Source organism: Nocardioides jishulii (genome assembly GCF_006007965.1).
GTDB lineage: Bacteria > Actinomycetota > Actinomycetes > Propionibacteriales > Nocardioidaceae > Nocardioides > Nocardioides jishulii.
On record NZ_CP040748.1, the window covers coordinates 1076317 to 1191659 of the forward strand.

Consider the following 115343-nt stretch of genomic DNA (forward strand, 5'->3'; position numbering starts at 1 on the left):
AGGTGGGACATGTTGTGCAGGAAACACTGGCGGCGACGGTGAGCGGCGAGGTGAGGTCGAGAAGTGTCGGGGGCGACAGGCAGGATGGACCCATGAGTGGTGACGAGGTCAAGGCGGCGACCCCCGAGGCGCGTGAGCGCCACCTGGTCCTGGCCCAGGAGGTCGACGAGGCGCGCTTCCGCTACTACGTGCAGGACCGCCCCACCCTCTCCGACGCCGACTTCGACGCCCGGATGCGCGAGCTGGAGGCGCTGGAGGAGGAGTTCCCCGAGCTGCGTACGCCCGACTCCCCGACGCAGAAGGTGGGGGGAGCGGTCTCGACCGAGTTCACCCCGGTCGACCACCTCCAGCGCATGGAGTCGCTCGACAACGCCTTCACGCCCGAGGAGCTCACGAGCTGGTACGAGCGCATCCTGCGCGACGGCATCACCTCCCCGGCCCTGCTCTGCGAGCTCAAGGTCGACGGCCTCGCCATCAACCTGCTGTACGAGGACGGGCGCCTCGTGCGCGCCCTCACCCGCGGGGACGGCCGGACCGGCGAGGACGTCACCCCCAACGTGCGCACCATCGCCTCCATCCCGCACCGGCTCACGCCCACCGAGGAGTTCCCGGTGCCACGTCGCATCGAGGTGCGCGGCGAGATCTTCCTGCCGGTCGAGGCCTTCGAGCGGCTCAACGCCGCGATGCTCGACGCCGGCAAGCCCGCCTTCGCCAACCCCCGCAACGCCGCCGCCGGCTCCCTGCGCCAGAAGGACCCGCGGGTCACCGCCACCCGCGACCTCGACATGGTCTGCCACGGCATCGGGGCCCGCGAGGGGTTCGACCCGGTCACGCAGTCCCAGGCCTACGAAGCCATGGCCGCGTGGGGGCTGCCCACCTCGAGTCGTGTGAAGGTCTTCAACAACCTCGACGACGTGCGGGCCTTCATCGTCGACCACGGCGAGCGGCGCCACGAGGTCGAGCACGAGATCGACGGCGTCGTGGTGAAGGTTGACGAGGTCGCCTCCCAGCGTCGGCTCGGCTCCACCAGCCGGGCGCCGCGCTGGGCGATCGCGTGGAAGTATCCGCCCGAGGAGGTCCACGCCAAGCTCCTGGGCATCGAGGTCAACACCGGCCGCACCGGCCGCGTCACGCCCTTCGGCCGGATGGAGCCCACCAAGGTGGCCGGATCCACGGTCGAGATGGCCACGCTGCACAACTTCTACGAGGTGAAGCGCAAGGACGTACGCCCCGGCGACACCGTGATCCTGCGCAAGGCCGGCGACGTGATCCCCGAGATCCTCGGCGCGGTCCCCGAGCTGCGTCCGGAGGGTCTGCCCGAGTGGGTGCCGCCGACGCACTGCCCAGCCTGCGGCACCGAGCTGGTCGAGCAGAAGGCCGGTGACAAGGACCGACGCTGCCCCAACCACCGCTCCTGCCCCGCCCAGCTGATGGAGCGCGTCTTCCACGTCGGATCCCGCGGCGCCTTCGACATCGAAGGGCTCGGCTACGAAGCCGCCCGCGCCCTGCTCGACGCCGGCGTCCTCACCGACGAGGGCGACGTCTTCGCCCTGAGCGAGGACGACCTCCTGCGCACCGAACTCTTCACCCGGGCGCCGAAGAAGGGGGAGGAGGGCCGCCAGCTCACCGCCAACGGCCGCAAGCTCCTCGACAACCTCCAGGTGCGGACCAAGGCGCCGCTGTGGCGGGTGCTCGTCGCCCTCTCGATCCGCCACGTCGGCCCGACGGCCGCCCGCGCGCTGGCCACCGAGTTCGGCACGATGGAGGCGGTCCGCACGGCCGACGAGGAGACGCTCGCCCAGACCGAGGGTGTCGGCGGGATCATCGCCGCCTCCGTGCGCGAGTGGTTCGACGGGCCGGAGGGGGAGTGGCACACCGGCATCGTGGACAAGTGGGCCGCTGCCGGCGTCACCATGGCCGACGAGCGCGACGAGTCGGTGCCCCGCACGCTGGAGGGGCTGACCGTCGTCGCGACCGGCTCCTTGGTCAACTTCACCCGCGACTCGGTCAAGGAAGCGATCATCACTCGCGGCGGCAAGGCTTCGGGGTCGGTGTCGAAGAAGACCGACTACGTCGTGGTGGGCGACAACGCCGGCTCCAAGGCCGAGAAGGCCGAGCAGCTGGGCGTGCGCATGCTGGACGAGGCGCAGTTCGAGAAGCTGCTCGCCGAAGGGCCGGCGGGGCTGGGCGACTGAGGCTGGCCCTCAGGAGCGCAACTTCTCCAGCACCAGATCCGCTGCTGCCTGCTGGCCCTCCGCGAACGGATGGAACTGCAGCGCCCGGGAGAAGTCGGTCTCCGGGCCGTTGACCCACGGGTCGTCGGAGCAGATGTCGTGACCCTCGCTGGCGCTCCACAGGTCGACCAGCTCGGCGTCGGTGGCCTCGGCCGCCCGGCGCAGCGCCTGGTCGAGGCGCTCGGCGACCTCACGGGCGTACGCGTTGTCCCCGCGCGCCAGCATGAGGTTGTCGCAGCCCTTCTTCGGCGTGAGTTGCGGATAGTTGACCAGCAGGATCCTGGCCTCGGGGCTGCGCTCGCGGACCTCCTCGATGACCGTGCGCACCCGCTTCTGCGTACGTCCGACCGCCTCCGTCAGCACGTCACGACCGCCCCGCTGCAGGGACTCGCGGCACGGTGCCCCCTTCGGGTCGCGGTCGGCGAGCTGCGGGCAGCGGCCGGTCAAGGTGGCGAAGACGTTGAAGTCGTTGCCGCCGATGCCAATCGTGACCAGGTCGGTCTCCGGGGTCAGGGCCTCGAACTGGGGCGGGACCCGCTGCTGGAGCACCGTGGTCTGGGGCTTCGTCATGTGGGTGGTGTCCGCCGCCGAGCAGCTCACGTCGACCAGCTCGGTCGCCGGTCCGTTGCCGGCCGCATCCCGCAGACCCCTGGCCACCAGGGAGGGGTAGTTGCCGGTCGAGCGGTAGCACCCCAGCGCCTCGACGGCGTTGGGGACGAAGGGAGCGGCGGTGAACGAGTCGCCGAGCGCGACGTAGCGCGTGGGCACGTCGGTGGTGGCCGTCCGTCCGCCGGACTTCTCGCCCCCGTCGTCGGTCGACGAGCAGCCAGCGACGAGGGCCACGAACGCCAGCGCCACGCCTGCGGCGAGCATGCGATGCCGTCGCTCCAGCGGCTGACGGGCGGGTCTGGTGCGGCTCATCGTCTCCCTCTCGTTCCCCTCGTGTCCCGCTCGTGTCGGAGTGTCGAGCCTACGTGTGGGTCCCACGCCGGGGGAGTGGGCGTGGAGTCCCTAGGATGGGGCGTGACCTCGTCCGTCCTTCGACGGACGATGGATCCCTCGATTCGCCAGGTAAGGAAAACCATTGCCCGAGATCACCCGCGACGAGGTCGCGCACCTGGCCGACCTGGCCAGGATCGACCTCTCCGACGCCGAACTCGACCACCTCGCTCCTCAGCTGAACGTGATCCTCGAGTCGGTCGCCTCGCTGAGCGAGGTGGCGAGCGCCGACGTGCCGCCCACCTCGCACCCGCTGCCGCTGACCAACGTCTTCCGTGAGGACGTCGTACGCCCGGGGCTGAGCGCCGAGCAGGCGCTCGCCGCCGCCCCGGCGAGCGCGCAGCAGCGATTCATGGTTCCGCGCATCCTGGGAGACGAGCAGTGACCAACTGGACCCGCAAGACCGCCGACGAGCTGGCGCAGGCCCTGGCCGCCGGTGAGGTGACCAGCGTCGAGCTGACCCAGGCCCACCTCGACCGCATCGCAGCCGTCGACGGCGACGCCGACGCCGGCGTCCACGCCTTCCTCCACGTCGACGCCGAGGGCGCCCTCGCCCAGGCGAAGGCCTCCGACGAGCGCCGCGCCGCCGGCGCCCCCGCCTCCTACCTCGACGGCGTGCCGATCGCGGTCAAGGACGTGCTCGCCACCGAGGGCGTCCCGACGACCGTCGCCTCGAAGATCCTCGAGGGCTGGATCCCGCCCTACGACGCGACCGTGGTGAAGAAGCTGAAGGCGGCGGGCCTCCCGATCCTCGGCAAGACCAACATGGACGAGTTCGCGATGGGTTCCTCCACCGAGCACTCGGCCTACGGCCCCACCCGCAACCCGTGGGACCAGACCCGCATCCCCGGCGGCTCCGGCGGCGGCTCGGCCGCGGCCGTCTCCGCCTTCGAGGCGCCGCTCGCGATCGGCACCGACACCGGTGGCTCGATCCGCCAGCCGGCCGCGGTGACCGGCTCGGTCGGCGTCAAGCCCACCTACGGCGGTGTCTCGCGCTACGGCCTCGTGGCCATGGCCAACTCGCTCGACCAGGTCGGTCCGGTGACCCGTACGGTCCTGGACTCCGCGCTGCTGCACGAGCTGATCGGCGGGCACGACCCGCTCGACTCCACCTCGATCGACGCCCCCGTCCCGGCGTTCGCCGACGCCGCCCGTGAGGGTGCCGCCGGTGACCTCACCGGCCTCAAGGTCGGTGTCATCACCGAGCTGCACGGCGACGGCTACCAGGCCGGCGTGCTGGCCCGCTTCAACGAGTCGCTCGACCTGCTGCGCGCGGCTGGTGCCGAGGTCGTCGAGGTCTCGTGCCCGAGCTTCGTGCACGCGCTGGCGACCTACTACCTGCTGATGCCGAGCGAGGCGTCCTCCAACCTCGCCAAGTTCGACGCCATGCGCTACGGCGTGCGGGTCACCCCCGAGGGTGACCCGAGTGCCGAGGACGTCATGCGGGCCTCCCGCGACGCCGGCTTCGGTGACGAGGTCAAGCGCCGCATCATCATCGGGACGTACGCCCTCTCCAGCGGCTACTACGAGGCCTACTACGGCCAGGCCCAGAAGGTGCGCACGCTCATCACGCGCGACTTCGAGGCCGCCTTCGAGCAGGTCGACGTCCTGGTCAGCCCGACCTCGCCGACCACCGCCTTCAAGCTGGGCGAGAAGCTCGACGACCCGATCGCGATGTACCTCAACGACCTCGCGACCATCCCCGCCAACCTGGCCGGCGTGCCGGGCATCAGCCTGCCCAACGGTCTGGCCGACGAGGACGGGCTGCCGTCGGGCTTCCAGATCCTCGCCCCGGCGACCGAGGACGTACGTCTCTACCGCGTCGGCGCTGCCCTCGAGGCTGCGCTGGAGAAGAACTGGGGCGGTCCGTTGCTCGACCGCGCCCCCGAGCTGGAAGGGGTGCAGGCATGAGCGCCACCGGTACCGCCGCGAAGCTGATGGACCTCGACAAGGTCCTGGCCACCTACGACCCGGCGCTGGGCCTCGAGGTCCACGTCGAGCTCAACACGAACACCAAGATGTTCTGCGGCTGCCCCACGGAGTTCGGCGCCGAGCCGAACACCCAGGTCTGCCCGACCTGCCTGGGCCTGCCCGGCGCGATGCCCGTGGTCAACGCCAAGGCCGTCGAGGCCGCCATCCGCATCGGCCTCGCCCTCAACTGCGAGATCGCCGAGTGGTGCCGCTTCGCCCGGAAGAACTATTTCTACCCGGACATGCCGAAGAACTTCCAGACCTCGCAGTACGACGAGCCGATCGCCTTCGAGGGCTTCATGGACGTCACCATCGAGGGTGACGACGGCGAGCCGGAGAACTTCCGCGTCGAGATCGAGCGCGCCCACATGGAGGAGGACACCGGCAAGTCGCTGCACGTCGGTGGCGCCACCGGCCGCATCCACGGTGCCGACTACTCGCTGGTCGACTACAACCGCGCCGGCATCCCGCTCATCGAGATCGTCACCAAGCCCATCGTCGGCGCCGGCGCGAAGGCCCCGGCCGTCGCCCGGGCGTACGTCGCCCAGCTGCGCGAGCTGATCCTCGCGCTCGGCGTCTCCGACGCCCGCATGGACCAGGGCTCGATCCGCGCCGACGTCAACCTCTCGCTCGCCCCCAAGGGCACCGAGAAGCTCGGCACCCGCACGGAGACGAAGAACGTCAACTCCCTGCGATCGGTCGAGCGGGCGGTGCGCTACGAGATGCGCCGTCACGGCGCGATCCTCGCGGGCGGCGGCAGCATCCTGCAGGAGACCCGGCACTGGCACGAGGACACCGGCGTCACCACGTCGGGTCGCGAGAAGTCCGACGCCGAGGACTACCGCTACTTCCCCGAGCCCGACCTGGTGCCGGTGGCGCCGACGCGGGAGTGGGTCGAGGAGCTGCGCGCCACCCTGCCCGAGAACCCGACCGTCAAGCGGGCCCGCCTGCAGGCCGAGTGGGGCTTCACCGACCTGGAGATGCGCGACACGATCGGTGCCGGTGCGTTCGGCCTGGTCGAGGAGACCATCGCCCAGGGCGCGGCCCCGCAGGCCGCGCGCAAGTGGTGGCTCGGCGAGATGGCCCGTCGCTCCAACGAGACCGGCGTCGAGATCACCGAGCTGGGGATCACCCCGGCCGACGTGGCGAAGATCCAGGCGCTCGTCGACGCGAAGACGATCAACGACAAGCTGGCTCGCCAGGTCATCGAGGGCGTCATCGCCGGTGAGGGCACGCCCGAGGAGGTCGTCGAGAAGCGCGGCCTGGCCGTGGTCTCCGACGACGGCGCGCTCTCGGCGGCCGTCGACAAGGCGATCGAGGCCAACCCCGACGTGGCCGACAAGATCCGCGACGGCAAGGTGGCCGCAGCCGGTGCCCTCATCGGCGCGGTGATGAAGGAGATGCGCGGACAGGCCGACGCCGGCCGCGTGCGCGAGCTGATCATCGAGAAGCTCTCCTGACCCACGGCGTACGCCCCGCGCACCCACGCTGAAACTGCGGAGTTGATGGCGCGACACCCCGGTGTCGCCCCCATCAACTCCGCAGTTTGCGTTGTGCCTGAATCACGCGCCGCGCGTGGTCGACCGCACAGTCGGCCGACTCCTCGCACGGGCACTTTCGGAGGTACAGTGAGCCGGTCGCGACACCAGTCGTGGCACCTCTTACGCCCGTCACGGGGAAAGCCGGTCCAAGTCCGGCGCTGACCCGCAACCGTAGGCACGGAGCAATCCGTGCGAGCCGGAACGCCTGTGACGACGCGTCCGAACACAACGCTGTCGTGGAAAACAGCGGGTTCGACTCCGTTGGAGTGGTCCCGCTGGTGCAGCGGGAAGGACACTCATGTTGCGCAGCACGCGCACCCGAGCCGCGTTCGTCGCGGCCACCGCCCTCGTCGTCACCGGCCTCGGCCACGTCCCGGCACAGGCTGCCAGCGACCCGACACCGGCGCAGCTCGCCGGCGACTGGATGCTCGGCAACCTCAACGCCGACGGTCTGCTCACCGGGGCCTACACGGACATCGACGGAAGCACGAAGACGTTCGTCGACCACGGAAGCACCGTCGACCTGGCGTTCTCGCTCGACGCCGCGGGTGGCCGTGACGCCGAGGTCGCGCAGCTGACCGACGCCGTCGCCGCGACGATCGCGGACTACACCACCGACGGAGACGCGACCTACTCCGGCTCGTCGGCCAAGGCGCTCGCCCTGGCCACCAGCGAGGGCCGTGACCCGCGTACCTTCGGTGGCGTCGACCTCCTGGCGCAGGTCGAGGAGACCGTCATCACCGCCGGCCCGTCGACCGGTCGTCTTCAGGACCTCGACCCGACGCCCACCGAGTGGTTCGACGACTACGCCAACACCATCGGTCAGGCGTTCGCTGCCCGGTCGCTGACCCGGGCCGGTTCCTCGTTGGCCGACGAGGCCACCGACTTCCTGCTGCTCCAGCAGTGCGACGCCGGGTTCTTCCGCCTCGACTTCACCAAGGACAAGGCAGCCACCGACCAGTCCTGTGACGGCGCCGCCGGCACGGTCGACGTCGACGGTCCGGACGTGACCGCGCTGGTGACGCTGCAGCTGGCCGCCATCGACGCCCCGGACGCCGACGTCACGGCAGCGCTCGCCGACGCCAAGGCCTGGCTGGCCGCCCAGCAGACGGCTGACGGTGGTTTCGGCAGCAGCCAGAACGGCACCAACGCCAACAGCACCGGCCTCACCGGCGCCGCTCTCGCCGCGCTCGGAGACAAGGCGCGGGCGACGAAGGGCGCGACCTGGCTGCGCGCTCGTCAGGTGATCGGCGCCTGCGACGGCAAGCTCGCCCCCGAGACCGGTGCGATCGCGTACGACGACGCCACCCTCGCCACCGGCCGCAAGGACGGCATCACCGACCCGCTCGACCGCCTGCAGTGGGTCATGTCCGGGGCCCAGGGCCTGGCCGGTCTGGCGTCCGCCCCGGCGACCACCAGCGCCGAGGGAGCCAGCCTGCGTACGCCGAAGTTCGCCAAGGCGGGCACGAAGCTCAAGGTCACCGTCCGCGGCCTCGCCGCCGGCGAGCGCGCCTGCGTCACGGGGCTGGGTGCCCCGCGTCAGGTGGTCGGCGCCGGGAAGCTGACGGTGACGGCGACGGTGAAGGCCGGCACGGTCCGCCCCACGCTGCGCACCGCGACCGAGTCGGTCCAGCAGGCCGGCGGCACCAAGGTGCTGGGCAAGAAGAAGCTCAAGGTCGCCCTCGCCAAGAAGCAGGTCACGCGCAACGCGAAGGTCAAGGTGACCGTCAAGGGTCTGGCCGCCGGTGAGAAGGTCACGATCAAGCTCCGAGGCAAGAAGGTCGCCTCCGGCACCGCCAACGCCAAGGGCGTGCTGACCCGCACGATCAAGGTTGGCAAGGCCAAGGGCGTCGCCAAGGTGAGCGTCCAGGGGCAGTACGCCACCCGCACCGGCACCGCGAAGGTCCAGGTGCGATGAGCTCGACCTCCGCCCGGAGGCGTCTCGCCGGGTCCGTCGCCGCACTCCTCGTGGGTGCGGCGGCGGGCATCGGCCTGCTCGCCCCTGCGCCCGCCCAGGCGGCCGCCTGCAGCGGCTCCTCGGGGGTCACCGTCGTCGTCGACTTCGCCGAGCTCGGGGGAGGGGTCACCGCAGGGTGCGCGACCGAGGGTGGGCGGGCCCGTGGGGTCTTCTCCGCGGCCGGCTACACGCTCAGCACCGCGACCAAGTCGCCGGGCTTCGTCTGCCGGGTCAACGGCCTGCCGGCCGACGACCCGTGCGTGGACGCAGCACCCTCCGACCGCTACTGGAGCCTGTGGTGGGCCGACGGCCAGGGCGGTTCGTGGGTCTACTCCTCCGCGGGCGTGGACGCCCTCAAGGTCCCCGACGGCGCCTACCTGGCCTTCGCCTGGCACCAGGGGAGCGGCAAGAGCCAGCCGCCGTCGACCGTGCCGGTGACCCGGACCGCGCCGACGAAGAAGCCTGCTCCGGAGAAGTCGCCCGCACCGAAGCCGGGTCCCGGGAAGAAGGGCGGTGGCAGCAACCCTGCACCCGCCCCGACCTCCGCGCCCTCGGCCGCACCCGGGACAGCTGGGGACAACGCCTCCGGTGCGCCCACGCCTGCGGCCTCCGGCTCTGCGTCGCCCACCGACAGCGCCTCCCCGGACGCCGACGAACCCACCCCGGGGGAGACCTTCTCGGTCGACCCCGAGCTCCCGGCAGCCGACCAGATCACGGCCGGCCCCGAGGACACGGTCACCTTCTCGGCCGAGGAGGTCGACGGGCTGCCCGCCTGGGTCCCAGCCGTGGTCGTGCTCGTGCTGGTGGGCGCCGTCGTCGCCGTCGTCCTCGTCCGCCGTCGTCAGGTCTGAGCGACATGACCGTCGTCGCCGACGCCCCCACCCACGTTCCCACCCGGCGGGTGCGGTCTCCTCGTGAGCTGCACCCGGTGGCGTGGTGGACGTGGGCAGGGGGCGTCGCGGCGGCGGCGTCCAACACCACGAACCCGTGGATCCTGGTGCTGCTCATCGCGGTGACCTGGCTGGTCGTGGTGAGCTGCCGCGGCGACGGCACGTGGGCGCGCTCGTTCAAGCTCTACCTCTGGCTCGCCGCGATCACCGTCGTGATCCGGGTCTTCTTCCGCGTGCTGCTCGGCGGCACCGACCAGGGCCACGTCTGGCTCCACCTGCCGACGATCCCGCTCCCGCAGTGGGCCGCCGGCGTCCAGCTGCTCGGCCCGGTGACCCGGGAGCAGGTGCTCGCCGGGCTCTACGACGGCCTCCAGCTCGCCGCGATCCTCCTCGCCTTCGGCGGCGCCAACGCGCTCGCCAACCCCAAGCGGTTGCTCAAGAACCTGCCGCCTGCGCTGTACGAGATCGGCAGCGCGCTCGTGGTGGCCGTCTCCGTGCTCCCGCAGCTCGTCGACAGCGCCCGACGGGTCCGGCACGCCCAGGAGCTGCGCGGTGGGGTGGAGGGACGGATCCGCGGACTTCGCCGCCTGCTCGTGCCCGTGCTGGAGGACGCCTTCGACCGTTCGCTCGGCCTCGCCGCCGGGATGGACGCCCGCGGCTACGGGCGCTCCGGCGACCTCGACCGTCGTACGCGCCTGGTCACCGGCTCCCTGATGGTCGCCGCCCTCGTCGGGACCTGCGTGGGGGTCTACGGCTTCCTCGACCGGACCACCCCGCGCTGGCTGGGGCTGCCGATGCTCGCCCTCGGCGCCGTCTGCGCCGTCGCCGGGATGGCCAGCGCCGGGCGCCGCGTCCGTCGCACCCGCTACCGCCCCGACCGGTGGCAGCCGCCCGAGGTCGTGATCGCCCTGAGCGGCGTCGCCGCGGCCCTCGGCGTGTGGTGGGTCGCGTCCGACACGATGACGGTGGCCCACCCGGGCGTGGTGGACCTCCCCGCGCTCACCCTGACCGCGCTGCTGGCTCCCTTGGTCGCCCTGGTGCCCCTGCTGGCGGCGCCACCACCGCTCACCGTTGCGAGCAGATCGACGCCGACCCCACCCACCCGCCCCGTCAGAGAGGAAGGACCGTCGTGATCGCGCTGCGAGGCATCGAGTTCGGCTACGACGACCAGCCCGTGCTGGCTGGCGTGGACCTGGAGATCGAGGAGGGCGAGCTCGTCCTGCTCGCCGGTCCCACCGGGGCCGGGAAGTCGACGCTGCTCGGGGTCGTCACGGGACTCGTGCCCACCTACTCCGGCGGGGTGCTGCGCGGCGACGTCACGTGGGAGGGCGAGAGCATCCTCCACCAGCCCGCCCGGGAGCGTGCCGGACGCATCGGCTTCGTCGGTCAGAATCCGGCGGCCTGGTTCGTCACCGACACGGTCGAGGAGGAGCTGGCCTACGCGATGGAGCAGCTGGGCCTGCCGGCGGCCACCATGCGGCGCCGGGTCGAGGAGACCCTCGACCTGCTGGGCATCGCCGACCTGCGTCACCGCGACCTGCGCACCCTGTCGGGTGGCCAGCAGCAGCGCGTGGCCATCGGCTCCGTGCTGACCATGCACCCTCGGCTGCTCGTCCTCGACGAGCCCACCTCGGCGCTCGACCCCACCGCCGCCGAGGAGGTGCTGGCCACCCTCACCCGGCTGGTGCACGACCTCGGCGTCTCGGTGCTGCTGGCCGAGCACCGCCTCGAACGTGTCGTCCCCTTCGCCGACCGGATGGTCCTCATGCGCGGTGACGGCACCATCGAGGTGGACGTCCCGCAGGTGGTGCTCGAGCGCTCGCCGATCGCCCCGCCGCTGGTCGACCTGGGCCGCTCGGTCGGGTGGAGCCCGCTGCCGCTGACGGTCCGTGAGGCGCGTCGGCGCGCAGCCACGCTGCGTACGCCCCTGGGCGAGGCCCTCGGCGCGCCGTCGACGTGCCCGGCCGACCGGCCCGCCCCCACGGGGAGCCCGGTGCTGGAGGCGCGCGGGTTGGCGGTGGCCCACCGCACCACCCGGGTGCTCGACGGGGTCGACCTGGCCCTGCACCCGGGACAGGTCACCGCGCTGATGGGGCGCAACGGCTCGGGGAAGTCCACGCTGCTGTGGACGCTCCAGGGGCGTCTGGCGAGGACGAACGGGACGGTGCTCAACGCGGGACGCGACCCGCACGCCGTGGCTCGCGAGGAGCGCCGCACGCTCACCGGGATGGTGCCCCAGAGCGCCGCGGACCTGCTCTACCTGGAGAGCGTCCACGACGAGTGCGAGGCCGCCGACGTCGCTGCGGGGGCCGACCCCGGGACCTGCCGCGCCCTGCTCGACCGGCTCGTGCCCGGCATCGACCCGGTGAGCCATCCGCGCGACCTCTCCGAGGGGCAGAAGCTGGCGCTCGCCGTCGCCGTGGTCCTCACCACCCGACCCCGCGTCCTGCTGCTCGACGAGCCCACCCGTGGCCTGGACTACCCGGGCAAGGAGGCGTTGTCGGCCATCCTGCGCGAGCTCGCGGACGAGGGGCACGCCGTGCTCGTGGCCACCCACGACGTCGAGTTCGTCGCGCTCACCTGTGACCGGGTCGTGGTGCTGGCCGAGGGTGAGGTCGTCTCGTCGGGACCGACCCGTCAGGTCGTGGCGGAGTCGCCGGCGTACGCCCCGCAGGTCACCAAGGTGCTCGGGCCGCCGTGGCTCAAGGTCTCCGAGGTGGAGAAGGCGTTGCAGGGAAGCCCGGCGTGAGCGGCGCGACGGAGACCTCGACGGCCCCGGCGCCCGTCACCGACCCCCGGATGCGGATCGGTCCGCGCTCGGCTCTCGTGCTGGTCCTGGTCTCGGTGGTCGGCCTGATGATGCTCGGCTGGCCCTTGCTGCTCGACGCCCCCGCCGACGGGACACGCGTCGACCCGCCCTTCCTCTTCATCGCCCTGATGCCCCTGCTGCTGGTGATGGTGCTTGCCGAGATGACCGAGGGCGGGATGGACGCCCGCACGCTGGCGATCCTCGGCCTGCTCTCGGCGATCAACGGCGTGCTGCGTGGACTGGGCGCGGGCGTGGCGGGAGTCGAGTTGATCTTCTTCCTGATGGTGCTGGCCGGACGAGTCTTCGGGCCGGCGTTCGGCTTCGTGCTGGGATGCACCTCGCTCTTCGTCTCCGCGCTCTTCACCGCGGGCGTCGGCCCGTGGTTGCCCTTCCAGATGCTGGTCGCCGGCTGGGTCGGCATGGGCGCCGGGTTGTTGCCGCGGGCCCAGGGGCGCCGCGAGATCGCGCTGCTGGTGGCCTACGGGGTCTTCGCCGCCTACGCCTACGGGCTGCTGATGAACCTGTGGGGCTGGCCGCTGGCCCTGGGCATCCAGGTGCCCGGCTACGAGGCGACCGAGCTCTCCTTCGTCTCCGGTGCCCCGCTCCTGGAGAACCTCCAGCGCTTCGGGCTCTACACGCTGGTCACCTCGACCGGCGGCTGGGACACCGGGCGGGCGGTCACCAACGCCGTCGCCATCGCCGTGGTGGGACCGGCCGTGCTGTCGACGCTGCGTCGCGCCGCCCGTCGGGCCACGGTCGTCCGGGTCGCCGCGCCCTGAGCGGGCGGGACCTCAGGGGCGTACGCGCAGGATCCGGTCGTCGCGCGCGGCCGGGTCGCCCCGCCCGTCGTGGTTCGACGTCGTGACCCACAGGCCGTCGTCATCGGCAGCGACGACGGTGCGCATCCGGCCGTACGTCCCGACGAAGTGGGCGGTGCTGTCGACCTCGTCGCCGTCGATCGTCACCTGCCACAGCCGTTCCCCACGCAGGGCACCGAGCCAGAACGAACCGTCGGCCCAGGCCAGGCCCGAGGGTGAGGCCTCGTCGGTGCTCCAGACCGCGACAGGGTCGGTGAGGCCGCGGGTGTTGCCGCCGTCGGCGAAGCCCTCGACACGCGGCCAGCCGTAGTTGGCGCCCGCCTGGATCCGGTTGAGCTCGTCGAAGGAGCTGGCCCCGAACTCGCTGGCGTAGAGCTGGCCCTCGTCGTCCCAGGCGAGACCCTGCACGTTGCGGTGGCCGATGGAGTAGACGGGGGAGTCGCCGAAGGGGTTGCCCGGTGCGGGACGGCCCTCAGCGGTGATGCGCAGGATCTTGCCGGCCAGCGACTTCTCGTCCTGGGCGAGGTCGGGAGTGCCGGCGTCGCCGGTGGAGACGTAGAGGAAGCCGTCGGGGCCGAAGGCGATCCGGCCTCCGTCGTGGAAGTCCGCCCGGGGGATCCCGGTGAGCACCGGCTTCCACGAGCCCAGTCGCTCGCCGTCGAAGGTCGTGGCCAGGACCCGGTTGTCGTCGGCGGTGGTGACGTAGACGAAGACCCGCTCGACCCCGGCCTCGGTCGACGTCGCGATGCCGAGCAGCCCTCCTTCGACGCTCGGGCCCTGACCGGGGTCCGTGCTGACCACGCCGAGGTCGGTGGTGGACCACGACCGGCCCTCGCCCTGCTTCGTCAGGTGCAGCACCTTCCAGGTGTCGCGCTCGGTGACCAGCGCCGAGCCGTCGGAGAGGAAGGAGATGCCCCACGGCACCCGCAGGTCGTCGGCGACCGCACCGCGTACGCGTGGCTCGCCGTCCGCTGTCGGTGACTCGGAGGGTGAGCCGGAGGCTGAGCCGGTGGGCGAGTCGGACGGGGACGGCGAGGGCGTGGGCGAGGCGTCGGGATCGCTCGACCCCGAGTCGCCGCACGCCGCCAGCAGCGGCGCGACCAGGCCGACCGCGATGACCGCGGAGAGACGACGTGGGGACCTGCGCACGGTGACCTCCCGAATTCGACGTGAGATCAGCGTAGCGACGGCGCCTGAAGGGCCCCGGACATGCAAACGCCCCGGCCTCCCGCTCACGTCGTTGTGGCCGGGGGACCGGGGCGGCCCTTGCAGGGAGCCCACGAAGAACACTAGGAACGGCTCGCGTCGCACGAGTCACGCTCGTGTGACATCTGTGTGAACGATCCGAGGGCCTGCGAAGCCCCTGCGGCCCTTTCGTCGGACGCCCGTGAAGGCGCCGAAAAAACGTGTTTCCACGGTCACCCTGCAGGCGTACGGTGGTTGATCGGGTGCGACGCTGGCGGGCGGACGTGCCCCTGGTGAATGGGGAGAGAGATGACGAGTCCGAGGACCGACGAGCCGGCGATCGAGGCCATCGACCTGGTCAAGCACTACGGCGAGACCGTGGCCGTGGACGGGGTCAGCTTCAGCGTGCCGCGCGGCACCGTGATGGGGCTCCTGGGGCCCAACGGTGCCGGCAAGACGACCACCGTGCGGATGATGACCACCCTGACCAGGCCCACGAGTGGCACGGCCAGGGTCGCCGGTCACGACGTGGTCGCCGATCCGGACGGGGTACGCCGGTCGATGGGCCTGACGGGCCAGACCGCGACCGTCGACGAGCTGCTCACCGGCACGGAGAACATCGAGCTCGTCGGGCGGCTGTACGGGCTCGACAGGGCGACCGTACGCCGGATCTCGGCCGATCTCCTCGAGCGCTTCTCGCTCTCCGACGCCGCGCGGCGCGTCGTGAAGACCTACTCCGGTGGCATGCGCCGACGCCTCGACCTGGCGGTGAGCCTGGTGGCCACCCCGCCGGTCCTCTTCCTCGACGAGCCCACCACCGGGCTCGACCCTCGTAGCCGCGTGGAGCTGTGGGACGTGCTGCGGGGCCTGGTCGACGACGGGACCACGTTGCTGCTGACGACGCAGTACCTCGAGGAGGCCGATCAGCTGGCCGACGAGATCGTGGTGATCGACCACGGCGGGATCATCGCCCAGGGGACTCCGCTCCAGCTCAAGGACGCCTCCGGTCGCGCGGCGCTGGTCGTCACCGTCTCGCGCGCCGAGGACCTGGCGCACGCCGAGCAGGTGCTGCGCACGGTGGGGAGCGAGGTGCACGTCGAGCAGGCCTCGCGTCGGTTGACGTCTCCGGCCCAGGGCCTGGGTGACGTGACCGCGGTCGCGGCCGCCTTCGAGCACAGCGGCATCGAGCTCGACGACCTCGGCCTGCAACGTCCGAGCCTCGACGACGTCTTCCTGCACCTGACCGGCCGCCGCGCCGAGGACGAGCTCGGCGACCGGGCTGACCAGGACGGAATGGGTGGCCAGGACGGACGGACCGAGGAAGAGACGCACGTGGAGGCACGACGATGACGGCCCAGACGCAGACACAGACGCGCACCCTCGAACGGCCGACCATCCGGCCCACCTCACTGGTCCGACAGTCGTGGGCGATCACGCGCCGCAACCTGATCCACATCCGACGGATGCCGGAGATGCTGCTCGACGTCACGCTCCAACCCGTGATGTTCGTGCTGCTCTTCGCCTACGTGTTCGGGGGAGCCATCGCCGTCCAGGGCGCCGCCGACGGCTACCGCGAGTGGCTGTTGGGCGGGATCATGGGCCAGACGATGGCCTTCGCCTCCTTCATCGTCGCCGTGGGCCTGACCGCCGACATCGACAAGGGCATCGTCGACCGGATGCGCTCGCTGCCGATCCACCTGGCCGCGGTGCTGGTGGGTCGCAGCCTGTCGAGCCTCGTGCACTCCTCGCTCGGCATCGTGGTCATGAGCCTGACGGGTCTCGTGGTCGGGTGGCGGATCCGAGGGTCGTTCCTCGACGCCGTGCTTGCCTACGGACTGCTCGTGCTGTGGGCCTTCGCGATGATCTGGATCGGCATCCTGGTCGGGTCGACGATGCGTTCGGTGGAGGCGGTCAACGGCGTCATGTTCACCGTGATGTTTCCGCTGACGTTCCTCTCCAACGCCTTCGCGCCGACCGAGCGGATGCCGGAGGTCCTGCGAGTCTTCGCGGAGTGGAACCCGATCTCCTCACTGGTCCAGGGGGTGCGCGAGCTCTGGGGCAACACTGCCCCGGCCGGCCCGGACGCCGCCCTCCCGCTGCAGCACCCGGTGCTCTCGACGGTGATCTGGTGCTTCGGGTTGACCGTCGTGCTGGCGCCGCTGGCCCTGGGCGCCTTCCGCCGGCGTACGCGCGACTGACGCCATGGCGAGCACCGGGTCGCAGGCGGACCACGCGACGTCGCTGGAGACCGAGCTGCACGCCCACGGGCCTCTGGCCCCGGAGCTGGCCACCTTCGCCCAGTTCATCGGAGCCTGGGACCTCGCCTGGAGCCGACCGGGCGACCCCGACGCCCCCACCGGGGTGCGTGGACGCCTGGTCTTCGGCCCGGTCCTGGGAGGACGGGCGGTCCAGGACGTCTGGACGGTCCCGTCCACGAGCCCGCCGCAGCCCGGTCACGGGTTCTGCGGATCCACGATCCGTTTCTTCGATCCGCAGATCGGCGCGTGGCGCTCCACGTGGGTCGAGCCCGTCAACGGATGGGTCCGGACGTTCATCGGTCGCGAGGTCGGCGGCGAGATCCACCTGGTGAGCCTCGAGGAGCCGCCGCTGCTGCGCTGGCGCTTCACCGAGATCACGCAGGAGCGTTTCGTCTGGCTGGGGGAGTACTCCGACGACGAGGCCCGCACGTGGCGGCTGGAGGAGCGCATGGTCGCCCAGCGGACCACGGGGCGTGAGGTCGCGACGAACGTGAGGTCCTCCGGGAATGAACCCAGTGATTGATGGTTGAACCAGTCATGAAGAAGCTGGGATTCCTCAACTTCGGACACTGGTCCGACTCGCCGCACTCGCAGGTGCGCTCTGCCGCCGACACCCTGCTCCAGTCGATCGACCTCGCGGTCGCGACCGAGGAGCTGGGAGGTGACGGTGCCTACTTCCGGGTGCACCACTTCGCCCGGCAGCTCGCCTCGCCCTTCCCGCTGCTCGCGGCGATCGGGGCGAAGACCGAGCGCATCGAGATCGGCACGGGCGTCATCGACATGCGCTACGAGAACCCCATGTACATGGCGGAGGACGCCGGAGCCGCCGACCTGATCTCGGGTGGCCGGCTCCAGCTCGGCATCAGCCGGGGATCACCGGAGCAGGTCGTCGACGGCTGGCGCTACTTCGGCTACGCCCCCGCCGAGGGGGAGGACCACGCCGCGATGGCGCGTCGCCACACGGAGGTCTTCCTCGAGGTGCTCAAGGGGGAGGGGTTCGCCCAGCCCAACCCGCGGCCGATGTTCCCCAACCCGCCCGGCCTGCTCCGGGTCGAGCCGCACTCGCCCGGCCTGCGCGAGCGCATCTGGTGGGGTGCCGCCTCGGAGGCGACGGTCCGCTGGACCGCGCGCATGGGGATGAACCTGATGAGCTCCACGCTGGTGGCCGACGAGACCGGCGAGCCCTTCCACGTGCAGCAGCGCCGCCAGATCGAGGCCTTCCGTGAGGAGTGGGCCGCCGCGGGCCACGACTGGGAGCCGCGGGTCTCGGTGAGCCGCTCGATCATGCCGATCACCACCGACCTCGATCGGGCCTACTTCGGCGGTGACGCCAACAGCCGTGACCAGGTCGGGCAGATCGAGCCGCAGCTGCGGGCGGTCTTCGGGCGCTCGTACGCCGCGGAGCCCGACGTGCTCGTCGAGCAGCTCGCCCAGGACGAGGCGCTCCAGCTCGCCGACACCGTGCTGCTGACCGTGCCCAACCAGCTCGGCGTCGACTACAACGCCCACCTCCTGGAGTCGCTGATCACCCAGGTCGCCCCCGGGCTCGGCTGGCGCTGAACCGGCGGTCCGGTGCCCACTGCCCACGAGGGGGTGGGCACCGGGCCGGGGGTCCGCGCGCGCGCGGACTACCATCGCTCCCATGAGCGACGCCCCCGACATCAAGCCCCGGTCCCGCGACGTCACGGACGGCATCGAGAAGGCCGCCGCCCGCGGCATGCTCCGCGCAGTCGGCATGGGTGACGACGACTTTGCCAAGCCGCAGATCGGCGTGGCGTCGTCGTGGAACGAGATCACCCCCTGCAACCTCTCGCTCGACCGGCTCGCGAAGGCCGTGAAGAACGGCGTGCACGCCGCCGGCGGCTTCCCGCTGGAGTTCGGCACCATCTCCGTCTCCGACGGCATCTCGATGGGCCACGACGGCATGCACTACTCGCTGGTCTCGCGCGAGGTCATCGCCGACTCCGTCGAGGTCGTCATGAGCGCCGAGCGCCTCGACGGCTCGGTGCTGCTGGCCGGCTGCGACAAGTCGCTGCCCGGCATGCTGATGGCCGCGGCCCGCCTCGACCTCTCCAGCGTCTTCCTCTACGCCGGCTCCACGATGCCGGGCAACGTGGACGGCAAGGACGTCACCATCATCGACGCCTTCGAGGCCGTCGGTGCCTGCCTGGCCGGCAAGATCACCGAGGACGAGGTCAAGCGCGTCGAGAAGGCGATCTGCCCCGGCGAGGGCGCCTGCGGCGGCATGTACACCGCCAACACGATGGCCTCCATCGGTGAGGCGCTCGGCATGAGCCTGCCCGGCTCGGCCGCGCCGCCGGCCGTCGACCGTCGCCGCGACGGCTTCGCCCACCGCTCCGGCGAGGCTGTCGTCAACCTGCTCAAGCACGGCATCACCGCGCGCCAGATCATGACGCGTGAGGCCTTCGAGAACGCCATCGCGATCACCATGGCGCTCGGCGGCTCGACCAACGCGGTCCTGCACCTGCTGGCGATCGCCCGCGAGGCGGACGTCGACCTCGAGCTCGCCGACTTCAACCGGATCGGCGACAAGGTCCCGCACCTCGCGGACATGAAGCCCTTCGGCAAGTACGTGATGACCGACGTCGACAAGATCGGCGGCATCCCGGTCGTCATGAAGGCGCTGCTCGACGCGGGCCTCATGCACGGCGACGTGCTCACGGTGACCGGCAAGACCATGGCGGAGAACCTCGAGGCCCTCAACCCGAAGAGCGTCGACGGCTCCGTCATCCACGCCGTCTCCCAGCCGATCCACAAGACCGGCGGCATCACCGTCCTGGAGGGCACGCTGGCTCCCGAGGGCGCCGTGATCAAGTCGGCCGGCTTCGACGCCGAGGTCGTCACGGCCACCGCCCGGGTCTTCGACCGCGAGCGCGAGGCCCTGGACGCCCTGGCCGAGGGCCGGATCGTCTCCGGCGACGCCGTGATCATCCGTTACGAGGGGCCCTCCGGTGGTCCGGGCATGCGCGAGATGCTGGCCATCACCGGCGCGATCAAGGGTGCCGGCCTGGGCAAGGACACCCTGCTCATCACCGACGGACGCTTCTCCGGCGGCACGACCGGTCCCTGCATCGGCCACGTCGCCCCCGAGGCGTCGCACGGTGGTCCGATCGCGTTCGTCCGGGACGGCGACCAGATCACCCTGGACATCCCGAACCGCACCCTGGAGCTCCACGTCGACGCCGACGAGCTCGAGGCCCGCAAGCAGGGCTGGGAGCCCAAGCCGCCTAAGTTCACCCACGGCGTCCTGGGCAAGTACTCCAAGCTCGTGCAGTCGGCCAGCAAGGGCGCCGTCACGTCCTGAGGTCCCCGCTGGACCGAATCCAAAATTTTACCTTCTGAGAGGCCCGTTCCGGGGACGCCCGGGCGGGCCTCTTGGCATGCTCCGCCCGGGGGGTTTGTCTCATCTCGTTGACAGAAGGTCACTTCACGCATGCCTGAGCATCGCTCGTCCTCGTCCAGCCAGCACCGTCTCGCACCCCTGGTGCTGGTCGCGATGCTCCTCTCGGCCTTCGCGGTCGTGCCGACCCCCGGGGTCGAGGCTGCCGTCCCGGTCGTCGAGAGCAGCGTGGCCCTCGACCCGCGACCCGCGTACGGCCCGGGCCGCCTCAAGAACGCGACACCGATGACGCAGGGCTGCATCGTGAAGGGGTCGCGCGTGGTCAAGCACCTCAAGAAGGGCGCGAAGTGCGCCCCCGGCAGCACCAAGGTCGAGTTCAAGGTCAAGAACCCCACCCAGCTCTGCCTCATGCCTCGCGGCGTCCTCAAGTCCTTCAGGTCCTTCCGTACCTGTGACGCCCGCGGCGGCTTCAGCCAGCGCGGCCTGGCCAACAACAAGACCCTCTTCTGCGCCGTCCCCGGCAAGCAGGTGCGGTGGGCGCCGAAGCCCAAGAAGTGCGTACGCCCCGAGAGGTCGTGGACGCTGCGCAACCACCACCCCGTCTCGCTCACCCTGGGCGGGGGAGTCATCGACGAGAACGCGGGCAAGGACGCCGTCGTCGGCACCCTGAACACCGTCGACATCGACCCCGGTGACATCCAGCGCTACAGCCTGGTCGCCGGAGCCGGCTCCACCCACAACTCGCTCTTCCGGATCGCCGACGGCCGACTGCTCGCGCGGGCCGACCTCGACCACGAGGCGGGCGACCTCCTCAGGGTCCGCGTGCTGGTCCGCGACTTCCGCCGCGGCAGGTTGGTCCGCCCCTTCACGGTGACCGTGGCCGACGTCAACGAGGCCCCCCGCGACCTCGCCCTCGACGGCACCGAGGTGGCGGAGAACGCCCCTGTGGGCACCCGCGTCGGCACCCTCAGCGCCTCCGACCCGGACCGCGGCGACGCGCTGACCTACGCGCTCGACGGATCAGCCCTCGACAACGCCGACTTCGAGGTCGACGGCAACCGCCTCCTCACCGCGGTCTCGTTCGACCACGAGGTCACCCCGCAGCGCTCCGTCCGCCTGGTGGTGACCGACCGCGCAAGCCTGACCGAGACCCAGGACGTCACCATCGACGTCACCGACGTCAACGAGGCCCCCACCTCCGTCGCGCTGAGCCGCGACATCGTGGTCGAGAACGCGGCGGCCGACACGCTCGTCGGCGCCTTCGAGGTCACCGACCCCGACGCCGGTGCGCCCTACACGTTCCGGATCCTGCCCGGCGCCGACGGTGACGACTTCGGGGTCCGCGGCGACCAGCTCGTCAGCAGCCGCCCGCTCGACCACGAGGAGAAGGACACCCGGACCGTTCGCGTCGAGGTGACCGACTCCGAGGGCGTCACCCTCGCCGGCTCGGTCCGCGTCCACGTCATCGACGTCAACGAGGCCCCCACCGCCCTGGCCACCGACGGTGACACCGTCGAGGAGAACGCTCCCGCAGGCACCTTGGTCTCGACGCTCACGGGCACCGACCCCGACCGCGGCGACACGCTCGCGTACGCCCTGACCACCGGCGCCGGCGACGGCGGCAACTCCTTCTTCGAGGTCGTCGACGACGAGCTCCGGGTCAAGCGACCGCTCGACCACGAGGCAGCCGCCACCCGCAGCGTGCGGCTCGCGGTCACCGATGCCGGCGGACTCACCTTCGAGCGCACCCTGACCGTCACGGTCGATGACGTCAACGAGGCTCCGACGGGCCTGCGGATCAGCAAGGACGACGTCAACGAGAACGTGCCTCTCGGCACCGTCGTCGGTCGGCTGGACGCCGACGACGAGGATGCCGACGACACCCAGACCTTCACCCTCGTGGCCGGGACCGGCGACGCCGACAACTCCTTCTTCGCCGTCGACGGCGCCACGCTGGTGACGGCGCGTGCCCTCGACCACGAGGCCGCTGAGACCCGCAGCGTCCGCCTGCGGGTCACCGACTCCGCCGGTGCAGCCGCCGAACGGGCCGTCACGATCACGGTCAACGACCTCAACGATGGCCCGCGCGACCTCGCCCTCGACCGCGACGAGGTGGAGGAGAACTCCGCCGTCGGCACCGTCGTCGGCCGGTTCTCCGCCAGCGACGAGGACGACGCCGACGCACTGACGTACGCCCTCGTGGCGGGCGCCGGCGACGGCGGCAACGGTCGCTTCGACATCGACGGTGACGAGCTGGTGGTCAAGGCGTCCCTCGACCACGAGACCGCCGCTTCCCACAGCATCCGCGTGCGGGTCGCCGACGGTGCGGGGGAGCAGGTCGCTCGCACCTTCACCGTCACCGTGCTCGACGTCAACGAGGCGCCGACCGCCCTGGCGCTCGACCACGACGAGATCGACGAGAACGTCACCGGCACGGTCGGCGAGCTGTCGGCCGCCGACGTGGACGCCGGCGACGCGCTGACGTTCGCGCTGGTCGGGGGCGCGGGGGACACCCACAACGCCGACTTCGAGGTCGTCGGTGACGAGCTGCGTACGAAGGCGGGCCTGGACTTCGAGGCGGGCGCGACGCGCTCAGTGCGGGTCGAGGTCAGCGACCGAGGCGGCCTGACGTCCACGAAGGTCCTCGAGGTCACGGTCAACGACGTCAACGAGGCTCCCGGCCTCCCGGCGCTGGACAACGACGACGTCGACGAGAACGCTGTCGACGCGCTCGTCGGCACGTTGTCGGCCGTCGACCCCGACGCCCGTACGACGCTCGACTTCAGCCTCGTCGCCGGCGCGGGCGACGCCGACAACGGCCTCTTCGCCGTGGTCGGTGACGAGCTGCGCACCCGCGGCGGACTCGACTTCGAGGCAGCCGGCACGCGCAGCGTGCGGGTCCTGGTCAGCGACGGCACGCTCACCGCGTCGCGGCAGCTCACCGTCACGGTCAACGACCGCAACGATGCCCCGACCGGCATCGCCCTCACCCCGAGCACGGTCGACGAGAACGCCGCCGACACCGTCGTGGGCGCGCTGGGCGCCGACGACCAGGACGGCGACACGCTGACCTGGACCTTGGTCAGCGGTGCCGGCGATGCCGACAACGCGGCCTTCGTGGTCGACGGCGACGAGCTGAAGACCCGCGCCGGGCTCGACTTCGAGGCCGGGGCGGAGCGCGCCGTGCGCGTCGAGGCCCACGACGGCACCGTCAGGGTCGAGCGAGCGCTCACCGTCACCGTCGACGACGTCAACGAGGTCCCCTCCCTGGTCACCCTGGACTCGCTCACCGTCGCCGAGGACACGGCCGACGCGCGCGTCGGCGGACTCGCGGCGGACGACCCCGACGGTGACCCGCTGACCTACACCTTCGTGACTGGTGCGGGCGACGCCGACAACAACAACCTCTTCACGATCAGCAACGGCACGCTGCGGACGAAGGCAGGCGGCGTCGACTTCGAGGCCAAGGCGACGCGTTCCGTGCGCATCGCTGCCTCGGACGGATCGCTGACCGGCGCCGGCACCTCGTTCACGGTCTCCGTCGTCGACCGCAACGACGCCCCGACGGCGATCACGCTGGACCCGACCCGGATCCGTCTGGACGCCGAGGTCGGCGACGTCGTCGGCACCCTGGCCGCCGCCGACGTCGACGCGACGAAGGCGCACGCCTTCACCGACGTCTCGGTCGCGGGCACCCACTCCGGCCACGGCCTCTTCACCATCGACGGTGACGAGGTCAAGGTCGCCCGCTCGCTCACCGGTCTCTCGACCGGCTCGGTCGACCTCCGCGTGCGCGTCGACGACGCCTGGGCCGCTGACCGTACGCAGGACGCCTCGCTCATCCGCACGGTGCGCATCGACCTGCTCAGCGCCCGTTCCGTCGCGCTCGACTCCATGACGGTCGACGAGAACGCCCCCGCGGGCACCCGCGTCGGTGCGCTCACCTACACCGACCCGATGACCGCCGGGCCGTACACGTTCGTCCTCGTCCCGGGGGCTCGCGACAACGACGACTTCCAGGTCACCGCCGGCAACGAGCTGCGTACGCTCTCGGTGCTGGACCACGAGTCCACCCCGACCCGCACCGTCGAGGTGCAGGTCTTCGCCGGTGGGTCGGCCCTCTTCGCCGCCGCCCTGGACGTGACCGTGGCCGACGTCAACGAGGCGCCCGTCGGCCTCGCGCTGTCGTCGACGACGGTCGCGGAGAACGTGGTCGACGCCAGCGTCGGCACGCTGTCGGCCAGCGACCCCGACGCGGGCGCGTTCCTCACGTACGCCCTCGTGGCGGGGGCAGGGGACACGCACAACGCCCAGTTCGCCATCGCCGGCTCCACGCTGCGTACGGTCGGCGCCCTCGACTTCGAGGCCGGCCCGACCCGCCAGGTGCGTGTCGCCGTCAGTGACGGCACCTTGACCCAGGAGCGCACGTTCACCGTCGTGCTGCTGGACCGCAACGACGCGCCCACGGCGATCGCCCTCAGTGACGCCACCGTGCTCGACTCGGCCGCTCCCGGTGACGCGGTCGGCACGCTCTCCGCGACCGACGTGGACGCCACCAAGCCCCACGCCTTCACAGAGGTGCCCGGTGGCAACCACAGCGGCCTGCTGACCGTGGCCGGCGGTCAGGTCCGCGTGGCCGGCGACCTGCTCGGCGTCTCCGGTGACAAGACCGTCAAGGTCCGCGTCACCGACACCTGGGGCGGCGTGACGCACACGTACGAGCAGCTGCTCACCGTGACGGTGAGCCAGGACAGCCGCGGCACGCTCGCACTCTCCGGTGACTCGATCGCGGAGAACTCGCCCAGCGGGACCGCGGTGGGTGAGCTGGTGTTCAGCGGTGTCGGCGCCGGCCCGTACACCTACCAGGTGGTCGCGCCCGCGGACTTCGCCGTGGCGGGCTCGACGGTGCGCTCCGCCCGCACCTTCGACCACGAGACCCGCGACGAGTACGTCGTCCAGGTCCGGGTGACCGATGCCGGCGGCCGGCAGTGGTTGCGGGAGGTGACGGTCGAGATCACCGACGTCAACGAGCCGCCGTTCTACAGTCATGGCAGCAACCAGTCGCTCGAGGGCGTCTCCAACGGCATCAGGCCCGAGGCTGTCGACCCCGAGGGCACCCCCCTGACGTGGACCTTCGAGACCTGCGACGGTTTCGTGGACGACAACGCGCGTTTCACGCTCGATGCCACGACTGGCGAGGCAATCTTCTCGCCGGGCCTCGACTTCGAGGACCCCACCCGCAACGAGATGCGGTTGTGCCTCGGCTTCACCGACGGGGTCCACCTGGTCAAGCACTCGTGGACGCTGGCGGCGATCGACGTCAACGAGCCGACCACCGACATCACCTTGTCCAGCACGGTCGTCGACCCTGCGGTGGCCGTCGGCACCGTGGTCGGCACCCTGACCGCGGTCGACCCCGACGCCCGCAAGCCCGCCATCACCGACGTCTCGACCACCGAGTCGGGAGCTGGGTACTTCACCGTCGTGGGCGACGAGCTGCGGGTCGCTCGCGACCTGAGCACTCTCGGCGTCTTCGAGCTCCAGGTCACGCTGCTGGCCGCCGACAGCTGGACCACCGGCCCAGGCCCGGCGGTTGCGCAGAGCTACCGCAAGACCTTGACCATCCAGCTCAAGCAGCCGCTAGACCTGTCGGCCCCCGACGGCTCCGTCAATGAGAACCAGTCCGCCGGGACGCGCGTCAGCACCCTGGTCGCCAGCGGCGGCACGGCGCCCCACACCTACGCCCTCGACGGCGCGGGGGAGGACAACGCGCTCTTCCAGGTCGTCGGCAACGAGTTGCAGACCAAGCGAGCCCTCGACTTCGAGGTCGACGGCTCCACGCTGACGGCCCGGGTGGCGGTGACCGACGCCGACGGCGACACCGTCTCGCGCACCGTCGAGATCGTTGTGGGCGACGTCAACGAGCAGTCGCTGTGGTTCACGATGCCCACGCCCACAACGGTCTACGCCGACGCGCCGGTGGGCAACGGGCTCGGGTACATCTCCGTCAGCGACCCGGATGCGCGCAAGCCAGAGCTCAGCGTGACCGGGATCAACGCGCTCTACTTCCGGTTCGACGGTGAGCAGCTGGTCGTCGCCGACGACCTCAGCGCGCTCCCGCCTGGCGTCCGGACCATCCCGTTCAAGGCCCACGACACGTGGGGCACGCCGCCGGTCAGCCAGGAGCTCTCGGGCAGCTACAGCGTCCAGGTGGTGGCCACGCCCACCCTCGACGCTCCTGACGGCGCGATCGCGGAGGGCCTCCCGGCCGGCACGAGGGTCTCCACCCTGACCGCAGCCGGTGGCAGGACGCCCTACACCTATGCCCTCGACGGCACGAGTGTCAACGGCAGCGACAACGACCTGTTCGCGGTCGTCGGCAACGAGGTGCAGACCAGGGGGCCGCTGGACTTCGACACCCAGCCCAGCCTCACGGTCAAGGTCAAGGTCACCGACGCCTGGGGACGGGTCGTACGACGCACCGTCACCGTCACCGTCACCGACGTCGTGTACGGCCCCGTCACCACCTCCGACACGGTCACCGGCGTCGTCGGCAACACCCGCAAGGTCGTGAGCGACTCGGTGCTGGCCAACGACACCGACCCCGAGGACAAGGTCGGGCCGCAGGACTCGCTCAGCGCCGTGGCGGGCACCCTGACCACCACTCGCGGTGGCACGGTGACGATGGCTTCCGACGGCACCTTCACCTACGACCCGAAGGCGGGCGACCGGGCGCTCACCGACACGGTCGTCTACACCGTGCGCAGCAGCGCCTCAGGCCTGACCTCCACGGCGACGCTGAGCCTGGAGATCGGTCAGCGGCTCGTCTGGTACGTCGACGACAGCGCCAGCGCTGGCGGCAACGGCACGTCGCAGTCGTACTTCAACGCCATCGCCTCCGTGCCCCAGGTGCCGGCTGGCCACGCCGCGGACGAGGTCTACCTCGCCGACGGCACCTACGGCGCGGTGACCATCAACCGCGGTCGTACGCTGCGCGGCGCCCAGGCCGGGTTGCCCGGGCTCATCGCGGCGGTGCCCTCGGACCTCGCCCAGATCTCCGTCAGCGGCAGCACCACCGCCGTGGTCATCGACGGGGGAGGCACCGTCGAAGGCGTACGCGTGCGTGCGGTCAACGGGGCCGCGGTGAGCATCCGCAACTCGGGCGCGGTCACCGTCACCTCCGCCAGCCGGATCGAGGGTGCGAGCGTCGGCGTCGAGGTCCAGGGCACGGCCACTGGCCTCAGCGGGGACCTCGTCCTCGCAGCTCCGATCACCATGTCGGCCGGTGAGGCGTTGAAGGCCACCGCGCGCAGCGGTGGATCACTCACTGTCGACGGCGAGATCACCGGCGGGTCCGTGACCCTCGCGCAGCTCGGTGGACCGGTCACGTTCAACCGTGACGTCACCGGGCCGTCGGTCAGTCTGAACGGCAACTCCGGGGTGACCACGTTCGCCGGGAGGGTCACCCTCAACCGCGCGGGCGGTCAGCCTGCGCTCACTGCCACCGGCGGGGGGACCCTCACCATGGGAGCGGCGGGCAACACGGTCCGCGGGCCGGTCAACGTCGACTCAGTGACGATCGGCGCCGGCGGCCTCAAGCTCGACTCCCTCAACGTCCCGTCGACCGTCACGGGCTACGGCCTGCGGCTGCGGGGCGTCCAAGGACAACCCGTCGTCGTGCAGGGCACAGGAACCGCCGGGAGCGGCGGCACCCTCACCGCGGCCACCCCCGTGGTCACCGACGGTCGGGTCTCGCTCGAGCTCAACCGGGTCAACCTGGTCAGCACCGGGCAGCGGGGCATCCACGCCACCGGCCTCGCCGGGCCGCTGAAGGTCCTCAGCTCGACGGTGACCGGCGCCACCGGTGACGCCGTGCTGGTGACCGGCGCCGCCGAGGGGGCCGACCTGCAGCTCCGTTCGTCGACCGTGAGCGGCGCCGGAGACTCAGGCGTCGTGGTCACGGCCACGTCGGGCAACGCGTCCGTCCTGGTCGACTCCAGCACCGTCACGGGCTCCGGCACCACCGGCAGCGCGCGCGACGGCGTACGCGTCGAGTCGCTCGGCTCCGCACAGGTCGTGACGACCGTGACCGGGTCGACGTTCGCCGACAACAAGGGCGACCAGGTCCAGGTCGTGGGGCGCGGCAGCGGGACGTCGCGAGCGACGATCACCGGCAACACCCTCGCCCGCACCGGCAGCACCGGATCAGGACAGGGCATCGTCGTCAACGGCGGCGGGTCGGCATGGCGCGGAGCCAAGCTGCTCTTCGACGTCTCCGGCAACCAGATCCAGCGGGTCGACGGGGCAGGCATCGTCCTCACCGCCAACGGGCCCACGGACCTGCCGCCCTCGGGCGCGGTCCTGGAGGGTCGTGCCATCAACAACACCTTCGGCTCCGGGGGAGCGTGTGCCGGTGCCCCCGCCGTGCTGGTGGACGCCGAGGGCAGCGTCACCGTGACGGCGCTGGTCTCCGGCAACACCGGCTCGGCCTGTGGCCTGCCGTTCCGGGCCATCGGCGCACGCGGCGGCAGCGTCCTCAACCTCACCGCGGTCTCCAACGCCCTGACGGGGACGGGCGCCGCCGAGGTCAGGAGCGGTGTGGCCGGCGTCCCCACGTCCGGAACCACCTGCTTCGACGCCCGAGCCAACCAGGGTGGCATCGATCTCAGTGCGGTGGGCGGCGCCCTGGCATTGCCCGGGTTCGGGGGCGACTGGACGTCCTCGGGGGTCTCGAGCTACCTGGCCTATCGCAACGGCATGTCCATCATCCGGGCGCTCACGGCCGCCCGGACCGTGACCGACGCCTGCGTCCAGCCCGTCCTCTGAGCCTCTCCGGAAGGAACCACCATGTCAGAGCCGTACCTCAGCGAGATCAAGTTGACGTCGTTCAACTTCGCACCCAAGAACTGGGCCTTCTGCAACGGCCAGCCCCTGCCGATCAACCAGAACCAGGCGCTCTTCGCGCTCCTGGGCACGACCTACGGCGGCAACGGGCAGACGACCTTCGCCCTGCCCAACCTCCGGGGGCGGGTGCTGCTGCACCAGGGCAACGGACACACGATGGGGGAGGCGGCCGGCGCGACGGCGGTGACCTTGAGCGTCCAGCAGCTGCCCCAGCACTCCCACGGGGTGGTGGCGCGCACGGGCCCCGGCAACGCGGACCCGGGACCGGCGCAGTCACTCGCGGCCGTGCCCGACGCCTACGCGTTGCCCGCCGTGGCCACAGGGTCGCTGACCGCGCTGAACCCGGCCAGCGTCACGAACACCGGGGGCAGCCAGGCGCACACCAACATGCAGCCCTACACGGTCCTCAACTACATCATCGCCCTCCAGGGCATCTTCCCCAGCCAGAACTGAGCAGGAGACACACATGGCACCCTACGTCGGCGAGATCCGGCTCGGCGCGTGGAACTTCCCGCCCCAGGGATGGGCGTTCTGCCACGGACAGCTGCTCCCCATCTCGGAGTACGACACCCTCTTCAATGTCATCGGGACCACCTATGGAGGGGACGGGCAGGAGACCTTCGCCCTCCCTGACCTGCGAGGGCGTGTGCCGGTCCACATGGGCACTGGCCCGGACGGCACGACCCACCAGATCGGTGAGATGGCCGGCGTGGAGGAGGTCACCCTCACCACCCAGCAGATGCCGAACCACACTCATGCCCTGGTCGTCTCCGACGGCCCCGGCACGCTCGACCTGCCGGGGGGCGGGATGCTCGCCACCCCGCCCGGTGCGCGGCCGTACGCCCCTCGAGCGACCCCTGGTACCCCTCTGGCTCCGACGACCCTGGTGCCGGCGGGCGGCAGTCAGCCGCACACCAACGTCATGCCCTACCAGGTCGTCAACTTCGTGATCAGCCTCTACGGCATCTATCCCAGCCAGAGCTGACCTCGCCGTCCCAGCCCCCCCGTCCGCCCCCGTCCGCCCTCAGCCCCAGGAGTCGACATGTCCGACCAGTTCGTCGGTGAGATCCGGTCCTTCCCCTTCAACTTCCCACCCACGGGGTGGGCCTTCTGCAACGGCCAGCTCCTGCCGATCTCGCAGAACACCGCTCTCTTCGCCCTGCTCGGCACCACCTACGGCGGCGACGGCAGGTCCACCTTCGCCCTGCCCAACCTCCAGGGATCCGCGGCCATGGCCCCCGGCCAGGGGCCCGGCCTCAGCGAGCACTTCCTCGGAGAGACCGGGGGAGTCGAGTCGGTCACGCTCCTGGAGTCGGAGATGCCGGTCCACACCCACACGGTGCGGGTCTCGCCGGACGAGGCGACCTCGCGTACGCCCTCGGCCAACGCCGCGCTCGCTACTCCGCCAGAGGGTGACCTCTACGGGACGGGTGGCAGCGAGGTCGCCATGGCACCCGAGACGCTGGCCCCCACCGGTGGCTCCCTGCCGCACAACAACATGCAGCCCTACTTGACCATGAACTACTGCATCGCCCTCCAGGGCGTCTTCCCGCCGCGCCCGTGACGCGCCGCCCACTCCCTCCCGTTCCAGGAAGACCCGACATGACCCTCACCGCGATCACCGACGCATCCGTCTCGCGCCGCGGCGTCCTCGCCGGAGGTGCGCTCACCGGTGCGGCGCTCACCCTCGAGGCCGCTCCGGCCCACGCGGCGAAGTCGCTGCGCGTGGGCGTCCTGCTCACCGCCGGAGTGGGGGACGGCCACGCGGGGCAGCGACTGCTGAAGGGGCTCCGCATCGGGTTCGGCCGGGCGGACGAGAAGGTGACCCTGCGCAGCCGCACGGTGCACTCACCCGGCACGGAGCACGCCGAGGCGCTGAAGGTGCTCGACGGAGGCGTCGACGTGCTCGTCGCGGCGATCTCCGGCGTGGCCCTGCCGCGGGTGGCCCAGCTCTGCGCGGAGCGCAAGGTCGCGCTGGTGGTCGCCAACTCCGGTGCCCACGTCAACGCCTCGTCCCTCAAGGGCGTGGTCGTCAACTCACTGCAGATCTGGCAGTCGGCCTTCGCGATGGGGCAGTTCGCTGCCCGTCGCCTGGGGAGCTCGGTCTTCACGATCGTCGCGGCGCCGGACGCGGGCTACGACTCCGTCTACGCGTTGCAGCGAGGTGTCAGCGGGGCAGGCGGTCGGGTCGTCGGTCGCGCGATCACGCACCAGGCGACCAAGGGCCTGGACGAGGCCGCCCAGCAGGCGCGCCGCAGCGGTGCGGCGGTCGTGAGCGTGCACGCCACCCAGCAGCGGGCGGTGGAGATCGTCAAGGCGTGCCGTGGCGCCGGCTTCCAGGGCAGCATCGTGGTCGACCCGCTCAGCCTCGAGCTCGGCGCGGCCGGTCGCGCCGAGCTCGCCCGCGCCGGGGCCTGGACGGCGTCCGCGTGGGCGTACGACCAGGGCAACTCGCACGCACGCGACTTCGCCCGTCGCTGGAAGCGCCAGGTCGGAGGGCGTCCCGACGCCTGGGCCCTGCTGGGCCACGACACCGCGTTGCTCGTCGCCGAGGGCGCGCGTCGCGTACGCCGCCGTGGGGGCGGCATGCGGTCGCTGGCCGCCAAGCTCACGCACGCCAAGGTCGGCGGCGCGCGCGGCCAGCAGGTCGTCAACGGTGCCACCGGCGTCGTCAGCACGCCCCTGGTCGTCCGTCGCTCACGTCCCAAGGACCTGAGTGGCTCCCGGGTCGTGGCCCGGCCGGCCCGTGTGGCAGGCAACGCACCCGCCATGGTCGTGCAGGGTCGCAAGGACAAGTCCGGCTACCTCAACGAGTACACGACGACCTGACCCCGTACGCCCCTACGTGGGCACATCGGTGATCTCACGGATGTGCGGTGGTCGTGCCCTGCGGCAGTCTGGATGACAGACAGCAAGGTGTTCCGGGGCACGTGACATGGGGGTCAGTCAGTCCCGGTGCTGCCGGGAGAGGGATCGTGCGTGGGGGTGCGCGACTCGTCCCGGTCAGTGTCCCGGGGGCCATCGGCCTCCGGGACACTTGCACGTCGCGCGTCGGTCGCCGGCCGGGTGGCGCGGCGCTGCTCCTCCTGCTTGCGGTGCCGTCGAGCCTCGTTGACGGCCAACAGGACGGCGAACAGCACAGGGACGCCGTACTTGACGAGCAGCGCGACCCAGGGTGGCAGCGAGAGGTCCGGCAGGTCCCAGTCCGGCCACGGGATCGAGGGCAGGCTGATGTCGGGCCACGGGATGGACGGCAGGTTCCAGTCGGGCCACCTGATCGAGGGCAGGTCCCAGTCCGGGACGAGCCGGGAGAGCCAGGGGAGCACCCACCGGGTGAGGACCAGGATCGCGAGCAGCGAGGCGACGATGCCGCCCCCCTTGGTGAGGCCTGCCCTGAGCGCGTGCAGATGGGGGTGCCGGCGGATCCAGTCCTGTCGCGCAGCCGCCCTGGAGCCCTCCTCCGGGGCGAGGTCGATGCCGCCGACACCCAGTGCGGCGTTCGCGGGCTCGCTGTGCCACGTGACGCGGCGGGTGGGCCCGACCAGGGCGGGGAGCCGCAGGGAGACGGCTCCCAGCGCTTCTCGTTCCTCCTCGGGCAGGGCCGCGAGCCGTTCGCGGTCGGCGTCCCACTCCGGGACGTCGTCGGGGAAGCTGCCGGCGGAGAGGTGGGCCTTGTCGTCGGCCGTCAACGCCACGGCCACGGTCTTCCCGCCGCGGCGCCACACCACCCGCTTGCGGATGCCTGCGTCACTGACCTCGACGACGTGGTCGTGCCCACCTTCGCTGAGGAACCAGCGCTCCGGCTGGTCCACCCGCTCGTCTCCGGTCTCCTCGGGCTCCTCGGTTGTCACGCCGACATCCTAGGAAAGCGTGACGTCCGCCTCACACCGCGCTCGCCAGCGGTGCCGAGGGGTGGGACTGCCGGCTCATCATGTGGGACGCGTGGCACACTAGGTTGACGTCGGGTGCCCGTGGCAGCGAGCGTATGGCCCATGCGCATGGACCTTCTCGTACGCACGCGACGCGTGAGCTGAAGACAACGTCTCCAGACACACGCGTCACCCCTCGTTGCCGATGATGGCCGAGGGGTTTTTTGTTGGGCACACGACGACGGCCGCCGACCGGCGGCCGACCTGAGCAGGGCAGTGAGGAAGAACAAGAGATGAGCGAGCAGGGCGGCGCCATCACCGGCGCACAGAGCCTGGTGCGATCACTGGAGCACGCGGGTGTCGAGCACATCTTCGGCATTCCCGGCGGCGCGATCCTCCCGGCGTACGACCCACTGATGGACTCGCGGCAGATCCGCCACATCCTGGTCCGGCACGAGCAGGCCGCGGGTCACGCTGCGCAGGGCTACGCCAGCGCCACGGGCCGCGTGGGTGTCTGCATGGCGACGTCCGGTCCGGGCGCGACCAACCTGGTCACCCCGATCGCCGACGCCTACATGGACTCGGTCCCGATGGTCGCCGTCACCGGCCAGGTCGGCTCCTCGCTGATCGGCACGGACGCCTTCCAGGAGGCCGACATCCGCGGCATCACCATGCCGATCACCAAGCACAACTTCCTCGTGAAGGATCCCGAGGACATCCCGCGCACCATCGCCGAGGCGTTCCACATCGCCTCCACCGGGCGTCCCGGTCCGGTCCTGGTCGACGTCACCAAGTCGGCCCTGCAGCAGATGACCGGCTTCACCTGGCCGAGCGAGATCAACCTCCCGGGCTACCGCCCCGTCACCCGCCCGCACAGCAAGCAGATCCGCGAGGCCGCCCGCCTCATGCTCGCCTCCAGGCGTCCGGTGCTGTACGTCGGTGGTGGCGTCATCCGTGCCCGCGCCGCGAAGGAGCTGCGCGCGCTGGCGGAGTACACCGGCATCCCGGTCGTCACGACCCTGATGGCCCGGGGCGCGTTCCCCGACTCCCACCCCCAGCACCTGGGCATGCCCGGGATGCACGGCACCGTCGCCGCGGTCGCCGGCCTCCAGCGCTCCGACCTGATCATCAGCCTGGGCGCCCGCTTCGACGACCGCGTCACCGGCAACCTGGACTCCTTCGCGCCCAACGCGCTGGTGATCCACGCCGACATCGACCCCGCGGAGATCGGCAAGAACCGTCACGCCGACGTGCCGATCGTGGGCGACGCCCGCGAGGTGCTGGTCGACCTGCTCACCCAGCTCAAGGTCGAGGCCGAGCAGGGTCGCGAGGGCGACTACGAGCAGTGGATCGACTTCTGCGCCACGACGAAGAAGAACTACCCCCTGGGCTACGACAAGCCGGCCGACGGCAGCCTCGCCCCGCAGTACGTGCTCGAGCGGCTGGGCAAGATCGCCGGGCCGGAGGCGATCTACACCGCCGGCGTGGGCCAGCACCAGATGTGGGCCACCCACTTCATCGGCTACGAGCACCCCAACACCTGGCTCAACTCCGGTGGCCTGGGCACGATGGGCTACTCGGTGCCCGCCGCGATGGGCGCCAAGGTCGGCGCCCCCGACGCCACGGTGTGGGCGATCGACGGCGACGGCTGCTTCCAGATGACCAACCAGGAGCTGGCCACCTGCGCGATCAACGACATCCCGATCAAGGTCGCGATCATCAACAACGAGTCGCTCGGCATGGTGCGGCAGTGGCAGACGCTCTTCTACAACGAGCGCTACTCCAACACCGACCTGCACTCCAAGCGCATCCCCGACTTCGTCAAGCTCGCCGAGGCGCTGGGCTGCGTGGGCCTGTCGTGCGAGTCCGAGGGTGACGTCGACGCCACGATCGAGAAGGCCATGGAGATCAACGACCAGCCGGTCGTGGTCGACTTCCGCGTCCACCGTGACGCCATGGTGTGGCCGATGGTCGCCTCCGGCACCAGCAACGACGAGATCCAGTACGCCCGGGACATGGCTCCCCAGTTCGACGAGGACGACCTCTGATGAGCAAGCACACCCTGTCAGTCCTGGTCGAGAACAAGCCCGGCGTGCTGACCCGCGTCGCGGCCCTGTTCAGCCGGCGCGGCTTCAACATCGACAGCCTGGCGGTGGGCCCGACCGAGCACGCCGAGATCTCCCGGATGACCATCGTGGTCAGCGTCGAGGAGTTCCCGCTCGAGCAGGTGACCAAGCAGCTCAACAAGCTGGTCGAGGTCATCAAGATCGTCGAGCTCGACGGCGGCGCCTCGGTGCGCCGTGAGCTGCTCCTCGTCAAGGTGAAGGCCGACGCGGAGACCCGCGGCAACGTCCTCGACGCCATCCAGCTGTTCAAGGCGAAGGTCGTCGACGTGGCGCCCGACGCCGTGACCATCGAGGTCACCGGCAACTCCGACAAGCTGCGCGACTTCCTCGCGGTGCTCGAGCCGTTCGGCATCCGCGAGCTCGTCCAGTCGGGCATGGTGGCGATCGGACGCGGTTCGCGCTCGATCACCGAGCGCACCGCCAAGCCGGTGTCCGTGCCGGTCGCAGGACCCTCGTACGTCTGACACACCGTCCGCCGGGCACCCCGCGCGGACACCCCGACCCGCCTGTTGCGAAGATTTCCAACAGCACCGCACCCCTCAAGAAGGAGAGCCCACCGTGGCTGAGATGTTCTACGACGACGATGCTGACCTGACCCTGATCCAGGGCAAGAAGGTCGCCGTGATCGGTTACGGCAGCCAGGGCCACGCCCACGCGCTGAACCTGCGCGACTCCGGCGTCGACGTGCGCATCGGTCTTCCCGAGGGCTCCAAGTCCCGCGCGAAGGCCGAGGACGAGGGCTTCACCGTCCTGACGCCCGCCGAGGCTGCCGCCGAGGCCGAGGTCATCGTGATCCTCGCGCCCGACCAGCACCAGCGCACGCTCTACTCCGAGTCGATCGAGCCCAACCTCAACGAGGGTGACGCGCTCGTCTTCGGCCACGGCTTCAACATCCGCTTCGGCTACATCACCGCGCCCGAGGGCGTCGACGTGATCATGGTCGCCCCCAAGGCTCCCGGCCACACGGTCCGTCGCGAGTACGTCGCCGGTCGCGGCATCCCGGACATCATCGCCGTGGAGAAGGACGCCACCGGCAAGGCCTGGGACCTGGCCAAGTCGTACGCGAAGGGCATCGGTGGCACCCGCGCCGGCGTCATCAAGACCACCTTCACCGAGGAGACCGAGACCGACCTGTTCGGTGAGCAGGCCGTCCTCTGCGGTGGCGTGTCGCAGCTGGTCCAGTACGGCTTCGAGACCCTGACCGAGGCCGGTTACCAGCCGGAGATCGCCTACTTCGAGGTGCTGCACGAGCTCAAGCTCATCGTCGACCTCATGTGGGAGGGCGGCATCGCCAAGCAGCGCTGGTCGGTCTCCGACACCGCTGAGTACGGCGACTACGTCTCCGGCCCGCGGGTCATCGACCCGAGCGTCAAGGAGAACATGAAGGCCGTCCTCGCCGACATCCAGAGTGGTGCCTTCGCCGAGCGCTTCATCGCCGACCAGGACAACGGCGGCAAGGAGTTCCTCGAGCTGCGCGAGAAGGGTGCAGCCCACCCGATCGAGGCCACCGGCCAGAAGCTGCGCAGCCACTTCGCGTGGAAGCAGCAGGACGCTGACTACACCGAGGGTTCTGCTGCACGTTGAGCCCCGCAGGCGTGCAGCGAAAGTTCTGCTGCTCGCTGAGCACCTGAACCACCCGTACGAAGGCCCGTCGCACTGCGGCGGGCCTTCGTCGTCCCTGCGTGCACGTCAGTGGCGTTTCGTGATCAAAGGTTAGGCAATCCTAAATTCAGGAGTAGCGTGCTGAATTGTGCTCGCGAACTACCTGATCGGACTGCGTGAGGGGCTGGAAGCCGCTCTCGTCGTGACGATCCTCATCGCCTACCTGGTCAAGACCGACCGGCGCCACCTGCTGCCCCGGATCTGGGCCGGCGTGGCGCTGGCCGTGGGTGTCTCGCTGGCCTTCGGTGCCGTGCTCGAGTTCGGCCCCCGCGAGCTCACCTTCCGCGCCCAGGAGGCGATCGGAGGTGTGCTGTCCATCCTCGCGGTCGGCCTGGTGACCTGGATGGTCTTCTGGATGGCCGAGGCGGCGCGCTCCCTCAGCGGTGAGCTGCGCGGCAAGGTCGACGACGCTGCCGACGGTCCATGGTGGTCGATGGTCCTGATCGCCGTCCTGGCTGTGGGCCGTGAGGGCCTCGAGACGGCGCTGTTCCTCTGGTCCGCCACCCGCACGGGAGCGCAGGGGAGTGGCGTGCAGCAAGCCACCTGGGTGCCGTTGGCGGGGGCCGCGCTCGGCCTCGCCACCGCGGTCGTGCTCGGCTACCTGCTCTACCGCGGCGCCATCCGCATCAACCTGACCCGGTTCTTCACCTGGACCGGCGCCTTCCTGATCGTGGTGGCCGCCGGAGTGCTGGCGTACGGCGTGCACGACCTGCAGGAGGCCGAGTTCCTGCCGGGCCTCCACGACAAGGCCTTCGACATCAGCGACACCCTGGCGCCCGACTCGTGGCCGGCGACGCTGCTCAAGGGCATCTTCAACTTCCAGCCCGATCCGACCGTCCTCCAGGTCGTCGTGTGGTTCGCCTACCTCGTGCCCACGATGGTCCTCTTCTGGCGCGGCGCCCGTCGCCGTGCCGCGCCGCCCGTCGCCGCCGCCGGTGCGGAGCCGTCCCCTTCCGTGTCCCACTGATCTCGCCAGGAGAACCCTTCATGCGTCTGCTCCACCGCGCCGCGCTTCCCGCGGTCCTCACGTCGTCGCTGCTGCTCGCCGGGTGCGCCGACAAGGTCGACGCCGACGACCCCCGAGCCCTTACGGTCAGCTCCAGCGCCGACGCCTGCGAAGTCTCCAAGGCCGAGGTGCCGGCCGGCACCGTCTCCTTCGAGGTGACCAACACCGGTGACGCGGTCACGGAGTTCTACGTGCTGGCCCAGGACGGGCTGCAGATCCTCGGCGAGGTCGAGAACATCGGACGCGACCTGTCGCGCACCCTGACCGTCCAGCTGCCCCAGGGCGACTACGTCACCGCCTGCAAGCCGGGCATGAAGGGCGACGGCATCCGTGCCGACTTCACGGTCTCGGCCTCCGACGAGAAGGTCGAGGTCTCCGCCGACGAGAAGAAGCTCGTCGACACCGCCGTGGTCAACTACCGCGCCTACGTGCAGGACCAGGCCGACCAGCTGCTGACGAGGACCGAGGAGTTCGCCCGGCTCTACACCAGTGGCAAGGACGACGAGGCGCGTGCCCTCTACCCCGTCGCGCGCATCCACTGGGAGCGGATCGAGCCCGTCGCCGAGTCGTTCGGCGACCTCGACCCGGCGATGGACCTGCGCGAGGCCGACGTCGAGCAGGGCGACGAGTGGACCGGTTGGCACCGCATGGAGAAGGACCTGTGGCCGGCACGCGCCGAGGGCTACACCCCGCTCACCCAGGCCGAGCGGGAGAAGTACGCCGCCGACCTGGTGGCCAACACCAAGAAGCTCGACGGACTCGTCGACGCAGACGACTTCACCTTCACCATCGACCAGGTCGCCAACGGCTCGACCGCCCTGCTCGAGGAGGTCGCCGCGGGCAAGGTGACCGGCGAGGAGGAGTACTGGAGCCGGACCGACCTCTACGACTTCCAGGCCAACCTCGACGGGGCCCGGGTCGCGTTCGAGGGCGTACGCCCCGTGCTCGACAGCAAGGACCCCGAGCTCGCCGAGACGCTCGACGCCCGCTTCACCGCCTTGGAGCAACTGCTGGCGCAGTACCGTGACGGGGACGGCTTCGTCGGCTACGACGAGCTCGACACCCAGGACGTGAAGCAGCTCAAGGACGGCGTGGACGCGCTCAGCGAACCGCTCTCCACCCTCGCGGCCGCCGTGCTCGCCTGAGTCGGATCCACCGCACCTCACGACGCCCAGAGAAGGCCCGACATGAAGATCACCCGACGCGGACTGATGACCGGAACCACCGGTCTCGCTGCCGGTGCGGTCGTGGGGGCCGCCGCCGGCGTGGCGACAGAGCGCAGTGGGGACTCCACCGGGGTGGCTTCCTACCCGTTCAGGGGTGCTCACCAGCAGGGCATCCTCACCCCTGTCCAGGACAGGCTGCACTTCGCGGCCTTCGACGTGACCACGACGGACCGCGCTGCCCTCGTGCGGCTGCTCCAGGACTGGACCGAGGCGGCCGAGCGGATGGTGGCCGGCGGCTCGGCCGGCCCGGTCGGCCCCGTGGAGGGCGACGACCGGCTCCCGCCCGACGACACCGGTGAGGCGATCGGGCTCCCGGCCTCTCGACTCACCCTGACCTTCGGGTTCGGGCCGGGCCTCTTCTCCGACGCCGACGGCGAGGACCGGTTCGGGCTGGCCGACCGTCGCCCGAAGGCGCTCCGGCCGCTGCCCCACTTCGCCTCCGACGCCATCGACGAAGCACGCAGCGGGGGAGACCTGTGCGTCCAGGCGTGCGCCGACGACCCCCAGGTCGCCGTCCACGCGATCCGCAACCTGGCCCGGATCGGGATGGGCACGGTTGCGGTGCGGTGGTCCCAGCTCGGGTTCGGGCGTACGTCGTCGACCTCGCGGAGCCAGGCGACCCCGCGCAACCTGTTCGGCTTCAAGGACGGCACGGCCTCGGTGAAGTCCGAGGAGCGTGACGCCATCGAGGAGTTCGTCTGGGTGGCACCGGGGGACGACCCGAGGGCCGAGTGGCTCGCCGGAGGCTCCTACCTGGCGGCCCGCCGGATCAACATGCGGATCGAGACCTGGGACCGGCAGTCGCTGCGCACCCAGGAGGAGCTGGTCGGTCGCACGAAGTCGTCCGGCGCCCCTCTCTCGGGCGGTGACGAGTTCGACGAGATGGACCTGGAGATGCCGGGCCGGGACGGGCCCGTCGTGCCGGTCGACAGCCACGTCGCCGTGGTCCACCCCGACAACAACGGCGGCGTCAGGATGCTGCGCCGTGGCTACAACTTCGTCGACGGGTCCGACGTGCTGGGAGGCATGGACTCCGGCCTCTTCTTCGTCGCCTTCGTGCGCGACCCCGACACCCACTTCATCCCGTTGCAGTCGGCGATGGCCAAGCAGGACGCGTTGATGGAGTACCTGAAGTTCACCGGCTCGGCCCTCTTCGCCGTCCCGCCGGGAGTGCGTCCCGGCGAGTTCGTGGGCCAGGCCCTCTTCGCCTGACCCACGAGCTCGCCTCAGCTCACTTGATCTCGCTGCGCATCAGGAAGCGCAGGCCCACGACGAGCGGCGCGACCATCCAGAGCAGCGCGGTGACGCCGAGCTGGGCCCACGCCTCGGTGCCCGGCACGCGCTCGTACAGGTAGGTGACGTTGTAGAAGAGGTCGACCCACGGCCACACGTCGTGGAACGACTCCTGGTAGAAGGCCAGCGCCCCGAAGACGTTGGGCAGGATCAGGCTGTAGACGAAGTAGCCCACGATCGCGGCGGGGGAGTTGCGCAGCACCACGCCGAGGGTGAAGCCCATCAGCATCCCGAGCACGTTGGCCAGGACGACCATGGCCAGGTCGACGGCCTCGAACCCCCAGACCGGGTCGACGCCGTGCACGGCCGCACCGAGCAGGTTGCCCAGGGCGCCCACACCCATCGCGACCAGGATGGCGACCACCCCGACGACGACGGTCACCACGGCCTTCGCCACGATCACGCGGCCGCGGTGGGGGACCAGGGTGAAGGTGGTCAGCCCGGTGCGCTGGCTCCACTCCGAGGTGACCGAGAGGATCGCGAGGATCGGCAGGATGATCGCGATCGGCATGCCGACGGCGGTCGAGAAGCTCTCGTAGGTGATCGCTGACTCGTTGCCGAAGACGATCACGCCCGCCGAGGCGAGCACCGACAGGATCGCGATGCTGGCCAGCAACCAGAACCCCGAGCGGGTGTTGAACATCTTCACGAGCTCGACCCGCAGCAGGCCGGGGAGCCTGATCGGGGCGAGGTCGGAGCGGCGACGAGCGGGTTCCCGCGTCGGCGCCGTGCCGACGGTGGCCGGGTCGTAGGTGGTCGTGGTGCTCATGCTGCAACTCCTTCACGCTGTGAGGCGGCGGTGAGCTCGAGGAACATCTCCTCGAGGCCGGCTCCGTCGGCCGAGCGGAGCTCGGTGAGGGCGACGCCTGCGGCCAGCGCGACCCGGCCGACCATGTCGGGGGAGGCGTCGGTGTGCAGCGCCTTGTCCGGCGTACGCGTGACCATCAGGCCCGCGGCCGTGAGTGCGGTGTCGAGCGCCTCGACGTCCGTCCCGCGTACGACGGTGCCGGCGGCGGCGAGGAGCTCGGCCTTGGTGCCCTGGGCCACCACGCGCCCGTTGCCGATCAGGACGAGGTCGTCGGCGATCACCTCGATCTCGTGCAGGAGGTGCGAGGAGAGCAGCACCGTCCCGCCGTCGTCGGCGAAGGTGCGCAGCAGGTCGCGCATCCAGCGGATCCCCGCCGGGTCCAGCCCGTTGGCCGGCTCGTCCAGGATCAGTACCTCGGGGTCGCCCAACAGGGCAGACGCGATGCCCAGGCGCTGACGCATGCCCAGGGAGTAGTGCCGCACCCGCCGGGTGGCCTCCTCCTCGGTGAGCCCGACCAGCGCCAGCATCTCGTCGACACGGGCGACGGGAAGACCCATCGTCAGCGCGGCGACCTTGAGGATGTCGCGTCCGGTCCGGCCCGCGTGCTGGGCCGAGGCGTCGAGCAGGACGCCGACCTCGCGCCCCGGGTTGGGCAGGTCGGTGAAGTGCCGGCCGTTGACCAACGCCTCGCCGGTGGTGGGTGGGGTCAGCCCCACCATCACCCGCATGGACGTGGACTTGCCCGCGCCGTTGGGTCCCAGGAAGCCGGTGACCCTTCCGGGCTGCGCGGTGAACGAGACGTCGTCGACGGCGAGGAAGCCGCCGTACCTCTTGGTGAGAGCGTTGATGGTGATCATGGGTCCACCTTCGCGTCGGTGTGGCTCCGCGCACATCGGGGAGAGCAAGGGGGTCGACCCCCGGGGCACCCCGAGAAGACCTCAGGGTCCACCCCTGCCCCACACAGGGGAGACCTGGGAACAGAACGACCCTCGGCGGTGTTGGCCGCACATGCGCATCGAGATCTGGAGTGACGTCGTCTGCCCCTGGTGCTACATCGGGAAGCGTCGTCTGGAGACCGCCCTGGCCGACTTCGGCCACGCCGACGAGGTGGAGATCGTGTGGCGCTCCTACCAGCTCGACCCGAGCGCCCCGAAGGACGAGGTCGTCACGACGGTGGAGGCCCTGGGGGCGAAGTTCCCCGGCGGCCCGGAGCAGGTCACCGAGATGCTGGCACGCACGCGCGGCATCGCCGCCGAGGAAGGCCTCGCGTTCGGCGAGCACTCCGTCCACGCCAACACCGTCGACGCGCACCGCGTGCTGCACCTGGCGCTGGAGGTCGGCGGTCCTGCGCTGCAGGGCGCGCTGAAGGAGGCGCTCCTTCGCGCCCACTTCGTCGACAACCGCAACGTGGGTGACGCCCAGGTGCTCACCGACGTCGCCGTGACGACCGGCCTGCCGGCCGATCGGGTCGCCGCCGTGCTGGCGGGCGACGAGTATGCCGACGCCGTGACCGCCGACGTGGCCCAGGCCCGGGCGTACGGCGCCACCGGCGTCCCCTTCTTCGTGGTCGACGGCAAGTACGGCGTCGCCGGTGCCCAGGCCTCCGAGGTGTTCAGCCAGGTGCTGGAGCAGGCGTGGGCCGACTCCCACCCCGCGATCGCGGTCGTCGGCGGCGACGCTGACGCGTGCGGCCCCGACGGGTGCGCGATCTGACCGGTCTCGACTGAGGCTGAGGAGCGCCGCGGTGACCGCTGCCTGAGTCTCACGACTCGTCTCGGCCCCGCGTACGCCATCATGTGCGGGTGACCTCGACCACAAGTACGTCCCGCCCCGTCCGGGCCACCCCCACCACGGCGCCCGACGTGGCGCGGGAGTGGGGCGTCGACCTGGCGCGCGGCGTCGCGATCATCTCGATGTTCGTGGCGCACACCGCGCCCACCGCCGGCCCCGGTGGGGTGCTGATGCTGTCGGAGTACCTCACCTTCCCGCTCTTCGCGCTGCTGGTCGGCGCCGGGGTCGAGCTGGGTGCGCGGCGTACGAGGGTGTGGGAGCACGGCGCCGCCTCGCTCGTCCGGGCGGCGGCGCTCCTGCTCGCGGGATGGCTGTTGGCCAAGGCCGGCGCGTGGATCGTGATCGTGCTCGCGCCGCTCGGCCTGCTCACCCTGCTCTGCTGGGCGGTGTCGCGCCTGCCCTCGTGGGGCGTCGCGCTCGTGGGGCTGGGCGCCGGGCTGGTCGCGCCGTGGAGCATCGAGGCCAGCCGCTCGACCGTCAGTGAGCTGGCCCTCGCACAGGAGACGGGGCGTCTGTGGTGGTTCGAGCTCTTGGTCAGCGCCTACTACCCCCAGGCCGTGCTGCTGCTGGTCGGGTGCGCCGGCATCCTCGTCACCCGGCTGCTGGTGCCCCGTGACGGACGCCCGGCGTCCTGGCCCACCACGGGTGTCGTGATCGGTGCGTCGGGCGCCGTCTTCCTGGCCCTGGCCGCGCTGCACCTGACGGGGCGGACCGAGATCGTCGCCTACCGCACCACGTGGCCCGAGGAGCTCTTCGTCACCGCGTTCGCCGTCGGCGTCTTCGCCGTGTGTCTGGTCGTGGCGCGGGCTCGCCTCGTACGCCAGGTGCTCGCGCCACTGGCCTGGGTCGGTGCGATGACGCTCACCGTCTACGTGCTGCACGTCGGCTGGCTGGCCTGGTGGGTGCGGGGTCTCCACCCGGGCGTCTCCGACGACGCCTGGAGCAACGTCATCGGGATGAGCGTGGCAGCACTCCTGCTGGCGACGCTGTGGCGGCTGCTCCGCGCGCCGCGCCCCTGGAGCCGCGGACCGCTGGAGGGCGTCGTTGGTCTTGCCGTGCAGCTGGCCACGGCCGGGGTCAGGGATCGCCGCGCCGCACCGGAGCCGGAGTGAGTACGCGGAGTGAGAACCAGGTCTCACCAACCCGGCCCGGGCGCTCCGACGCTCGCGTCGACGGGTAGCATCGGGCCCAAGCACAGCGTTGTGCGCACCGCGTCGACGACCAGTCCGCGGGTCTGCCACCCATCACATCTCTGACTTAGCTGAGGACCCAGCTGTGACCAAGCCTGTCGTACTCATTGCCGAAGAGCTCAGCCCCGCCACCATCGAGGCGCTGGGCCCGGACTTCGAGATCCGCCACTGCAACGGTGCCGACCGCACCGAGCTGCTCGCCGCCATCGTTGACGTGGACGCGATCCTGGTGCGCTCCGCCACCAAGGTCAACGAGGAAGCCCTCGCCGCCGCGAAGAAGCTGAAGGTCGTCGCCCGTGCCGGCGTCGGTCTGGACAACGTCGACGTCAAGGCCGCCACCCAGGCCGGCGTCATGGTGGTCAACGCCCCCACCTCCAACATCACCAGCGCCGCCGAGCTCGCGGTCGCCCTGATGCTGGCCGCGGCCCGCCACATCAGCCCGGCCCACGCCGCGCTGGTCAACGGCGAGTGGAAGCGCTCGAAGTACACCGGCATCGAGCTCTTCGAGAAGACCGTCGGCATCGTCGGCCTCGGCCGCATCGGCGTCCTGGTCGCCCAGCGTCTCCAGGCCTTCGGCATGAAGGTCGTCGCCTACGACCCCTACGTGCAGGCCGGCCGCGCCGCCCAGATCGGCGCCCGCCTCGTCGACCTCGACACCCTGCTCGCCGAGTCCGACTTCATCAGCGTGCACCTGCCCAAGACCCCCGAGACCGTGGGCCTGATCGGCGCCGACCAGCTCGCCAAGGCGAAGAAGGAGCTCGTCCTCGTCAACGCCGCCCGTGGTGGCATCGTCGACGAGAACGCCCTCTACGAGGCCCTCAAGAGTGGTCAGATCGCTGCCGCTGGCCTCGACGTCTTCGACAAGGAGCCCTGCACCGACAGCCCGCTCTTCACCCTGGAGAACGTCGTCGCCACGCCCCACCTCGGCGCGTCGACCGACGAGGCCCAGGAGAAGGCCGGCGTCGCCGTCGCCAAGTCGGTCCGCCTCGCCCTGTCGGGTGAGCTCGTGCCCGACGCCGTCAACGTCCAGGGTGGCGTCATCGCCGAGGACGTACGCCCCGGCATCCCGCTCACCGAGAAGCTCGGCCGCGTCTTCACCGCCCTCGCGGGCGAGGTCGCGCAGCAGATCGACGTCGAGGTCCGCGGCGAGATCACCGAGTACGACGTCAAGGTGCTCGAGCTGGCCGCCCTCAAGGGTGTCTTCGCCGACATCGTCGAGGACCAGGTCTCCTACGTGAACGCCCCGCTCCTGGCCGCCGAGCGCGGCACCGCGGTGCGCCTCGTCACCGAGTCCGAGAGCCCCGACCACCGCAACCTCATCACCATCCGCGGCACGCTCGCCGACGGCCAGCAGATCTCCGTCGGCGGCACCCTCGTGGGGATCGCCCAGAAGGAGCGTCTGGTCGAGGTCAACGGCTTCGACGTCGACATCGAGCCCACCGAGCACCTGGCGTTCTTCACCTACGAGGACCGTCCGGGCATGGTCGGCACCGTCGGCCGCATCCTGGGCGAGTCGAACGTCAACATCGCCGGCATGCAGGTCGCCCGCCACGCCAAGGGTGGCCACGCCCTGGTCGCCCTGTCGGTCGACTCCGCGATCCCGGTCGAGTCGCTCGCCGAGATCAAGGGCGCGATGACCGCCACCCAGGTGCGCGCGGTCAACCTTTCCTGACGCACGGACGACCACGACCCGGTGCCACCTCGGTGGCGCCGGGTCGTGCCGTGTCCGGCCTTCCTAGAGTGGGCGCATGTCCCGGACCACCCCTGACCCCGCTCCGGTCGTCCTCCTCGACCTGGGCCCGGTCGCCCAGCTCCGCGCCGGCCGGCTGGGGCGCCGCCTCGTGCAGCTCTTCCTCGGCCTGCTCGTCTACGGGCTCTCACTCGCCCTGATGGTCGAGGGAGCGCTCGGCGTCGCTCCGTGGGACGTCATGCACCTGGCGATTACGCGCTACGTGCCCCTCACGCTGGGGCAGGTCGTCATCGTCGCCAGCTTCGTGGTGCTGCTGGCGTGGATCCCGTTGCGCGAGAAGCCGGGGCTGGGCACCGTCGCCAACGCCTTCGTGGTGGGCCTGTCCACCGACGCCGCCCTGGCCGTGCTGCCGACGCCCGACTCGCTCACCCTGCGGATCGCCTTCGTCGTGCTGGGCGTGGTGCTCAACGCGGTGGCCACCGCTTTCTACATCGGCGCCCAGCTCGGGCGGGGGCCCCGCGACGGACTGATGACGGGCCTGGCGCGGCGCACGGGCGCCTCGCTGCGCCTCGTGCGTACGTCGCTCGAGGTCTCCGTCGTCGCCGCCGGCCTTGCCCTCGGTGGGCGCCTCGGGGCCGAGGTCGGCGCCGGGACGGTGCTGTACGCCCTCGCCATCGGCCCGCTCGCGCAGGCGTTCCTACCGTGGGCGCTGGTGCACCTTCCGGCGCCTGATCCCGTCGAGGTCGGCATCGACGGCTGAGCGTCCTGCCGGTGGCGCGGGGGAGTGGGGGTCAGCGACGCGTGGCGATGAGGACCGACGCGTCGTGGGCGATCATCACCTCGACCGCGGTGAAGCGCTCGTCGGTCAGCCACTCCTCGCGCAGCGTGTCGACGCGGCCGAGGTAGATCGGGGGCCACGACTCGCAGGGGGTGAAGTCGTCGAGCACGACGATGCCACCGGTCTCGACGAGGTCGGCGACGGTGTCGACCCGGACGCTGTCCGGGTCACCGGAGTCGAGGAAGAGCAGGGAGAAGGGGCCCTTGCTCGACAGGCTCGACCAGTCCGCCTCGAAGACCTCGACGGAGTCGTCGTCCTCGAAGATCTCCGCCGCCGCCTTCGCCAGGCGGGGGTTGAGCTCGGCGGTCAGGATCCGCGCGTCGGTCTGGACGCCGGAGCGCAGCCAGGCGGTGCCGACCCCGCACCCGGTGCCGAACTCGGCGAGGACGCCGTCGCGGGTTGCAGCCAGGGCAGCCAGCAGGCGGCCCGTCTCGTTGCGGCAGAACGACACGTAACCCGCCTTGCGGGAGACGTCGAACGCGCGACGGACGATGTCCGGAAGATCGGGGGGTGCACTCACCTCGGAAGTGTCGCACCGGGGTGGTGAGTGTGACGTACGTCGTCCACCCGCTGAAACCCTCGACAGCGCGCGGCGCGCGACGTATGGTCCTCCCATCATGTGGAGCGTGCTCGTACTCATCGACTGCCGCGGCGAGGCCTGACAGAGGGCCACCTCGCCGCGGTGTTGCGGTGATGCACGTGGCCCTCGGACTCGCAGCCTTTCGCTCCGCACTGATCTCCTGACCTGAGCAGCGCAACCCGCTCGCTCCCGGTCCGACGATCGGACGTCCTGCCGCCCCACCAGCTGGCGACGTACGCCTCGCGACCCGCGAGCTGCTCCGACCCGGGCCCGTCCTGGCGACTGCCTCATCAGGCGTCGCCGACGCCTCCGCGGTGCGGAGCGCGAGGCTCCATCCCCCCTCATCCGACCCCGGTCCCCGGGGTCGCACCCCTCAGGAGAGAACATGTACGAGTTGAACCCGGCCGACTGGGGCCCCGGACGTCACAACCCTTCGGCTCCCCACAGCCACCACGCGCTGCAGCTGGCAGTTGACCTGCGAGATGCCGCCGACCAGCGACCCGACGACAACTAACCTCCGGAGCCATGACCACCACCCCACCCGAGTCCCCGATCAAGCTCGCTGTCATCCCCGGCGACGGGATCGGACCAGAGGTCACCGCTGAAGCGCTCAAGGTCCTTGACGCAGTGGCCCCCCACGCCTTCTCCACCACCCACTACACCCTGGGTGCGGAGCACTACCTCGCCACCGGCGAGGTCCTCCCCGACTCGGTCCTGGACGAGGTACGTGGTCAGGACGCCATCCTGCTCGGCGCGATCGGCGGCAAGCCGAACGACCCGAACATCCCGCCGGGCCTGCTCGAGCGCAGCCTGCTGCTGCGTCTGCGCTTCGAGCTCGACCACCACGTCAACCTGCGCCCCTCGAAGCTCTACCCGGGCGTCGGCTCCCCGCTGGCCTCGCCCGGCGAGATCGACTTCGTGGTCGTGCGTGAAGGCACCGAGGGCCCCTACACGGGCAACGGTGGCGCCATCCGCGTCGGCACCCCGCACGAGATGGCCACCGAGGTCAGCGTCAACACGGCGTACGGCATCGAGCGCGTGGTGCGCGACGCGTTCGCCCGTGCCGAGCGCCGTCGCCGCAAGCTCACCCTGGTCCACAAGACCAACGTGCTCGTGCACGCCGGCTCCATGTGGTGGCGCATCGTCAACGAGGTGGCGACCGAGTTCCCCGACGTCGCCGTCGACTACCTGCACATCGACGCAGCCACCATCTTCATGGTCACCGACCCGGCTCGCTTCGACGTGATCGTCACCGACAACCTGTTCGGCGACATCATCACCGACCTGGCCGCCGCCGTCACCGGAGGCATCGGCCTGGCCGCCTCGGGCAACCTGAACCCGTCGCGCGCCACCCCGTCGATGTTCGAGCCCGTGCACGGGTCGGCGCCCGACATCGCCGGCCAGCAGAAGGCCGACCCCACCGCCGCCATCCTGTCGGCCGCGATGCTGCTCGACTTCTTCGGCATGACCGAGGCAGCCGAGCGCGTCGAGAAGGCCGTTGCCGCCGACATCGCCGAGCGGGTTGCCGGCGAGTCCCGTCCCACCGCCGCGGTCGGCGACGCCGTCGCGGCCCGAGTGTAGGTTCAGACCATGGAGATCAGCACCACCCTGACCGACTCACCGGTCGACGACGCCCGGCTCGCGGAGATCCTCTCCGACCCGGGTTTCGGGCTCCACTTCACCGACCACATGTTCACCGTCGAGTGGACGCCGGAGAAGGGCTGGCACGACGCCCGGATCACGCCCTACGGCCCGCTCACCCTCGACCCCGCCACGGCGGTCCTGCACTACGCGCAGGAGACCTTCGAGGGCATGAAGGCCTACCGTCACGCCGACGGCTCGGTCCACCTCTTCCGCCCGGAGGCCAACGCCGAGCGGATGATCACCTCCAGCCAGCGGCTCGCGCTGCCCGAGCTGCCCGTCGACGACTTCATCCAGGCCGTCGAGGCCATGGTGAAGGTCGACGAGCGCTGGGTCCCGGAGGGTGAGGGCGAGAAGTCGCTCTACCTGCGTCCGTTCATGTTCGCGAGCGAGAAGTTCCTCGGCGTCCGCCCCAGTCAGCACGTCACCTTCATGGTGATCGCCAGCCCGGCGGGCTCCTACTTCAAGGGCGGCCTCAAGCCGGTCAGCCTCTGGCTCACCGAGGAGTACACCCGCGCGGGCCGCGGTGGCATGGGTGCTGCGAAGACGGGCGGCAACTACGCCTCGTCCCTGATCGCGCAGCAGGAGGCCACCAGGCACGGGTGCGACCAGGTCGTCTTCCTCGACGCCCAGGAGGGTGTCTACGTCGAGGAGCTCGGCGGGATGAACATGTACTTCGTGCATGCTGACGGCTCGATCACCACGCCCGCCACCGGCACGATCCTCGAGGGCATCACCCGCTCCTCGATCATCACGCTGGCTCGCCAGATGGGCCACGAGGTCACCGAGCGCCGCTTCGCCATCGACGAGTGGCGCAAGGGGGTGGAGTCCGGGGACATCGTCGAGGTCTTCGCCTGCGGCACGGCTGCGGTGGTCTCCCCGGTGGGCGAGCTGCGCTCGGCCGCGGGCACGCTTCCGGCACCGGAGTCGACGGAGACGACCATGAAGATCCGCTCCGCCCTGGTCGACGTGCAGTTCGGCCGCGCCGACGACACCTTCGGGTGGTTGCGCCGGGTGCTGTGACTCGAGGGCTAACCTCGTGACGTGAGCGTCCACCCACGACCCCCATCGCCCCCGCCCGGGCTGAGCGTCGGCGGCTACCAGCTGCTCGCCCGCCTCGGCGAAGGTGGCATGGGGGTCGTGCACCTCGCCCGCAGTCCGTCGGGGGAGCGGGTGGCCCTCAAGGTGATCCGTCCCAACGTCATCGGCGACGACGAGTCACGCGCTCGTCTGGCCCGCGAGGTCAACTCGCTCCTGCGCGTCCGGAGCCGCTGGGTCGCCGAGATCATCGACGCCGACCCGTGGGGCGACGTGCCCTTCGTGGCCACGCGCTACGTGCCCGGCTACTCGCTGCACGACCAGGTCAGGCAGGTCGGCCCGCTGGAGGGCGACGAGCTCGTCTGGTTCGCCCGGTGCCTCGCGCAGGCGATCGGGGCGGTCCACGACGTCGGTGTCGTCCACCGCGACATCAAGCCCTCCAACATCCTGATGGAGGGGCGCACGCCCGTCCTCATCGACTTCGGCCTGGCTCGTCTCGCCGACGACGCCCGGCTGACTGCGCAGGGGTGGCTGCTGGGCACCCCCGGCTACCTCGCGCCGGAGATCCTGCACGGGGAGGACGCCAGCGTCGCCTCCGACATCCACTCCTGGGCGGCGACCGTCGCCTTCGCCGGCACCGGCCGGGCTCCCTTCGGCAGCGGGCCGTCAGTCGCGGTGATGGACCGCGTACGCCGTGGCGAGCACGACCTCACCGGCCTGCCCGAGGAGGTGGCCGAGGTGGTCCTCGCCGGCCTCGACCCCGAGCCCCGCAACCGTCCGACCGTGGCCGCGATCCTGACCTGGCTCGACCTCGACGACCCGGCCGTCTGGGCGGAGGAGGAGGCGCTCGCCGACGAGGAGGACGAGACCGCGACCCGCTACGTGGCGCTGGAGCCGTTCCCGACGACGCGGCCCTACACCCAGTACCGCCCCGAGCCCGCGCTGCACGTCGTGCCCGAGCCCGCCCCGCCCACGCTGGCCGTGCCGCTGGGCGACGTCCCTGCCGCCACACGTCTCGACGGGCCAGCCGACGTCGCTGCCTCTGCCCGTCCCGACCCCTATGCCGACCCCTGGCAGGCGCCGCGGTGGCCCGGTGAGGAGTGGCCCGGTGAGGAGTGGCGCGACGCTCAGGGCGGGCCGGGCCCCACCGCGTACGGACCCCCCGTTCCGCCCGAGGAGCGCGAGATCCGGTTCGCCGACGACCCGTGGGCGGTGCCCGAGCAGGTCGAGCCCGCTCCCAAGGTCGGGTTCGCACTGCGCCTGCGTCGCGCCGCCCTGCTGCTCTGCCTGGGGCTGGGCGTCGCGTTGTGGTTCGCCGCCGCCCCCTGGGCCGCGGCGATCTCGGTGACCCTCCTGGTCTGGTTCGTGCGGACGCTCTCGCGCACCGCCAGCGCTGCGGCTGAGCGCCGCACCCTGCGCGGGGCCAAGTGGTACGACGGCATGCAGACGGTCGCGGCCACGCCGGTGCACGTCTTCTCCTCGCTGCCCGGCACCTTGGCGTTGCTGCTGTGGGCGACCGGCCTCGGTGCGGTGGGCGGCCTGCTCTGCTTCGCCGCCGGCACCCAGCCACAGGTGGTCCTGGCTGCGGTCGGTGCCGGCGTCGCCCTCGGCGTCTGGGTCGGGCCCGGCGCCACGCGCGTACGCCGTGGGGTCGCCCCGCTCGTGCGCCCCTTCGCTGCCCACCCCGCGGTCTGGCTGCTGACGCTGGTGGCGGCGGGCGTCGGCCTCGGGTTCGTCGCCAGCGGCCTCGACGGCGGGTCAGCCGGTGATCCCACCGGCCTCCTGGGCCGCGTGCCCACCGCTTGGTTGGATCGCCTGCCATGACCGAGCTGCACGACCTGACCGCGCTGGAGCAGGGGAGTGCCGTACGCCGCGGTGAGGTGTCACCCGTCGAGCTCGCCCAGCACTACCTGGACCGCGCCGACGACGTGGGCGCCTTCGTCACCCGCGTGCCCGAGCTGGCGCTGGCACGGGCAGCGGCGTTGCCGCGCCAGGGCGCCTCCCCGCTGCACGGCGTGCCGACCGCGATCAAGGACTTGAACCCGACCGCCGGCGTGCGCACGACCTTCGGCTCGGCCTCCTTCGACGACTACGTGCCCGACTTCTCCGACCAGGTCACCCTCTCGATCGAGGCCGCGGGGATGGTCTGGCTCGGCAAGACCAACACGCCTGAGTTCGGATCGCCCTGCTACACCGAGCCCGACGTCGGCCCGCCCGCGGTGACGCCCTGGGACCGCTCCCGCACGGCCGGCGGCTCCTCGGGCGGCGCGGCAGCAGCGGTGGCTGCGGGACTGGTGCCGGTGGCGCAGGGTTCCGACGGCGGTGGCTCGATCCGGATCCCGGCGTCGTGCTGCGGGTTGGTCGGACTGAAACCTTCACGAGGACGCGTCAGCGGGGCGCCGTTCTACGGCGACCCCGTGGGGCTGGCCACCGCCGGGACGCTGGCCAGGACGGTGGCCGACGCCGCCGCGATGCTCGACGTGCTCGCCGGCCACCGGGTGGGGGACCCCACCTGGGCGCCGGACCCCGCGCAGAGCTTCCTCGAGGCCACGCGCCGCGAGCCCGGTCGTCTGCGGGTGGCGCGGTTCGCGGCCCCGGTGCTCACCGACGTCACCGTCGGCCCGGAGTGCCTCCAGGCGTGGGAGGACGCCTCGGCGCTGCTGGAGTCGCTGGGCCACGACGTCGTCGACGTCGACGTGCCGCTTCCGCGGGCCGCGGTGCCGGTCTTCGAGACCTGCTGGGCCGTGCTGACCGCGCTCTCCACCGCCCCACCCGGTCGCGAGCACCAGCTCCGACCGCTGACGACGTGGCTCACCGAACGGGGACGCGCGGTCTCCGGTCCCGACTTCGGGCTGGCGATCGGCGAGATGCGGCGTCACGCCGCCCACGCCCTCGAGGCGCTCGCTCCCTACGACGTCGTGCTCACCCCGACGCTGGCCGCCCCGCCCGTCGCCGTGGGTGCGTTGCGCGACGACGCCGACCCCGAGGCTGACTTCGAGGCGCAGAAGCGCTTCACCCCGTGGACGTCGGCCTGGAACGTCACCGGGATGCCGGCGATGTCGCTGCCGACCCACTGGACCCCTGACGGGCTGCCGGTCGGCGTCATGGTCGCCGGGCGTCCGGCCGAGGACGAGCTCCTGCTGTCGTTGGCCGCGCAGGTCGAGGCGGCCAGTGACTGGCGAGGGCGTACGCCGCCGGGCTGGTGAGCCGCTGGCTCAGTCGTCGCCCAGCCCACGGGCGTGCAGCGCGTCGCCGGTGTCGCGGGCGTGCGCGACCGTGCGCACCACGAAGGGGGTGAGCCAGGTGCGCGGGCTGCGCTCCAGGCCGCGGGCTCGCGCCGCGTCACGGGTCTCGGCAGCGATCGTGAGCAGTACCGGGATCGATCGGAGCACCAGGCTGAAGGCCAGCGCCACCTTCTCCGGGTTGGCCCCGAAGCGCCGCAACGGGCCGACGGCGCGCACGATCATGTCGAGGAGGGCATCGACGGGCGTGGTGGCGGTGAGGACGGTCGCGAGCAGGACCAGGGCGAGCAGGTCGCCCACCTGCTCGACGGCGACCTGCCACGTGCCGAACAGCAGGTGGTAGGCGAGCAGGACCGCGGCCACGAGGAAGAAGGCACGCAACGTCCGCACGGTGGCCCTGACGCCGGTGCCCGACCAGCCGACCAGCCCGAGCGCGAGCAACAGGGCGACCAGACCCGACACCGGGCCGCGGACGAGCACCACCACGGTGCTGAGGCCCATCAGGGCGAGCATCTTCGCTCCGGCCGGCATCCGGTGGAGCAGGGTGGTCCCGGGGCTGTAGGTGCCCAGCAGGGTGCCGTTCACCTCAGACGCTCGCCCGGTAGTGGTCGACCACCTCGGCGGCAGGACCGTCGAGGACGACCCGTCCACCGCTGAGGAGCAACGCCCGGTCGCAGCGCGCCGCCAGCTCCAGGTCGTGCGTGCAGACGACGACCTGCTGCGGCAACGAGAGCAGCAGGTCGCCGATCATCCGGCTGTTGGCCAGGTCGAGCAGGGTGGTCGGCTCGTCCGCCACCACCACGTCGGGCTCGCACGCGAGCACGCCGGCGATCGCCAGGAGCTGTCGCTGGCCGCCGGACAGCGCGTGGACGCTCCGGTCGGCGAGCTCCTCCAGGCCGTACGCCGCCAGCACCGTCCGCGCCGCGGCCTCCCGGGCACGGCGGGAGCGGTGGAAGCGCCGCAGCGACAGGGCCACGTCCTCCAGCACGGTCGGCATCACGAGCTGGGCGGAGGGATCGGTGAAGACGAAGCCCACCTTGCGCCGCACCTCGCGCCCCTCCTCGGCCACGTCCAGGTCGTCGACGACCACCCGGCCGGAGCTGGGGGAGACGAGGCCGTTGAGCAGCCGGGCCAGGGTCGACTTGCCCGATCCGTTGGCGCCGATGAGGGCGATCCGCTGCTCGGTCAGCTCCAGGCTCGTCTCGGCGAGGATCTCGACCTCGCCGTCGGCCGTGGTGGCGTTGACGACGACCCGGTCGAGGAGGAGGCGGCTCACGCGTCGATGGTCTCGCGCCTCGCCACGGTGCGGCGTCGCGGGGTGGGCAGCAGGTCGGGGAAGGCGGCGTGCACCGAGGTGGCCACGACGGCGGTGACGAACGCCTTGACGAGGTCGCCGGGGATGAAGGTGGCGTTGTAGGCCGTCGCGGCGGTCCACGTCATCTCGGCGCGCCACACCATGCCCGCGATGCCGAGGGGGTGGATGACCAGGAACGTGGCGACCAGGCAGGCGCCGAGGACGAGGGCGAAGCCCAGGGCGCTGCGGCGACGACGGACGTACTGCACGAGGAAGCCCGCGACCGCCGCCGCGAGCAGGAAGCCCACGAGGTAGCCCGCCGAGGGGGTGAGGAAGACGCTGGGGCCCGAGCGTCCCTGTGTGAAGACCGGCAGGCCCGCGATGCCGACCAGCAGGTAGAGGCCGACGGCCAGGAAGCCGCGCCACGGGCCGAGCAGCGCCCCGGTGAGCAGCACGCCGAAGGTCTGGAGCGTGATCGGGACGGCGCCGCCGGTCTGGACGGCGGGCAGCACCGCGCAGACGGCGATGAGGGCCGCGAAGGTGGTGACCAGCGCCAGGTCCCTGGACTCGAGACGAAGGGAGTGGGTGGACACGCGGGTGCCTTTCGACGGGCGACGGCCGGGGGACCGGGAGCGGCCCATCGGGGACTGGTTCACCTGAACGGTGATCAGGTGAACGGCGTTCAGGTTATGGTGGGGTCCGCGTCGCGTCAACCGGTTCGCTGATGGATCATCGATGTGACTCGCACCACCAGCCCAGCTGTCCGGTCTGCCCGGTCCGAATGGAGGCACCTGTGCGTCACCACCGCTCCGACGTCGTGGAGCACGCGATCGCCGTGCTCGACGCCTACGGCCTGGCCGACCTCACGATGCGGCGGCTGGCCTCCGAGCTCGACGTCCGCCCGAGTGCGCTCTACCACCACTTCGCCAACAAGCAGACGCTGCTGGCGGCGGTCGCCGACGAGCTGCTCGCGCGCGGCCTGCGCCCGGTGGACGAGGGGGAGTGGGACGTCAGGCTCACGCAGGCGGCGTCCCAGGTGCGGGACGCCCTGCTCGCCTGGCGCGACGGGGCCGAGCTGGTCGCGACCGTGCACGCGTTCGGGCTGGGAGGCCGAGCAGCGTACGACCACGTCGCCGAGGCGCTGGAGGGCTGCGGGCTGGACGAGCAGTGGCGCGCCACCGCCGCCCGGACCGTGCTCCACCTGGTCTTCGGTCACGCGACGGCCGAGCAGACCCACGTCCAGGCCAGCAGCGCCGGCGCCATCGACGGCGAGGTCGCCGCGGTCGACGACTTCTCCGACGGGCTCTCGCTCGTGGTGGCCGGGATCCGCGCCGAGGTCGACTCCCGACGGGCCTCCTAGGTCAGTACGAGGCTGGCTCAGGGCGAGGTTGGCTCAGTACGAGGCGTCGACCAGAGCTCCGTGCTGCTCGGCCAGCCGCACGGCTCCGGCCAGGTCGAACCTGGTCCGGTCGAGGCGGGCCTCACGCAGGTCGACGCCGTCGAGGGTGGCGCCGAGGAGGGTGGCGTCGCGCAGGTCGGTCTCCCGCACGGCAGCGTGGGTCAGGTCGCACCCACTGAGGTCGGCCTTGGCGAGGTTGCTCATCGACAGGTCGGCATCGCGCAGGTCCAGGCCGGAGAGTCGGACGCCGGCGAGGTTGGCGCCGCGCAGCACCACGCCTCGCCAGCTCCCGCCGACGATCTTCACCGGGCGCATGGTGCACTCGTCGAAGGTCGACCCGGCGACCTTGCAGCCCTCGAGGGTGGCGTCGAAGAAGTTGCACCGGCGGAAGCTGCACGCCACGAACGCCGTGGCGTCGTGGTGCGAGGCGTTGAAGCGGCACCCGTCGAAGACGCAGTTCTCGAACGAGGTGCCACGCGTGGTGACCTCGCTGAGGTCGACCCGGCTGAAGGTGCAGTCGACGAACCGCAGGCCCGAGAGGTCGTCCCCGTACCAGTCCTCGTCGCGGTAGGTCAGGCCCTTGGCCTCATCACTCATCGGGCCACCGTACCGAGCGGCCACCGGGCCACCAGACGGCAGGCGCCCGCCTCGTACCAGGCCAGGTCCAGCCACTCGGCGCGCGCGCTCACCGGCACCACGTCAGCCAGCAGCGTCGCGGTCGACTCCTGCGTGACGTCGCCGTGGGCCAGGTCGACGGTCAGGTGGGGCGTCGGCGCGAACTCGCCCCCGTAGGGAGGGAACTCGGGAAAGGCCTCCTGGAGCAACGCCGTGAGCCGGGCGAAGCCGTGGGGCGGCTCGGGGACCAGGTGGATGATGCCGGTGGGGAAGGTGTCGAGCCGGCCCAGCGTGTAGTCGAAGGGTTCGACGCTGCCGGCGATCGCTGCCACCGTCGCTGTGGTCCGAGCGTCCAGTGCCGTGACGAACGGACCGAGTGCCGTGACGTGGGCATGCGTGAAGTCCGGGTCGGAAGAGACGAAGTCGGTGTCGTAGAAGGCGGTGCGCCGCCGCACCCACGCCTCTAGGGGCGGCACCGGGACCTGCAGCACGCTGTGCCCAGGATGGTGTCCGGGAGGGGGCTTGGAATCGTGCCGCGCGTCGCGGCCCGTCACCGCGCAGCCACCGGCTCCACGACCTCCAGCAGGCGCTCCACCTCGGCCAGCAGCCGGGTGCGCAGGGGAGTGGAGCGCTCGGTGAAGTCGCGCTGAGCGGTGACGTACTCGGCCTTGCCCTCGGGCGTCTCGATGCGCACCGGCGTGAACTCCTCGTCGTCGAGCCACAGGCCGCTGAGGTCGTAGGGCGCGGCACGCATGTCGAGGATCCGGATGTCGCGGGCCAGCTCGAAGCAGTCCGCGACCAGGTCGGAGCCGACCATCGGGCTGAGCCGGAAGGCGTGCTTGTAGAGGTCCATCGACGCGTGCAGGCACCCCGGCTGCTCGAACTCCGCCCGGTCGTCCCGGCCAGGGCTGAGCTGGTTCAGCGGCTTCGCCGCGGGCGTGAAGAAGCGGTAGGCGTCGAAGTGCGAGCACGCGATGCGGTGGGAGTCGACCACCTCGTCGGTGGCCGCGCCGCCCAGTCGCAGCGGCCACGCCGAGTGGCGCGTGGCGTCCTGGTCGAGCTGGTAGACCATCGCCCACTCGTGGAGGCCGAAGCACCCGAAGTGGGGGGTACGGTCCAGCGTCGCGCGTAGCAGCCGCCGCAGCGTGGTGAGCAGCACGTGCTGGCTCTCGACGTACGACCTCGGCACGCGCGCGACACCGTCGACGACCTCGTAGCCCTTGAGTCCGGCGTAGGCCTCGGCCTGCCCGAGCGCGGTGCCGAACCCCGGGTGCCACCGCCGCAGCGCCCCCGGCTTGTGGGAGTAGTAGACGAAGAGGAAGTCGTGGACCGGATGCTTGGTCCGGTGCGTACGACGGGTCAGGTGCGCGTCGAGGAACGGGGCGAGGCGGGCCTCGTGCGCCGCGGCACGGGTCATCCAGTCATCAGGGGCCAGCACTTGCACGCCCCCACGGTAGCCGTGCCTCGCCGTGCCTCGCTGATCCCCGCTTCCACCGGGGCGGTGGGGGTGGCGCAGGACCGATAGGGTTGAGGCGTGCGCATTGCGAGGTTCACCACAGGCGAAGACCCCATGTACGGCATTCTCACGGGAGAGCTCGACCGGTTCGGGCAGCCCGACGAGGACGCCACGATCGTCGCCCTGGCAGGCGACCCCCTCTATCTCGGGGTGAAGGTCCTCGAGCAGGAGTACAAGCTCGCCGACGTGCGGCTGCTCGCGCCGGTGCTGCCGCGCAGCAAGGTGATCGGCATCGGCAAGAACTACGCCGCCCACGCGGCAGAGATGGGCGGCGACGTGCCGGCCGAGCCGTTGATGTTCCTCAAGCCCAACACCTCCGTGGTGGGGCCCGGTGACCGGATCTTCTACCCGCCGCAGTCCGAGGAGGTGCACTACGAGGGCGAGCTCGCCGTGGTCATCGGCCGCATGTGCCGTGACGTCCCCCGCGAGCAGGCCACCGACGTGATCCACGGCTACACGATCGCCAACGACGTCACCGCTCGCGACCTGCAGCGGGCCGACGGGCAGTTCACGCGGGCGAAGTCGTTCGACTCCTTCTGCCCCCTCGGGCCGTGGATCGAGACCGACCTCGACCCGCAGACCTTCATCGACGGTGTCACGGTCCAGACCCACCTCAACGGTGACCTGGTGCAGGACGGTTCGACCGCCGACATGGTCCACGACGTGCCGACCCTGATCAGCTACGTCTCCTCGGTGATGACGCTGCTGCCCGGCGACGTCATCCTCACCGGCACCCCTGAAGGTGTCGGCCCCATGCAGGTCGGTGACGAGATCGAGGTCTCGATCGCCGGTCTCGGAACCCTCACGAACAAGGTGGCACAGCGCTGATGAACTCCACGAACTCCACCCCGGTCCGCGTCCGCATGGCACCGAGCCCGACCGGCTCGCCCCACGTGGGCCTCGCCCGCACCGCCCTCTTCAACTGGGCCTTCGCCCGTCACCACGGTGGCACCTTCGTCTTCCGCATCGAGGACACCGACAAGGAGCGCAACACCGAGGAGTCCTACAACTCCCTGGTCGAGGTCATGCAGTGGCTCGGTCTCGACTGGGACGAGGGCGTCGTCGTCGGCGGTCCCTACGGCCCCTACAAGCAGTCGGAGCGCACCGACGTCTACGCCGACGTGCTGGCGAAGCTCCGCGACTCCTCCTACACCTACGACTGCTTCTGCACCACCGACGAGGTCGCCGCGCGCCGCATGCAGTCGGGCTCGAAGGTGATGGGCTACGACAACTTCTGCCGTGAGCTCACCAGTGAGCAGCGCGCCGCCTTCGAGGCCGAGCGCCGTCCCAGCGTGGTCCGCTTCCGGATGCCCGACGGCGAGGTCAAGTTCAACGACCTGGTCCGCGGCGAGATCAGCTTCCAGAGCGAGTTCGTGCCCGACTTCGCCCTGGCCCGCGCCAACGGCGACCCGCTCTACACGCTCACCGCCCCGGTCGACGACGCGACGATGAAGATCACGCACGTGCTGCGCGGAGAGGACCTGCTCTCCTCGACCCCGCGCCAGGTCGCGCTCTTCGAGGGCCTCAAGGCGATCGGCGTCGCCGACTTCACGCCTGAGTTCGGCCACCTCCCCTACGTGATGGGGGAGGGCAACAAGAAGCTCTCGAAGCGTGACCCCGAGGCCCACCTGCTGGCCTACCGTGACCAGGGCTTCGTGCCCGAGGGCCTGCTCAACTACCTCGCGCTGCTCGGCTGGTCCATCTCGGGCGACCGTGACGTCTTCACCCTCGCCGAGATGGTCGAGGCCTTCGACATCGCCGACGTGCAGCCCAACCCGGCCCGCTTCGACCTGAAGAAGGCCTCGGCGATCAACGCCGACCACATGCGGATGCTGAGCATCGAGGAGCTGACCCACCGGGTCATCCCCTTCCTCAAGTCCGCCGGCGTCGTCAGCGACCCGGTGAGCGACGCCGACGCCGAGATGCTCGAGCTCGCCATGCCCCTCGTCTCGGAACGGATGAACAAGCTCACCGAGGCGCCGGAGCTGCTCGGGTTCCTCTTCGTCGACGAAGCCGACTTCACCCTGGTCGACGCGATCACCGAGGCGGACAAGGAGGTCGTCCAGGCTTCGTACGACGCCCTCCAGGCCCTCGACACGTGGTCGACGGCCGACATCGAGGCGGCGCTGCGTGAGGCGCTCATCGACGGCCTCGGGCTCAAGCCGCGCAAGGCCTTCGGCCCCGTACGCATCGCGGTCAGCGGCCGCAAGATCTCCCCGCCGCTCTTCGAGTCGATCGAGCTGCTGGGGCGCGAGCGCACCTTCGCGCGCCTCCAGCACGCCCTCGCCGCAGGCTGAGTCGTGTCCGAAACCGGGGGAGTGACGTACGGCGTGCCCCACCAGCCCGCGCCCGTGCCGGCGCCGCAGTGGCCGGGCGCGGCGGTGGCCCTGGAGTACCAGCAGCTCCACCGGGCCCGGGGCGGCAGGGTCTGGCGCTCCGTCGTCGGCGCCGTGCTGCTCGCCGGGCTGGGCTTCGGGGTCATGCCGGTCCTGTGGACGTTCGTCTTCATGGCGGCAGGCGCCGCGGTGGGACGTGACCCCCAGGCACTCCTCGACGAGCTCCTCAACGTCACCAACATCACCCCGTGGGGCCTGGCCTACCTGGTGGCCACCCTGGCCTCGCTGATCCCGGTCACGTGGCTGGTGACCTTCGTGATGCACCGCCTGCGGCCGGGGTGGACCACCTCGGTCTTCGGGCGGATGCGCTGGAAGTACTTCGCCGTCTGCCTGGGCCTGTCGGTCGTCGCCCTCTTTGCCACCCTGGTGGTGGGGGCGCTGACCCCGCAGGACGCGCTGTCCACGGGCGAGTCGACCGGCCTGAACGAGTTCACCCGCACGTCGCTGGCCTACCTCGCCATCGTCGTCCTGGTGGTTCCCTTCCAGGCTGCGGGGGAGGAGTACTTCTTCCGGGGCTACCTCACCCAGGCGTGCGGCGGGCTCTTCAGCTCGCTGTGGGTCTCGCGCGTCGTGGCGGTCGTGGTGCCGGCGTTCCTCTTCGCGCTCGCGCACGGCGCGCAGGACCCGCCGATCTTCGTCGACCGCCTGGCCTTCGGCCTGGTGGCCGGCGTGCTCGTGATCGCCACCGGAGGGCTCGAGGCGGCCATCGCCATGCACGTCCTGAACAACGTCGTGGCCTTCGGCGTGGCCGTTCTCTTCGGCGACATGGCCGGCGCCCTCGACCCCCAGGCAGGCACGTGGTGGACGCTGCCGAGCACGCTCACGCAGTCCCTTCTCTACCTCGCGCTGGCCTGGTCGGTGGCCCGTCGGATGGGCCTCGCGAACTCGGTGTGGGGGGCCGTTTTGTCCCAGCCGAGAGGGCGCGTGTATGGTTCTTCAACGAAGGCGCCCAGCGCCTGAAACACCTTGGGATATGGTGTAATTGGCAACACAGCTGATTCTGGTTCAGTCGTTCTAGGTTCGAGTCCTAGTATCCCAGCGAAGTTCTGAGCACTGCTCGTGAACTTTGACGGAGGTCGAGTTTCGACTACGATCTCCAGCGCTTGCCCCGGTCGTCTAGCGGCCTAGGACGTCGCCCTCTCACGGCGGTAGCGTGGGTTCAAATCCCATCCGGGGTACAACGCCCGAAGGGCCCGGTCACCAGACCGGGCCCTTCGGCATTTCCGCCCTTCGCGACCTGCCTCTTCGACCGGCTCCGCGAGTGGCAGGCGGGTCCCGGAGACGCGTCGGGGGACGGGTGCCCCCGGTGCGGCGGTCGTCCGACGGGCTGGTAAAGTTCTCGTCGTTGCCCGGGCCTCGGCCAGGGTGACGAACAGTGCAACAAAGAGTGCAAGCCCCGGTCGTCTAGCGGCCTAGGACGTCGCCCTCTCACGGCGGTAGCGTGGGTTCAAATCCCATCCGGGGTACAGCATCCGAAGGGCCTGGTCATCAGACCGGGCCCTTTGGCGTTTCCTGGACCACTGTGCCCACTGCCGTGTCCGATTCCCGCGAGAGAGGTGCACGCGGGTGCGCCACACTGGAGGCATGGAGAGGACCCTGGCCCCACTGGACGCCGACGGCTGCTACCGCGCCGTCAGCAGCCGGGACCGACGCTTCGACGGCGTCTTCTTCACTGCCGTGCACACCACCGGGATCTACTGCCGGCCGTCGTGCCCCGCGCGTACGCCGCACGCCGACCACGTCACCTTCCACCGGACGGCCGCGGCGGCCCAGGCCAGCGGTTGCCGGGCCTGCAAGCGGTGCGCACCGGACGCGGCGCCGGGGTCCCCCGAGTGGGACCTGCTCGCTGACGTTGCCGGGCGGGCGATGCGCCTGATCGACGACGGAGTCGTCGACCGCGACGGCGTCTCAGGGCTGGCCGCGCGGCTGGGCTACACCCCGCGACACCTGGGACGGGTGCTCGTGGCCGAGCTGGGGGCTGGGCCGTTGGCGCTGGCCCGGGCTCGGCGGGCCCAGACGGCCCGCACCCTGATCGAGGAGAGCGACCTGCAGTTCGCCGCGATCGCGTTCGCCGCAGGGTTCTCGTCGGTGCGCCAGTTCAACGAGACAGTCCGCGAGGTCTATGCGGCCTCCCCGGGCGAGCTGCGCGCGTCGCGTCGACGGACCGTCCCTGTCGCCGGCCCGCCACCGGCTCCGGGACGGGTGGTGGTGCGGCTGCCGGTGCGCACCCCGTACGCGGGCGAGGCGTTGCTCGACTTCCTGGCGCAGCGGGCCGTCCCCGGGATCGAGGTGGTCCGTGGGGCGACGTACGCGCGGAGCCTCGCCCTGCCGCACGGACCCGCCACCGTCGAGGTGCGCCTGCCCCAGGAGGAGCGCGCGGGCCGGCTGGCCCATGCGGTGGCCTCGTTCGCGCTGACGGACCTGCGCGACCTGGGCGCTGCCACTGCGCGCGTACGCGGCCTCCTGGACGCCGACTGCGACCCGGTCGCGGTGGGGGAGGTGCTGGGGGCGGACCCGCTGCTCGCCGACGTCGTACGCCGGGTCCCCGGACTCCGGGTGCCCGGGCACGTCGACGGGTACGAGGCGGCCGTACGGGCCGTGCTGGGCCAGCAGGTGACGCTGGCCGGCGCCCGTCGTCTCACCCAGCAGCTCGTCGCGATGCTCGGTGAGCCCATCGCCTCGGAGGTCGAGGGACTGGACCGTCTGTTCCCGGCGCCCGACGCCCTCGCCTCGCTGCCGGACGGCGCGCTCGGGATGCCCGCTTCGCGCCACCGCGCCCTGAGGTCCGTCGCGCAGGCCGTGCTGCGCGGCGACGTGGTCCCGGACCGCGGCGCGGACCGGTCGTGCGTCCGTGAGTCGATGCTCGCGCTGGACGGGGTCGGTCCCTGGACGGCGGACTACGTCGCGATGCGAGCGCTCGGGGAGCCCGATGCGTTCCTGCCCGCCGACACCGGCACCAGGGCCGCTCTGGCACAGCTCGGCGAGGACCCCGCCCGAGCGGTGGAGATCGCCGAGCGCTGGCGGCCCTGGCGCTCGTACGCACAGATGTACCTGTGGCGAAGCCTGGCCGCTGGTCCCCACGCTGGCACACGTACTGGCACGACCGAGGGAGACGACTGACATGTGGACCGTGATGGAGAGCCCCGTCGGCGATCTGAGGATCGTCTCGGACGGCGAGGCGGTGACGGCCGCCTACTTCGCACCCTTCGAGCTGGCCAGGATCACCGCACCCCTGGGAGAGCGCGACGACACGCACCCGGTCCTCGTCGAGGCGGCGCGCCAGCTGCGCGCCTACTTCGCCGGCGAGCTGCGGGAGTTTGACCTTCCGTTGGCGCCCGGGGGGACCGCCTACCAGCAGCGGGTCTGGGAGGCGTTGCGGGCGATCCCGTACGGGGAGACCACCAGCTACGGCGAGATCGCAGCGCGACTCGGCCAGCCTGTCGGGGCCGCCCGGGCGGTCGGACTGGCCAACGGCCGCAATCCCATCGCCCTGATCGTGCCGTGCCATCGGGTGATCGGGGCCAACGGCACCCTCACCGGGTACGCCGGCGGGCTGGAGCGCAAGCAGGTCCTGCTGGACCTCGAGCGAGGCACGGACGGCGGGTCCGAGCGGCTCTTCTGACGGCACCGAGCACTCAGGCCCGGCACCACGAGGGGTGCCGGGCCTGAGTGAGGGGAAAGCGGGCCGTCAGCGAGCGGCGCCCGCCAGCTCTTCCTCGTCCGAACCCTCGGCGGCCGGTACGGTCTCGGCGTCACCGTCCGACTTCGAGCCGCGCTCCGGCATGACCTTCGGACCCATCGGGGCAGGCTCCGGTGCGCCCTTGCGGTTGACGTAGGGGTCGACCACGAAGAAGTTCAGCAGCAGACCCGCGATGCCCCAGATGCCGATGACCAGCAGGTTCTGGCCCACCCCGACGCCGTCGAAGTAGGTGACCGAGCGGGCGAAGTCGACAGCGGCCGGCAGAGGCAGCACGTCCGCGGCGAAGCGGAAGGCCTCCGGAACCATCCAGATCGAGAGGCCACCACCGGAGGCAGGCACGCCGGCCAGCATGATCAGCACCATCACGGGGATCAGCGTGCCGAGGCCGAACATGCGGACCAGGACCGAGCTGGCCCACGAGACGCAGAAGATCGTGAACGCTGCGGCGCCCAGGAACGTGAGCACGTGACCGTTGACGGCGCCGATGAGGACGTCGAACAGGAACCACAGCCAGATCGACATGCCCACGGCCCAGCCGGCGTACATCGGCAGCAGCGTGCGGGTGCGGCGGATCTCGGAGGCGCCGCCACGGAAGACGGCCGCGATCAGGAAGCCGGCCATGATCCACGCCATGCCGACGTAGAGGCTGTTGGAGCCGCCGAGGTCGTCCTCGGTCAGGGGCGCGATGTCGCGCGTCTCGAGCGGGCCGAAGCCCTGCTCGAGGCCGGCCGCGGCGATGGGGGTGAAGATCTGGGTCGCGGCGTTCTGCTGGGCAGCGCCGGCTCCACCGGCGGTGACGAGCTCGGGGGAGGTGCCCGGGGCCAGTGCGAGCACGTAGGCGCCGACGACCTCCTGGGACTCGATCATCTCCTCGGCCTCGTCGAGGTCGGTGACGGCCTTGAGGTCCACGTAGTCGCCGAGCTGCTCGCCGACTCCGGCGATGAAGGGAGCGGTGGCTGCCTCGGGGCCGACGACGGCGATGGGCATGTCGCTCATCGAGGCCTTGGCCATTCCGAAGCTCATCAGGGTGACGACGGTGACGACGATCGCGGCCGGGAAGGCGGCGACGGCGAAGAGGCGGCGGCGGTAGGGCGCGACCGGGCCGCCGGCCAGCGCCGAGAGGGGCGCGTCGGGTGCCTGGTGGAGCGGCGCCGCCATGATCGCTGCGCCCTGACGCTTCTCCAGGAGTGCCGCGAGGAGGATGCTGACCACGAGGCCGACGGCCAGCACGGCGACGTGCGGCCAGGCGTCCGCAGCGTCGAAGTAGATCGCCGAGCGCAGGGCTTGGCCGGCCTGACCGAGCGGGAGGACGTGGTGGAGAGCCTGGAAGAAGCCGGGCATCGACTCGAGCGACATCGCGAGACCGGACGCGGGAACGCCGAAGACGACCAGGAGCAGCATGCCGAGCAGCACCTGGAGCGGGCCGAGCAGGCGCGTGAAGACGTGCATCGAGTTGGCCACGGCCGCGATGGTGAGCGTGCCGACGCCGAGGAACAGGGGGTAGTGCCCGTCGACCGCGCCCATCACGGGCCCCAGGACCGTCCAGATCGCGGTGCTCATCAGCGCACCCCAGCCGATCGAGAGCGGCACGAAGACGCGCGACCTCAGCAGGTTGGGGGTGCCGTTGATCATGCCTGACAGCGGCACGTAGCCGGCGAGCATGAAGCCCATGGCGGCGAAGAGGACCATGGTGCCGGTCCCGTCGCCCTCCGGGAGCGGTGCGACGTCCTCGGTGCCGACCACCGTGACACCGGCGCCCGCAAGGGCGGGCAGCAGGGTGTTCTGGGTGGTGCTCGCACGTGACGGGCCGCCCGCCATCGCGGTCTGCACGGTGGCGCCCTCGTCGGTGAGCAGCACGGCGCCCGCAGCCTCGCGGGTGGCAACGGCTTCGGTGCCCTCGGCCACGTCGACGACCTCGATCGTGACGGTGTCGCCCAGAGACTTCTCGAGGGCGGCCGCGGTCTGGTCTGCGCCCACACCGGCCACGACCACGGGCAGGTCCCGCGGCTGCGGAGCGTGCATGGTGCCCATGTAGGTGGCGTACATCATCGTGACCATCAGGAAGGCCATGACGAAGAGCGCGACGATCCGGCCCGTGCGCTCCTTCGGGGTCTCCGGAGGCGGCGGTGGGTACTTGGCGGTGTCGATGGGGGTGGGGCTGCCCACGGATTCTCCCTTGCGTACGCACGACACCTGGCAGGCTGCCGGCGTCGAGGGTGGTCGGCCTCGGGTGCGAGGCTCTCCTCAATATAAGTCAGGTGGCGTAATACGCACGGCTTGCGTACCGTGACGGTCGCCACCATCGAAGGAGATCGCCGTGCCCCGAGTCGACGCCAGTGACGACGTGCTCGACGCGGCCGAGCGACTCTTCGCCGAGCACGGCATCGCCACGGTCTCCGACCGCAAGATCGCCGACGCCGCCGGCAACACCAACCACTCGGCCGTGCGTTACTACTTCGGCGGTCGACCGGGCCTGCTCAGCGCCCTCGTGGAGCGGCACCATGCGCAGGTCCAGCCCGTACGCCGCGCGATGCAGGCCGAGTCGACCTCCCTCGCCGACGACGTACGCGCGATGGTGCTGCCGCAGGTGTACACGTTCCGCGACCTGGGGGCGCCCAGCTGGAGGGCGCGCTTCCTGGCCAACGCCTACGTCGACCCGCAGGGCCGGGAGGTCATCCGCCGCCTCGGGCACGACCCCGTCACCGGGGGCACCGTCTTCGACGCGGTGCGTACGCGTCTCGCCGACCTCGACCAGCGGATCGTCACGCGAAGGGCCGAGATGATGGGCTACATGGTCGTGAGCGCCTGCGCCCGGCTGGAGGAGCGTGAGGCGCACAGCGAGCAGGTCTCGTGGGAGGTCGCGGGGTGGTTCCTCTGCGACGCGATCGCCGGCATGCTGCAGGCCCCGGTCTCGGCGCCCCCTGCGGGGTGGCCGGTCGACTGACCGGCCCGACGTCCGGCACCGGCAGCGAGGACGCGACAGGGCCGGACGCGTCGCGTCCGGCCCTGTGCTGGTGCTGACCCCAGTCAGCCGCTGCGCGACGCTCGGTCAGTCAGCCGCTGCGCGCCGCAGGGACTCGCTGAGCCTTTCGGCGGCGGCCAGGACGGCAGGGGCGTGCATGCGCCCGGGCTGGCGCGAGAGGCGCTCCAGGGGGCCGGAGACGGAGACGGCGGCGATGATCTTGCCGCCGGGAGAGCGGACCGGAGCAGAGACCGACGCGACGCCCTGCTCGCGCTCGCCCACGCTCTGCGCCCACCCGCGACGACGGATGCCGGAGAGGGCGGTCGCGGAGAAGGCGGCGTTCTGCAGGCCGCGGTGCATCCGCTCCGGGTCCTCCCAGGCCAGCAGGACCTGGGCGGCCGAACCGGCGCGCATGGTCAGCTGCGAGCCGACCGGGATGGTGTCGCGCAGGCCGCTGGGGCGCTCCGCGGCGGCGACGCAGACGCGGTGCTCTCCCTGGCGTCGCCACAGCTGGGCGGACTCGCCGGTGATGTCGCGCAGGCGGGCCAGCACCGGGCCGGCTGCCGCCAGCAGCCGGTCCTCGCCTGCTGCGGCCGAGAGCTCGGCCAGGCGGGGGCCGAGGACGAAACGCCCCTGCATGTCACGGGCCACCAGCCGGTGGTGCTCGAGAGCGACCGCGAGGCGGTGAGCCGTGGGTCGCGCCAGTCCGGTGCCAGCGACCAGCCCTGCAAGGGTGGCCGGGCCTGCCTCGAGTGCGGCCAGCACCAAGGCGGCTTTGTCGAGCACTCCGACTCCGCTAGAGTTGTCCATATGGCAATACTGCCGTCTCATTCCGTGGGATGCAAGGGCTAGAATGACAAATCGGCCCAGACCGGGCTGATTGTGACGAGAGGAGCAGGTCGTGGGCAAGACCCTGGCCGAGAAGGTGTGGGACGAGCACGTCGTCCGGAGTGCTGACGGAGAACCCGACCTCCTGTACATCGATCTCCACCTCATCCACGAGGTGACCAGCCCGCAGGCCTTCGACGGTCTGCGGATCGCCGGCCGCACGGTTCGCCGCCCGGACCTGACGCTCGCCACCGAGGACCACAACGTCCCCACGCTCAACTGGGACAAGCCGATCAAGGACCCGGTCTCCCGGGCCCAGATCCAGGCGCTGCGCACCAACTGCGAGGAGTTCGGCATCCGCCTGCACCCGCTCGGTGACATCGAGCAGGGCATCGTCCACGTCGTCGGTCCGCAGCTGGGCCTGACCCAGCCCGGCATGACGATCGTCTGCGGCGACTCGCACACCGCCACGCACGGTGCCTTCGGTGCGATCGCGCACGGCATCGGCACCTCCGAGGTCGAGCACGTGCTCGCCACCCAGACCCTCTCCTCGATCAAGCCGAAGACCTGCGCGGTCACGGTCAACGGCGAGCTCCGCGAGGGCGTCACCGCCAAGGACCTGATCCTCTACCTGATCACCCAGGTGGGCACGGGCGCCGGCATGGGCTACATCGTCGAGTACCGCGGCGAGGCCATCCGCAAGCTCTCGATGGAAGGCCGCATGACGGTCTGCAACATGTCCATCGAGTGGGGCGCGAAGGCCGGCATGATCGCTCCCGACGAGACCACCTTCGCCTACCTCGAGGGCAAGCCCGAGGCCCCCAAGGGTGCCGAGTGGGACGCCGCTGTCGAGCACTGGAAGACGTACTACACCGACGAGGACGCGGTCTTCGACAAGGAGATCGTCATCGACGCCTCCGAGGTCACGCCGTGGGTCACCTGGGGCACCAATCCCGGCCAGGGTGCGCCCCTGGGCGGAAGCGTCCCGGTCCCGGCCGAGTTCGACGACAAGATCGAGCGCACCGCCGCCGAGAACGCGCTGGCCTACATGGGTCTGGAGGGTGGCACCCCGCTCAAGGAGGTCGCCGTCGACCACGTCTTCATCGGCTCCTGCACCAACGGTCGTCTCGACGACCTGCGCGCCGCGGCCGAGGTGCTGAAGGGCCACAAGGTCTCCGACAGCGTCAAGATGATCGTCGTGCCGGGCTCCGCCCGCGTGCGCCTCGAGGCCGAGGCCGAGGGTCTGGACAAGGTCTTCCTCGACGCCGGTGCCGAGTGGCGTGGTGCCGGGTGCTCGATGTGCCTCGGCATGAACGACGACAAGCTGGACGGTCCGCACCGCACCGCCTCGACGTCGAACCGCAACTTCGAGGGCCGCCAGGGCACGGGCGTACGCACGCACCTGGTCTCCGTCCCGGTCGCCGCCGCGACCGCGATCCGCGGCACCCTGTCCTCCCCCGCCGACCTCGTGTCGGTCACGGCCTGAAGGAGCCCCTGAACATGGACAAGTTCACCACCCACACCGGTGTGGCCGCGCCGCTGCGCCGCAGTGACGTCGACACCGACATGATCATCCCGGGCGACTTCCTCAAGCGGATCACGCGCACCGGCTTCGAGGACGGCCTCTTCTACGGCCTCTTCAAGGACCCGGAGTTCGTGCTCGCCCAGGAGCCCTACACCCGCTCCACGGTCCTCGTGGCCGGCCCCAACTTCGGCACGGGGTCGTCGCGTGAGCACGCTGTCTGGGCGCTGCAGGACTTCGGCTTCAAGGTCATCATCTCGCCCCGCTTCGGTGACATCTTCCGCTCGAACTCGGGCAAGTCCGGGCTCCTGACCGTCCAGGTCGAGGAGGCCAAGGTCGTCGAGCTGTGGGACCTCCTCGACGCCCACGTCGGCCTCGAGGTGACCGTCGACCTGGAGGCTCGTGAGATCCGCGCCGGCGAGTGGTCGGCGCCGTTCCAGATCGACGACTACACCCGCTGGCGCTTCCTCGAAGGCCTCGACGACATCGGCATCACGCTCAGCCACGACGACGCGATCAAGGCCCACGAGGCCGCGCGCCCGTCGTGGAAGCCTGCGACCCTCTGACGCAGTCCTCACCGACGCCGGTCCTCCCGCACAGGGAGGGCCGGCGTTCGTGCGTTCAGCCGCGTCCGGTCGCCCGCGCGGTGTGGGGGCCGGTGCCGAGCAGCAACGCGCGCCCGAGGTCGGCGGGGGAGTCCACGTCCTGGCGCAGGGGAGCCGCAGCCGCGACCTCGACCGCTCCGGCTGCGAGGTGGGCCGCGCGCGAACCCGGGCCGAAGCGGGGCCAGAACTCCTCGTACGCCGCGGTGAAGAGCGTGGTGCCGGACCCGGCCGTGTCGGCCACCATCGCCACCTGTGCTGAGCGCGCCTGCTCCAGCGCCGCGTCGAGGACCTGCGGCGTGAGCGCAGGCAGGTCGGCGCACAGGGCGGCAGGACGGGTGCCGGGCCACTGGCGTACGGCCTCTGCCGCCGCGAGCCGCAAGGTCTGGTTGAGGTCGTCGGAGACCCCGTCGGGGACCACGGCGCAACCCACCCCGGCCAGCGTCGAGGCCAACCGGTGGTCGTCGGTGACGACCAGCACGGCGCGGACCCGGCTCGCCGCCAGGGCAGCGGTGACGGTGTCGAGCACGAAAGCCTCAGCCAGCGCACGGCGTTGCTCGTCACCGAGTCCGGACAGGCGGGACTTGGCTACGGCGAGCCGCTTCACCGGGACGAGGACCACGAAATCTTGGGCAGACATCGAGGTCGATCCTGCCAGCCCGTGAAGGTCCGGACCGAGTAGCCTCTGCTCCGTGGCTGAGAAGGGGTGGGCAGATGGCGCGCGCCGTCGGCGAGCCACTCAGCGCCCGGGGTGGGGATTCACCCTCGGAACAGCCCTCCTGCTTCCGCCGGTGCGGGCGCTCAGCCGCCGTGAGTGGATCGGCGTGGAGCGGATCCCGGAGGCCGGTGGCTGCATCGTGGTCCTCAACCACGTCTCCTACCTCGACCCCGTGATGACGGGCGACCTGCTGTGGTCACGTGGCCGACTGCCGCGCTACCTCGCGAAGAGCGCGCTCTTCACCACGCCCGTCGTCGGCGCCGTCCTGCGCAGCGCGCGCCAGATCCCGGTGGAGCGGCTCACGCCCCACGCAGTGGGCGCCTACGCCGCGGCGGTCGAGGCCGTCAACGCCGGCGAGCTGCTGGCCGTCTACCCCGAAGGCACCTTGACCCGCGACCCTGACCTGTGGCCGATGCGCGGCAAGTCCGGCGCGGCCCGGATCGCCCTGGCCACCGGGGCTCCGGTCATCCCCGTCGGCCACTGGGGCTCCCACGACACCCTGGCGCCCTACTCGCTGGTGCCGCGGCTGTGGCCCCGCGGGAAGGTCACCATGAAGGTCGGGGAGCCCGTCGACCTCTCCGACCTGCTCGGGCGTGAACCCACCCCCGAGGTCATCGACCAGACCACTGACCGGATCATGGCTGCTGTCGTGGCCATCGTGGAGGAGCTGCGGCAGGCTGAGGCGCCCCCCGAGCGCTTCGACCCGCAGGCAGCAGGTGTCACGGAGATCGGGAAGCCCATGAAGAAGAAGCGCACACGCAGGAAGAAGGACGGAGCCTGATGAGCAAGGTGGCAGTGATCGGTGCCGGATCCTGGGGGACGGCGTTCGCCATCGTGCTGGCTGACGCAGGCAACGAGGTGACCCTGTGGGCGCGCCGTGCCGAGCTGGCCGACGCGGTCAACTCGACGCACGAGAACCCGGACTACCTGCCGGGCACGCCGCTGCCCGGCAACATCCGCGCCACCAGCGACATCGCCGCGGCGCTCGAGGGCGCCGAGGTGGTGGTCTTCGCGACCCCGTCGCAGACCTTCCGCGACAACCTCGCGCAGTGGGCGCCGCACGTGCCCGAGAAGGCCGTCATGGTCAGCCTGATGAAGGGCGTCGAGCTCGGCACCCTCAAGCGGATGAGCGAGGTGATCGCCGAGGTCACCGGTGCTGGTCCCGAGCGGATCGCGGTGATCTCCGGGCCCAACCTGGCCAAGGAGATCGCCCGTCGCGAGCCTGCCGCCTCCGTGGTCGCGTGCGCCGACGAGACCGTCGCCAAGTGGCTGCAGGACATGTGCCACGGCCCGGCCTTCCGGCCCTACACCTCGACCGACGTCGTCGGCTGCGAGCTCGGGGGTGCCTACAAGAACGTCGTCGGCCTGGCCGTCGGCATGGCGGTCGGCCTCGGGTTCGGCGACAACACCACGGCGTCGGTGATCACCCGTGGCCTCGCCGAGACGGCCCGCCTGGCCTCTGCGCTGGGAGCCAACCCGCTCACCCTGATGGGGCTGGCCGGCCTCGGTGACCTCGTCGCCACCTGTTCCTCCCCGCTCTCGCGCAACCGTAGCTTCGGCGAGAAGCTCGGCCAGGGCATGACCACCGAGGAGATCTACGCCTCCACCCGTCAGGTCGCCGAGGGGGCCAAGTCCTGCTCGTCGCTGCGCGCCCTGGCCGAGGCCAACGGCGTCGACGCCCCGATCGCGACCGCGGTCGACCTGGTGGTCGCCGGCAAGATCACTGCGCGGGAGATGATGCAGGCCTTCATCGCCCGCGACACCAAGGCCGAGACCGACTGACTCCCGCCGCCCCGTCAGGGGGCGGGCTCAGGAGGCGGAGAACAGGCGTCAGAGGACCAGGTCGTCCAGGGCCTTGACCAGGTCGTCCCACAGGTCCTCGACGTCCTCGATGCCCACGGACATCCGGACCAGGCCGTCGGGGATGGTGGCCGGCTCCGTCTTCCAGCGGCGGCGACGCTCGAACGACGACTCCACCCCGCCGAGCGAGGTGGCGTGCACCCAGAGCTTCGTCTTGCGGGTGAGCAGGTCGGCGGCCAGGGCGCCCTCGGCGAGGACCACCGAGATGATCGCGCCGAAGCCGGGGTAGCGGACCTCGCTGATTGCCGGGTGCTCGGACAGGCGCCGGACCAGCTCGGCGGCGTTCGCCTGGGAGCGCTCGACCCGCAGGCCCAACGTACGCAGACCGCGCAGCGTCAACCACGCCTCGAAGGCACCGGGCACGGCACCGATCAGGTCGCGGCGACCCTTGAGCACGGAGAAGAGCTCGTCGTCGCGGGTGACCAGGGCTCCCATGAGCACGTCGCTGTGGCCGGCGAGGTACTTCGTCGCCGAGTGCACGACGATGTCGACCTCGTCCTCGAGCGGACGCTGCAGCAGCGGCGTGGCGAAGGTGTTGTCGACGACCACGTAGGCGCCGGCCTCGTGGGCGGCGGCACGGATCGTCGCGATGTCGGCGACCTCGAGCGCAGGGTTGGTCGGTGACTCCAGCCAGACGAGCACCGCGCCCTCGCACGCCGCGATGACCGCGGCGGTGTCGGTGATGTCGACCAGCTCGCAGACCAGGCGCCCGCGCGACTCCAGGTCGGCGAGCTGCATGACGGTCCCGTTGTACGCGTGGCGCGGCGCGACGACCTTGCCGCCGGTGCCGACCAGGTCCAGGACGCAGGCCACGGCCGCCAGGCCGGAGGAGAAGGTCAGGCACCGCCCGCCCTCGAGCCCGCCGATCGCCTCCTCCAGGGCGGTCCACGTCGGGTTGCCGTACCGGCCGTACTCGACCTCGCCGCCGGCCACGTAGGTCGACGCCATCGTGATCGGCGTGTTGAGGGGGGCGTCGGGCTCCTTCGCGGGCCGCCCCAGGGTCACGGCGAGGGTGTGCGGGCGCAGCGAGGAGCCGGAGGTGCCGGGAGTGGGGTCCGAGGGGATGTCAGATGCCATGCACCAGAGCGTAGGCCGATAGGGTCTGGGGCGATGAATGCCCCTGAGAGCCCCAAGCCCCGCGTCGCCGTCGTCTTCGGCGGACGCTCCTCCGAGCACGCCATCTCCTGCGTGACGGCAGGCGCGGTGATGGACGCGATCGACCGCGAGAAGTACGACGTCGTCCCGATCGGGATCGCTCGTGACGGTCGTTGGGTGTTGGAGCCCGACGAGACCGCGCGCCTGCGGCTGCAGGGTGACACTCTTCCTGAGGTGGACGGTGACCGTACCGGCGTCGCGCTGCTGCGTCAGGAGAGGCACACCGAGCTGGTCGTCAGCGAGGCCTCCCAGCCGCACGCCCCGCTGGGCGAGATCGACGTCGTGTTCCCGGTGCTGCACGGCCCGTGGGGCGAGGACGGCACCATCCAGGGCATGCTCGAGATGGCCGGGGTGCGCTACGTCGGGGCCGGCGTCCTGGCCTCGGCGGTCAGCATGGACAAGGCCTACATGAAGGTCGTCCTGGAAGGGGCCGGCATCCCGGTGATGCCCGGCGTCGTCATCACCGCCCGCCGCTGGGCGCGCGAGCCCGAGGTGTGCCGAGCCGAGATCGAGGCCCTGGGCTACCCGCTCTTCGTCAAGCCGGCCCGCGGCGGCTCCAGCATCGGCATCTCCAAGGTGCACGACGCCTCCGAGCTCGACGCCGCGATCGCCCTCGCCCAGGCCGAGGACCCCAAGATCCTCGTCGAGGTGGGTGCCGTGGGCGCGCGGGAGGTCGAGTGCGGCGTGCTCGAGTCACCTGACGGTGAGATCCTCACCTCGCAGCCGGCCGAGATCCGCATCGGCGGCGACCACGAGTGGTACGACTTCGAGGCGAAGTACCTGCCCGCCGAGCACACCGAGCTCGACATCCCCGCCGTGCTGCCCGACGAGGTCGCGGCGCAGATGCGTGAACTGGCTGCCCGGGTCTTCGAGGCGGTCTCCGGCGAGGGCTTGGCGCGGGTCGACTTCTTCGTCATGCCGGACCACTCGCTGGTGGTCAACGAGCTCAACACGATGCCCGGCTTCACGCCGACCTCGATGTATCCGCAGATGTGGGCGGCCGCCGGCATCTCCTACTCCGAGCTCGTCGACCGGCTGATCCAGCTCGCGCTGCAGCGCGACACCGGCCTGCGCTGAGCGCGACGAGCCCGGTCGGGCTGCGGTCAGGAGCAGGGCCGCACCTCGTCGAGGTGCTCCTTGATCGGAGCAGCCAGGGTGCGCAGGTGCGTGTCAGGACCCTGGAAGCGCTGCTGGGCCGGGATGTCCAGACGTACGCGCGGTGCGTGGCTCAGCACCGTCATGGAGATGTCACTCTCCGGGTCCTTCAGCTGGGCGTCCGGGATGAACCACCCGACGCCGTCGAGCTCGCTGCAGCGCGCGAACGCGTCGTACTCGGGGGGCTCGGGCGCGCCGCAGGTCAGCACGACGGGGTCGTCCTCGCCCCACGCGGCGCCGATGCCGCCGGAGACCTCGACCCGCTCCTGCCCGAAGAGCTCGTCGGGCAGGTCCTCGACCAGCGCCTCGCAGGCAGCCCGCTCGTCGTCGTCCAACGCCTCGCTCTCGATCTCCACGGGGGAGGAGCCGCAGCCTGCGACGGCGAGGGTCAGGGCGACCACGGTCAGTGCGGCCACGGGTGCGAGCAGGCGGGAGGTGCGGGTGCGGGTCGTGCGGGCAGGGGAGAGTGGTGCCGCGTTGCGGCGGTGTCGCAGTGTCACGGTCAGGGCACGGTCAGATGTGGACGACCGGGCAGGTCAGCGTCCTGGTGATGCCCGCCTGGTTCTGCACACGTGAGACCACCAGGCGGCCGAGCTCGTCGACGTTGCGTGCCTCCGCACGCACGATGACGTCGTAGGGACCGGTGACGTCCTCGGCGCTGGTGACGCCCTCGATCTCGGCGATGGCTGCTGCCACCTCGGCGGCCTTGCCGACGTCGGTCTGGATGAGGATGTACGCCTGCACCATGGGGGCTCCCTTGCTCGCGTTCGACGGCGACTCACCCGCAGGGCGTCCACCGGTGGTGACGCTGGGACGCCAGGTGACGTCGTGGCCAACCTACAGGGCGCTCGTACGCACCCGAAAGGCTTGTCGGTGCACGGCCTGCGACCGCCTCTCTGGTGAGATGGGGACCATGGCACTGTCTGACGAGACCCCCCTGTCCGAGGTCGGCGAGTTCGAGCTCATCGAGGCGTTCATCGGCCTCTACCCCCAGGGTGACGACGTCGTCGTCGGACCCGGGGACGACGCGGCCGTCCTGCGCATCCGCAACGGCCACGTCGTGGTCTCGACCGATCTCATGGTCGAGGGGCGGCACTTCCGACGCGACTGGGCGTCGGGCAACGACGTGGGACGGCGTGCGGCGGCCCAGAACCTCTCCGACATCAACGCCATGGGCGGTGCCGCCCACTCAATGACGGTCGGCCTCACGCTGCCCGCCGACCTCGAGGTGGGGTGGGCGCTGGACTTCGCCCGAGGCTTCGCCGACGAGTGCGCGAAGGTCGGGGCGCAGGTGATCGGTGGTGACACGACCCGCGGGGAGCAGGTGGTCATCGCGGTCACCGCGATCGGTGCCGTGACGCGCGCGCCGGTCCTGCGCTCCGGGGCCCGCCCCGGCGACGTGGTCGCCCTCTGCGGACGTCAGGGATGGGCGGCCGGGGGTCTTGCGGTGCTCACTAGGGGCTTCCGTTCGCCGCGCGTGCTCGTCGAGGCCTACCGCAGCCCGGAGCCGCCGTACGCCGCTGGCGCCGACGCCGCCGAGGCGGGTGCGACCGCGATGATCGACGTCTCCGACGGCCTGGTCGCCGACGCCGGACACCTGGCCGCCGAGTCGGGCGTGGCGATCGACCTCAGGACCGAGTCGTTCGAGATCGCGGAGCCCTTGCACGCCGTGGGCTCGGCGCTGGGCGCCGACCCGATGCAGTTCATCCTCGGCGGGGGCGACGACCACCCGTTGCTCGCCACCTTCCCCTCCGCCTCGGCCGTGCCCCTGGGCTGGCAGGTGATCGGCCAGGTCGACGAGGGCAGCGGCGTCACGGTCGACGGCGCTCCCTACGAAGGTCCGAGCGGGTGGGTGCACTTCTGAGCCGAGGACCGAGTCGTGGACCGAGTCGTGGAACGGGCCGTGGAGCGGGGGGTGAACCCCGCCAGGACCTCGATTTCACCCGGTGCTGGATGTCGGCTACTCTGGTGCGGTTGCTTGCTGGGCCAGAACATTGAGGCCAGTGCGAGCACCACGTCGAGAAACCAACGAACTGATCGGAGTGCACGGTGGCTGCCGTCTGCGACATCTGCGCCAAGAAGCCGGGCTTCGGCAACAACCGTCCTTGGTCGCGCAAGATCACGAAGCGCCGCTTCAACCCGAACATCCAGCGCGTCCGCGCCACGGTGAACGGGTCCCCCAAGCGCGTCAACGTCTGCACGGGTTGCCTGAAGGCCGGCAAGGTCGCGCGCTGACCCATCACGTCGCTGGCTCGACCAGCGTCCCGAGGACCTCGATGAGCCCGCGCTCTCGAGGTCTTCTGCATTTCCACGGACTACGCCTCCCCATCGGCGCATCCCACTAAGGTGTGCTTCCACGCGCCCTCGGGGGGCCGGCCCGAGGCTTCTTTCCGTGACCATCCACGCCCAGACCCAGGAGCAGCCGCATGGAGCAGGTGCCGAACGGGATCCGTCTCGCCACGGTGCTGCGCTTCGTCGACGTCGCCACGGATGCCCTGAGCGCGGCGCGTGAGGAGATCGACGCCCTCAACGTCTACCCGGTGCCCGACGGGGACACCGGCACCAACATGTTCCTCACCTTCTCGGCAGCCCGCGACGCGGTGCGCGAGGCCTCCGAGGGCGGCAACGACCTCGTGGCCGGTCTGGCGGCCTTCCGTCGCGCGGCTCTCCTGAGCGCCCGTGGCAACTCGGGCGTGATCCTGAGCCAGATGCTCGGCGCTCTGGCTCACCGGCTGGAGCGCGCCGCCCCCGGCGAGGAGACGGCCCACGTGATGGCTGACGCCATGCGGTTGGCCACCGAGGCCAGCTACGAGGCGGTCGCCGTGCCGGTGGAGGGCACCATCCTCACCGTGGCCCGCGCGGCCAGCGACCGGGCCGTCGCCCTGGTCCGCGACGCGGAGGGGCCGGTGACCCCCAGCGAGCTCTTCACCGCCGCCGCCGCGGCCGCGCGCGAAGCCTTGGCGCTGACCCCGACCCAGCTCAAGGTGCTGGCGGACGCGGGCGTCGTGGACGCGGGTGGGCGAGGGCTCTGCGTCGTCCTCGACGCCGCCGAGCGGGTGCTCACCGGGCGCCACCCCGTCTCCGAGCCGGGCCACCACAAGACTCCGCGCATTCCTGTGAGGGTCCCCGAGGACGAGCTGAGTGAGGGGGGGCCCTCGTACGAGGTCATGTTCCTGCTCGACGCCGCCGACGAGGCGGCCGTGGGAGTGCTGCGCAGTGAGCTGGCCGCGCTGGGTGACTCCCTGGTGGTCGTCGGCGGTGAGGACCTGTGGAACGTCCACGTGCATGTCGACGACGTCGGCGCCGCGATCGAGGCCGGCATCCGCGCCGGCCGCCCCCACCGGATCCGCGTCACCCACTTCGCCGAGCAGGTGGCCGAGCACCGCCACCGCGACGCCTCGCTCACCGGGCGCAAGGTCGTCGCGGTCACCTTCGGCGACGGGTTGCGTGACCTCTTCGCCGCCGCCGGGGCCCTGGTCGTGGAGGCAGGCGTGGGGAGACGTCCCTCCACCGGGGAGATCCTGGCCGCCATCGAGGAGAGCGGGGCAGCCGAGGTCGTCGTCATGCCCAACGACCCCGACTCCCTGCGGGTCGCCGAGATCGCCGCACGGACTGCCGAGGACGGTGGTCAGGTGAGGGTGGCGGTCATCCCCACCCAGGCCCAGGTCCAGGGGCTCGCGGCCATCGCAGTGCACGAGCCCGGCCGTTCCTTCGAGCAGGACGTGCTCGAGATGACGGCCACGGCCCGCCACGCCCGCCACGGCGCGGTCACGGTGGCGGCGCGGCAGGCGTTCACCACCGCAGGACCGTGCGAGGTGGGCGACGTCCTCGGCGTCATCGAGGGCGACTTCGCGATCATCGGCTCAGACCTCTTCGAGGTGGCCAGCGGCGTCGTCGGACGACTGCTCGGCGCCGGTGGCGAGCTGGTGACGCTGGTCTCGGGCTGCGACGAGCACGCTGCTGCCCTGGCCGAGCGCTGTGCCGCGTGGGTGGAGGAGACCTACCCACTGGCCGACGTCGTCGTCTACGAGGGCGGTCAGGAGCGGTACCCGCTCCTGATGTCGGTGGAGTAGTCCCGTGGTCGCCATCACCCCGGACACCCCGATCGCCGCCGTCTTCGGCAAGTCGGTCAAGAAGCGCAAGGCGGTGGAGGAGGGCCTCGGCCTCGCCACCGTGGGAGACCTGCTCTGGTACTTCCCACGCCGCTACGTGCGCACCAGCGAGCTCAGCGAGGTGGCCACGCCGGTCGAGGGCGAGCTGCTCAGCGTCGTCGGTGAGATCACCTCCAGCGAGGTGAAGCAGTTCGTCAACCGGCGCACCCAACGGATGAGTCACCGGCTCGAGGTGCGGGTGAGGACCCAGGGCCCGGAGTTCACGATGACCTTCTTCCTGCCCTACAAGGGGATGGCGGAGGCGGAGCAGCGTCGCATGGCCGTGGGCAGCCGAGGCATGTTCACCGGCAAGGTCCAGGTCTTCAACCGCTCGTGGCAGCTGGCGCAGCCGCACAGCGTGGTCTTCGGTGGGGGAGAGGCCCCCGACGAGGACGGCGCAGGCAGCAGCGACGAGGCTCTCGCGGCCAGCCTCAAGGGACTGATGCCGGTCTACCCACTGACCGCGAAGCTCTACTCCTGGGACCTGCAGAAGACCATCCAGTTCGCCCTGGAGGTGGTCACCGGCGTCGAGGACGTCTTCCCCGAGCACCTGCTCGCACGCTACGACCTGCTCGACGTGATGACCGCTCTGCGGTGGATCCACGGCCCCGACGACCACAGCCAGGTGACCCGGGCGCAGCAGCGGTTCCGGTTCACCGAGGCGCTGGTCCTGCAGCTCGTCCTGGCCCGTCGCCGCGCGGCGTTGCGTGCCCAGGGTGCCCAGGCGCGTACGGGAGGGGTGAGGGAGCTGCTCGCGACCTTCGACGCGCGCCTCCCCTTCGAGCTGACCGCCGGCCAACGTGAGGTGGGGAAGGTCATCGAGGCCGACCTCGCCCAGCCCCATCCGATGAACCGCCTGCTCCAGGGGGAGGTGGGCTCGGGCAAGACGCTGGTCGCCCTGCGCGCCATGCTCCGGGTCGTCGACTCCGGGGGCCAGGCCGTGCTGCTGGCGCCCACCGAGGTGCTCGCCCAGCAGCACCACCGCTCCATCACCGCGATGCTCGGTGACCTCGCCGCGGGCGGCATGCTCGGCGGCGCCGAGGACGCCACCCGCGTCACCCTGCTGACCGGGTCGATGGGCAAGGCCCAGCGTCAAGCCGCGATGCTCGACATCGCCACGGGTGATGCCGGGATCGTGGTCGGCACCCACGCCCTGCTGGAGGGCAACGTCACCTTCTTCGACCTCGGCCTGGTGGTCGTCGACGAGCAGCACCGCTTCGGCGTCGAGCAGCGCGCCGCCCTGACCGACAAGGCCGCGACGCCTCCGCACGTGCTCGTCATGACCGCCACCCCGATCCCGCGGACCGTGGCGATGACGGTCTTCGGCGACCTGGAGACCTCGGTGCTGCGCGAGCTGCCGGCCGGCCGGGCCCCCATCTCCTCCCACGTCGCACCGCTCTCCGAGCAGCCTCACTGGGAGCAGCGGGTGTGGCAGCGCGTCGCAGAGGAGGTGGCCAAGGGGCACCAGGTGTACGTCGTGTGCCCCCGCATCGCCGGTGACGAGCTGGAGGCAGGGGAGAGCGACGCCCCGCGGGAGGACGACCGAGCCCCGCGCCGACCGCTGGCTGCGGTGGAGGAGGTCGCGGCGATGCTGGCCCAGGGTCCGCTGTCGGGAGTCAGCGTCGAGGCGTTGCACGGGCGCCTGGCGCCCGACGCCAAGGAGCAGGTGATGCGACGGTTCGCCGCGGGGGAGGTCGACGTCCTCGTCTCCACCACCGTGATCGAGGTCGGTGTCGACGTCGCCAACGCGACGATGATGGTGATCCTCGACGCCGACCGGTTCGGGGTCTCGCAGCTGCACCAGCTGCGTGGCCGCGTCGGTCGTGGTGGACTGCCCGGCCTCTGCCTGCTGGTCAGCCACGCCGAGACCGGCAGTGAGGCCCGCGAGCGCCTGGAGGCCGTGGCCGCGACCACCGACGGGTTCGAGCTGAGCCGCGTCGACCTGGAGCAGCGCCGCGAGGGCGACGTGCTCGGCAAGAACCAGAGCGGTTTCCGCTCCAGCCTGGAGAACCTGCGGGTGCTCCGGGACGAGAAGACCATCGTGGCGGCTCGGGAGGCTGCGGACGCACTGCTGGACGAGGACCCGGACCTCACCAGCGCGCCGGGGTTGGCGCGACTGGTGGCCGAGATCGAGGACAGCTCCCGTTCCGACTACATGGAGAAGGCATGACGCGGATCATCGGGGGACAGGCCGGCGGACGACGCCTCGCCACGCCCCGCGGGCAGGCCACCCGGCCGACGAGCGACCGGGTGCGAGAGGCGCTCTTCTCGGCCGTGGAGTCGTGGTGCGGCTCGTTGCACGGCCTGCGCTTCCTCGACCTCTACGCCGGTTCCGGTGCCGTGGGGCTGGAGGCCTGGTCACGCGGCGCCGGGGTGGTGACCTTCGTCGAGCAGGACCGGCGTACGGCAGCCCTGGTGCAGTCCAACGCGCGCGACCTCGGCTTCGCGAAGCCCGACGTACGCAGCTCCTCGGTCCAGGCGGTCCTGGCGACCTCGCCGGCCGCGCCGTACGACGTGGTCTTCTCCGACCCGCCCTATCCGCTGGAGAGCGAGCGCGTCGACGCCGACCTGGTCGCCCTCGTGCAGCAGGGCTGGCTGGTGCCCGGGGCGCTGGTGGTCGTCGAGCGGGGGGTGCGCAGCGCGGCCCCGACATGGCCCGAAGGGCTCGTGGGACGTCGGGAGAAGAAGTACGGCGAGACGGTGCTTTGGTACGGTCACGCCGACGAGGACGACGACCCCGACGGCCTCGACGACCCCGAGGAGTGAGCGTGCGCCGTGCAGTCTGCCCCGGTTCCTTCGACCCGGTGCACAACGGACACCTCGACATCGTCCGGAGGGCCTCCGGTCTGTTCGACGAGGTCGTGGTCGCGGTCGGCACCAACCCGTCCAAGAGCCGGCTCTTCGACGCCGACGAGCGCATGGAGATGCTGCGCCGGGCCGTGGAGCCCTTCGGCAACGTCCGGGTCGCCGGCTTCACCGGGCTGCTCACCGACTTCTGCCGCGACAACGACGTGCACGCCATCGTGAAGGGGTTGCGGGCTGCGGGCGACTTCGAGTACGAGCTGCCCATGGCCCAGATGAACTCCCACCTCGCCGACGTCGAGACGGTCTTCGTGGCGACCGAGCCGACCTACGGGTTCGTCTCCTCCAGCCTCGTCAAGGAGGTGGCCGGCCTCGGGGGAGACGTGGCGGCCTTCGTCCCGCCCTTCGTGCTCGAGCGGCTCACGGCCCGCCTCGCCGAGCGGTCCCGGCAGTCGTGAGTGCTCCTGGCCGGTCGAACGACCCTGTGAGGACTGTCACGGACAGTGGCTCGACGCGACCCAGTTTTGCCCAGCCGCACGCCGGGCGGTTAGAGTTCCCTAGTTCTGTTGTGCCGAAGATGAAAGTGGGCCAGTGAGCCGTCTGGACCCGAAAGCGCCGCTCGTGATCGACACTCGCGAGCTTGGCCGCCGCCCGGGAAGCCAGCGCGAGCTGTCCCTCTCCGTCCCGGCACCCGCAGAACTTGGCATCGAAGTGCTCCGTGTCCCCGAAGGGGAGCAGATCCAGCTGGACCTGCGACTCGAGGCGGTCATGGAGGGCGTGCTGGTGACGGGCACGGCGCAAGCCGAGCTCGTGGGCGAGTGCGTACGCTGCCTGAAGCCCATCGAGGACGAGTTCCTCGTGGATCTTCAGGAGCTGTACGTGTACGACGACCACCGGCACGACGAGTCCGACGAGGACTTGGACGACGAGGTCAGCAAGCTCGAGGACGACCTGCTCGACCTCGAGCCCCTGTTGCGGGACGCGGTGGTGCTTGCACTGCCGTTCCAGCCGCTGTGCCAGGACGACTGTCCCGGGCTGTGCATCGAATGTGGTGCGCGACTCGCGGACGACCCTGACCATGGTCACGAGGCTGCGATCGACCCACGCTGGGCGGGCCTCCAGGCCCTGAAGCAGGACGAGGACTGAGCCGGTCGAACCCGACCGGACAACGAGCAAGTGGCCGTCATGGCCCAGGCATGAGGAGATAACAGTGGCTGTTCCGAAGCGGAAGATGTCGCGCAGCAACACGCGCCACCGTCGCTCGCAGTGGAAGGCTGTCGCCCCCGTGTTGGTGAACTGTGCCAACCCCGCGTGTGGCGCCAAGCACCTCCCGCACCGTGCGTGCGGTGAGTGCGGCCAGTACGGTGCGCGCGCCGAGCGTCGCCAGGTCCTCTGACCGGGCTTCATCCTCTGACCACGCAGCTGCGCCAGGCGCTCGGGGATCCAGTACTGACCCCCGAGCTGCTTGAGCGCGCGCTGACGCACCGCTCGTACGCGTACGAGAACGGTGGACTTCCCACCAACGAGCGCCTGGAGTTCCTCGGGGACTCCGTGCTCGGCGTGGTGGTGACAGAGACTCTCTACACGAACCACCCGGACCTGTCCGAGGGTCGTCTCGCGAAGCTGCGGGCCGCGGTGGTCAACGCCAGGGCGTTGGCCGACGTGGCCCGCAGCATCGGTCTCGGCGAGTACATCAAGCTCGGCCGTGGCGAGGAGACGACAGGTGGGCGTGAGAAGGCGTCGATCCTGTCCGACACCGTCGAGGCAGTGATCGGCGCCATTCACCTGTCCGGAGGCTTCGAGGTCTCCCGGCAGGTCGTGCACCGCCTCTTCGACCCGCTCATGGAGGCTGCTGCTGCCATGGGCGCGGGTCTCGACTGGAAGACCTCCCTCCAGGAGCTCGCCGCCAGCCACGGGCTCGGTGTTCCGGAGTACGTGATCCAGGACGAGGGTCCGGACCACATGAAGACCTTCACCGCCCAGGTGCGAGTGGGTGGCGACCTCTACGGCCACGGCACCGGACGGTCGAAGAAGGAGGCCGAGCAGGCCGCCGCCCAGACTGCCTACGGCGAGATCTCCGAGGCCCGGGCCGCCGTCGCCCAGGGCGACGACGTCCCTGCCTGAGCCCGTCCCGTGCCCGAGCTCCCCGAGGTCGAGGTCGTACGCCGTGGGCTCCAGGCCCACGTCGTCGGCGCCCGGATCACCGGTGTCGACGTGCTCCACGCGCGCCCGCTGCGCCGTGACCCCCTCGGACCCGAAGGGTTCGCCGAGGCCGTCACCGGACGTACGGTCACGGCCGTGCGCCGCCGCGGCAAGTACTTCTGGCTCGTCCTCGACGACACCGACGCGATGCTGGGTCACCTCGGGATGAGCGGACAGATGCTCGTCAAGACGCCGCAGGCCCCGATCGAGCGCCACCTGCGGGTGCGCTTCTCGCTCGACACCGGGGCCGACCTGCGTTTCGTCGACCAACGGATGTTCGGCGGAGTCAGCTATGCCCCTGGCGGGGCGGTGCTGCCGGCGGAGATCGCCCACATCGCCCGCGACCCGCTCGACCCGGAGTTCGACGCCGAGGCGGTCGCCCGCCGGATGCGCGCCCGCGGCAGCGCGGTCAAGCGTCAGCTGCTGGACCAGACCCTCGTCTCAGGGGTCGGCAACATCTACGCTGATGAGGCGCTGTGGCTCGCCCGGGTGCACGGCGAGCGCCCCGGTGACCGGCTCACCCGCGCCCAGGCGATCGAGGTGATCGGCCAGGCCCGGGCCGTCATGCTCCAGGCGCTCGACCAGGGCGGCACCAGCTTCGACGCCCTCTACGTCAACGTCAACGGAGAGTCCGGCTACTTCGACCGCAGCCTGCACGCCTACGGGCGTGAGGACGAGCCGTGCGAGCGGTGCGGCACCCCGATCCGCCGGGTGGCCTTCATGAACCGCTCCTCCTACTTCTGCCCGCGCTGCCAGCCGGTTCCGCGTCGGCGCAGGGCCTGACGTACGACCCCGAAGCACCCGTACGGCCTCGTGCCTTCGGCAGCCTGACCCGGTGCGGCGATGTGACTGACACCTCCGATCTGGGAATTGACCCGGTCCGTCGAGGGTGGGACTCTTGAAATCGGCCTTCCTTTGGCCTGCCCGCTGACGTCGAAAGGTTCCCGATGGCCAAGGCTCTCCTCGGACATCTCCACACCGACCCCCGCGGCGCCTCCCGAGCGCTCTCGGAGAACGCGCGTCTGCGTCGTCGGGTCGCTGACCTGGAGGCCCTCGTGATCCGCCTCCAGGACGAGAACACCCGTCTCGCCGACCTCGAGACGACCGCTGCCCTGGAGCGCGAGTCGCTCCAGGACATGCAGCCCGTCTGACGCTCTGTCCTCGGCGCCTTCGGGCGCCCACCCGTGCCCGGTCGAGACCCACGGTCCCCGGGAACTTCTGCGCGTCTCCCACCGCGTTCGCTGGCCCGTCGCCGCCAGTCGGCGAATCTGACGCCGCTCACCGGTAGTCTGAGCGCGCCGCAGCGGGCGAGTGCCTGCGCCGGGCGAGAGACGGTGAGGAGGCCCGGGTGTACCTGAAGAGCCTGACCCTGAAGGGGTTCAAGTCCTTCGCCTCCTCGACCACGCTCCAGCTCGAGCCGGGGATCACCTGCATCGTCGGGCCCAACGGCTCCGGCAAGTCCAACGTCGTCGACGCGCTGGCCTGGGTCATGGGTGAGCAGGGCGCCAAGTCGCTGCGTGGCGGCAAGATGGAGGACGTCATCTTCGCCGGCACGTCCGGCCGTCCGCCGTTGGGGCGCGCCGAGGTGCAGCTGACCATCGACAACTCCGACGGTGCGCTGCCGATCGACTACTCCGAGGTGACGATCAGCCGCACGATGTTCCGCAACGGCGGTTCGGAGTACGCGATCAACGGCACCTTCTGCCGACTGCTCGACGTGCAGGACCTGCTCAGCGACTCCGGCATCGGGCGTGAGATGCACGTGATCGTCGGGCAGGGCCAGCTCGACTCGATCCTGCACGCGACCCCGGAGGACCGTCGCGGGTTCATCGAGGAGGCCGCGGGCGTCCTCAAGCACCGCAAGCGCAAGGAGAAGGCGCTGCGCAAGCTCGCCTCCACCGAGGGCAACCTGACCCGCCTGGCCGACCTGCTCACCGAGATCCGTCGTCAGCTCAAGCCGCTCGGCCGGCAGGCCGAGGTGGCCCGCCGCGCCCAGGCCGTGCAGGCCGAGGTGCGTGACGCCCGCGCCCGCGTCGCTGCCGACGACCTGGTCACCGCTCGCAACGTCCTGGAGCAGGACCTCGCCGACGAGTCGCTGCTGGTGCAGCGGCGCGCCGAGGTGGAGGCCGAGCTGGCCAAGGCCCGCGAGGTCGAGGCCGGGCTGGAGGCGTCGCTGCGCGAGGACCTGCCCGCGCTGGCGGCCGCGCAGGAGGCGTGGTTCGCCCTCTCGGGCCTGCGCGAGCGGCTGCGCGGCACCCAGTCGCTGGCGGCCGAGCGGGTGCGCAACGCCCAGGGCGCCGCCGACGACGTCGTCGACAGCGGGCGTGATCCCGACCGGCTCGAGGCCGACGCGGAGCGTGCCCGCGAGCAGGAGGCGACCATCGCCGCCGAGGTCGAGGGGCTGCGTACGGCGCTCGAGGAGGCGGTGACGCACCGACGTACCGCCGAGGACGCCGCGACCGAGGAGGATCGCCGGATCACGGCGCTCCAGCGCGCGGCCGCTGACCGGCGCGAAGGGTTGGCCCGCCTGACGGGACAGGTCAACGCACTCAGGAGCCGTGCCGCCGCCGCCGACGAGGAGCTCGGACGTCTGGCGCAGGCCCGCCAGGACGCGCTGGGTCGCGCCGAACGCGCCGCCGCCCAGTTCACCGCCCTGGAGACCGAGGTCGCCGGACTCGACGCCGGCGAGGAAGGTCTGGACGCCGAGCACGAGGCGGCCGTCGAGGCCCTCGACGCCGCGGAGGCCGAGGTGGAGCGCCTGCGCGCCGAGACCGCCCGGGCCGACAGCGACCGCACCGCGCTGCGCGCTCGCCTGGAGGCGCTCGCCCTCGGGCTGAGCCGCAAGGACGGGACGGGAGCGCTGCTGGCGGCCGGCGAGCAGGTCGACGGCCTGCTCGGGTCGGTGGCCGCGCTGGTCACCGTGCACGCCGGCTACGAGGCCGCGGTCGCCAGCGCCCTGGGCCAGGCTGCCGATGCCGTGGTCGTACGCGACGCCGTTGCCGCCGTCGCCGCCATCGGTCACCTGAAGGACGACGACCTCGGTCGCGCCCAGATGCTCCTGGCTGGTGCGGAGGGCGCAGCCCGCGACTGGCCCGCCCTGCCGGGGGGAGCGGTCTGGGCGATCGACGTCGTCACGGCTCCGAGCGAGCTCGCGGGAGCCCTGTCCCGTGCCCTCGACCACGTCGCTGTGGTGCCCGACCTCGAGGCCGCGCGCACCCTGGTCGAGAGCATCCCCGGTGTCGTCGCCGTGACCCGCGACGGTGACCTCCTTGCTCCCCACCACGCGTCCGGAGGCTCCTCGTCGCAGCCCAGCCTGCTCGAGGTCCAGGCGGCCCACGACGAGGCGGAGCAGCTGCTGGCCGAGGCGACCGCCCGGGCCGAGCGGCTCGGCTTCGAGGTCTCGGGCGCCGAGGCCGTCCGGCTGGAGGCGCACAAGCGCGTCGACGTGGCGCTGGCGCAGCTGCACGAGTCCGACGCCACGTTGGCGGCGGTCGCCGAGGAGCTGGGCCAGTACGGGTCGGCTGCTCGCAACGCCCGGGCCGAGGCCGAGCGCCTCGAACGGGCGATCACCGCGGCCACCGAGGCGCGCGAGAAGGACCTCGCCGGCCTGGTGGACCTCGAGACCCGTCTCCAGCAGGCCCAGGAGGCCCCCGACACCGAGCCAGACACCACCGCCCGCGAGGAGCTGGTCGAGGCCGCCCGCGCGGCGCGTCAGGCGGAGATGGACGCCAGGTTGGCGCTGCGTACGGCGGAGGAGCGGGCCCGGGCCGTGCACGGACGCGCCGACTCGTTGCTGCGCCAGGCCCGCGCCGAGCGGGATAACCGGGCCAAGGCCCAGGCGCGGCGTCAGCGCCTCGTACGCGAAGGTCGGGCCGCCGAGGCCGTCGGGGCGGCCGTCGCGGTCGTCCTGCACGCCCTGGAGTCCTCGGTCAACGAGGCGGCCGAGGAGCGGGCCGCCGTGGAACGCTCCCGCCACCAGCGCGAGGAGCAGCTGATGGCCGTACGTGCCCGGCTGCGCGACCTCACCCGCGACCACGACGAGCTGGTCAACTCCGTGCACCGCGACGAGCTGGCGCGGGCGCAGCAGCGGATGCGGATCGAGCAGCTCGAGGAGAAGGCCGTCGACGAGCTCGGCCTCGACCCCCAGGTGCTCGTCGACGAGTACGGGCCGCACCTGCCCGTGCCCTTCTTCGGCGAGGTGGCCGAGGGGGACGAGGCGCCCGAGCCCGTTGCCTTCGTCCGTGAGGAGCAGCTCAAGCGACTCAAGGCCGCCGAACGTGCGCTGACCCAGCTCGGGCGGGTCAACCCGCTGGCGCTGGAGGAGTTCACGGCCATGGAGGAGCGGCACAAGTTCCTCACCGAGCAGCTCGACGACCTCAAGCGCACCCGCAAGGACCTCATGGACATCGTCAAGGAGGTCGACCTCCGGGTCGAGCAGGTCTTCACCGAGGCCTACGCCGACGTGGAGAAGGCGTTCGACGCGACCTTCGCGCGACTCTTCCCGGGGGGAGAGGGCCGGTTGGTGCTCACCGACCCCTCCAACATGCTCACCACCGGCGTCGAGGTCGAGGCGCGCCCGCCGGGCAAGAAGGTGAAGCGGCTCTCGTTGCTGTCGGGCGGTGAGCGCTCGCTGGTCGCCGTCGCCTTCCTGGTCGCCCTCTTCAAGGCGAGGCCCTCGCCGTTCTACATCCTCGACGAGGTCGAGGCCGCCCTCGACGACACCAACCTCGGTCGCCTCCTGCAGATCTACGAGGAGCTGCGCGAGAGCTCCCAGCTCCTGGTCATCACGCACCAGAAGCGCACCATGGAGGTCGGCGACGCGCTCTGCGGCGTGACCATGCGGGGCGACGGCGTCTCGGCCGTGATCAGCCAGCGGCTGAAGGAGCCAGAACCGGCCTAGTCAGGTGGAGGGTTCCCACCCCTGTGCCACGCTTGTGGTGGACGAGGGCCACGGGGGCCCGACCTCGGCCTGACAGGGAGTTGTGGACGTGCTGGCGGTCCTGCTGATGACGTTGCTGAGCCTGGTCGTGGGCCTCCTCGTGCTCGCCTACGTGGCCTATCCGTACCGAGGCCGCGACGTCCCCCACGCACGGTGGCTGAGCCGGGTCATGCGTCGGGCCGCCGACCGGGTACCGCCGCTTCCCGACGACGAGGAACCCCTGATCCGCAGACGCTGAGTCTCTGGGAGGATGCTCCCCATGGATGCTCTGCCTGGCTGGACCTACGTGCTGATCGCTCTGTCGATCTTGGCTGTGATCGTCGTCGCGGTCGCCATCTCCGTGTCGCTCCGCGCGGGAGGAGGCAAGTCCGTTCCGCCGTCGGCGCCGACCGACGCCGTCACCCCGCCGCCCCGCACCGACCAGGAGGCGCCAGAGGTCACCGCCCCCACCGAGGTGCCCGGCCAGGAGGCCGCGGCGCCGCCGGTGCCGGAGGAGGCGGCTCCCACCCTCGAGCGCCCCGAGGGCACGGCCTCGCGCCTGGTGCGGCTGCGCCAGCGCCTCTCCCGCTCGCAGGGAGCGCTGGGCAAGGGGCTCCTGGCCCTGCTGTCGCGCGACAAGCTCGACGAGGACACGTGGGAGTCGATCGAGGACACCCTGCTGACGGCCGACATCGGGGTCGCGCCCACCACCGAGCTGGTCGACAACCTGCGTACGCGCCTGCGCGTCGAGGGCGGAGAAGCGGGTCACGCGCGCCAGGTCCTGTCCGAGGAGCTCCTCGCCCTCGTCAACCCCGACCTCGACCGTCGCCTGCAGGTCACCGGTGAGGACGGCAAGCCCGGCGTCGTCCTCGTCGTCGGCGTCAACGGCGTCGGCAAGACCACCACGGTCGGCAAGATCGGACGCATCCTCGTCGCCGAGGACCGTTCCGTCGTCATGGGCGCGGCCGACACCTTCCGCGCTGCCGCCGCCGAGCAGCTCGGTACCTGGGGCGAGCGTGTCGGCGTCGACGTGGTCCGCGGGCCGGAGGGTACCGACCCTGCCAGCGTCGCCTTCGAAGCGGTCAAGGAAGGCATCGCGCGCGGCGTCGACACCGTCCTGGTCGACACCGCCGGCCGTCTCCAGAACAAGGCCGGCCTGATGGACGAGCTCGGCAAGGTCAAGCGCGTCATCGAGAAGCTCGCCCCGGTCACCGAGGTGCTGCTGGTCCTGGACGCCACGACGGGTCAGAACGGCATGATCCAGGCACGGGTCTTCGCCGAGGCCGTCAACGTGACCGGCATCGTGCTCACCAAGCTCGATGGTTCGGCCAAGGGCGGCATCGTGGTCGCCGTCCAGCGCGAGCTCGGCGTACCGGTCAAGCTGGTCGGCCTCGGCGAGGGCCCGGACGACCTTGCCCCCTTCGACCCGCAGGCGTTCGTCGACGCCCTGCTGGGCTGAGGGGACCTCGGTGGGGAGCGGTCGGGTGACCTCGGTGCGGCGGGTCCTCTCCCGGGTGCGCGCCAAGGGCGGTGCCCTGCGCCGTCAGGCGCCGACGTCGTCCCCCCGCCCGGTCGGCGCCCGGGTGCGGCTGCTGCTGGAGAGCCCGCTCTTCGACGCCGAGTGGTACGCCCTGCGCACCGGTGCGCAGGGCGACAAGGAGGCGTTGGTCCGCCACTACCTGGCCACCCCGCGGGAGAAACGTACCTCGCCGCAACCGCTCTTCGACCCGGCGTGGTTCGCCCGCTCGTCCGCGATCGACCTGAGCGGCAAGGACCCCTTCCTCGTCTACCTGCGACGCAAGCCGTTCGGCAGGCCGACCCACCCCGCCTTCTCCACCGTCCACTACCGCCGCACCGTCCCGGGCGCCAAGGACCATCCGCACGGCCCGATCGGCCACTACCTGGAGGTGGGTGCGCCCGCCGGCGCTCCCGGCAACCGATGGCTACCGCTGGACGCCGACGGTCGCAGCCCTGATCTGCGGGCCTGGCTGCTGGAGCGCCACCGCGCCCTGGCCGCCCAGGCCGAGGCGGAGGCGCTGCCCGTCGTGACGCGCCGGGCCCTCAAGCACGTGCCCGAGGTGGAGGTCGACCTCGCCTCGCGGGTGGCCGACGTCGTGGTGGACGTCGTGCTGACCCCCGGCGGGAGCGCCGAGCACGTGCGTACGAGCGTTGCGTCGCTGCGGGCCCAGACCCACGGCGCGTGGCGACTCCTGGTGCTCGACGACGAGACCACCGCCGACGTCCTGGAGGCGATCGACGAGGTGGCACCGGCGGGTTCGGTGACCCGGGTGGACGTCTCCGGACTCCGCGGGACCACGGTGCTGGAGAAGGCGCTGGCTTCCGGCCAGGGTGCGTACGTCGCCTTCCTGACCGCCGCCGACACCTGGGCCCCCGACCGGCTGACGCGTCTCCTCGTGGCGGCCGAGCGCGAGCGGGCCGGTGCCGTGGCCGACGTGATGCAGATGGTCCGCGAGGACGGGACCTCCTACCTGTCGCGCGCGGGCATCGGCCACGGTGTCCCGACCCGCCGGGCCGGGATCGCCGCCGAGCGCCTGCTGCTGCGCCGCGCGACCGTGGACGAGGTCGGGCTCGACCGTTCCCTCCTCTCGGCCTGGGAGTTCGCGCTGCTCGCCCGTGTCGCCCAGCTCACCGGCGTGCCGCTGGTCGAGTCCGTCGGGGTGGTCCGCGACCTGGCCGCGTCCCGCGCCGCCCGGGGCCTGCCAGGTCCCAGACGCCCCGTCTTCAACCAGCGCGAGGTCGCGGCGTGGGCCGACGTCGTGCTCAACGACCTCCTGGTCGACTGGGAAGCCGAGGGTGAGGTCGCCCGCGAGGCCGACGTCGTCTCGGTGGTGATCCCCACCTACGCCGACTGGGAGATGACCACCACTGCCGTCGACCGCCTGGTCGAGCTCGCCCCCGAGACCGGCCACCGCCTGCAGGTGGTCGTCGTCGACAACGGTACCGACCCCGACGCCGCGGTGATGCTCGACCTCCTGACGCTGAGGTACGACTGCGTCGAGGTCGACCACCGCGTCACCAACCTCGGCTACGCACTGGGCAACAACGTCGCCGTGCCGAGGCTGCGGGGGGAGACCGTGGTCTTCCTCAACAACGACACCGAGGTGCAGCCGGGCTGGCTCGCGCCGCTGGTGGAGGCGCTCGAGGACGACACCGTCATCGGTGCGCAGCCGCTGCTGCTCTACCCCGACGGAACGATCCAGTGCGCGGGCCTGGCCTTCCCGAGCACCGGCGGGTTGGCGCAAGGCTTCCTGACCGGCTTCCCGCCCGAGGACGCGGCCGGGATCGAGGAGCTGCCCTTCCGCGCCGTGACGGGCGCGTGCCTGGCGATGCGCACCGCCGACGTGGTCGCGCTGCGTGGCTTCGACCCGATCTTCACCAACGGCATGGAGGACGTCGACCTCTGCCTGCGGGCCGCGTCCGTGCGTCCGGGCCGCTTCACCGTGCGCCCCGACTCGGTCGTGGTGCACCACGAGTCGAAGACGCCCGGCCGTCACCGTCACATCTCGGTGAACCGCCGGGTCTTCCTCGATCGCTGGCGCGGCCGGCTTCCCCAGGACGACGTCGACCTGTGGACCACGCGCGGCTTCGACGTGCACGGCCACGCGCTCTCGATCCACCAGCGCCTGGACCGCCACCTGGGGATGGTCGAGCCCGTGCTGGTGCGCCGTCGTGCGGTCGTCTCCGAGGGGCCGCCGCGGCTGCGCTGGGCGATCAAGAACCCGGCTCCCGCGACCCCCGCGGGGGACCTGTGGGGCGACACCCACTTCGCGAGCTCGCTGGCCGAGGCCCTGCGCTCGATCGGGCAGGAGGTCGTCGTCGACCGCCGGGACGCCTTCGACCGCCCGACCGGGCGCCACGACGACGTCAACCTGGTGCTGCGCGGCCTGACGGCCTTCTGGGCCACCGCCGAGAACGTCACCCTCGGGTGGGTCATCTCCCACCCCGAGCACCTCTCGGGGGCCGAGGCGGCGACGTACGACCGCGTGCTGGCCGCGTCGGTGCCGTGGGCCGAGCAGCAGACCCGCCGCTGGGGCATCCGGGTCGACCCGATGCTCCAGGCCACCGACCACCGCCTCTTCCACCCGGACCGGGCCGTGCCCGACACCGGTCACCCGGTCCTCTTCGTGGGCAGCGCGCGCGGGGTCCACCGGCCGATGGTGCGCGACGCCCTCGAGCAGGGGCTGCCGCTGTCGCTCTACGGCACCGAGTGGGAGAGGCTCGTGCCGCGCCGCGTGCTGAAGGGCACCTACCTCGCCAACGCCGACCTCGGCGCCGCCTACCGCTCCGCCGGCGTGGTGCTCAACGACCACTGGGAGGACATGCGGCTCGGCGGGTTCCTCTCCAACCGCCTCTTCGACGCCGTCGCCAGCGGTGCCCGCGTGCTGACCGATGACGTCACCGGCCTCGGCGACCTCTTCGGGCGTTCGGTCCAGGTGGCGCGCACGCCCGAGGACCTCGTACGCCTCAGCTCGCTCGCCGATCCCGACCTGGTCTTCGGCGACGACGAGGAGCGCCGGGCGACCGCGGAGCGGATCCGGCGCGAGCACTCCTTCGAGGCGCGGGCGCGTCGCCTCGTCGAGATCGCCGTCGAGGTCCGGGCCGAGCGCGGCTTCGACCGCTGACGGACCTCAGCCGAGGCTGGCCTCGAGCAGGTCCGGCCGCAGGGCACGTGACCGGAGGTCGGTGAGCCGGTCGAGCAGCCGGGTGTCGTGCTCGACCCATCCGCGCGCCGCCCAGTCGTCGAACTCGGCGGGGGAGGGGCACCGGGCGTCGTAGGTGGCGTGCAGCCTGCCCTCCTTCCACAGCCGGTAGTCGCGCATGCCGTGGTGCTTCGGGCTGGGTCGCAGGTGGGGCGAGGCCTCGTAGCCGCGCCCCGCGTTGACGACCTTGCGCTCGAACTGCTCCCACGAGCGCCACGGCAGGTGCAGGACCTCCAGCGCCACCGACGGGTCCGGCTGGCCGTTGCTCGGCATCGAGGTGAAGTGGTTTCCCTGCTGGACCACGATGTCGCACTCGCCCCGGTGGACCGCGTTGGGCGTGGGGTGACCGTGCAGCTCGCGCTCGAGGAGCAGGTCCTCGGGGCGGTGGTCGCGCCACACCAGGCGGTCGAAGCCGGCGCCGGACTCGGCGGTCGGGCCGATCATGTTGACCACGTCGACGGTGAAGGCGTTGAGGTGCAGGGGAGTGGCCTCCAGTGCCTGGCGGACCGTGAGGGCGGGGTCGCGCGCGAAGACGAACTCGTCGGCGTCGAGGTTGAGCACCCAGTCGGCGCGGTGCTCGGTGCGCGCGCGCCGGGCCATCCGGGTGACCACCTGGTGCTGCTGCTTGCGGTGCTCGGGGTCGTGGTGCAGCTCGACGCGGCCGAGGGCTTCGTACGCTGCGAGCACCTCCGTCGTCCCGTCGACCGAGGCGTTGTCGGTGACCACGATCAGGTCGACGCCCTGGTCGAGGTGGTGCTCCACCATCGCGGCCACGACGTCGACCTCGTCGCGCACCATCAGCGTCCCGATGATTCTCACGGGGTGAGGGTAGCGCCCGGGGCGGACGAGCCGCGGAGCGCGTGAGGGTGACCTTCGCTTCACACGGATGTAACAGACAACGGCAGAGACGTTTCCTGTCTGCAACATGCGGTGCGGCGCAGCGAAATCTCGTGGCACGAGTCTTCTTCCATCAGCCCCGAACCACCACCCGAGAATCACTGGAGGTCCCATGGACACCGGCTATCACGCCTGGATGCTGGTCTCAGCGTCCTTCGTGCTGATGATGACCACCCCCGCGCTGGCGTTGTTCTACGGCGGCATGAGCCGCAGCAAGTCCGTGCTGAACATGATGATGATGTCGTTCAGCTCCGTCGGCATCGTCGGCATCGTCTACGTCCTGTGGGGCTACTCGATGTCCTACAGCACCAACGAGGCCGGTGAGAGCACCTCGGTGCTCGGCCTGTTCGCCAACCCGTTCGAGTGGTTCGGCCTGGAGGGCTACGACCCCAGCGGCTACATCGGCGTCGGCTTCCAGCTCACCTTCGCGGTCATCACCGCCGCCCTGATCTCGGGTGCGGTCGCCGACCGCCTCAAGTTCTCCGCCTGGGTGCTGTTCCTGCCGCTCTGGGTCACCTTCTCCTACTTCCCGCTCGCCCACATGGTCTGGGGCGGTGGTCTCCTGAGCGGTGAGGAGGAGTCCCTCGCGGCCTGGATGTTCGGCGTCACGGACGGGATGGCGAGCGTCGCCCCGGTCGACTACGCCGGTGGCACCGTGGTGCACATCAACGCCGGTGTCGCGGGCCTCATCCTGGCCCTCATGCTCGGCAAGCGCCTCGGCTTCGGCAAGGAGCCGATCAAGCCGCACAACCTGCCGCTGACCATGATCGGTGCCGGTCTGCTGTGGCTCGGCTGGTACGGCTTCAACGTGGGCTCCATCGTCTTCCCCGCTGACGGCACCGAGGAGTCCAACGCCCTCTTCATCGCCGAGACCGGCCTGGTCTGGCTCAACACCACCGTCGCGGCCGCTGCCGCCGTCGTCGGCTGGATGGTCGTCGAGAAGATCCGCCACGGCAAGGCCACCTCGCTCGGTGCCGCCTCGGGTGTCGTCGCCGGTCTCGTCGCCATCACCCCGGCCTGTGGCGCCCTGTCGCCCATCGGCGCGATCATCCTGGGCCTCGTCTCCGGTGCCCTGTGTGCCCTGGCGGTCGGCCTGAAGTACAAGTTCGGCTACGACGACGCGCTCGACGTGGTGGGCGTCCACCTCGTCGGTGGTCTGGTCGGAACGGTCGGCATCGGCTTCCTGGCCACCTCCGGCGGCCTGTTCTACGGTGACGGCGCCAAGCTCCTGGTCGTCCAGGTCGTCATCGCCCTCTTCGCCATGCTCTGGTCGGCGGTCTTCACCTTCCTGGTGGCGCTGCTCGTCAAGGCAGTCATCGGCCTCCGGGTCGACGAGGAGGCCGAGATCGAGGGTGTCGACTTCTCCGAGCACGGGGAGACCGCCTACGACTTCGGCACCGCCGTCGGTCGGGGCCGCAGCCTCGTGGGCAACACCACCACTGACAAGGTCAAGGAAGGAGCGAGCGCATGAAGCTCGTCACCGCAGTCATCAAGCCCCACAAGTGGGAGGACGTCCGAGAGGCCCTCGAGACCTTCGGAGTCGCCGGGATGACGGTCTCCGAGGTCAGCGGCTACGGTCGCCAGAAGGGCCACACGGAGGTCTACCGAGGCGCTGAGTACGACATCGCCCTGGTGCCCAAGATCCGCATCGAGATCGTGGTCGAGGACTCCGACGCAGGCGACATCGTCGACATCATCGTGAAGACCGCGCAGACCGGTCGGATCGGTGACGGCAAGGTCTGGGTCATGCCGGTCGACTCCGTGGTCCGGGTCCGCACCGGCGACAAGGACGAGGCGGCTCTCTGAGCCTCCCCGGCCCCGCCCGTCCCTCGGACGGGCACCAGCACCGCAGATGAGCACGACACCTGAGCAGGCCCACCCCGCACCTCGTCCGGGGTGGGCCTGTCTCGTCCTCCATCCACCCAGGGAGCCTTCATGAGCGCCGATCAACGCGCCGTCCGCACCGGGATCGCCGACGACGTCTGCCGCACCGCGTACGCCCAGGCGGGCGGCCCGGAGACCGGTGTCGCGCTGGTCGCGGTCGGCGGCTACGGACGCGGTGAGCTGGCTCCCTACTCCGACCTCGACGTGGTGCTCGTGCACGACGACGGGGTCGAGGTGGGCACCGTGGCGACCGACGTCTGGTACCCCCTGTGGGACTCAGGCTTCAAGATCGACCACGCGGTGCGGACCTTCTCGCAGATGATCTCCGCCGCCGACGCCGACGTCCGGGTCGCGCTCGGGCTGCTCGACATCCGTCACCTCGCCGGAGACAGCAACCTGACGCTGCGCCTGCGCACCACCGTGCTGGCGGGCTGGCGCCGCACGGCCCGGGAACGCCTCGGCGCCGTCCACAGCCTCGTCGCCAAGCGCCACGAGACCGTCGGCGAGCTGGCCCACGCCTCCGTGCCGGACCTCAAGGAGTCTGCCGGCGGGCTGCGCGACGCCACCGTCATGCGTGCGCTGGTCGCCTCCTGGCTGGTCGACGTGCCGCACGCCGACCTCGAGCGTGGCCGCCGAGGGCTGTTGGACGTGCGCGACCACCTGCACGAGATCACCGGTCGCTCCGGCGACCGGATTGCCCCCGAGGCGTGGGCGCCCCTGGCCGAGGAGCTCGGCCTGGAGAACGCCGAGGCCGCACAACGCCACGTACGCATGCTGGGGCGGCGGGTGGCGCACCTGAGCCGCCTCACCTGGCACCGCGCCGAGGCGGTGCTGGACACGAAGGCCCGCCGCGGCCCCCGGCGCCCCCACCTGACCCCGCTCGCTCCCGGTGTGGCGGAGTCCGGGGGAGAGGTGGTCCTCGACGGCAAGGTCGCCCCCGCCGACGACGCCCTCCTGCTCCTGCGCGCTGCGGCGGAGGCCGCCGAGCGCGGCCTGCTGCTCTCCCCGGTCAGCGCGGCGCGCCTGGTCGCCGAGTGCCCCCCGCTGCCGACGCCGTGGCCCGCCCAGGCCCGCGAGCTGCTGGTGCGGCTGCTCGCGTCCGGGCGGGGCCTGCTCGGCGTCTGGGAGACGATGGAGGAGACCGGCGCGCTCGACCAGGTGCTGCCCGAGTGGGAGGAGATCCGCCTGCTGCCGCACGCCTCGGCCATCCACCGCTTCACCGTCGACCGTCACGTGGTGGAGACCTGCATCGAGGCCGCCAGGCTGATCCGACGGGTGGCCCGCCCCGACCTGCTCATGGTCGCGGCGCTGCTCCACGACATCGGCAAGGGCCAGACGCTCGACCACAGCGTCGCGGGCGAGCAGATGATCGGACCGATCACCGCCCGGATGGGCTTCGACGCCGACGACCGGGCCACGCTCGCCACGCTCGTACGCTGGCACCTGCTGCTCTCCGAGACGGCCACGACCCGCGACCCCGACGACCCGGTGACGCAGGAGGACGTGGCCGCCAAGGTCGGCTCGCGCCTCACGCTCTCGCTGCTCACGGCCCTCACCGAGGCCGATGCCCTCGCCGCCTCGGCGAAGGCGTGGTCGACCTGGAGGGCCCAGCTCGTGCAGTCCCTCGCGGCCCGTGTCGACCGGGTCCTGGCGACACGGCCGGAGCCGGAGGTCGAGGAGGGCCTCCCCACGCTCGCGGTGCCCGACGACCTCCTCGCTGGACGCAGCACGGTCCACTTCGACGTCGTCGCGGGGGAGTCGGGTCCCACCGTCACCGTCATCGCCCCCGACCGGGTGGGGCTCCTGGCCGACGTCTCGGCCGTCCTCACGCTGCAGAAGGCGGGGGTCAGGCGGGCTCGCGTCTGGTCGCAGGGGGAGTGGGGAGTTTCCGTCTGGGACGTGACCCACGACTCGCTCGACGCCGCCCTGCTGCGACGGCGCTTCGACCTGGTGGTGGCGGGTGAGGGCGGCGTCGATCGGTTGAAGCCGGCCGCCGGTGACGTGCTCGAACCGACCGTCCAGGTGCGTCCCGAGGCCTCGCGCCGCGCCACCGTGCTCGAGGTCCGCGCCGGTGACCGGACGGGGCTGCTGCACACGGTGCTCTCCGCCGTGGCCTCGCGCGGGATGACCGTGCGCTCCGCCCACGTCGACACCGTGGGTCCGCAGGCCGTCGACGTGTTCTACCTGTGCGAGCTCGGCGCCGACGCGCTGCGCGACGAACGGGCCGCGGAGGCCGCGCACGCGGTCCGTAGGGCACTGGCGGGTGAGGTCGAACGGGAGGTGGAGCGTGCCCGGTGAGACCGCAACGGGAACCAGGACGATCATCCGCGGGACGGACGCGGCCCCGCGATGAGGTCAGGTCGGGGACTCGCCGGATAGTCTTGGCTCCCGTACGTCCGCGCCACCACTACGCCCACGAGGGAAGAGCTCTTGTTCGCCACACTCTCCGACCGCCTTGCCGACACCTTCAAGAACCTGCGAGGCAAGGGACGGCTCTCCGAGGCCGACATCGACGCCACGGCGCGTGAGATCCGCATCGCGCTGCTCGAGGCCGACGTTGCCCTGCCCGTGGTCAAGGAGTTCGTCGGCGCCGTCAAGGAGCGGGCGCGCAGCGAGGAGGTCAGCCAGGCGCTGAACCCCGCGCAGCAGATCGTCAAGATCGTCAACGAGGAGCTCGTCACCATCCTCGGTGGTGAGACCCGTCGCCTGCGCTACGCCAAGACCGGCCCGACCGTGATCATGCTGGCCGGTCTCCAGGGTGCGGGCAAGACCACGCTGGCAGCCAAGCTCGCGCTGTGGCTCAAGGAGCAGGGCAAGACCCCGATCCTGGTCGCCGCCGACCTCCAGCGCCCCAACGCCGTCAACCAGCTCCAGGTCAACGGTGGCCGGGTCGGTGTCCCCGTCTTCGCGCCCGAGCCCGGCAACGGCGTCGGTGACCCGGTCTCCGTGGCCCGTGCCTCCATCGAGGAGGCCAAGCGCAAGCTGCACGACGTCGTCATCATCGACACCGCCGGTCGTCTCGGCGTCGACACGGAGCTGATGAAGCAGGCCGCGGACATCCGCGACGCCGTCCAGCCCGACGAGGTCCTCTTCGTCGTCGACGCGATGATCGGTCAGGACGCGGTCAACACCGCGCAGGCCTTCCTCGACGGGGTCGGCTACGACGCGGTCGTGCTCACCAAGCTCGACGGTGACGCGCGCGGTGGTGCGGCGCTGTCGATCGCCTCGGTCACGGGCAAGCCGGTCATGTTCGCCTCCAACGGCGAGAAGATGACCGACTTCGACCTGTTCCACCCCGACCGGATGGCCTCCCGCATCCTCGACATGGGCGACATGCTCACCCTGATCGAGCAGGCCGAGAAGGCGTTCGACGCCGACCAGACCTCGAAGGCCGCCGAGAAGCTCCTCTCGGGCAAGGGTGACTTCACCCTCGAGGACTTCATGGAGCAGATGAAGCAGCTGCGCAAGCTCGGCTCGATGACCAAGATCATGGGCATGCTGCCGGGGATGGGGCAGTACCGCGACCAGCTCGAGAACTTCGACGAGCGCGAGATCGACCGCATCCAGGCGATCATCTCGTCGATGACGCCCGCCGAGCGCCAGAACCCGAAGATCATCGACGGCTCGCGTCGCGCCCGCATCGCCAAGGGCTCGGGCACCAAGGTCAACGACGTCAACCAGCTCGTCGACCGCTTCTTCGAGGCCCGCAAGATGATGCAGCAGATGGCCAAGGGCGGCATGCCCGGCATGCCCGGAATGCCTGGCCTTCCCGGGGCGGGTGGCGGCAAGAAGGGCCGTCAGGCTCCCAAGAAGGGCAAGAGCAAGCGCGTCTCCGGCAACCCCGCCAAGGCTGCGCAGCAGAAGAAGGCTCTCACCGAGAAGCCCAAGGCGGCGAACCCCTTCGGCGGCGACGAGGTCGACTACGAGGCAGCAGCCGCCAACCTGCAGCTGCCGAAGGACTTCTCCAAGTTCCTCAAGTGACCAGCTCGTGGGTCTCCCAGCCGTGAGCTGAGCCCTCCCAGGACTGGGGGGCATTGACCTGGCACGACTGCGGCCCCGGACAGGTTCCGGGGCCGCAGTGTCGTCCCAGGTCGTTCAGGGCCGTTCGCGCCTGCAGTGGGCCACGGTCAGCGCAGGCCGACCTTCACGACCGAGCCTCCGCCGGCGCAGACCGAGCAGGTGGTGACGTAGGCCGACCTCTCCTTCAGGGCCACGCCGTAGGGAGCGGGAAGGCCCTCGGCGACGACCGTCGTACTGCCGTCGCGCTCGACCCGACGCAACGAGCCCTGCGGGACGCCGGCCGCTGGGTCGGCATTGAGCAGGCCGACGTCGACCAGCTGGACCACGTAGAGCTTGCCGCGGTGCCAGGCCAGGTCGGTCACGTTGGTCAGGCCGGTGGCGTACGCCGTCGGGGTGCCACCCCGCTTCGGGATGCGCCAGACCGTGGACTCACCGGGCGGGAAGGGGAACCCGGTCAGCTCGCTGACGTACCAGGCACCGTCAGGGCCCTGGACCGCCGAGGTCGGGACCGACTCCATGGGGACGTCCTGGCCCGGGGGAAGGAAGGGCGGGGGAGGCACCATGCGGGTCGGGAACGTGGCCACCGTCGACACGCGTGACCTCCCGTCCACCAGGAGGGCGCTGTTGCCTCCGGAGTCGGTCACGGCCAGGCCGCCACGCACCGGCGCCAGGCCGGTCGGGTTCGAGTCCTCGCCGTTGCCGTCCGGGTCGTTCCGGGCCTCGTACGCTGCCAGGTCGGCCGCGATCCAGGACCGGGCCCCGAACCATCCGCGCTGGCCCCGGTGCTTCTTCGCGAACGTCCCGGTGACCAACGTGCCGAGACGGGCGCCGTCGCGCCCGAGGCTGGCGCGGGTGGCGGTGTCACCGCCGAGCCCGACCGTGACCCACCAGCGGTTGCCGCGCACCAGCACGTCGGCCGGGCCGCTGGCCTCGTTGCCGGGCGGCGTCGCGAGGGAAGGCAGGCCGGAGAGCACGCGCTTCTGCTGGGCACGGCCCCGGTGGGCCAGCGTCACCTTCGTGACGGCCCCGGTGCGGCCCAGACAGGTCTGGGCCTCGGGGTCCTCGGGGTTGGGGACGCACGCGCCGTCGCCGCCTCGACCTGCCTCGGCGACGTAGAGCGACTGGCCGCTCCACGACAGCAGCCGGGGGTTGTCGAGTCCGGTGGCGACCGTGGTCCACGGCGCGGGCGCGGGCTTGCGGGCGGCCGCTGGAGTGGCCGTGGTGCTGACGGCGAGCGCGAGGCTCGCGGCGACGCCGAGTGCGGCGCTGAGTGTGGTTGTCCGGTGCATGGCTGACGTGCTCCTCGGTCCACGGCGCACCCTGGATGAGCACGCCCACCTTCGACCGTGGCACCGGGGGCGGCGCGCGCACATCTGCGGATGTGGGGATACCGTCGGGTAGGTGAGCACCGTGCTGGTCGTCGACGCCGCCAACGTCGTGGGGACCCGTCCCAACGGGTGGTGGAAGGACCGCGCCGGTGCCGCCCGCCGGCTCCACGAGCAGCTCCTCGTGGGGGACACGCCCCACGACGAGATCGTGCTGGTGCTCGAGGGCGCGGCCAAGGGCGGGGTCCGGGCCGGGCGTGACCAGCACGTCCGCACCGTGCACGCCCCCAAGGACGGCGACTCCGAGATCGAGCGTCAGACCCGGGCGGCCGTCGAGGCCGGCCACCGCGTCACCGTGATCACGGCCGACAACTTCCTGCGGGCCCGCGTGCAGGGCCTTGGTGCCACGCCGATGAGCCCGAGCTGGTTGCTCGACCACCTCTGAGGACCGCGCACCAACCCAGCACGTCCCGCACGTCCCTACGGCTTGTCGGCGTCCTCGAGCCGGTGCGTGCGTACGGCGGAGAAGGTCCACAGCTTGTGGAGCACGAACGACAGCGGCGTGACGGCCGAGATCACCAGCAGCTGACCCCAGTAGAGACGGGTGCGCAGGCCGGAGGAGTCGTCGAGCAGGTCGGTCGGCAACGCCAGGGGCGACCCCGGGTGCATGAGCAGCGTCAGCAGGCCCAGGCCGACGACCTGGCCCAGCAGTCCGACCGCGAAGAAGGGACGGAACTCCGACCACCACGACGCCTTGCCGGTCGAGCCGAAGGCCCAGACCCGGTTGAGCTGGAAGTTCCACACCACGGCCACGACGAAGGCCAGGGTGGAGAAGACGTGGTACCAGCGCACGTTGAAGCGCGTCAGCGGCATGTCCAGGAAGACGAGCTGGGCGTCTGGCCCGAGCTTCTTCGCCACGACCAGCACCAGCAGGTTGACCAGCACGCCCGAGGCGCCGACGAGCGCGAACCGGCCGAAGATGGCGATGTTGCGGCGGTTGCGCTGAGCCGTCGTCGAGTCCACGGAGGAGACAGTACCGGCGGGGGTTAGGGTCACCGCCATGAACGCCATGCGCTTCTCCGGCCCGCTGCTCCCGGACGGCGAGGTGGTGCAGCTGTACGTCGTCGACGGACGCGTCACCTTCGAGCCCCAGGCCGGCGCGGAGACCGTGGCCAGCGGATGGATCGTGCCGGGTCTGGTCGACGCCCACTGCCACCTCGGGATGGACGACCACGGCGGCGTCGGTCGGGACGAGACCCTGGCGCAGGCGGTGATCGACCGTGACGCCGGTGCACTGCTGATCCGCGACTGCGGCTCCGCCTCGGACACCAGCTGGGTGCACGAGCATCCCGAGCTGCCACGGCTCCTCCGGGCCGGGCGCCACATCGCCCGCTCGCGGCGCTACCTCCGCCACTACGCCCAGGAGGTGGAGCCCGACGGCCTCGTCGCCGCCACCACCGAGCAGGCGCGACGCAGCGACGGGTGGGTCAAGCTGGTGGGGGACTGGGTCTCTCGTGAGGCCGGCGACCTGACGCCGTCCTTCGACGCGTCCGACTTCGCGGCGGCGATCGAGGCGGCGCACGCGGAGGGGGCGAAGGTGACCGCCCACTGCTTCGGCCCCGACGTCCTGCCGGGACTGCTGGACGCCGGGATCGACTGCATCGAGCACGGCACCGGCCTCAGCGAGGACCTCATCGCCCAGATGGTGGCCCAGGGCACCGCGCTGGTGCCGACGGTGATGCAGCTGCAGAAGTTCCCCCTGCACGCGGCCCAGGGGCGGCAGAAGTTCCCGGCCTACGCCGACCGCATGGAGGACCTGTACCGGCGCCACCGCGACACCCTGATGGCGGCGCACGAGGCAGGGGTGGCGATGTACGCCGGTTCTGACTCCGGGGGCGTGGCCAGGCACGGCAACCTGCCGGGCGAGGTCCTCGCTCTCCACGACCTCGGCTTCAGCCGGTACGACGCCCTGGCGGCCGCCTCGTGGCGGGCGCGGGAGTGGCTCGGGTTCTCGGGGCTGGTGGAGGGAGCCGAGGCCGACTTCGTGGTCTACGACTCCGACCCGCTGCAGGACCTCCAGGTGTTGCGACGCCCCGCCTGCATCGTGCTGCGCGGTCGGGTCGTGGCCTGAGGGCTGGCCTGGCGGCCCGCCTCAGACGAGCGGGCGCTGGTACTCCGCGACGACGATCCCGTGGGCGGCGAAGAGGAAGCGGTCGTACTCGGCGTCCCAGACGTCGTCCACGTCGACCTGGCGCCACACGTTGCGGGTGGGGGAGCGGCGCAGCGCCTTGAGCGAGTCGAAGGCGATGGCGCCGTTTCGCAGGTCGGCGTCCAGGGTCGGGTTGTAGCCGACCGGGTGGGTCACCCACAGCGTGCCGCCGGGGCGTACGAGTGACTTGAGCAGGGCGACCGCGCGCGCCGGCTTCTCGGGGTCGACCACGTCCTCGTCGAGGCCCACGTGCTCCAGGGTCGAGATCGCGACCACCAGGTCGAAGCTCCCCTCGGGGAGGTCGATGTCGACCACGTCGAGGTTGAGCACGCCGGGAGCGACCTCGTACTTGTCGACGACCGTGTGGTCGACGTCCGCGAGGTAGTGAGGGGTCACGTTGCCGACCTCGAGGATCTTCTCGCCGCGGTGGGCGTCGAGGAGCTCCTGGGCCAGCGCGACCTCGACGTTGCGCTCACCGAGCCACGTGTAGTGGTAGGTGTGGCGGAAGTAGGGGATCCGGCGACCCTCGAAAGTGAACGACCCCTTCGAGGCCTCGCTCAGCCCGAGGCGTCCCAGGACGTATCCGAGCACCCAGCGCACGCAGGTGACGAGTACGGTCAGGGGACCGCGCTCACGCATCGCGGGGACGACGCGGCGCTTGAAGACGTCGAGGGCCTCGAGGGGATTCATGCGCGCCAACATAGTCGCGCGCGACGGACCGCGGCCTGATTGGTGCGACCCGCTCACCATCTGGCACACTTGTCTCTTGTGTCCTGCCCGGACGGTCCCTCTCACCCGGCCTGGCAGACCCATCGAGTGACCTGACCCGGTCCCCACCTGGTTGAGGGTCACTCATCAACCACGACTTACGAGGAGACACCACAAAAGTGGCCGTCAAGATTCGCCTTAAGCGCCTGGGCAAGATCCGGGTGCCGCAGTACCGCATCGTCGTCGTCGACTCGCGCAAGAAGCGCGATGGTCGAGTGATCGAGGAGATCGGCAAGTACCACCCGAAGGAGGACCCCTCCTTCATCGACGTGACTTCCGAGCGCGCCCAGTACTGGCTCGGCGTCGGCGCCCAGCCGACCGAGGCCGTCGAGGCGATCCTCAAGATCACCGGCGACTGGCAGAAGTTCAAGGGCCTGCCGGGCACCGAGGGCACCCTCAAGGTGGCCGAGCCCAAGCGCGACAAGCTCGAGATCTTCAACGAGGCCCTCAAGGAGGCCGCCAAGGAGCCCAAGGGCGCCGCGGTGACCAAGAAGGCCGACAAGAAGGCCGAGAAGAAGGAGGAGGCCCCCGTCGAGGAGGCCCCCGCCGCCGAGGCTGAGGCCGCCGAGGCGCCCGCCGAGGACGCCTGATCATGCTGGCCGATGCGCTCGAGCACCTCGTCCGCGGAGTGGTGGACCACCCTGACGACGTCGTCGTCAAGGACAAGCAGCTCCGCCGTGGATCGATCCTGGAGGTCCGGGTGCACCCCGACGACCTCGGCAAGGTGATCGGCCGCAACGGTCGCACGGCGACCTCGTTCCGCACCGTCATCTCGGCTCTCGCGGGTCGTGGCGGCGCGCGGATCGACTTCGTCGACGTCGACCGTCGGCGCTGACGGGCGCACCCAGCACAGAGCAACGCCACGGGCGTCACCCCTCGGGGGTGGCGCCCGTTGGCGCGTTCCGGGGCGTTTCGCGCCGGGCGTCAGCGGGAATGCCGGGGTCAGCGCGGACCGTGCCAGGCGCGCGTACGGTCGTGCCCGTCGACGGAAGGTCCCACCACGTGAGCCTGACGAACAACGCCGATCCACGCACGTCGTCGGTGCGCTACCGAGACCTGGCGAGGCTGGCCTGGCGCCACGGTCGATCTGACCTGCTCAGCGACGCCGGACTGGGCGACTTCGCCTTCGGCGACGAGGACGGCCCGGTGGGGGACAGCTCCATGGCGGAGCAGCTGACCCACGACCTGGAGGCCCTGGGGCCGACCTTCGTCAAGCTCGGACAGCTCCTCTCGACGCGTTACGACCTCCTGCCCCCGGCGTACACGACCGCGCTGGCGCGCCTGCAGGACGAGGTTGAGCCCTTCGGGTTCGAGGAGGTGCGCGAGATCGTCGAGGCGGACCTCGGAGCCGAGCTGCGCCACCTGTACTCCGACTTCGACACCGAGCCGCTCGCGGCCGCCTCCCTCGGCCAGGTGCACCGCGCCACCCTGCGCAACGGCCGCGAGGTGGCCGTGAAGGTGCAACGACCCGGTGTACGCGACCGGGTGCGCGCCGACATGGAGGTGTTGGGCCGCCTGGCCGCCACGGCCGACAAGCGCACCGCGGCCGGGCGCCGGTACGGCCTGGAGAAGCTGCTCGCCCAGTTCGGACGCTCGCTGGCCGGTGAGCTCGACTACCGCCGGGAGGCCCGCAACCTGCTCCGGTTCCGCGACCTGGCGCAGGGCTATGACCTGCTGCTGGTCCCCCAGCCGGTGAGCTCCCACACCTCCGGTCGGGTGCTGACCATGGACCTGGTCGAGGGACGCAAGGTGACCGACGTCGGGCGGCTGGGCCTCCTCGACGTCGACGCCCGCCCGATCGTGGAGCAGCTCTTCTCCTTCTACCTCACGATGATGCTCGACGAGGGCGTCATCCACGCCGATCCCCACCCGGGCAACCTGCTGCTGACCGACGACGGGCGCCTGGCGCTGATCGACTTCGGCATGGTGGCCACCGTCGCGCCCCGGCTCCAGGACCACGTCCTGAAGCTGATGCTGGCCATCGGTGACGGCGACGGGGAGGAGACGGCGCGGGCCCTGGCGAGCATGGGGCACCCGCTGCCCGACTACGACGCGGCGGCCTTCCGCGACGACGTCACCCACCTCGTCTCCGAGGCGATCAACGCGGGCAGCGACCTCCAGGTGGGCACCGTGCTGGTCGAGCTGAGCCGCCTCTCCGGGGCGCACGGACTGCGTCCGCCGGCGGAGATGTCGATGATCGGCAAGGCGCTGCTCAACCTCGACGAGGCGACCGTGCACCTGGACCCCGACTTCAGCCCCACCCGAGCGCTGCGCGACAACGTCGGCGGGATGATGACCCGCGGGATGCGTCTGCGCGCCGGAGGTCTGATGTCCGCGGCCGTGGAGGCCAAGGAGTTCACGGAGATGCTGCCCAAGCGGGCCAACCGGATCCTCGACAACCTGGCCGAGGGGGAGTTCCACGTCCAGGTGCACGCGATCGACGAGGAACGCCTGCACACCGTGCTCCAGCGGGTGGCCAACCGGATCACCTTCGGCATGGTGATCGCTGCGACGATCCTCGGCGCGGCTCTGCTGGCCAGGGCGCCGGGCGGGACCCAGGTCCTGGGGCTGCCCGTCGTGGCGCTGGTCTTCTTCGTCCTGGCGGTGCTGGCCGGTGTGGCGCTGACGGCCTGGATCGTCGCCACCGACCGCAAGGTCGCGCGTACGGAGCGGGAGCGACGCGGCAGGCGAGGCGTGGTCTGAGCGACCCGGGACCTAGGCTGGGGGCCGTGAACAGCATCGATGTCGTCGTCGGCCGGATCGGCAAGCCACACGGAATCCGCGGCGAGGTCACCGTCGAGGTGCGCACCGACGAGCCCGACCGGCGTTTCGCGCCGGGCGCCGTGCTCAGGGTCGTGCCGCCGAAGGGATCCGCAGCTCCGTGGCGCACGCTCACCGTGCGCTCGGCGCGGTGGCACCAGAGCGTCCTCCTGCTCGGGTTCGAGGAGTGGGCCGACCGCAACGTGGCCGAGACCGCGCGCGGCATCCTCCTCGAGGTGACGCTCACCGAGAGTGACGTCCCCGAGGACCCCGACGAGTTCTACGAGCACCAGGTCACCGGCCTCGTCGTCCGCAACCTCGAGGGCGCGGAGATCGGCACCGTCACCGGCCTCGTCCAGGGCTCGGCCCAGGACCTCCTCCAGGTCAAGGCAACCGACGGTCGCGACACACTGGTGCCGTTCGTCCAGGCCCTGGTCCCGGAGGTGGACCTCGGAGCCGGCCACGTCGTGGTGGCCGACCGCCCCGGACTGGTCAGCCCCTTCCCGGACGACGAGGAGCCCGAGGGCCGGCCCGGCGCCGAGCGAGGCTGAGTGGCCGTGCGCATCGACATCGTCTCGATCTTCCCCGACTACCTGGCCCCGCTCGAGCTGAGCCTGCCGGGCAAGGCCCGCGACAAGGGGCTGCTCGACATCGCCGTCCACGACCTGCGCCGGTGGACCTACGACCGGCACCGCACCGTCGACGACACGCCGTACGGCGGTGGCGCCGGCATGGTGATGAAGCCTGAGCCGTGGGGCGAGGCCCTCGACGAGCTGACCGCGGACTCCACGCCCACGATCATCTTCACCACGCCCAGCGGTGAGCCGTTCACGCAGAAGGTGGCACGCGAGCTCTCTACGGAGCAGCACCTCGTCTTCGCCTGCGGCCGCTACGAGGGCATCGACCAGCGCGTCATTGACCACGCCTCGCAGTGGGGCCGGGTCCGGGAGACCTCCCTGGGCGACTACGTGCTCAACGGGGGAGAGGTGGCGGCGCTGGCCGTCACCGAGGCGGTCGTACGCCTGCTCCCCGGCTTCATGGGCAACCCCGACTCGTTGGTGGAGGAGTCCCACGAGGACGGGCTGCTGGAGTACCCCGTGTACACCAAGCCGGCGGCCTGGCGTGGCCACGAGGTGCCAGCGGTCCTGATGAGCGGCAACCACGGCGCCATCGCCGCGTGGCGCCACGAGCAGCGGGTCGAGCGTACGGCCCGGCGCCGCCCCGACCTCGTGCACGCCAGCCACCTCGACGAGCAGTCGTCGGTGCGGGTGGCCACGCGGGCCGACGCGGGCGAGCTCCTCACCCTGCAGCGGGCCTGCTGGCTCAGCGAGCACTTCGACAACCCGGGCGTCGAGATCCCCGCGCTCACCGAGGAGTACGACGACGTCGTCGCCTGGCTAGAGAGCTGGACGGTGCTGGTGGTCCACCGTGGCGGACGTCTGGTCGCCGCCGGGCGGGGCAGGCTCGAGGGAGACACCTGGCACGTGGGGCGGCTCATGGTCGCGCCCGATCTCCAGGGGCACGGCCTGGGGCGCCAGGTCCTGCAGATGATCGAGGAGGCGGCGCCGCCGCAGGCGCGGACGTACGAGCTCGTGACCGGTGCCGGATCCGTCGACAACCAGCGCATGTACCGCAAGGCCGGCTATCGCCCGCGCGGAGCCGCCGAGGCCGGGGTCCTCACGCTGTCGAAGCGGCGACGAATTTCTGGCTGACGCCACACTGTGGCAAACTTCCTCCTTGGTCCGTGCCTGATCACGACCGCCCGGAGGAACGCACCGGGGGTCGGCGTCCGCTCCCGCCACAGGGGGAGGGGTCGCGACGGTCATGTGGTGTGGACCATCCGGAAGCAACGACTATTCCGCGACGGACCTGTGGCGGTTGCGAGGAGCATCATGACCAACCTGATTGCCGAGATCGGCAACTCGATCAAGCGCGACGACGTCCCGGCCTTCCGTGCCGGTGACACCGTCAAGGTCCACGTGAAGGTCGTCGAGGGCAACCGCTCCCGCGTCCAGGTCTTCCAGGGCGTCGTGATCAAGGTGCAGGGCTCGGGCATCGGCCGTACCTTCACCGTTCGCAAGATCTCCTTCGGCACCGGTGTCGAGCGTACGTTCCCGCTGAACTCCCCGATCTTCGAGAAGATCGAGGTCGTGACCCGTGGTGACGTCCGTCGCGCCAAGCTGTACTACCTGCGCAACCTTCGCGGCAAGAAGGCGAAGATCAAGGAGCGCCGCGAGTTCTGATCCACCACCCAGTGGATAGCATCAGCGCGTGACTTCCGAAGACCGCGACTCCCAGCCCCTCGACGTAGGGAAGGAGTCGCGGTCTTCTGCGTCTCCGGCTCCCTCGCCGGGCGCGGGCAGGAAGCCCCGCAAGCAGCTCCCCCTGTGGCAGGAGACGATCCTGCTGGGCGCCGTCGCCCTCATCCTCGCGATCATCGTCAAGACCTTCTTCGTACAGGCGTTCTACATCCCCTCGGAGTCGATGGAGCCCGGCCTGATCCGCAACGACCGGATCCTGGTGCAGAAGATGTCCTACTGGGGTGGGGAGCCGCAGCGGGGTGACGTCGTGGTCTTCAAGGACCCGGGCGGCTGGCTCGGCGGCGTGGAGGACCCGGCTCAGAGCAGCCTGCTGGTCCGGGCGGCGACGAAGATCGGCCTCTACCCCGCAGGTGGCCATCTGGTGAAGCGCGTCATCGGTGTCGAGGGTGACGTGATCACCTGTTGCGACGACGACGGCAACATCTCGGTCAACGGCGTGCCGCTGGAGGAGTCCGACTACGTCAACGACGACCCCGCGACGGCCTGCAACGGCCCCCGCCCGGGCAACTGCGACTGGAAGGCGGGACCCGTCCCGGAGGGCAAGCTATTCGTGATGGGTGACAACCGCGGACGCTCCGCCGACTCCTCCGAGCACATGTGCCGTGAGAACGAGACCGACTGCGCGCCGGGCTACGAGTTCGTCGACAGCGACCTCGTCGTGGGTCGGGTCTTCGCCCTGATCTGGCCGTTCGACCGGATCCGGCTCGACCACCGCCCTGACTCCTTCGACGCCGTCAAGGACGCCGAGTAGCGCCATGGCCACCGGCTCCACCGTCCCGACCCTCCGCCTGGAGCGCAGCCTCCTGCGCGGTGGCGCGGTGCACCTGGCCTGCGCCGACGAGGTGGGTCGGGGTGCCCTGAGCGGACCCGTCTCGATCGGGATGGTCGTCATCACGCTCCAGACCCGCTCCGCGCCCCAGGGAGTGCGGGACAGCAAGCTCCTCACGCCGGCGGCCCGCGCCGCGCTGGTGCCCAAGGTGCAGCGCTGGGCCACGGCGTACGCGGTCGGGCACGCCGGCGCCGACGAGATCGACGAGCACGGGATCATCGGGGGCTTGCGGCTGGCCGGTCACCGGGCGCTGTCGGCGCTGTCGGTGCGGCCCGACCTCGTGCTGCTCGACGGCAACCACGACTACCTCAGCGTGCCGGAGCAGCTGGCCCTCTTCGGGGGGCACCCGGACCTGCTCGACGACGTGCCGCCGGTGGTCACCGCCGTCAAGGGCGACATGAGGTGCGCGGGGGTCGCGGCTGCCAGCATCCTGGCCAAGACCGAGCGCGACGCCATCATGACGACCCTGGCTGCCCAGCACCCGGAGTACGCGTGGGCCGAGAACAAGGGCTACTCGGCGCCCGAGCACGTCGCCGCCCTGCGCCAGCACGGCCCCACCCCGCTGCACCGCCGTTCGTGGAGCCTGCCGGGCGTCGCCACGCCGGTCGCGGCCGGCGAGATGGGCGAGGTGGGCGCGCCGGACGAAGTGGGGCTCGCCGAGGCTGCCGTCGCACTAGGCTCCTCGTGACCACGTCAGCCAAGGAGTGTCGATGAGCGCCGAGGATCTCGAGAAGTACGAGACCGAGATGGAGCTGACGCTCTACCGCGAGTACCGCGACGTGGTCTCGATCTTCACCTACGTGGTGGAGACCGACCGCCGCTTCTACCTCTGCAACTCCGTCGACCTCAAGGCGCGCACCGAGAACGGTGAGGTCTTCTTCGAGGTGACGATGAGTGACGCCTGGGTCTGGGACATGTACCGACCTGCGCGCTTCGCGAAGAACGTGAAGGTGCTGACGTTCAAGGACGTCAACATCGAGGAGCTGAGCCACCAGGAGATCGACCCGCCGAAGTCCTGATCGCGGAGTCTGTACTCCAGCAAATCCGGACCCGGGCGGGCCGACGCCGGTCATCGCCTCAGGGATGGCTCGTCACAGGCCGGTGTCGCCGCTGATCGGGGTCAGGTCGAGGACGCCGTCGATGGCGATCGGCTCGTCGCGTCCGGTCAGCTCGTACTCGGTGGTGACCCACAGGTCCATCTCCGGCACCGGGATCGGGTAGCCACCGTTCTCGGTGTGCATCGTGACCATGAGCGTGTACGTGCCCGGGAACTGGACGCCCCCGGCGCCGAACTGCGTCCACGAGACCGGGACCTCGTAGGTGACCTCGCCACCGGGGACGGCGTCGCCGGGGGCGAAGGACATCGTCATGAAGGCGAGCGGTGCCGTCGTGGGCGTCACCTCTCCGGGCGCGTAGGCGACCACCGCGCCCTGGACCGGGGTACTGGGCCAGTCCTCCGGGAAGCGCAGCGTGAACGTGGCGGTGGTGTCGGAGTCGACCGCGGCGTTGGCGTTGCCGCCGCCCGTGGGGGCGGCCGACGTCGGGGACGCGTCGGGCAGGGCGGCGAACGCCTCCCAGATCGCCTTGCCGGCGAAGGAGGGCCACTTGTGCCCGTCGCGCCCCACGCCCGTGCCCTCGTTGTGGGTGCACCAGAGCACGGGGTACGGGTGGTCGGCCTCGGCGGTGCGGGAGACGCAGTGCTCGTCCAGACCGGGCTCGCTGACTCCCGCGTCGAGGCCGTTGTACTTGGCCCAGAAGGTGTTGGTGGAGGTCGCCAGCCCGATGGGCACGACCGGGTCGCCGGTGCCCTGGACCTGGATGACGGCCACCGAGCCGGTGCACTCGGTCGACATCAGCACGCCTGCCTGGGGCGCGACGGCCCGCACCCGGTCGCCGAGTTGGCAGCCGATCTCGTGCGACATCCCGGCCCCGCTGGACTGGCCGGTCACCAGGATGCGGTCCGGGTCGAAGGTGACCCGGTCGGGGAGGTGGTCGAGGAGGGCGTCGATGAAGGGCACGTCGCGATCGGTCACCCATTGACGAGTGCCGGCGGAGCTGACGAGCGCGTCCGGGTAGACCAGCACGGCGTCCTCGCCGACCGCGGCCTTGAGGTTGTAGGTGTCGTCCAGCCAGCGTTCGTGGGACCCGCCGGTGCCGTGGAGCGCGAGCACGAGTGGCAGGGCGCTGGCCTCGGGGTCGTAGTCGGACGGCAGGTCGAGCCAGTACGTCCGCTCCTCGTCCGCGACGGTCATGGTGTGCAGACCGTCCTCACGAGGCAACGGTGCGTCGCCTTCCTGGCCACCACCGCTGCAGGCCATCAACGCGGCAACGGGAGCGATCGCCACCACCAGGTGGACACGGTGCAGGAGCGGGGAGCGGGAGCGAAGAACCACGAGGGACCTCTCGATCGACGGCGCTGGTGAGGGGCCGCGCGTCACACCCCAGAGGAGCTGCGTCGGCGTGCGGGGGATGCTGCCACGTGAAGGACCGCGCGCGGACCGTTTCGCGCCACCGCGGCGTCTCCACAGAGGCATCAACTCCCGGATGCTGCACAGCCGTGGAGCTGGCTCGAGGTGTGACCACTCCGCCCCGGTGCACGGTGGGGACCCGGAGAGCCGGGTGGAGCGGAGGAGGATCACGTGGGACACAACAAGGCGCTGGGGGACTACGGGGAGCGGGTGGCCGGACGACACCTGGCGGCTCTGGGCATGCAGGTCCTCGACCGCAACTGGCGGTGTGAGCTCGGGGAGATCGACCTCGTGCTGCGTGAGGGCACGACCCTGGTCGTCTGCGAGGTGAAGACGCGCAGCTCCGACGACTTCGGCACCCCGCACGAAGCCGTCGACGAGGTGAAGGCCAGGCGGCTGCGCCGATTGGCTGCGCGCTGGATCGAGCAGTCCGGGCTCCGGCCCCGTGAGGTGCGCTTCGACCTGGTGGCTGTCCTGAGGCCACGCCGGGGCGCGACGAACATCGAGCACGTGCGGGGGGCCTACTGATGCTGGCATCGGCATGGACCGTCGTCCTCCAGGGCTCCCTCGGCCACCTGGTCGAGGTGCAGGTGGACATCTCACCAGGGGTCGTGGGCGCCACGATCGTGGGGCGCCCTGACGCCTCGCTGCTCGAGGCGCGCGACAGGGTGCGGATGGCGATCACCCACTCCGCGGCTCCTTGGCCCTCGACGCGTCGGGTGACGATCCTGCTGAGCCCGGCCGACCTGCCCAAGCGTGGCACGCACTTCGACCTGGCGATCGCCCTGGGGATCAAGGCGGCCGACGGCACCCTCCCCGAAGGGTGCCTGGCCGAGACCGTCCTGATCGGCGAGCTGACACTGGCGGGCGGGTTGCGCCCCGTCCCCGGCGTCCTGCCGATGGTGATGGCTGGCGCCGCGCGAGGGATGCGTCGGGCCTTCGTCCCCGAACCGCAGGCGCGGGAGGCCGCCATGGTGCCCGGCGTGGAGGTCTACGGCGTCCGCTCGCTGGCGCAGGTCATCGCGCAGCTCTGCGGCGAGGAGGTCCCGGTCGCCGAGGCCGTCCCTGAGTCCGGCGGGACCAGCCTGCTGAGCTGGCGGGGGGAGGACCGCGTCGACGACGTCGACCTGGCCGACCTGGTCGGCATGGCCGATGCGAGATACGCGCTCGAGGTCGCCGCCGCCGGTGGTCACCACCTGATGCTCTCGGGGCCCAAGGGGTCGGGCAAGACGAGCCTCGCCGAGCGGCTGCCCACGATCCTGCCAGACCTCACGCGCGAGGAGGCGCTGGAGCTGACCGCGGTGCTGTCGCTGGCCGGCCAGCCGGGCGTCACGGACCTGGTCGTGCGTCCGCCCTTTCGGGCACCGCACCACGACGTCTCCAAGTCGAGCCTGCTCGGTGGGGGCAACGGCCGGGTCCGGCCGGGTGAGCTCTCCAGGGCCCACTGCGGCGTCCTCTTCCTGGACGAGTTCCCGCTCTTTCGCAGCGACGTCATCGAGGCGCTGCGCCAACCCATGGAGAGTGGCGAGATCCGGGTCTCTCGTGGGGAGGAGTCAGCGGTCTACCCGGCACGGGGCATGGTGGTGCTGGCCTCGAACCCGTGTCCGTGCGGCGACTACCACCCCATCGCGAGGGTCAACAACTGCACCTGCGGCGAGGTGACTCGCCGCGAGTACCGCCGTCGGATGACCGGCCCGATCGCTGACCGCATCGACGTGGTGCGCCACGTGCTCGGCCCGACCCGGGCCGACCGAGGACCCCTCGCGGACCGCGAGCCCAGCTCGGCCGTCCGCACCCGGGTCACCCAGGCGCGGATCCGGCAGGCCGAGCGGTACGCAGGTGAGACATGGCGGCTGAACGGGCAGGTGCCCGGGCACCTGCTGCGTGCCCGCTGGCCCCTGCCGCCCGCGGTGGAGACGAGGTTGGACGACGAGGTGCACAGCGGACGCTTGAGCAGACGTGGAGCCACCCGGGTGCACCGACTGGCCTGGACGGTGGCCGACCTGATGGGCGTGGACGCGCCGGAGGCCGTGGCCTTCGAGACCGCGCTGCGCCTGCGCACCGGAGAACCACTCTCCCTCGCTCCTCTCGGACGGGTCGAGTGAGAGGCGTGGCGGTGACGGAGGAAGAGCGTCTGGCCCGGGTTGCCCTCAACCGTCTGGCTGAGCCCGGCGACGTGCGGATGACGAGGCTGGTGGGCGACCTCGGTGCGACTGTCGTACGCGACCACCTGCTGGCCGAGCACGGGCTCTCGACGCTGCACGACGACGTGGCCGAGCGGCTCCGCACGATCGACCCGGTCCGTGAGCTGGAGGCCGCGTCGAAGGTCGGGATCCGATTCGTCGTGCCGGGTGACGCCGAGTGGCCGACCGGCCTCGACGACCTGACCCTGGCCGGCACGGTGAACGAGCGCGGAGGG

At 71.2% G+C, this 115343-nt stretch carries 102 protein-coding genes, 3 tRNA genes and 1 riboswitch (1 of these 106 running past the window's edge); of the genes, 82 read left to right on the top strand and 23 right to left on the bottom strand.

Annotation, left to right across the window (positions count from 1 at the left end; translation table 11 throughout):
• Positions 1-92: 92 nt before the first annotated feature.
• Positions 93-2195 carry an NAD-dependent DNA ligase LigA gene (ligA, locus tag FCL41_RS05095; protein WP_137066359.1) on the top strand — a complete coding sequence of 701 codons (2103 nt, stop codon included), beginning with the start codon at positions 93-95 and terminating at the stop codon, positions 2193-2195.
• 9 nt (positions 2196-2204) lie between these two features.
• On the opposite strand, the gene FCL41_RS05100 is transcribed toward ligA, so the two are convergent.
• The gene (locus FCL41_RS05100; RefSeq protein WP_137066361.1) at positions 2205-3155 is read right to left on the bottom strand and encodes an SGNH/GDSL hydrolase family protein; all 951 of its coding nucleotides are present in this window, start codon (positions 3153-3155) and stop codon (positions 2205-2207) included.
• A 163-nt stretch (positions 3156-3318) separates the two neighbouring features.
• Here FCL41_RS05100 and gatC point away from each other — a divergent pair, with 163 nt between their 5' ends.
• The 8 genes from gatC to FCL41_RS05140 all read left to right on the top strand — a co-directional run bounded on the left by gatC (position 3319) and on the right by FCL41_RS05140 (position 13180).
• Positions 3319-3618: an Asp-tRNA(Asn)/Glu-tRNA(Gln) amidotransferase subunit GatC gene (gene gatC, locus FCL41_RS05105; RefSeq protein ID WP_137066363.1), complete on the top strand. Its 300-nt coding sequence runs from the start codon at positions 3319-3321 to the stop codon at positions 3616-3618.
• Positions 3615-5144 (top strand): Asp-tRNA(Asn)/Glu-tRNA(Gln) amidotransferase subunit GatA, encoded by a 1530-nt coding sequence (gene gatA / locus FCL41_RS05110; protein WP_137066365.1) that lies wholly within the window; start codon positions 3615-3617, stop codon positions 5142-5144. Before gatC ends, gatA begins: the two co-directional genes overlap by 4 nt.
• Positions 5141-6664, top strand: a complete 1524-nt coding sequence (gene gatB / locus FCL41_RS05115; RefSeq protein WP_137066367.1) for an Asp-tRNA(Asn)/Glu-tRNA(Gln) amidotransferase subunit GatB — start codon at positions 5141-5143, stop codon at positions 6662-6664. Before gatA ends, gatB begins: the two co-directional genes overlap by 4 nt.
• Positions 6665-6833: 169 nt before the next feature.
• Positions 6834-7039: riboswitch (cobalamin riboswitch) on the top strand.
• Positions 7040-7043: 4 nt separating this feature from the next.
• Entirely contained in the window at positions 7044-8663 is a 1620-nt protein-coding gene (locus FCL41_RS05120) for a prenyltransferase/squalene oxidase repeat-containing protein (RefSeq protein WP_137066369.1), read from the top strand.
• Positions 8660-9553, top strand: coding sequence for a hypothetical protein (locus tag FCL41_RS05125; protein WP_137066371.1), 894 nt, complete (start codon positions 8660-8662; stop codon positions 9551-9553). Before FCL41_RS05120 ends, FCL41_RS05125 begins: the two co-directional genes overlap by 4 nt.
• 5 nt (positions 9554-9558) lie before the next feature.
• Positions 9559-10725: an energy-coupling factor transporter transmembrane component T gene (locus FCL41_RS05130; RefSeq protein ID WP_137066373.1), complete on the top strand. Its 1167-nt coding sequence runs from the start codon at positions 9559-9561 to the stop codon at positions 10723-10725.
• Positions 10722-12341 carry an ABC transporter ATP-binding protein gene (locus tag FCL41_RS05135; RefSeq protein ID WP_137066375.1) on the top strand — a complete coding sequence of 540 codons (1620 nt, stop codon included), beginning with the start codon at positions 10722-10724 and terminating at the stop codon, positions 12339-12341. Before FCL41_RS05130 ends, FCL41_RS05135 begins: the two co-directional genes overlap by 4 nt.
• A complete protein-coding gene (locus FCL41_RS05140; protein ID WP_239021788.1) occupies positions 12338-13180 on the top strand; it encodes an ECF transporter S component in 843 nt (280 codons plus the stop codon). Before FCL41_RS05135 ends, FCL41_RS05140 begins: the two co-directional genes overlap by 4 nt.
• A 12-nt stretch (positions 13181-13192) precedes the next feature.
• On the opposite strand, the gene FCL41_RS05145 is transcribed toward FCL41_RS05140, so the two are convergent.
• Positions 13193-14368 carry a PQQ-dependent sugar dehydrogenase gene (locus tag FCL41_RS05145; RefSeq protein ID WP_212723161.1) on the bottom strand — a complete coding sequence of 392 codons (1176 nt, stop codon included), beginning with the start codon at positions 14366-14368 and terminating at the stop codon, positions 13193-13195.
• A gap of 345 nt (positions 14369-14713) precedes the next feature.
• Here FCL41_RS05145 and FCL41_RS05150 point away from each other — a divergent pair, with 345 nt between their 5' ends.
• The 10 genes from FCL41_RS05150 (at position 14714) to FCL41_RS05195 (ending at position 31756) form a co-directional block, all read left to right on the top strand.
• Entirely contained in the window at positions 14714-15754 is a 1041-nt protein-coding gene (locus FCL41_RS05150; RefSeq protein ID WP_137066377.1) for an ATP-binding cassette domain-containing protein, read from the top strand.
• The gene (locus FCL41_RS05155) at positions 15751-16602 is read left to right on the top strand and encodes an ABC transporter permease (RefSeq protein ID WP_137066379.1); all 852 of its coding nucleotides are present in this window, start codon (positions 15751-15753) and stop codon (positions 16600-16602) included. Before FCL41_RS05150 ends, FCL41_RS05155 begins: the two co-directional genes overlap by 4 nt.
• Positions 16603-16606: 4 nt before the next feature.
• Positions 16607-17185 (top strand): hypothetical protein, encoded by a 579-nt coding sequence (locus FCL41_RS05160; protein ID WP_212723162.1) that lies wholly within the window; start codon positions 16607-16609, stop codon positions 17183-17185.
• A 14-nt stretch (positions 17186-17199) separates the two neighbouring features.
• Positions 17200-18222, top strand: coding sequence for an LLM class flavin-dependent oxidoreductase (locus tag FCL41_RS05165; RefSeq protein WP_137066381.1), 1023 nt, complete (start codon positions 17200-17202; stop codon positions 18220-18222).
• Between the two features lie 82 nt (positions 18223-18304).
• Complete coding sequence (gene ilvD, locus FCL41_RS05170; RefSeq protein WP_137066383.1) at positions 18305-19987, top strand: dihydroxy-acid dehydratase; 1683 nt, start codon at positions 18305-18307, stop codon at positions 19985-19987.
• 129 nt (positions 19988-20116) lie between these two features.
• On the top strand, positions 20117-28849 hold the full coding sequence (locus FCL41_RS05175; RefSeq protein ID WP_137066385.1) for a cadherin domain-containing protein: 8733 nt from the start codon (positions 20117-20119) through the stop codon (positions 28847-28849).
• Positions 28850-28870: 21 nt separating this feature from the next.
• Positions 28871-29380 carry a phage tail protein gene (locus tag FCL41_RS05180; RefSeq protein WP_137066387.1) on the top strand — a complete coding sequence of 170 codons (510 nt, stop codon included), beginning with the start codon at positions 28871-28873 and terminating at the stop codon, positions 29378-29380.
• A 13-nt stretch (positions 29381-29393) separates the two neighbouring features.
• Positions 29394-29912, top strand: a complete 519-nt coding sequence (locus FCL41_RS05185) for a phage tail protein (protein ID WP_137066389.1) — start codon at positions 29394-29396, stop codon at positions 29910-29912.
• Positions 29913-29969: 57 nt separating this feature from the next.
• On the top strand, positions 29970-30491 hold the full coding sequence (locus FCL41_RS05190; RefSeq protein WP_137066391.1) for a phage tail protein: 522 nt from the start codon (positions 29970-29972) through the stop codon (positions 30489-30491).
• A gap of 38 nt (positions 30492-30529) precedes the next feature.
• Positions 30530-31756, top strand: a complete 1227-nt coding sequence (locus FCL41_RS05195; RefSeq protein WP_137066393.1) for an ABC transporter substrate-binding protein — start codon at positions 30530-30532, stop codon at positions 31754-31756.
• Positions 31757-31869: 113 nt separating this feature from the next.
• Here the strand turns inward: FCL41_RS05195 and FCL41_RS05200 are convergent, their stop codons facing one another.
• Positions 31870-32778, bottom strand: coding sequence for a hypothetical protein (locus FCL41_RS05200; RefSeq protein WP_137066395.1), 909 nt, complete (start codon positions 32776-32778; stop codon positions 31870-31872).
• Between the two features lie 311 nt (positions 32779-33089).
• On the opposite strand from FCL41_RS05200, the gene FCL41_RS05205 reads away from it, so the two are divergent.
• The 6 genes from FCL41_RS05205 to efeB all read left to right on the top strand — a co-directional run bounded on the left by FCL41_RS05205 (position 33090) and on the right by efeB (position 40028).
• Positions 33090-34844, top strand: a complete 1755-nt coding sequence (locus FCL41_RS05205; RefSeq protein WP_137066397.1) for an acetolactate synthase large subunit — start codon at positions 33090-33092, stop codon at positions 34842-34844.
• On the top strand, positions 34844-35386 hold the full coding sequence (gene ilvN, locus FCL41_RS05210; protein WP_137066399.1) for an acetolactate synthase small subunit: 543 nt from the start codon (positions 34844-34846) through the stop codon (positions 35384-35386). The genes FCL41_RS05205 and ilvN overlap by 1 nt, the downstream gene beginning before the upstream one ends.
• 94 nt (positions 35387-35480) lie before the next feature.
• A complete protein-coding gene (ilvC, locus tag FCL41_RS05215; RefSeq protein ID WP_137066401.1) occupies positions 35481-36506 on the top strand; it encodes a ketol-acid reductoisomerase in 1026 nt (341 codons plus the stop codon).
• A 166-nt stretch (positions 36507-36672) separates the two neighbouring features.
• Positions 36673-37551, top strand: a complete 879-nt coding sequence (efeU, locus tag FCL41_RS05220; protein WP_137066403.1) for an iron uptake transporter permease EfeU — start codon at positions 36673-36675, stop codon at positions 37549-37551.
• A 20-nt stretch (positions 37552-37571) separates the two neighbouring features.
• On the top strand, positions 37572-38735 hold the full coding sequence (gene efeO / locus FCL41_RS05225; RefSeq protein WP_137066405.1) for an iron uptake system protein EfeO: 1164 nt from the start codon (positions 37572-37574) through the stop codon (positions 38733-38735).
• 42 nt (positions 38736-38777) lie between these two features.
• Positions 38778-40028, top strand: a complete 1251-nt coding sequence (gene efeB / locus FCL41_RS05230; RefSeq protein WP_137066407.1) for an iron uptake transporter deferrochelatase/peroxidase subunit — start codon at positions 38778-38780, stop codon at positions 40026-40028.
• A 19-nt stretch (positions 40029-40047) separates the two neighbouring features.
• On the opposite strand, the gene FCL41_RS05235 is transcribed toward efeB, so the two are convergent.
• Together FCL41_RS05235 and FCL41_RS05240 are read right to left on the bottom strand one after the other, a co-directional pair.
• Positions 40048-40878, bottom strand: coding sequence for an ABC transporter permease subunit (locus FCL41_RS05235; RefSeq protein ID WP_137066409.1), 831 nt, complete (start codon positions 40876-40878; stop codon positions 40048-40050).
• Positions 40875-41774, bottom strand: coding sequence for an ABC transporter ATP-binding protein (locus tag FCL41_RS05240; protein ID WP_137066411.1), 900 nt, complete (start codon positions 41772-41774; stop codon positions 40875-40877). The genes FCL41_RS05235 and FCL41_RS05240 overlap by 4 nt, the downstream gene beginning before the upstream one ends.
• 151 nt (positions 41775-41925) lie before the next feature.
• Here FCL41_RS05240 and FCL41_RS05245 point away from each other — a divergent pair, with 151 nt between their 5' ends.
• The 4 genes from FCL41_RS05245 (at position 41926) to yczE (ending at position 46348) form a co-directional block, all read left to right on the top strand.
• Positions 41926-42630, top strand: a complete 705-nt coding sequence (locus FCL41_RS05245) for a DsbA family oxidoreductase (protein WP_137066413.1) — start codon at positions 41926-41928, stop codon at positions 42628-42630.
• Positions 42631-42719: 89 nt separating this feature from the next.
• Positions 42720-43820: a heparan-alpha-glucosaminide N-acetyltransferase domain-containing protein gene (locus FCL41_RS05250; protein ID WP_137066415.1), complete on the top strand. Its 1101-nt coding sequence runs from the start codon at positions 42720-42722 to the stop codon at positions 43818-43820.
• 163 nt (positions 43821-43983) lie between these two features.
• Positions 43984-45570: a phosphoglycerate dehydrogenase gene (serA, locus tag FCL41_RS05255; RefSeq protein ID WP_137066417.1), complete on the top strand. Its 1587-nt coding sequence runs from the start codon at positions 43984-43986 to the stop codon at positions 45568-45570.
• 76 nt (positions 45571-45646) lie between these two features.
• Positions 45647-46348 (top strand): membrane protein YczE, encoded by a 702-nt coding sequence (yczE, locus tag FCL41_RS05260; protein ID WP_137066419.1) that lies wholly within the window; start codon positions 45647-45649, stop codon positions 46346-46348.
• 31 nt (positions 46349-46379) lie between these two features.
• On the opposite strand, the gene FCL41_RS05265 is transcribed toward yczE, so the two are convergent.
• The gene (locus FCL41_RS05265; protein WP_137066421.1) at positions 46380-46946 is read right to left on the bottom strand and encodes an O-methyltransferase; all 567 of its coding nucleotides are present in this window, start codon (positions 46944-46946) and stop codon (positions 46380-46382) included.
• Between the two features lie 445 nt (positions 46947-47391).
• Here FCL41_RS05265 and FCL41_RS17615 point away from each other — a divergent pair, with 445 nt between their 5' ends.
• From FCL41_RS17615 to FCL41_RS05285, 5 genes are read left to right on the top strand one after another with little or no spacing between them, the layout of a single operon-like run.
• Positions 47392-47520, top strand: coding sequence for a hypothetical protein (locus FCL41_RS17615; RefSeq protein ID WP_275403761.1), 129 nt, complete (start codon positions 47392-47394; stop codon positions 47518-47520).
• An 11-nt stretch (positions 47521-47531) separates the two neighbouring features.
• On the top strand, positions 47532-48587 hold the full coding sequence (locus FCL41_RS05270) for a 3-isopropylmalate dehydrogenase (RefSeq protein ID WP_137066423.1): 1056 nt from the start codon (positions 47532-47534) through the stop codon (positions 48585-48587).
• Between the two features lie 9 nt (positions 48588-48596).
• Positions 48597-49670 carry a branched-chain amino acid aminotransferase gene (locus FCL41_RS05275; protein ID WP_137066425.1) on the top strand — a complete coding sequence of 358 codons (1074 nt, stop codon included), beginning with the start codon at positions 48597-48599 and terminating at the stop codon, positions 49668-49670.
• Positions 49671-49691: 21 nt separating this feature from the next.
• On the top strand, positions 49692-51509 hold the full coding sequence (locus tag FCL41_RS05280) for a serine/threonine-protein kinase (protein ID WP_137066427.1): 1818 nt from the start codon (positions 49692-49694) through the stop codon (positions 51507-51509).
• A complete protein-coding gene (locus FCL41_RS05285; protein ID WP_137066429.1) occupies positions 51506-52891 on the top strand; it encodes an amidase in 1386 nt (461 codons plus the stop codon). The genes FCL41_RS05280 and FCL41_RS05285 overlap by 4 nt, the downstream gene beginning before the upstream one ends.
• Positions 52892-52900: 9 nt before the next feature.
• On the opposite strand, the gene FCL41_RS05290 is transcribed toward FCL41_RS05285, so the two are convergent.
• From FCL41_RS05290 to FCL41_RS05300, 3 genes are read right to left on the bottom strand one after another with little or no spacing between them, the layout of a single operon-like run.
• Positions 52901-53512, bottom strand: a complete 612-nt coding sequence (locus FCL41_RS05290) for an energy-coupling factor transporter transmembrane component T family protein (RefSeq protein WP_239021789.1) — start codon at positions 53510-53512, stop codon at positions 52901-52903.
• 1 nt (position 53513) lies between these two features.
• Positions 53514-54203, bottom strand: a complete 690-nt coding sequence (locus FCL41_RS05295; RefSeq protein ID WP_137066431.1) for an energy-coupling factor ABC transporter ATP-binding protein — start codon at positions 54201-54203, stop codon at positions 53514-53516.
• A complete protein-coding gene (locus FCL41_RS05300) occupies positions 54200-54814 on the bottom strand; it encodes a biotin transporter BioY (RefSeq protein WP_239021790.1) in 615 nt (204 codons plus the stop codon). The genes FCL41_RS05295 and FCL41_RS05300 overlap by 4 nt, the downstream gene beginning before the upstream one ends.
• Positions 54815-55014: 200 nt before the next feature.
• On the opposite strand from FCL41_RS05300, the gene FCL41_RS05305 reads away from it, so the two are divergent.
• Positions 55015-55581 carry a TetR/AcrR family transcriptional regulator C-terminal domain-containing protein gene (locus tag FCL41_RS05305; protein WP_137066433.1) on the top strand — a complete coding sequence of 189 codons (567 nt, stop codon included), beginning with the start codon at positions 55015-55017 and terminating at the stop codon, positions 55579-55581.
• Positions 55582-55614: 33 nt separating this feature from the next.
• On the opposite strand, the gene FCL41_RS05310 is transcribed toward FCL41_RS05305, so the two are convergent.
• Genes FCL41_RS05310 through FCL41_RS05320 form a run of 3 tightly spaced genes read right to left on the bottom strand, consistent with a single transcriptional unit; the run spans position 55615 to position 57679 of the window.
• Positions 55615-56217 (bottom strand): pentapeptide repeat-containing protein, encoded by a 603-nt coding sequence (locus FCL41_RS05310; RefSeq protein WP_137066435.1) that lies wholly within the window; start codon positions 56215-56217, stop codon positions 55615-55617.
• Positions 56214-56726 carry a 2'-5' RNA ligase family protein gene (locus FCL41_RS05315; protein ID WP_239021791.1) on the bottom strand — a complete coding sequence of 171 codons (513 nt, stop codon included), beginning with the start codon at positions 56724-56726 and terminating at the stop codon, positions 56214-56216. The genes FCL41_RS05310 and FCL41_RS05315 overlap by 4 nt, the downstream gene beginning before the upstream one ends.
• A gap of 59 nt (positions 56727-56785) precedes the next feature.
• Positions 56786-57679 carry a 3-methyladenine DNA glycosylase gene (locus FCL41_RS05320; protein ID WP_239021792.1) on the bottom strand — a complete coding sequence of 298 codons (894 nt, stop codon included), beginning with the start codon at positions 57677-57679 and terminating at the stop codon, positions 56786-56788.
• A 90-nt stretch (positions 57680-57769) separates the two neighbouring features.
• Here FCL41_RS05320 and FCL41_RS05325 point away from each other — a divergent pair, with 90 nt between their 5' ends.
• The 8 genes from FCL41_RS05325 to FCL41_RS05360 all read left to right on the top strand — a co-directional run bounded on the left by FCL41_RS05325 (position 57770) and on the right by FCL41_RS05360 (position 63769).
• The gene (locus FCL41_RS05325) at positions 57770-58579 is read left to right on the top strand and encodes a fumarylacetoacetate hydrolase family protein (RefSeq protein WP_137066439.1); all 810 of its coding nucleotides are present in this window, start codon (positions 57770-57772) and stop codon (positions 58577-58579) included.
• Entirely contained in the window at positions 58579-60048 is a 1470-nt protein-coding gene (gene gltX / locus FCL41_RS05330) for a glutamate--tRNA ligase (protein WP_137066441.1), read from the top strand. The genes FCL41_RS05325 and gltX overlap by 1 nt, the downstream gene beginning before the upstream one ends.
• A 3-nt stretch (positions 60049-60051) precedes the next feature.
• Complete coding sequence (locus FCL41_RS05335) at positions 60052-61107, top strand: CPBP family intramembrane glutamic endopeptidase (RefSeq protein WP_137066443.1); 1056 nt, start codon at positions 60052-60054, stop codon at positions 61105-61107.
• Between the two features lie 7 nt (positions 61108-61114).
• Positions 61115-61186 (top strand) — tRNA-Gln (locus tag FCL41_RS05340).
• 66 nt (positions 61187-61252) lie between these two features.
• Positions 61253-61325 (top strand) — tRNA-Glu (locus tag FCL41_RS05345).
• Between the two features lie 215 nt (positions 61326-61540).
• A tRNA-Glu gene (locus FCL41_RS05350) sits at positions 61541-61613 on the top strand.
• A 118-nt stretch (positions 61614-61731) separates the two neighbouring features.
• A complete protein-coding gene (locus FCL41_RS05355) occupies positions 61732-63267 on the top strand; it encodes a DNA-3-methyladenine glycosylase 2 family protein (protein WP_137066444.1) in 1536 nt (511 codons plus the stop codon).
• Between the two features lie 13 nt (positions 63268-63280).
• Entirely contained in the window at positions 63281-63769 is a 489-nt protein-coding gene (locus FCL41_RS05360) for a methylated-DNA--[protein]-cysteine S-methyltransferase (protein WP_239021793.1), read from the top strand.
• Between the two features lie 66 nt (positions 63770-63835).
• Here FCL41_RS05360 and FCL41_RS05365 read toward each other — a convergent pair whose 3' ends face one another.
• The gene (locus tag FCL41_RS05365; RefSeq protein ID WP_137066448.1) at positions 63836-66013 is read right to left on the bottom strand and encodes an ABC transporter permease; all 2178 of its coding nucleotides are present in this window, start codon (positions 66011-66013) and stop codon (positions 63836-63838) included.
• A gap of 151 nt (positions 66014-66164) precedes the next feature.
• On the opposite strand from FCL41_RS05365, the gene FCL41_RS05370 reads away from it, so the two are divergent.
• Positions 66165-66791 carry a TetR/AcrR family transcriptional regulator gene (locus FCL41_RS05370; RefSeq protein WP_137066450.1) on the top strand — a complete coding sequence of 209 codons (627 nt, stop codon included), beginning with the start codon at positions 66165-66167 and terminating at the stop codon, positions 66789-66791.
• 105 nt (positions 66792-66896) lie between these two features.
• Here FCL41_RS05370 and FCL41_RS05375 read toward each other — a convergent pair whose 3' ends face one another.
• Positions 66897-67619, bottom strand: a complete 723-nt coding sequence (locus FCL41_RS05375) for an IclR family transcriptional regulator (protein ID WP_110238898.1) — start codon at positions 67617-67619, stop codon at positions 66897-66899.
• Positions 67620-67710: 91 nt separating this feature from the next.
• On the opposite strand from FCL41_RS05375, the gene leuC reads away from it, so the two are divergent.
• Both leuC and leuD read left to right on the top strand, forming a co-directional pair.
• Positions 67711-69123, top strand: a complete 1413-nt coding sequence (leuC, locus tag FCL41_RS05380; RefSeq protein ID WP_137066452.1) for a 3-isopropylmalate dehydratase large subunit — start codon at positions 67711-67713, stop codon at positions 69121-69123.
• Positions 69124-69137: 14 nt separating this feature from the next.
• Entirely contained in the window at positions 69138-69725 is a 588-nt protein-coding gene (leuD, locus tag FCL41_RS05385; RefSeq protein ID WP_137066454.1) for a 3-isopropylmalate dehydratase small subunit, read from the top strand.
• Positions 69726-69780: 55 nt separating this feature from the next.
• Here leuD and cofC read toward each other — a convergent pair whose 3' ends face one another.
• Positions 69781-70401 (bottom strand): 2-phospho-L-lactate guanylyltransferase, encoded by a 621-nt coding sequence (gene cofC / locus FCL41_RS05390; protein ID WP_137066456.1) that lies wholly within the window; start codon positions 70399-70401, stop codon positions 69781-69783.
• 52 nt (positions 70402-70453) lie between these two features.
• Here cofC and FCL41_RS05395 point away from each other — a divergent pair, with 52 nt between their 5' ends.
• Complete coding sequence (locus FCL41_RS05395) at positions 70454-71260, top strand: lysophospholipid acyltransferase family protein (protein WP_137066458.1); 807 nt, start codon at positions 70454-70456, stop codon at positions 71258-71260.
• Positions 71260-72261 carry an NAD(P)H-dependent glycerol-3-phosphate dehydrogenase gene (locus FCL41_RS05400; protein WP_137066460.1) on the top strand — a complete coding sequence of 334 codons (1002 nt, stop codon included), beginning with the start codon at positions 71260-71262 and terminating at the stop codon, positions 72259-72261. Before FCL41_RS05395 ends, FCL41_RS05400 begins: the two co-directional genes overlap by 1 nt.
• A 48-nt stretch (positions 72262-72309) precedes the next feature.
• Here the strand turns inward: FCL41_RS05400 and FCL41_RS05405 are convergent, their stop codons facing one another.
• Positions 72310-73416 (bottom strand): trans-sulfuration enzyme family protein, encoded by a 1107-nt coding sequence (locus FCL41_RS05405; protein WP_137066462.1) that lies wholly within the window; start codon positions 73414-73416, stop codon positions 72310-72312.
• Positions 73417-73449: 33 nt separating this feature from the next.
• Between FCL41_RS05405 and FCL41_RS05410 the strand changes: the two genes are divergently transcribed.
• Positions 73450-74571 carry a D-alanine--D-alanine ligase family protein gene (locus FCL41_RS05410; protein WP_137066464.1) on the top strand — a complete coding sequence of 374 codons (1122 nt, stop codon included), beginning with the start codon at positions 73450-73452 and terminating at the stop codon, positions 74569-74571.
• Between the two features lie 26 nt (positions 74572-74597).
• Here the strand turns inward: FCL41_RS05410 and FCL41_RS05415 are convergent, their stop codons facing one another.
• Complete coding sequence (locus tag FCL41_RS05415) at positions 74598-75149, bottom strand: DUF3515 domain-containing protein (protein WP_170970289.1); 552 nt, start codon at positions 75147-75149, stop codon at positions 74598-74600.
• A 13-nt stretch (positions 75150-75162) separates the two neighbouring features.
• The gene (locus FCL41_RS05420) at positions 75163-75396 is read right to left on the bottom strand and encodes an Lrp/AsnC ligand binding domain-containing protein (RefSeq protein WP_137066468.1); all 234 of its coding nucleotides are present in this window, start codon (positions 75394-75396) and stop codon (positions 75163-75165) included.
• Between the two features lie 166 nt (positions 75397-75562).
• Here FCL41_RS05420 and FCL41_RS05425 point away from each other — a divergent pair, with 166 nt between their 5' ends.
• From FCL41_RS05425 to FCL41_RS05495, 15 genes are all read left to right on the top strand, one after another.
• Entirely contained in the window at positions 75563-76513 is a 951-nt protein-coding gene (locus FCL41_RS05425; RefSeq protein ID WP_137066470.1) for a thiamine-phosphate kinase, read from the top strand.
• A gap of 185 nt (positions 76514-76698) precedes the next feature.
• On the top strand, positions 76699-76884 hold the full coding sequence (rpmB, locus tag FCL41_RS05430; protein ID WP_137066472.1) for a 50S ribosomal protein L28: 186 nt from the start codon (positions 76699-76701) through the stop codon (positions 76882-76884).
• 191 nt (positions 76885-77075) lie between these two features.
• Positions 77076-78722, top strand: coding sequence for a DAK2 domain-containing protein (locus FCL41_RS05435; protein WP_137066474.1), 1647 nt, complete (start codon positions 77076-77078; stop codon positions 78720-78722).
• A gap of 4 nt (positions 78723-78726) precedes the next feature.
• On the top strand, positions 78727-80970 hold the full coding sequence (locus FCL41_RS05440; RefSeq protein WP_212723163.1) for an ATP-dependent DNA helicase RecG: 2244 nt from the start codon (positions 78727-78729) through the stop codon (positions 80968-80970).
• Complete coding sequence (gene rsmD / locus FCL41_RS05445; RefSeq protein ID WP_137066476.1) at positions 80967-81566, top strand: 16S rRNA (guanine(966)-N(2))-methyltransferase RsmD; 600 nt, start codon at positions 80967-80969, stop codon at positions 81564-81566. The genes FCL41_RS05440 and rsmD overlap by 4 nt, the downstream gene beginning before the upstream one ends.
• 2 nt (positions 81567-81568) lie before the next feature.
• Entirely contained in the window at positions 81569-82060 is a 492-nt protein-coding gene (coaD, locus tag FCL41_RS05450; RefSeq protein WP_137066478.1) for a pantetheine-phosphate adenylyltransferase, read from the top strand.
• 163 nt (positions 82061-82223) lie between these two features.
• Positions 82224-82748 (top strand): YceD family protein, encoded by a 525-nt coding sequence (locus FCL41_RS05455; RefSeq protein WP_212723164.1) that lies wholly within the window; start codon positions 82224-82226, stop codon positions 82746-82748.
• Between the two features lie 64 nt (positions 82749-82812).
• Positions 82813-82998, top strand: a complete 186-nt coding sequence (gene rpmF / locus FCL41_RS05460) for a 50S ribosomal protein L32 (RefSeq protein WP_137066482.1) — start codon at positions 82813-82815, stop codon at positions 82996-82998.
• Complete coding sequence (gene rnc, locus FCL41_RS05465; protein ID WP_137066484.1) at positions 82953-83726, top strand: ribonuclease III; 774 nt, start codon at positions 82953-82955, stop codon at positions 83724-83726. Before rpmF ends, rnc begins: the two co-directional genes overlap by 46 nt.
• A gap of 9 nt (positions 83727-83735) precedes the next feature.
• Positions 83736-84587, top strand: coding sequence for a bifunctional DNA-formamidopyrimidine glycosylase/DNA-(apurinic or apyrimidinic site) lyase (gene mutM, locus FCL41_RS05470; protein ID WP_137066485.1), 852 nt, complete (start codon positions 83736-83738; stop codon positions 84585-84587).
• A gap of 164 nt (positions 84588-84751) precedes the next feature.
• Entirely contained in the window at positions 84752-84955 is a 204-nt protein-coding gene (locus tag FCL41_RS05475; protein WP_137066486.1) for a hypothetical protein, read from the top strand.
• Between the two features lie 197 nt (positions 84956-85152).
• Positions 85153-88704, top strand: a complete 3552-nt coding sequence (gene smc / locus FCL41_RS05480) for a chromosome segregation protein SMC (protein ID WP_138868052.1) — start codon at positions 85153-85155, stop codon at positions 88702-88704.
• 88 nt (positions 88705-88792) lie between these two features.
• The gene (locus tag FCL41_RS05485) at positions 88793-88981 is read left to right on the top strand and encodes a hypothetical protein (RefSeq protein ID WP_137066488.1); all 189 of its coding nucleotides are present in this window, start codon (positions 88793-88795) and stop codon (positions 88979-88981) included.
• Between the two features lie 21 nt (positions 88982-89002).
• Entirely contained in the window at positions 89003-90181 is a 1179-nt protein-coding gene (gene ftsY / locus FCL41_RS05490) for a signal recognition particle-docking protein FtsY (RefSeq protein ID WP_137066489.1), read from the top strand.
• Between the two features lie 25 nt (positions 90182-90206).
• Complete coding sequence (locus FCL41_RS05495) at positions 90207-93365, top strand: glycosyltransferase (RefSeq protein ID WP_170970290.1); 3159 nt, start codon at positions 90207-90209, stop codon at positions 93363-93365.
• A gap of 6 nt (positions 93366-93371) precedes the next feature.
• Here FCL41_RS05495 and FCL41_RS05500 read toward each other — a convergent pair whose 3' ends face one another.
• Positions 93372-94262 (bottom strand): glycosyltransferase family 2 protein, encoded by an 891-nt coding sequence (locus FCL41_RS05500; RefSeq protein WP_239021794.1) that lies wholly within the window; start codon positions 94260-94262, stop codon positions 93372-93374.
• Between the two features lie 190 nt (positions 94263-94452).
• On the opposite strand from FCL41_RS05500, the gene FCL41_RS05505 reads away from it, so the two are divergent.
• The 4 genes from FCL41_RS05505 to ffh all read left to right on the top strand — a co-directional run bounded on the left by FCL41_RS05505 (position 94453) and on the right by ffh (position 100205).
• Positions 94453-95811 (top strand): ammonium transporter, encoded by a 1359-nt coding sequence (locus tag FCL41_RS05505; RefSeq protein WP_212723165.1) that lies wholly within the window; start codon positions 94453-94455, stop codon positions 95809-95811.
• Positions 95808-96146, top strand: a complete 339-nt coding sequence (locus FCL41_RS05510; RefSeq protein ID WP_137066491.1) for a P-II family nitrogen regulator — start codon at positions 95808-95810, stop codon at positions 96144-96146. The genes FCL41_RS05505 and FCL41_RS05510 overlap by 4 nt, the downstream gene beginning before the upstream one ends.
• A gap of 129 nt (positions 96147-96275) precedes the next feature.
• Positions 96276-98522 (top strand): [protein-PII] uridylyltransferase, encoded by a 2247-nt coding sequence (locus FCL41_RS05515; RefSeq protein WP_137066492.1) that lies wholly within the window; start codon positions 96276-96278, stop codon positions 98520-98522.
• Positions 98523-98654: 132 nt separating this feature from the next.
• Positions 98655-100205 (top strand): signal recognition particle protein, encoded by a 1551-nt coding sequence (ffh, locus tag FCL41_RS05520; protein WP_137066494.1) that lies wholly within the window; start codon positions 98655-98657, stop codon positions 100203-100205.
• A gap of 146 nt (positions 100206-100351) precedes the next feature.
• Here ffh and FCL41_RS05525 read toward each other — a convergent pair whose 3' ends face one another.
• Positions 100352-101533, bottom strand: a complete 1182-nt coding sequence (locus FCL41_RS05525) for a ScyD/ScyE family protein (protein WP_137066496.1) — start codon at positions 101531-101533, stop codon at positions 100352-100354.
• 112 nt (positions 101534-101645) lie between these two features.
• Here FCL41_RS05525 and FCL41_RS05530 point away from each other — a divergent pair, with 112 nt between their 5' ends.
• The gene (locus FCL41_RS05530) at positions 101646-102014 is read left to right on the top strand and encodes an NYN domain-containing protein (RefSeq protein ID WP_137066498.1); all 369 of its coding nucleotides are present in this window, start codon (positions 101646-101648) and stop codon (positions 102012-102014) included.
• 35 nt (positions 102015-102049) lie between these two features.
• On the opposite strand, the gene FCL41_RS05535 is transcribed toward FCL41_RS05530, so the two are convergent.
• Entirely contained in the window at positions 102050-102592 is a 543-nt protein-coding gene (locus tag FCL41_RS05535; protein WP_239021795.1) for a GtrA family protein, read from the bottom strand.
• Positions 102593-102629: 37 nt separating this feature from the next.
• On the opposite strand from FCL41_RS05535, the gene FCL41_RS05540 reads away from it, so the two are divergent.
• Positions 102630-103700 (top strand): amidohydrolase family protein, encoded by a 1071-nt coding sequence (locus tag FCL41_RS05540; protein WP_137066502.1) that lies wholly within the window; start codon positions 102630-102632, stop codon positions 103698-103700.
• 21 nt (positions 103701-103721) lie between these two features.
• Here the strand turns inward: FCL41_RS05540 and FCL41_RS05545 are convergent, their stop codons facing one another.
• Positions 103722-104468: a class I SAM-dependent methyltransferase gene (locus FCL41_RS05545; RefSeq protein WP_170970291.1), complete on the bottom strand. Its 747-nt coding sequence runs from the start codon at positions 104466-104468 to the stop codon at positions 103722-103724.
• Positions 104469-104665: 197 nt separating this feature from the next.
• On the opposite strand from FCL41_RS05545, the gene rpsP reads away from it, so the two are divergent.
• From rpsP to FCL41_RS05590, 9 genes are all read left to right on the top strand, one after another.
• A complete protein-coding gene (gene rpsP / locus FCL41_RS05550) occupies positions 104666-105136 on the top strand; it encodes a 30S ribosomal protein S16 (protein ID WP_137066506.1) in 471 nt (156 codons plus the stop codon).
• Between the two features lie 2 nt (positions 105137-105138).
• Positions 105139-105381, top strand: a complete 243-nt coding sequence (locus FCL41_RS05555) for an RNA-binding protein (protein ID WP_137066508.1) — start codon at positions 105139-105141, stop codon at positions 105379-105381.
• Between the two features lie 167 nt (positions 105382-105548).
• Positions 105549-107249 (top strand): ABC1 kinase family protein, encoded by a 1701-nt coding sequence (locus FCL41_RS05560; RefSeq protein WP_239021796.1) that lies wholly within the window; start codon positions 105549-105551, stop codon positions 107247-107249.
• Between the two features lie 26 nt (positions 107250-107275).
• Complete coding sequence (gene rimM / locus FCL41_RS05565; protein WP_212723166.1) at positions 107276-107857, top strand: ribosome maturation factor RimM; 582 nt, start codon at positions 107276-107278, stop codon at positions 107855-107857.
• A gap of 6 nt (positions 107858-107863) precedes the next feature.
• Positions 107864-109018, top strand: coding sequence for a tRNA (guanosine(37)-N1)-methyltransferase TrmD (gene trmD / locus FCL41_RS05570; protein WP_137066512.1), 1155 nt, complete (start codon positions 107864-107866; stop codon positions 109016-109018).
• Between the two features lie 180 nt (positions 109019-109198).
• Positions 109199-109549: a 50S ribosomal protein L19 gene (gene rplS / locus FCL41_RS05575; RefSeq protein ID WP_137066514.1), complete on the top strand. Its 351-nt coding sequence runs from the start codon at positions 109199-109201 to the stop codon at positions 109547-109549.
• Between the two features lie 28 nt (positions 109550-109577).
• Positions 109578-110378 carry a signal peptidase I gene (gene lepB / locus FCL41_RS05580; protein WP_137066515.1) on the top strand — a complete coding sequence of 267 codons (801 nt, stop codon included), beginning with the start codon at positions 109578-109580 and terminating at the stop codon, positions 110376-110378.
• 4 nt (positions 110379-110382) lie between these two features.
• The gene (locus FCL41_RS05585) at positions 110383-111144 is read left to right on the top strand and encodes a ribonuclease HII (protein ID WP_137066517.1); all 762 of its coding nucleotides are present in this window, start codon (positions 110383-110385) and stop codon (positions 111142-111144) included.
• Positions 111145-111166: 22 nt separating this feature from the next.
• The gene (locus FCL41_RS05590; RefSeq protein WP_137066519.1) at positions 111167-111475 is read left to right on the top strand and encodes a DUF2469 domain-containing protein; all 309 of its coding nucleotides are present in this window, start codon (positions 111167-111169) and stop codon (positions 111473-111475) included.
• A gap of 72 nt (positions 111476-111547) precedes the next feature.
• On the opposite strand, the gene FCL41_RS05595 is transcribed toward FCL41_RS05590, so the two are convergent.
• Positions 111548-112849, bottom strand: a complete 1302-nt coding sequence (locus tag FCL41_RS05595) for a CE1 family esterase (RefSeq protein ID WP_170970292.1) — start codon at positions 112847-112849, stop codon at positions 111548-111550.
• Between the two features lie 246 nt (positions 112850-113095).
• Here FCL41_RS05595 and FCL41_RS05600 point away from each other — a divergent pair, with 246 nt between their 5' ends.
• The 3 genes in view from FCL41_RS05600 to dprA are tightly spaced (at most 11 nt apart) and all read left to right on the top strand, a layout consistent with a single transcriptional unit that may run on beyond the window.
• Positions 113096-113452, top strand: a complete 357-nt coding sequence (locus FCL41_RS05600) for a YraN family protein (protein WP_137066523.1) — start codon at positions 113096-113098, stop codon at positions 113450-113452.
• Complete coding sequence (locus FCL41_RS05605) at positions 113452-115029, top strand: YifB family Mg chelatase-like AAA ATPase (protein ID WP_239021797.1); 1578 nt, start codon at positions 113452-113454, stop codon at positions 115027-115029. Before FCL41_RS05600 ends, FCL41_RS05605 begins: the two co-directional genes overlap by 1 nt.
• A gap of 11 nt (positions 115030-115040) precedes the next feature.
• Positions 115041-115343, top strand: the beginning of a protein-coding gene (dprA, locus tag FCL41_RS05610) for a DNA-processing protein DprA (protein WP_239021798.1). Its footprint extends 828 nt past the window's final position; the window shows 303 of its 1131 coding nt (coding positions 1-303); it begins with the start codon at positions 115041-115043; its stop codon lies off the right edge, out of view.

Excerpts from the sequence above, each read along its gene's own strand:
- FCL41_RS05120 (WP_137066369.1), top strand. The coding sequence starts at position 7,044 with ATGTTGCGCAGCACGCGCACCCGAGCCGCGTTCGTCGCGGCCACCGCC.
- FCL41_RS05205 (WP_137066397.1), top strand. The coding sequence starts at position 33,090 with ATGAGCGAGCAGGGCGGCGCCATCACCGGCGCACAGAGCCTGGTGCGA.
- FCL41_RS05410 (WP_137066464.1), top strand. The coding sequence starts at position 73,450 with ATGAATGCCCCTGAGAGCCCCAAGCCCCGCGTCGCCGTCGTCTTCGGC.
- yczE (WP_137066419.1), top strand. The coding sequence starts at position 45,647 with ATGTCCCGGACCACCCCTGACCCCGCTCCGGTCGTCCTCCTCGACCTG.
- efeB (WP_137066407.1), top strand. The coding sequence starts at position 38,778 with ATGAAGATCACCCGACGCGGACTGATGACCGGAACCACCGGTCTCGCT.
- FCL41_RS05190 (WP_137066391.1), top strand. The coding sequence starts at position 29,970 with ATGTCCGACCAGTTCGTCGGTGAGATCCGGTCCTTCCCCTTCAACTTC.
- ftsY (WP_137066489.1), top strand. The coding sequence starts at position 89,003 with ATGGATGCTCTGCCTGGCTGGACCTACGTGCTGATCGCTCTGTCGATC.
- leuD (WP_137066454.1), top strand. The coding sequence starts at position 69,138 with ATGGACAAGTTCACCACCCACACCGGTGTGGCCGCGCCGCTGCGCCGC.
- FCL41_RS05130 (WP_137066373.1), top strand. The coding sequence starts at position 9,559 with ATGACCGTCGTCGCCGACGCCCCCACCCACGTTCCCACCCGGCGGGTG.
- rsmD (WP_137066476.1), top strand. The coding sequence starts at position 80,967 with ATGACGCGGATCATCGGGGGACAGGCCGGCGGACGACGCCTCGCCACG.
- FCL41_RS05195 (WP_137066393.1), top strand. The coding sequence starts at position 30,530 with ATGACCCTCACCGCGATCACCGACGCATCCGTCTCGCGCCGCGGCGTC.
- ligA (WP_137066359.1), top strand. The coding sequence starts at position 93 with ATGAGTGGTGACGAGGTCAAGGCGGCGACCCCCGAGGCGCGTGAGCGC.
- efeO (WP_137066405.1), top strand. The coding sequence starts at position 37,572 with ATGCGTCTGCTCCACCGCGCCGCGCTTCCCGCGGTCCTCACGTCGTCG.
- FCL41_RS05100 (WP_137066361.1), bottom strand. The coding sequence starts at position 3,155 with ATGAGCCGCACCAGACCCGCCCGTCAGCCGCTGGAGCGACGGCATCGC.
- FCL41_RS05525 (WP_137066496.1), bottom strand. The coding sequence starts at position 101,533 with ATGCACCGGACAACCACACTCAGCGCCGCACTCGGCGTCGCCGCGAGC.
- FCL41_RS05160 (WP_212723162.1), top strand. The coding sequence starts at position 16,607 with ATGGCGAGCACCGGGTCGCAGGCGGACCACGCGACGTCGCTGGAGACC.
- FCL41_RS05235 (WP_137066409.1), bottom strand. The coding sequence starts at position 40,878 with ATGAGCACCACGACCACCTACGACCCGGCCACCGTCGGCACGGCGCCG.
- FCL41_RS17615 (WP_275403761.1), top strand. The coding sequence starts at position 47,392 with ATGTACGAGTTGAACCCGGCCGACTGGGGCCCCGGACGTCACAACCCT.
- FCL41_RS05475 (WP_137066486.1), top strand. The coding sequence starts at position 84,752 with ATGGCCAAGGCTCTCCTCGGACATCTCCACACCGACCCCCGCGGCGCC.
- FCL41_RS05505 (WP_212723165.1), top strand. The coding sequence starts at position 94,453 with ATGGACACCGGCTATCACGCCTGGATGCTGGTCTCAGCGTCCTTCGTG.
- FCL41_RS05275 (WP_137066425.1), top strand. The coding sequence starts at position 48,597 with ATGGAGATCAGCACCACCCTGACCGACTCACCGGTCGACGACGCCCGG.
- ilvD (WP_137066383.1), top strand. The coding sequence starts at position 18,305 with ATGAGCGACGCCCCCGACATCAAGCCCCGGTCCCGCGACGTCACGGAC.
- FCL41_RS05540 (WP_137066502.1), top strand. The coding sequence starts at position 102,630 with ATGAACGCCATGCGCTTCTCCGGCCCGCTGCTCCCGGACGGCGAGGTG.
- FCL41_RS05270 (WP_137066423.1), top strand. The coding sequence starts at position 47,532 with ATGACCACCACCCCACCCGAGTCCCCGATCAAGCTCGCTGTCATCCCC.
- FCL41_RS05605 (WP_239021797.1), top strand. The coding sequence starts at position 113,452 with ATGCTGGCATCGGCATGGACCGTCGTCCTCCAGGGCTCCCTCGGCCAC.
- FCL41_RS05510 (WP_137066491.1), top strand. The coding sequence starts at position 95,808 with ATGAAGCTCGTCACCGCAGTCATCAAGCCCCACAAGTGGGAGGACGTC.
- FCL41_RS05355 (WP_137066444.1), top strand. The coding sequence starts at position 61,732 with ATGGAGAGGACCCTGGCCCCACTGGACGCCGACGGCTGCTACCGCGCC.
- FCL41_RS05555 (WP_137066508.1), top strand. The coding sequence starts at position 105,139 with ATGCTGGCCGATGCGCTCGAGCACCTCGTCCGCGGAGTGGTGGACCAC.
- FCL41_RS05175 (WP_137066385.1), top strand. The coding sequence starts at position 20,117 with ATGCCTGAGCATCGCTCGTCCTCGTCCAGCCAGCACCGTCTCGCACCC.
- FCL41_RS05545 (WP_170970291.1), bottom strand. The coding sequence starts at position 104,468 with ATGAATCCCCTCGAGGCCCTCGACGTCTTCAAGCGCCGCGTCGTCCCC.
- FCL41_RS05420 (WP_137066468.1), bottom strand. The coding sequence starts at position 75,396 with ATGGTGCAGGCGTACATCCTCATCCAGACCGACGTCGGCAAGGCCGCC.
- FCL41_RS05405 (WP_137066462.1), bottom strand. The coding sequence starts at position 73,416 with ATGGCATCTGACATCCCCTCGGACCCCACTCCCGGCACCTCCGGCTCC.
- FCL41_RS05285 (WP_137066429.1), top strand. The coding sequence starts at position 51,506 with ATGACCGAGCTGCACGACCTGACCGCGCTGGAGCAGGGGAGTGCCGTA.
- FCL41_RS05155 (WP_137066379.1), top strand. The coding sequence starts at position 15,751 with ATGACGGCCCAGACGCAGACACAGACGCGCACCCTCGAACGGCCGACC.
- FCL41_RS05435 (WP_137066474.1), top strand. The coding sequence starts at position 77,076 with ATGGAGCAGGTGCCGAACGGGATCCGTCTCGCCACGGTGCTGCGCTTC.
- FCL41_RS05310 (WP_137066435.1), bottom strand. The coding sequence starts at position 56,217 with ATGAGTGATGAGGCCAAGGGCCTGACCTACCGCGACGAGGACTGGTAC.
- FCL41_RS05240 (WP_137066411.1), bottom strand. The coding sequence starts at position 41,774 with ATGATCACCATCAACGCTCTCACCAAGAGGTACGGCGGCTTCCTCGCC.
- FCL41_RS05245 (WP_137066413.1), top strand. The coding sequence starts at position 41,926 with ATGCGCATCGAGATCTGGAGTGACGTCGTCTGCCCCTGGTGCTACATC.
- FCL41_RS05375 (WP_110238898.1), bottom strand. The coding sequence starts at position 67,619 with ATGGACAACTCTAGCGGAGTCGGAGTGCTCGACAAAGCCGCCTTGGTG.
- FCL41_RS05425 (WP_137066470.1), top strand. The coding sequence starts at position 75,563 with ATGGCACTGTCTGACGAGACCCCCCTGTCCGAGGTCGGCGAGTTCGAG.
- FCL41_RS05360 (WP_239021793.1), top strand. The coding sequence starts at position 63,281 with ATGGAGAGCCCCGTCGGCGATCTGAGGATCGTCTCGGACGGCGAGGCG.
- FCL41_RS05150 (WP_137066377.1), top strand. The coding sequence starts at position 14,714 with ATGACGAGTCCGAGGACCGACGAGCCGGCGATCGAGGCCATCGACCTG.
- FCL41_RS05585 (WP_137066517.1), top strand. The coding sequence starts at position 110,383 with ATGGCCACCGGCTCCACCGTCCCGACCCTCCGCCTGGAGCGCAGCCTC.
- rplS (WP_137066514.1), top strand. The coding sequence starts at position 109,199 with ATGACCAACCTGATTGCCGAGATCGGCAACTCGATCAAGCGCGACGAC.
- gatB (WP_137066367.1), top strand. The coding sequence starts at position 5,141 with ATGAGCGCCACCGGTACCGCCGCGAAGCTGATGGACCTCGACAAGGTC.
- ilvN (WP_137066399.1), top strand. The coding sequence starts at position 34,844 with ATGAGCAAGCACACCCTGTCAGTCCTGGTCGAGAACAAGCCCGGCGTG.
- FCL41_RS05165 (WP_137066381.1), top strand. The coding sequence starts at position 17,200 with ATGAAGAAGCTGGGATTCCTCAACTTCGGACACTGGTCCGACTCGCCG.
- gltX (WP_137066441.1), top strand. The coding sequence starts at position 58,579 with ATGAACTCCACGAACTCCACCCCGGTCCGCGTCCGCATGGCACCGAGC.
- FCL41_RS05180 (WP_137066387.1), top strand. The coding sequence starts at position 28,871 with ATGTCAGAGCCGTACCTCAGCGAGATCAAGTTGACGTCGTTCAACTTC.
- FCL41_RS05185 (WP_137066389.1), top strand. The coding sequence starts at position 29,394 with ATGGCACCCTACGTCGGCGAGATCCGGCTCGGCGCGTGGAACTTCCCG.
- FCL41_RS05515 (WP_137066492.1), top strand. The coding sequence starts at position 96,276 with ATGAGCGCCGATCAACGCGCCGTCCGCACCGGGATCGCCGACGACGTC.
- FCL41_RS05400 (WP_137066460.1), top strand. The coding sequence starts at position 71,260 with ATGAGCAAGGTGGCAGTGATCGGTGCCGGATCCTGGGGGACGGCGTTC.
- cofC (WP_137066456.1), bottom strand. The coding sequence starts at position 70,401 with ATGTCTGCCCAAGATTTCGTGGTCCTCGTCCCGGTGAAGCGGCTCGCC.
- FCL41_RS05125 (WP_137066371.1), top strand. The coding sequence starts at position 8,660 with ATGAGCTCGACCTCCGCCCGGAGGCGTCTCGCCGGGTCCGTCGCCGCA.
- FCL41_RS05590 (WP_137066519.1), top strand. The coding sequence starts at position 111,167 with ATGAGCGCCGAGGATCTCGAGAAGTACGAGACCGAGATGGAGCTGACG.